Consider the following 108,511-nt stretch of genomic DNA (forward strand, 5'->3'; position numbering starts at 1 on the left):
ACCGCTTACCGCTTACCGCTTACCGCTTACCGCTTACCCATCATAACGTTATGATATAACAAATAAAAACAATGTAACTTTTAATTTTTATGTAACATAAAGTCACTTTTTAAGTAACAAAACCTACCTAATATTATGCTCTCATTACTACAGACATTCTTGACCAAATCGTATCAATGGAACTTAAAAATGAAAATTAATAAAATTGCGACTGCAATTGGTTTAACACTGGCGTTGTCAGCGGGTGCTAATGCAGGTGTGTTACCTGATAACCAAATGAAAAGTGATTGGTATAGCGCTGCACAGGCTAAATTAACCTCTAAAGAAACGATGGCTAATGCAACACCAGCCACTAAAGCAAAGAACGTAATTCTATTTGTTGGTGATGGCATGGGTATATCAACCCTCACCGCAGCACGTATCCTTGCAGGCCAAAAACAAGGCGCTTTAGGAGAAGAGGGCTTTTTGAGCTTTGAAGAATTTCCGTATTCGGCACAAATAAAAACGTATAACGTCGATGCGCAAACACCGGATTCAGCAGGCACCATGACGGCTATTATCTCAGGTGTTAAAACGGATGTTGGTGTTATTGGTGTTAACGAAGACATTGAACGTGGCAAATGTGCAACTGTAGCAGGTAATGAATTAATTACAGCTACAGAGCTTGCAGAAATTAAAGGCCTAGCCACAGGTATTATTTCTACTGCACGGATCACCCACGCAACGCCAGCTGCAACGTATGCAAAATCAGCTGATCGTAATTGGGAAGACATTTCCGACATGCCTGCAGATGCAGTCACTGCAGGTTGTGAAGATATTGCGTCGCAATTAGTTAATTTCGAAAAAAATCTTGAAGCGCGCTTTGCGGGTGTTGATGTTGATGGTCTAGAAGTGGTGATGGGTGGCGGCCGTCGTCATTTCTTACCAAAAGATGCTGCATTTAACTCTAATGATGCTATGAGTGCAGTCGAAGGTGATCGTACTGATGAACGTGATTTAACAGCGCAATGGCAGCAAATGTATAGCGATGGTAAATACATTACTGATCAGGCCGGCTTTGACGCAATAAATGGCGATACCAAACGCGTATTTGGATTATTTAATGAATCGCATATGCAATATGAAGCGGATCGCAGTAATGATATTGCAGGTGAGCCTTCATTAACGCAAATGACGACTAAAGCGATTGATATATTAAAGAATAATGAAAAAGGGTTTTTCCTAACGGTTGAATCGGGTCGTATCGATCACGCCCACCATGCCGGTAATGCTTACAACGCATTAAATGACACAATTGAATTTGCCAATGCGGTAAAAGCAGCAGTAGAAAATACCGATCCGAATGAAACACTTATTTTAGTCACTGCGGATCACAGCCATGTATTTACCATTGCTGGCTATCCAAAACGCGGTAACCCAATTTTGGGTCAAGTTGTAGCAGTAGGTCGCGATACTCCAACCCTTGCAGCTGACGGTATGCCGTATACCACAGTCGGTTACGCAAATGGCTTGGGCTTTAGAGATTTAGGTGATGAAACAGATGCAGACGCTTCATATTTAGCCGCAGCCGTTGCTGGGCGTGTTGAATTAAGTGGTGTTGATACCTTAACACCGGGCTTTCATCAAGAAGCAGCAGTCCCACTTAGCTCGGAAACTCATGCAGGTGAGGATATTTCATTGCATGCTAAGGGCCCTGGGGCACAGTTGGCACAAGGCGTTGTGGAGCAAAATGTTATTTTCCACATTATCAGTCAAGCGCTCGAACTAATAGAAGAATAATGGTGATTACAATGAAAAAACTTAACTTAATATCTCTTGCTGTGGTTGTTGCGTTAGCGGGTTGCTCTGATGATGACGATAAAATTGAGTCAATGACGGTTAAAAATACGCTTGCAGTTGGCTCTGAGCAATGTATCAATGGTGGCATTGAGACCCTAACAGGTGACGACAGCAATCAAAATGGTGAGCTGGATGCAGATGAAGTAACTACAACCACTGTAGTGTGTAACGATGCTGAAACTTCATTGAATCCACAACAGTTAGCGCCGCTTACTACCAATACTTGGTATAAAGAAGCACACACTAAATTAGCTAGTAGCCAAGATAATATTGCTAATATTGTTAAAGAGTCTGGCAAAGCGAAAAACGTCATTTTGTTTGTTGGCGACGGTATGGGGATTTCAACAGTAACAGCTGCGCGTATTTTAGCGGGTCAGTTACAGGGCAAAATGGGTGAAGAACATCAGTTAAGCTTTGAAACACTACCGTTTTCAGGGTTTGCTAAAACTTATAATGTTGATGCACAAACACCTGATTCTGCCGGTACGATGACAGCAATGGCATCAGGCGTAAAAACTGATGTCGGTGTTATTGGTATTGATGAAGCAGTGGTTAATGGTAATTGTTTGTCAGGTAAAGGCCATGAATTAGTAACGTCATTAGAGCTTGCGGAAATTGCAGGTAAATCAACGGGACTTATTTCAACGGCACGTATTACCCATGCCACACCAGCTGCAACGTATGCAAAAGCGGCAAACCGCAATTGGGAAGATGTTTCAGATATGCCTGAGTCGGAAGCGGCTAATTGTGAAGATATTGCATCGCAACTGGTTAACTTTGAAAAGAACTTAGAAGCGCGTTTTGCTGGGATCGATGTTGATGGTCTTGAAGTGGTAATGGGTGGCGGTCGTCGTCATTTCTTACCAAAAGACGCAGCATATAATTCAGCTGATGCAGTAAGCTCGGTAGAAGGCGATCGTACTGATGGCCGTGATTTAACTGCTGAATGGCAAGCTCAGTATCCAAATGGTCAATACGTAATGGATCAAGCAGGTTTTAATGCGATTGATGTGACTAACACTAAACAAATTTTTGGCTTGTTTAATGAATCTCACATGCAATACGAAGCTGACCGTGGCAATGATATTGCAGGTGAACCATCGTTATCAGAGATGACAGCAAAAGCACTGGATGTATTGGATAATAACGAGAAAGGCTTTTTCTTAACGGTTGAAGCTGGACGAATTGACCATGCACACCATGCGGGCAATGCCTATAACGCTTTAAACGATACCATTGAGTTATCAAAAGCGGTGCAAGTGGCGCTTGATAAAACCAGCATTGAAGATACGCTGATTATTGTCACTGCCGATCACAGCCATGTATTTACTATCGCAGGCTACCCAAAACGCGGTAATCCAATTTTAGGTAAAGTGGTTGCCGTGGGTGAAACCGAGCCAACACTTGCTGCCGATAATATGCCATACACCACCGTAGGTTATGCTAATGGTGGCGGCTTTAGAGATTTAGGTCAGGAAACGGATGCTGAAGTAGGTTACGACTTTGCCCCAGTAACCGGCCGTGTTGATTTAACCGATGTGGATACGCAAAGTCCAGGTTTCCACCAAGAAGCACTTGTGCCGCTGTCATCTGAAACTCATGCTGGTGAAGATGTTGGTGTTTATGCAATTGGCCCTGGTGCGCATTTGGTAACAGGTACTAACGAGCAGAGCTTTATTTTTCACGTGATGGATTATGCAGCTGACTTAGTAAAACAAGCGGATGCTAAAGTTACAAATTAAGTAATTGTCATGTAATACGCTTTACTAAAGAGCAACCCAAAACTGAGTTGCTCTTTGTCATTAATCTGCAAAATAAACACATTACAGTGACCCACGGTATTAAATCGAAAAGAGAATCCAGTGAAAAAAATTATCCTATCTTTAGCGTTAATAAGTCCATTGGCCAGTGCCACGCAGTGTGCGTTGGACAGTCAATATGTGCAAGCAAGCTATCAGGCTGGTAAGCAAGTTGCGGGCAAAGCTGTGGCTGAATCTCAACAGTTTACATTATGGCGAACACCCCATCAGGTTGCAGAGCAAGGCCTTGAATTAGTTGAAGTGTGGCAACAGTTGAGTAATCAGCAAATTCGGCCAATTCGTTACTTTCAAACACCGCAGCGTGGTATTGAATATCAACCTTCAGAGGTGCAAGGTCAGCAAGATTGGAGTACTAAATACCAATTAGTGAGTGATGATTTTATTGCCAAGATGACTTTAACCGATGAGCAAGGTGATGGCTGCGAGAAAATACAGCATTATCAATTAGTGCAAGGTGATACTACGATTGAGCTTGCATGGTTGGTAAATCAAAAGCTGGTAAGCGCAATGAGTATTGCTAAACCGCAACTTACTCAAACATTAACGTTGGGCACTGTGGACTTTAAAAAAGCTCAGATACAGCAGCAATTTGCCCTGTGGGATGCTTATCAAACGACTGACTATGCGGATATTGGTGATAACGAAGGCGACCCATTTTTAGCCAAAATGATTAACTTAGGATTTATCGAGCATGGTGCGTCTGGCTTTTATGATGCTAATGGTAAAGCGCTTGGTGGTGGGCACAGCCACTAAAAAGGGCCGGTGAATGCTCTTTTAAAGTCTCGATTTGGGTGTTAAAAGGCCAAATTTCAGCTTTATAAATTAGCATGTGGCCAGTGCCCGCAAAAGTATCGATTCGTTTAACCGTAATAAGTGATATTACACTATCGCAGCTGTATTTAGGTCGGGTTCAAATCATTCGTTGTTTGTTTTGCTATAAAGATCACCTTACGATACAAATAAAATTGGCTAAAATGGCTTTCCTCTTTTAACTTTAGTAGATGTACTATTTAAGGAGATTGAATCGTGAGTGACACACAAAGTAATCACCCCCACGGGGTTTTCTGTTGGTCAGAGTTATGTACATCTAACTGGAAAAGCGGCAAAGCTTTTTACACTGAGTTATTTGCTTGGGGGGCTGATGATCAACCCATTGGTGATGGTCTTTATTACACTATGTTACAAAAGCAAGGTGATGATATTGCTGCCATGTATCAAATGCTGAACGAACAAAAAAACGCAGCGACATCAAGTCATTGGTTAGCCTATATTGCAGTAGATAATATTGATGAAGTAGCTGAAAAAGCCAAACAATTAGGTGCTGATATTATCGCCGGTCCTCATGATGTAATGGACGCGGGTCGCATGGTGTTGCTAAATGAGCCTGGTGGTGCATTATTTGCCTTATGGCAAGGTAATCAACATAAAGGTTGCAAACGTTTAGGTGAACTTAATACTCCCTATTGGCATGAACTGGCAACCCGCAACAGTGCTGCAAGCCGTGAGTTTTATTGCCAGTTATTGGGTTGGCAGAGCGTTGAAAAACCTATGCAAGGAATGAGCTACACATTATTCACTGTTGCTGACCAACCCGTTGCAGGGATGATTGAGATGACCGATGAATGGCCTGCAGAAATTCCTGCTCACTGGATGATTTATTTTGCTGTCGATGATTGTGATAACTATGTCGCAACGGCTCAGCAACTTGGCGGTGAAGTGTGTGTGGCACCAACCGATATTCCCGAGGTGGGCCGCTTTAGTGTGATCACCGATCCACAAGGCGCAGTGTTTTCAATTATGACCTCCGCTATGAATGATGTGAAATGTAACTAGTTATGCTTAATTTAATTAACTAAAAAAGCACTTAGGTGCTTTTTTTATTTTTGTTTGCCCCAAGCTCTCAGTTATAGAGTGTATATAGAATGGGAGTAAAAGTATGACAAAGCATGTGGTAATTACAGGCGCTAATCGTGGCATCGGCCTTAATTTATGTCAGCAATATTTAGCAAAGGGTTACCAGGTTACGGCCGTGGTGCGTACTCCAAGCGATGAACTTAAAGAATTAGATGTGACAGTGATCAGCAATATCGATGTTGCCAATGCAGCAGATATCGAAACACTTGAAAACCAGTTACATGGGCATAAGATAGATCTGCTTATTAACAATGCCGGTATTTTCCATAATGAAAGTATGGCAGAGATGGATTTTGATACCATTAATCAACAGATAGCCATCAATGCTGTAGCACCAATTCGAGTTACCCATGCGTTAATACACTGCTTAGGTATTGACGCTAAAGTTGCCATGATCAGCAGTCGCTTAGGGTCGATTGCTGATAATGACTCAGGTGGTTATATTGGTTATCGTATGTCAAAGGCTGCACTTAACGCGGCATCAGTCAGTTTAGCTCATGAGCTAAAAAGCAAAAAAATTGCGGTTGGTTTATTTCATCCGGGCTTTGTGCAAACACAAATGGTTAATTATGCCGGAGACATTTCGCCTGAATTATCTGCAGAGCTTTTAGCACAACGTATTGATGAACTAAACCTAAGCAATAGTGGTGGTTTTTGGCATTCAAATGGTGAAACCCTACCTTGGTAAATAATATTTAATGTAGGTTATCTTTAATAGCTAAACAGGCTGTAAATCAGCAGTCAGTTTAGCTAAATTTAATTAATTTTTGCTATAATACTGTCATATTAACGATTTTAGTATTTGAGAGCAGCACATGGAATTAGAGCAAGATAGTAGTTTAACACTTCCGTTATTTCTTTTTGATGAGACCTTAAATGAGCGAGATTTATCGACCCCTGATCTCTCAATAAGCGTACTTTTAGATGACGACTTACTGACCCAGCTTTGTCAAAATCCAGCACCGGATAGCAGCATTGCTATTACTATTTCAGATTATATTGTAGAAGCCCATAACCCGGCGTTTGCAGACTTAGCAAGCAATGCACATCAAGCACAGCTAACTTTAACGCGTGGACCATTATTGAGCGCAGTACTCGATACCCAATCAGAGCAAACATTTGTGTCCCCACAAATGGATATGATGCCGACGTTTGACTTGGGCGATGAGGACGAATAATTCGATGAGAAAGTCTTTTTTGCTGAGTGCACTAATTGTTGTGCTCAGTGGCTGCGCTTATTTAGGTGCCGCTCATTACAATGAGCTATTCGGGCCAGAGCAAACACAGCAGCGTATGGTTGAACATAACTCAGGTAGCGGTGCTGAGTTTTTACAGCATGTACAACCTGTGCTCGAGAGTCGTTGTGTGGTTTGTCATGGCTGCTATGATGCACCATGCCAACTGAAACTTTCATCTCCAGAAGGAATTGACCGCGGCCTAAGTAAGGAACGTGTTTACAATGGTACTCGTTTATTAGCATCGACTCCCAGCCGCTTACTTTTTGATGCAACGAATACTAGCCAGTGGCGTGATAAAGACTTTACCCCAGTATTGAATGAACGAGCGCAAACAGAGCAAGCAAATCTTGCCGGTAGCGTGTTGTACAACAGTTTAGTGTTAAAAATGAGCTCACCGCTACCAAATGATGAGATCTTAGGTGATGAGTTTGATTTTTCTTTAGATCGCTCGCAAAGCTGCGCCACTATAGGAGAATTTGACAGCCTTGCCAACAGCCAACCTCATTCCGGGATGCCATATGGATTACCTGGTATTTCGCGTACTGAATTTAAGCACCTTGAAAAGTGGCTTAAAGAGGGCGGTAAAATGGCGCATATTAAACCGCCAAGCAAAGCTGCTTTAGCTCAAGCACAACGCTGGGAGAGCTTTTTAAATCAAGACGATTTAAAGTATCAATTAACAGCACGTTATGTGTTTGAACATTGGTATTTAGCACATATTTATTTTGTTCAAGATGATGAAAAAAGCTTTTTTAAATTGGTGCGTTCGAGTACCCCACCAGGGCAGGACATTGAGTTAATAAATACCCGCCGCCCTTACGATGACCCTAAAGTGGAGCGGGTGTATTATCGCTTAATGCATGATCGTTCGACTATTTTGGCAAAAACGCATTTACCACTGGCACTGAATGACAGTAAATTAGCGCGCTTGTACAGCCAGTTTATTGCGCCAGATTATCACGTTGACAGCATGCCAAGTTACTTGCCAGAAATAGCATCCAACCCATTTAAAGTGTTTGCCGCCATGCCGGTTAAATCTAAATATCAATTTATGTTAGATGAAGCTGAATTAATCATTATGGGCTTTATTAAAGGGCCTGTTTGTCGTGGTCAAATAGCGTTAAATGTTATTAATGATCATTTTTGGGTGGCATTTGCTGATCCAGCTAAAGCGGCAACGCCAGAAGTGGGTGAAATGCTGCTACAACATGAAGATGCCTTGGCATTGCCAGCGGCTGAAGAAAGCAACGCTTTACCTATTTCTAGCTGGGTCAAATATGCCAAACGTCAGAATACTTACCTTAAAGCCAAGGCAACGTTGGCAAATAGCATGTTCAAAAATGGTGAAAACCTAACCACCGACCTATTATGGCGTGGTGACGAGGTGAATGATAATGCTGCTCTGACTATTTTCCGCCATTTTGATAGTGCGACTGTGGTTAAAGGTTTTATTGGCCAAGAGCCAAAAACCATGTGGGTATTAGATTACGCACTGTTTGAGCGGATACATTATTTATTAGTTGCCGGGTTTGATGTCTACGGTAATGTTGGCCATCAGTTGATCACTCGTTTATACATGGATTTTTTGCGTCTAGAAGGCGAGCAAAACTTTTTAGCACTGTTACCTAAGCCTCAGCGTAAAGAGTTAAAAGCAAACTGGTATCGTAAAGCACCACCGAGTTTAACTAATTTCTTTGAAAGTGGTGATGAGTTTAGTCAGCCAACAGGGATTGACTACAAAACACAGGATCAACAACACGAGTTATATGGCTTAATTAAACAAACGCTAAAACCGGTGTTAAGTCCGCGCTTTGATTACACACAAGTACCAGAGCCGTTACAGCAGTTAAATAATATGCCTGCAAAAGCAATTAATTTACTGCCGCAAATCTCTTTTATATTAGTGAAAGACGGTGCTGCAGAGCATCAAGCGTATACCATGATCCATCACAATGCCCATTATAATATTTCTAGTTTATTGAACGAGGAAGGGCAGCGCGCTTATGCAGAAGATACCGTCACCATTGTGCCTGGTTTCATTGGTGATTACCCTGAAACAATTTGGTATTTGAATAATCCACAACAACTTGCATCATTTGCCGAGCAACTACCATTGATGCAAATAGAAGCCGATTACAGAGCATTAAAGAGTCAGTTTGCAATTCGCCGAACACATCCGCAATTTTGGCAATACAGTGATATTTTGCACAAAGTTGCCAAACAATACGGTGGTGTTGAATACGGTTTGTTTGATTATAATCGTTTAGAAAATCGGTAATTATTAAACCAAAACTGATAAACCCCGCATTTAAGCGGGGTTTATTTTTTTAATAATATCATTGCGTAAAGTGTCACTTTATCCCCTTTGGTCTACACTTATTAAAAAATAATAGGGCCTATTATGATTCAAATTATTGCTAATATTCGGTCGCGCTATCGTTGGGCGTTATTAGCGATAGCGATTCTCTCGAGCGCGAGTGCTTTGCTTATTCAGTTTATGTTTTTTGTGCAAAAAGACGATGCTCATATTATCAATGTTGCAGGTAAGCAGCGGATGTTGTCACAAAAAATCGCTTGGCATAGTAATGCCATGGTTACTGAGATTGGTAGCAATATTAAATTACATCGTAATGTATTAGCTAAAGCGAGCGCAGAGTTTAGAGCAGGGCATGAATTTTTAGTGCAACAGCATTCTAATGGCGATTATTTATATTTAGACGACGAGTTGGTTGCTTATTATTTTTCGTCACCGATTAATCTTGCGCAAACGTCGCTAGCGTATTTGGCTAAAGTGCAGCAACTGTTAAATGATCCTAGTGTAAGCAAAGTAGAAAAGCGATTTACAGTTGCAGAGGTTGAACGCTTGCTCAAGGAGCTTGATGGTGCAGTCTCGCTATTTGAACAACAAGCAAAGTTCAAAACCCGAGTGCTGTCCAACCTAGAGCTGGCTTTTTGGCTATTAACTTTAGTGTTGCTATTCATTGAGCTGAAATTTATATTTCAGCCTATGGAGCTGCAAATTATCGCTGCGATTAATAAATACCAACAACAAAAGTTGCGAGCAGAGCAGATAAGCACTTATAAAGAGCGCTTTATCGCACGGGCAAGTCATGAATTTAGAACACCGCTACAAGGGCTGATAGACTCGATTGAGCAACTTCAGCTATCAGAATCTCAGCAAGCATTGCAAAAACAAGCAAAATATTGTGCCAGCAGGATTGTAAGTATGCTGGATGAGTTACATGAACTACAGCAGTTTAATACTGGGCAATGGCAGTTAAAATTTATCAAGCGTAATTTAATAACCACGCTTGAGTCGGCTATTACACCTTTTCAGTTTGCCTGTGATAACAAACAGTTAAAGTTTGAAGTAAAACTCAGTCCTGAGTTAGATCGCTATACAGAGTTTGATCATTTACGATTGCAGCAAATCATTACCGAGCTACTTAGTAATGCCATTAAATTTACTAGCACTGGGCAGGTTTCAATATCCGTTAGTTACCAAGATGGTCATATTAAAATAGTGGTCGCTGATAGCGGCGTTGGTTTTGCTCAATGCTATCCATATTTAAATCATCATAGTATAGAACAGAGCAATGACTTTCAGGGCTTACAAACCGGTTTGGCACGTGTGCAACATATTGTCAGTGCTATGCAAGGCGGCGTTGAGTTTAAAGATGTCATACCGCATGGTGCACAGATTAAGATCCGTTTGCCATTATCTAAAGCTGCACTACTAACGAATCAAGGCAACTTACCCGCACAACTGCATTGCTTAATTGTGGAAGACAATTTATTAAACGCAACAATTTTATCACGAATTTTAACCGAGCTTAATTACACCGTTGAAGTGGCTGAAAACGGTTTAATAGCAACACAAAAAATTACTGAAAGTGAGTTTAATGTGATTTTTATGGATTTGAACATGCCGGTGATGGATGGCTTTCAAGCGATAGATATCATCCGCCAAGAACTAAATTCAACGGTTCCGATCATTGTGATCACCGCCAACACTGCGCCAAGTGATTTAGAGCGAACTTATGAACTTGGCTCTAATGTACATGTTTATAAACCATTTTCGGTTGCGGATATTAAAAAAGCCCTCATGAATGTATTTAACGAGGGCTGATAATTTTAGTGGCTGATTTTAATATCACCTACACCGACTTCAACGTTAATGCGGTATTGGCCGTCACCGTTATATTTACTAGTTGAGGTGACCAGCTTACGGCTATGTTTAGCATCATTTTTCATGCCTGCTATTTTGGTGTCGCCAACACCACTATCTAGAGTGATCGTTTGATAGTCAGCTAACGCGCTGCTGATCCGCACCGCGCCCACACCGACATCGATGCTGGCAGTATTAGCAAAATTATTTACTTCAATATCGCCCACACCTAGCTCTAAATCTATCGCCATGGTTGTTGGTATACTTACTAGCCAGCTTTGTTGCACATCGTCATTATCAATCGAGAGGCTCAGCTTATCGCTACTTTGTTGATTTTTTAAAGTGATATCTTCAAGTGCAACATCATCACTAAACCAATTATCATTTTTCGCTTTTAGCTCAATCGACACGGTTACTTGGTTACCTTGATGGGTGCTAAGTTCTAGGCTGCCAACGGGCACGTTGATCGCCAATGCCTGCTTGGCAGTGACATCAAAGGTCTGTTCAATTTTTTGCTCAGCATGAGCAGCTAAACTACTAGTTAATAAGATTACGGCTAAACTAGAGATACTAAGTGTATTCATTATTTTTACTCGTTGTTAATGGCTTTATAGATTAGACGTTAGCAGATTTAAAAAGGTTTAAACCGCGTGAATTTTATTCTATAGCCATGCTAATAAAAGTCATGTATTTTCAAACTAATTAATTTAAGAGCTAAAAAGGATCGCTGTGCAGTCAATTAAACTCAATAATGTGACGGCTAACCTTGGTACTAATGAACGCGAAAGTTTTCTCGTAAGTAAGCTAACTTGGCAGGTTGAGAGCGCTCAGCATTGGGTGCTGCTTGGCGGTAACGGAGCAGGAAAATCAGCCATAACAGCAGTATTACTCGATCAAGCTAATATTGTCAGTGGTACACGAAGTTGTGATTTTAAGCGTACAGAAATAGTCTCTTCAGATCTGCAAAAGCAATTGATTACCGCTGAGTTATTAGCTGATCAAGACGACATCACCGATGGTAAAACTAGCCCTAAATTGGTGTCAGAGCTGATTTATCAGCAATCAAGCCCATGTTTTGATCAACAGCTATGCCAGCAGTTAATTACAGGGTTTGCTTTTGAGACATTGCTTAAGCAACGTTTGCGCGCACTCTCAACCGGGGAAACACGTAAACTAATGTTAATTAAAGCACTGAGTAATCGGCCCGAACTGATTGTGCTTGATGAACCGTTTGACGGTTTGGATGTACAAAGCGTTGAGCTATTACGTAGCGTATTAATCGAACTAAGTGCCAGCATGACCATGGTCTTTGTGGTTAATCGGTTAGATGAAATCCCCGTATTTATTACGCATTATGGTTATGTGAAAAATGGCGAATTACAACAGCAACTAGCAACTCCTGACCTTAAGCAGCGCGATGATTTATTTAAATTATTACACCTACAACAAACTGATTTAACGATTCCTAGCAAAGATGTGGCACACAGTGCCCCAGAGTTTAATGAGCCTGAGTTAGTACGATTGCAAAATGCCAGCGTCAGTTATAGCGGTAAGGTTATTTTTAACCACTTAAATTGGACAATCAAAGCACGACAGCATTGGCAGCTCAGTGGTCAAAACGGCTCCGGCAAAACCTGCCTGCTTAACTTAATCACTGGCGATAATCCGCAGTGTTATAACAATGATATTAAAGTGTTTGGCTATCAACGCGGCAGTGGTGAAAGTATTTGGCAAATTAAGCAGCATATTGGCTATATTTCGAATGCTTTGCATATGGAATATCGGGTTAGTATTTCGGCGCTTAATACCATAGTATCAGGCTTTTACGACAGCATTGGCTTGTATCAAAAGCCAACTCAAATTCAGCTTGATATCGCCATACAATGGTTAGCATTATTAGGTTTGAGTGAGTTAAAAAACACCCCATTTACGCAACTGTCTTTTGGTGACCAACGCATGCTATTGATTGCCCGCGCTATGGTAAAACACCCCACATTACTGATTTTAGACGAGCCATGTTTGGGGCTTGATGAAGCCAATCGGCAGCGTGTTTTACTATTAATCGAAAAAATATGCGCTGCAGGCAGTAGCACAGTAATTTATGTAAACCACCATGCGAAAGATAAAATTACCGGGATAGAGCACTATTTAGATATGGCAGATTTTAGGTAAGGAAAAGGTTCTAGGTTTTAGGGGCCAGGCGCTAGGAAAAACCAGAGCAGCTCGGCGTTAAATTTATCGCCGTAGGTTGGGTTGAGTGCAACGAAACCCAACAGCCATTCTTGCAAAGTAACTCTAAACCCCCTATGAAACGCTGAATTCTGCATCTAGAGGTGGTTTGGGTATATGGATAGCAAACAGTTACATAATTTGTTATTAATGAGTAATGTAAATAAGAGAACGCGCCTTTTGTATAAAAGAGGAACGTGCTCTTTGATTAAATTTTTATATGACAAGGATAGCTCAATGGAAGTAGCAGCTCAGGTTACATTTATCAAAATTGATAGACCATCTCATGTATTCAGGTATTTTGGTGATAATTGCTGGCCAAGAATATAATATTCACCTGATTTAGATGCTAGTAGTAGAATAATTTTGTGGAAGAACGTCACAAAACTGCTTGTTGTAAGTGTTATGTGTTACTACAAACTAAGGAGTATGAATGAGCTTCAAATCTTGGTTAAGCTATTCTGACTTTTCTAAAAAAGCGTGCTCTAAGTTGCACTACACTTTAGATCATGAGTCGAGTGAATTTCTAAATTCAATTAATGACACTTGTAATGACAGGATTAAAACCTTGAAATCTGGTTCTGTGGTATGGCGTGCACAAACTGGATGCGATAAGGAAAAGGCTACTGATAGTGCAGAACAAGAGTTCCATGTTGATAAGCGTATTCCTTATTCATTCAAGCGAATGAAACCCTTGAGCAATAGCCCCTCAGAGGGGAGAGCGAACTTAAAAGGGAACCCTTGTTTATATGTAGCAGCAGATGCAGAAACTGCGGTACACGAAGTGAGGCCTTGGCCTGGATTACCCGTAACAATCGCTAAATTGCATTTGACAAAGGATATGAAGTTGATAGATTTTTCGGAGACTGCTGAGGCCGAGCAGTACCCATATTTTTACATCGACGAACCTTCTATTGAGCAGAAAATTGACGCTGTGTGGGCTGCGATGGATATTGCTTTTTCTTGGCCTGTAACGGAATCTGATTCCAAATCAGAATATGCGCCGACGCAAATAATATCAGAGTTTATTAAATCGAAAGGGTATGACGGGATTATTTATAAAAGCTCTTTAACTAAAGGGCATAATTATGTCCTTTTTAATTTAAATGATGCGGCAGTTGTTCAGTGTGACTTGTTTGTCGTATCTAAGGTTAAATATGACTTCGAGAGGTTGGATGAAAGCTCATCTTTGACAGCGGAGCGTGGCAACACATAACACATATGAGCCTTAACTCTGGCAATAGTGTTCTTTTTGACTGTTTTTATATAGTGATGGTCAATTCTAAATCAATAAACAAATTCATCTACTTCCTCTAAAGCGCAGCGTCTCTTAACCTTATTGTGAATAATTCACTAATTTTTTTGCACAAAGAGTAATGAATGAGCAGTAAATGAGGGGGGAGCAAAATAGCTACTCGGTTATGGTTGAACCATCAATAACAATAAATTAAAAACGAGTGATTCTACAGCTCGCCTCCATTAAAAATGGGGGAATTACCGTTTGTCTGTTAAAAACACCGATCTATAGGGAAATTATTTTTGTATAATAGCGCCTCTAAAATAAGCCATATCAGTCTTCGGGATATTATATAAAATATAGACCCCCAGTTCACTTAGCGCACAGTGAATATGTTATATACAAAGGATAGAGTACGTAACCATGGCACGAAAAAGAAAAACACTTCCCAAGAATTTTGATGAGCTGATCAAAAAAGAAAATCTCTCGACTCTTATCACTATTTTTGACAAATGCGAGCTGGATGCTTACAGCGGCTACGGTAAGGTATCGGCACTAGGGTTTAGTCATTGTCCCGATGAGTTGTCAAAGTGGCTTGTTGATAATGGCGCGGATTTGCATTATTTAAATACCTATGGCAATACGCCGCTACACCTTAGAGCAGGCGCTATACACTCGAACTTGGACGTTCTTATTCAAATGGGAGCGGACGTAAATTTTCAAAGTAAAGCGGGCAATACGCCACTGCATAGCGCAGTAACCTTTCATAACGTCCACAATGCGGCAGTATTGCTTGCGGCCGGTGCGGATATTAACGTTAAAAATGAATATGACTTAACACCATTAGAATACAGCTTGCAGCGCTGCGGCAATTTGGATATTCCCAGTATGGTTGATATGACAGAGCTATTCGTTCGTTATGGCGTAGAAATTACGCCTAAAATGCAAGAATTGGTGACCGCTATTGGCGATAAGTTCGAGTTTATGCGAGAAGACTTTAATAAAGATAGTGTAGATGAGTACAGTCACGCCTTAAATAACTTGTATCGCTTATATGGTGTAACGCCTGTGGCAACGCGTTTGCTTCACGACGGACAGTCAGCTATTGAGTTAGTTGGTGATACTTGGGAGCAAACATACGATAACCTTTGGGATTATTTAGTCCCGCCTAAAGGCGCAGCATTAACCGTACAAGGTGAAGTTATTCGTATCGCAGGGCGAGTGACTGATGAGCTGTATGGTAATGGTGGTGTTAATTGGGATCGCGCATACCGGCAAATGTGCAATGCTTATCTTAAGCATATTGCTTCACACAATTCATTGGAAGAAAAAGAAATTGCTGCATTAAGTAATCTAGTTTCCGATATGGAGCTGTTAATGGATGAGACCACTCAGCTGCAACAATATGCTGTTAAGTGGATTTCAAAAAACACTCATCCAATTAAATTAGAAACCCCCAGCTATAAACGTTAAAGTATTTATTACTGAGGCCATCTGCTATGTGCTTTTTATGTGCTCTATGCAAGGTATTTTAATTACTAGTGTCATCAGTTATTGATGAGACTCCATCTGTATTATTTAAATAGGAAAATTAAGTGAACGAAGAACAATTACTCGAAATTATTACTAATCCGATCCCCGATAACTATTTTCCAGTCCAGTTTCTTGAAGAATGCAAAGCGTTGAAAGAGTTAGACTATATTTCACCGGTTGTATTAAAAGAGGAAGTAGTATCTCGATGTAAAACGATTATTTCACCGCAATGGCATTCTTGGATTGAAGCCTATTTCCAGCTTGTTTCGAGCGGCAAGTTTCCGTTTTTATGGCCTTTTAGACAGGATATGATTGGTTTTAACTTCAGAGAAGAGTTGGATGACTTTGAACGTGACGATGAGTTATTTTCATTAGGCTCTGACCCAGTTGGTGATTGGTTTGTGATGACCAACAGTAGCGGATCACAAGTGTTTTTATCAGATCATCATATTTATGATTTATATGACGGTTGGAAAAACCCCAATCATCTAGTGGCTTGGGCGTTACGCTCTGCATTGGCTGATGAACATGGGTTGGCTGTTGCAGATATTATGAATGCTTGGGAACAACGAAATGATAAAGTTGAACTCGATGCTCTCAAGCGGATCATATCGGATCTTAACTAAACCGAACATGTCGTCGGTTGAATATGGGGGAAACGCTTTATTCTGACGTTACCCCATACATCTTTAACGTTATGGTTTTTAACTATTCTTATGTACAGCAGTAGCCAGTACGTTAGGCAAATAAACTCAAAAAAGAGTAAGTTAATGTCCAAATGGCAGTTATTTAAAAGCGGTATATGAGAAGAGATTAAGACCCCATTTTAATATCAGAATGTTTTTTATTTAATGAGTAAAGTCAATCACTTGAGTATCGCATAGGCTTGTTAGCAAAGAGTTTAGTTGCAACTGATAATCTACACAGGGGCATGGTGCTGTAGCATAGCCAGTATCACATGAGGGGATTGTGAACATTTAAATGGCAAACGACAGGTAAATGTCAGTAATTCGAAAAATACGAATTTTCGGTCATTCACATTTTGAAATCAATTATGGTAATAGCGATCAAAGTAGAAAATCAGCAAACGATTGAATCAAAATAGCAACTCGGCTATGGTTGAGAAATAAATAAAAATAAAATTGCGTTATTCTACAAGTTCGTTAACTACTTGAAATAGGGTTATCCTGAATGAAAACTAATGTCGAAAATACAGAACAGCTGGCTACTGTAAATCAGAAAGTAGTTAAGGACGGGGAGGTTTTACCTTCAGTTCATTTAAAAGATGGGAGTCGGGTTCAGACAGGAACCGTGGCAACAATGTTATATAACATTAATCTTTATAATGCTGGCGAGCGAGAGCTAGTAGAGAAAGAGCTAGAACTTGCTGTGCCAACGCTTGTGAAAGTCGGCCTATTTGATCTTTTTCCCATTGAGGACTGGATTGCTGGCACTAATCCTGGCCGGCGTTTCGTCGGTGAATGTGCAAGAAACTATTTATCTCGATTAGGTAGCTAATAAGTGATTATTTGACACTGACTGCGTGACGTGGGCATGAAGATAATTACAATGAAAAATTTCGAACTGTTTATTAAAAGCTTCGCGTTAAGAGCCTATGAGCAATAAATTACGAAAATATAAAATGTCAGGATTTTTGCGGGCATCGGTATTACCAGACTACGACATCGATCCTAATGGGTATGCTGCATATAAAAATGCACAACTCATATTAGACTCATTCTGTGAGTTAAAAGATGAATCTGTATTTCTACCTTTTGGGGTATTTAGTCGAGTTTACAATTTTTTGGGCCAAGAACTAACGCTTGATCACGATTCGGATGCAGGCGATGTAACGTTTATCCCAAAAACTGATGTGCAATTAGAGGGCTTACTATCACTACTGATAACCGAACATGGCTACGAAGTCAGCCTTTAACAAGTTTAGGCTGTATATTTGAAATTTAAGTTTGCATGCCTGTTTGCTTTAATATTCAGCAGTAATGCGGTTTTGCATGCTGATGAATTAGATTTTTCTCAGTATAAAGGAAAAAGCTATGAAGTAGTTAAACGTGAGTTTTTAAACAGTGGTTGGCAGCTAGTGCCAAACCAAGAAGGTGAAACTTCCATCAGCGAACAATATCCTGAAGTGACATGTGGCTTAGGTAGTATGGCTATTTGTTCTGTTGGTTTCAAAAGTAAGCAAAACTCGGTTGCTTTCATAGTCGTAAAATCGCAAAGTGAATTAATTATTTCTGGTGAATATTGAGTTAGCCACTAATACATATGAGCTCAGCTATGGTTGATACATCAATGGCAATAAATTTAAAACGAGCAATTTTACAGGCTTGTTATATTTAGGGAAAATTAGGGAGAGGTTATGGATACTCAAGCAATTAAAAAAGAAAGCGAAACTATTGTTTCAAGTTTTGATGGGGAAATTTGTGATTGGCTTCCTGTCTATGATATCTCACAGATGAGATCAGATAGTGAGATCATAAATAGAGCACTGATTATGAATGCAATGATCAATATTGCATTCAACGCCCCAATTGACTTCATAAAAAACTATATCGATGAAAACCAACTAGCTGAACACTTGTCAGACGTTGAGAAAACTATTCTTACACAATCCCAAGAAAACATAAGTGAGCAAGATAAAATCAATTTACATTGGTATCTTGAGTCACTCTGGGCGTTGATTTGGGTTATGAATAAATTCGATGACCTCAGTTTTCCATACCCAATACCGGACGATATGATCGACTACTGCCCGGATCTACAGCAAGAAGAAGGCCCAGAAAAGTTTACGAAAGATATTAAAATCCGCTCGTTTGAAGAAATATATAAAATGAGAGATGTATATTATCGAGCTATGTGGAGTTGTAGGCATTACCAACTTAATAATGACCCCCATGATAATTTTAATATGAGCATAATCATGGAGCGCCGTCGAGCGCTAAGCTGGTGTCTTGATAAACAATTAGATTGGGATGATGTCCCTCAAGACACATAAAAAATATAGCAGGGTGATCACCCGAGGTCAGCTAGTTGGCGGGTGATGGCGCTATTGGAGATAAATATGAGATACATTGATGTCGAGTGGATACATGACCTTGAAGATGAGCCGTTTCGTCTCGTATCCGAAATTGGTGATGATAATTTTGAACTCCGCAAGCTTGAGTTTTGTCGTAATGGAAAGCTTGGATTTGCTTCGGGTGAAACCCACACCGAAAATACGATGCTCGGTATTGTTGAAGTGCCGCAACTAGAGGAGATAAACTCTGATGTTGAATTTCAGGGAATAAGTATCTCAAAACAAGAATTTGAGCAGCTATGGCAGAAATATGTACCATAGCTGCTTGAGGCATCAATAATATGCAAGAATATAAAGTGTCTCATAAACAGGGAAGCTCAAAGAAGCATATCGAGTTTTTTTCACCGCCAGAGTCTGCTGATTTTAGAGCTGCATGTGAATCTGCTTTTTCTAAGCATAGCTTCACTATCGAATTTGATGGAAATTATTTATGTGTAACACATTCAGATAAATCGTCACGGTTGTCAGATATAAGTATTTAGTCTGATGAGTGGGGAGTTATTTGGGGTGAGGCATCTCAATGGGGATCGGATGAAGAGAGCCATAGTGCAATAGAATTATTTGAAAAAATACTTGCAGAAAGTGGTGAGTTTATTGCTAAATAAATGCCATAACAGCGTTTTAAGTAAGAGTTTTTTGCAAAAGCTTGTCAAAAATTATAGCCGCTTTTGCATTGATACCTATAACCGCTTGGCTATTACTAGCCAAGCAGGTGAGTTGTCTTTTCGTGAGTAATTACAGGCGAGTTACTGTAAAACCTTGGTTTTTAAACTGCTTTAATAAACCGTGTTGTTCTGGCAAATGCAGGGCGCCTACGGCGATAAATAGTTTTTCTTTACCAATGCGAGGTGTGAGCTCTTTTATCCAATTATTGTTACGTTCAATCAGCATAACTTGTTCGCTGATCTCACCGTAGTTGCTGTCATCAAAGCTTTCATTGTAGTACTTAGTTAAGGTGGCCATATCGCCATTTTTCCATGCATTAACTAAGGTTATAAAGTAGGTTTCAACATCGGCAAGCTGTTCAAACGTTTCTTCAATCATTTCGTTACTTAACAACGATAGATTATTAAACATCTCCATTTGATATTCGAGCGTTTCTAATTCGCCAACCGGTATATTGTTCGCTTTTGTATAGGCAAGCACTTGTTTATCAATGCCATATTGATCAGAAAAACCAATATTTTGAAATTCCATTTGCAGCATAGTAACCATTACGGCCCATGGAGCTAGGTTATTAAACATCGCTATATCAATTGATTTGTTGCTGAAGTATTGCTGAAGCTTTTTATAGTTTTGCTCAGATAATTCGCTTTGTAGAGTATTACCGTTTTTTAGCATCATAAATGGCATAGAGCGGCGCTGCATTTCCATCGGGCTGATTGCACTAACATCGACTTCAACAATTACTTGATCGCTGGCATCAAGCGCGTCGGTTACTTTTTTAGGTAGCCCTTTCATAGTGGCATCACCGACATGCACAGTGCCAAACAAATATGATTTAACGCCATTTTTTTCTATTTGCCACAACCCAGGTTCACTGTGGCTAGCAAAACTAATACACAGTAAAAGGGATAAAATAAAGTAACTGCTAATACGCTGAGTGAGGTTCATAATTGTCCTTATTGGTTGGGTATATATCCATATTAAACCAATACGCTTAATTGGGTAACGTTAAAATTAATGCTAAGCGAGAGTTTGGCTTGTTTTTTGCGCTGATGGTAAAGTTATTGAGATTACATAAACTGTTAACTATCGCTAGCCCCAAGCCGTGGCGTTGGTTATTCGTTCGTGAGCTATCAAGCTGGTAAAGGGGATCAAAAATAGCCTCAAGTTGTTGTTCACTTAAAGGCTTAGCTAAAGCGTTGCATAGCGTGATTGTGGTGTGATATTTAGTTTGTTCGACCTGTAAGTTGATAGGTTGGGTGCTAAGCCCATAAAACAATGCGTTATCGAGCAAGTTAGATAAAATGGTATGCAGGCAAAATCGGTCAGCGGTGATCATCAGCTCAGTTGCAACATCTAGCTGTAAGCGCTGCTCAATATCGGCATGTTTAAACTGCAGTTCATTGCTTAATTGCGTAATAAAGTCACTTAAATTAACGCTTTCTAAATTGAGCTCTACAGCGCTACTACCAGCGCGTTGTAATAGCAGTAAGTTATTGACGATGGTTTTCATACGCTGTGATATAGCCAAAATGTCGCTGGTATATGTGGCGCTAATACGCTCATCATCAGGGTAACGCAGTGCCACTTCCGACAAGCTGATCAGCTCAGAAATTGGTGTTTTTAATTCATGTGCGATGTCGCTGGTTAGGCGTTTTTCATTTTGATAGAGCTGTTGATTGGTGGTAATAAATTTATTCAGCTCATTACGAATAGGTTCAATTTCCTCTACTTGAAAGTCGCTTTTGATAGTTTGTGAGGCGCCAGTGATATCGAGTAATTTTATTTGTTCATTTAAGTTGTTCAGTGGAAAGAGGCCACGGTTAACGATTCGAGTGACTAAATAACGTACTCCAAAAACTGCGATAATGCAGGTCAGAATAAAAACCACATCAATGATCAGTAATACTTTATTTAATGATGAAATAGGAGCGGCGATAGTTAAAACCATGGTCTTAAAATGACCGCTGCCGCGCGCTGCTTCATTTTCTTGCTGGGCAATGAAGTGGCTGATCATAGCGCGACCCTCTTCACCGTTAGGCAGAGTGTAATCAATAATTTTAAATTCGTTAATGGGGATAGCTAAATTGGGTAAATCAATATTTTGATATAGTTGCAATGAATCTGATTTTTCAAACGTCAGTTGTTCGTGCCATAGCTGATAAAATTCGCTGGCATTGGCCTGCTCATATTCAGACATAAACTCGCCAGCAAAATCAAATTCTAGTTTGCCATTATGATCTTTTACTAAGGTTTTTAAATAATTAGATTTATTAGTTAAAGATTGATTAAATTGATTTTCAACCCAAGAATCAACACTCAAATCGACGGTTAAAAAAATAGTAACCAGAATAATCGATAGTACGGCACTAATATTATTGACTAGTTTACGCTTGATAGAGTGACGTTTAGTTTTTGGCAGCTCAGTTTTGAGAGGCGACATAACCAAATCCACGTTTATTTTTAATTGGTAGTTCGCCGCCGAGCAGCCGTACTTTTTTGCGGATCGCTGAAATATGCGCTTCTAGCGCATTTTTTGACAGCATATCAAATTGGCCGACCACGGCTTCGCTGATCATCTCAAGGCCTAATACCCGTTCTTTGGCACTAAATAAGCACTCAATGATTTTATATTCGTTGCGAGTAAGGTTTATAGGCTGCTGCTGATAATGCAGTGTTTTTAAGCTCAAATCTAACACGCATTCTCCTACACTGAGTGTGTTTTGCTGGTTTTGTAATTGGCCTCGCCGAGACAGCGCCAGTACTCTGGCATGTAGTTCTTCAAACGAAAACGGTTTCGTTAGATAATCATCAGCACCTTTCATTAAGCCGTTTATTTTGTCTTGTGCTTCAGAGCGAGCAGATAAAATTAATACCCGAGTTTGACTCGAGCTGCTACGCAGTGCCTTGAGAATACTCATGCCATCAACACTTGGTAGCATTAAGTCGAGAATGATTAAATCATAGTCGCCACACAGTGCCATGCTTAAACCGTGTGAACCATCACCGGTACCGTCCACGGTAAAACCGAGATTATTAAGGCCTACATCTAGGCTGCGTCTAAGCGGTTCAGAATCTTCGATTACGAGTATCTTCATGATCTTAACTCAATTAAATAACATGTTCGCTTTGCTACTTTAGCAAGGCTTATAGATTAATGATACCAACTCTTTTGATAGGCTAAATTACCTAAATTGGCATGTGCCAGTGCTTTTTTCACCAATTGTGGGTCGTTGCTGGTGGGCACTAATTTATCTTGTGTGTATATATAAGTGGTTGCTGGTTTTTGTGGTTGTAAAATTACGACCTTATTACCTTGGCCACTATTACCGGTTATGTAGGCAAAGTTTTTATCGTATTGCATCATTGCGCGTTGTTTATTATCTGCGATTGGCTGCGTAAGATCGCGACCTATCATCGGATGTTCACCACTGGCTCCAATCAATGATAATAATGTCGTCGGAATATCAAGTTGGCTAGCCAACTGATGATCACGCTTGGCATTGATACCTTTACCAAAAATAACCGCAGGAATACGAAAGTGATCAATTGGTACTAAACTTGCCCCCGATACGCGCGAGTCATGATCAGCAATCACTATAAAGACGGTATCGTCCCAGTAACTTGATTGCTTTGCTTTTTCGATAAAGGTGCCTAGCGCATAATCGGCATATTTTGCTGCATTATTGCGAGTTTGTTTTTCATTATCGTAAAGTGCAATTTTATTATCAGGGAACTCATACGGGCTATGGTTAGAGCTGGAAAATACTAAGCTAAAAAATGGCTGCCCTTGCTGCTGCAACTTGGTGAGTTCTATATCTGCTTGGTTGTATAAGTCTTCATCCGATGCACCCCATGACCCATTAAAATCAATATTGGCAAAGTCATTACTATCTACAATGTGTTGAAAACCATTACCCAAAAAGAAGCTTTGCATATTATCAAAGTGGCTTTCACCACCGTAAATAAACTGGGTTTGGTAATCTTGTTTGCTTAAAAAGTCAGCAATGGTAAAAAAATCACGTTGCGATTTATCAAGCTTTACTACTGCGCGAGAAGGGGTGGGGGTAAATCCAGTAATAACCGCTTCTATACCGCGAACTGAGCGTGTGCCCGTGGCGTATAGATTATCAAACCCCCAACCTCGCTGATAAAGTTTATCTATATTAGGGGTTAAAGGTAAGCCGCCTAAAGTACCCACATAACGTGCTCCTAAACTTTCTTGCAAAATGATAACTAAGTTTTTGGGCTTCCCTTGATACGCCGCTTGATGAAAGGTTTTGGTTGGTGCGCTGGCATCGTTAAAAACAGCTTGCTCATTTTGCATACTCGCGCGTACTAAGGCTAATAATTCCTCTTCGGCCATGGTGCCATAAAAGTCTTGGCTTGATTTTTCATTACTGAGTTGTTTAATTGCAAAGGCTACGCTATACAACGAGTTAAGACTAAGATCATTAAGTAAATGATCAGTTGAGAATGCCACCATTGCAGGGTTTAACGGTCGATGACCTAGTGAGTTACGTGCACCTAGAACGGTTAAGCACAGTAAGCTAATCACCAATAAGGAGTGTTTTATGATTGGCAACTGACAGTGGCTACGCCATTGGCTGGTAAAAACTTTTGTAGCCAGTTTTACCCCAACGATCAAGAATAATAAAGTGGTGAATACCTCTATTTTATACCCCGCAAAAATCATGCGAGAGACTTCTTTTGGGTATATTAAGTATTCAATAAATAAGCGGTTTGGACGAAAATCATATTCACTAATAAAGGTCGCAGTGATCACTTCAAAGAAGATCAGCAACGCGGTCATTAGCAATAAATAGTATTTAATGATGCCACGAATAAGCTGCTGTTTAGAGACTAATGTGCTGATAATTATCAACAACAATGCCGGCATTAAAATATAACTTAAGGTAGCCGTATCAACGCGCAAGCCGCCAACAAAAATATTTAGCCAAGCATGAGAGCTAAATACTCGCTCACCTTGCCATACACTTAAGCTAAAACGAGCCAGGGTTAACATAGTTAGCGATAAACTAAAAAATGTTAGCAATACCCAATATGGACCGAGTCTATTTTGTAGTTGCGCAAGACTAAATTTATCAGTTATGCCCATAAAATAGCCCACCAAACCAGTGTGCTAATCATCATTGCTATAAATACACTGGCAGAGGCAATATCTTTAGCCAGCCCAGAGAGTTCATGATGTTCTGTACCAATACGATCAACCACCACTTCAATCGCGGTATTGACTAACTCGGCGAATAGTACAAACAGCAAGCTGGCAATTAAAATAAGTTTATCGCTGGTGGGAATATTCGCCAGCCACGCAAACACTCCAAGTAATAAAAATAGCGCGAGTTCTTGCTGAAATGCAGCTTCAAATCGCGTCATCCATTTTAAGCCATTGAAAGTATGGCGTAAGGTAAATAAAAGGCGTAGTAGTCCTTGGCGTTTGAGTACCGTTTTCGAATTATTCATTATTGTTTTTCACTTTTTTATTAATTGCTTTACAGTTACTTACTAAATCTAAAGACTGTTCATAGGCTTTACTTTTGATGCCTATTAGAGTGATTAATGTATGGAATATATTGTCGTGAGAAGCAGCTTGTTGTTGATCAACACTCTTTAAGCAACTTTCTGTAATACGTTGGTTGCCTTTGGCAGCCCACATATACATAGGGACATGGGTTTGGCCACTAGGAGCAAAGCTATACGGAAAGCCATGTAAGTAGGCGCCATTTTCGCCGAGCGACTCACCGTGATCTGAAATATATACAAAGGTTTTATCAATATTGTCAGGTAAGTTATTCAGTTCGGTTAACATTAATGAATTTACGTAGTCGCTATACGCTATGGTGTTGTCGTAAGTACTAACTAACTGCTCAGTGCTACAGTTTTGTATATCACTGCGGTCGCAGGTTGGTGTGAATTGCTTAAATTGATCTGGGTAGCGCTGAAAGTAAGTGGGTCCATGAGAGCCCATCATATGCAATACAATGACCGTATTAGCTTGGCTTAAATTAGCTAGTTTACGTTTAAGTGGTGCTAGTAACGCTTCGTCATAGCAATGCTGTTGTTCACAAAGTGCAGAGTTATCTACCTTGATGGTAATGTTGGTAACGCGATTACAGACATTTTTACAGCCACTGTTATTATCAACCCACAACACATCAGCGCCAGCGCTTTGAGCTATGTCGAGAATGTTTTGCTGGTTATCAGCTTCGTTACGTGAGAACTCAGCTTGGTTTTGTTGTGAGAACATACAAGGGACCGATACCGCTGTTGCGGTTCCACAGGACGCTACATTGTTCAGGTACGTTACTTTGAAAGGTCGAGTGAAACGGTTGGTATCGCGTGTATAGCCTTGGTAAGCAAAGTTTTCAGCACGTGCTGTTTCACCTACCACGATAACGGTTACTTGAGTGTGTTGTGATGCACTTAGTACTGGTGCTGGGTCTAAAATTTGAAATGGTTCGTCAGAGACCAGCCATTGATCGCGAATATATTTATAGCCACTGCTTAAATATTGGAATGGAATTAACTCTTTCTTTAATAATTGATTGTTACGTCCGGTAGCGGCATAGTCGGCATAAAAACTCAATACAATTACGGCGATTAAGGCAAAGCAGCCCAGTAGCAGTTTACAACGACTCACCAGCTCTTTGCTAACCAGACTAAAGCGAACCTTGGTTTTGATTAAAACCAATAGCGGCAGTAAGGCGAACAAACAAAAGAATATAATAAATTGCAAGTTAAGATAGCTTGCCGCTTCATGACCGTCAGTTTCAAAGGTGTTTTGAATCATAGAATAGTCAAATACCACTCCATAATTTAAAGTGCCGTAAAGAACGGCGCACGAGCTTAACAGTAATATGTAATTAATTGGTTTGAGTAGCCAGCGACTAGATAAGAATGAAAAGAAAATAATTAATAAGCACAGCAACAGTAACGGCACTGAGAGTAAAAATAACCACGAAAAAGAGGGCAATGTGGTGATTGCGTTAAATGCACCATGCATAAAAGGGATATTGATGATTAAGCAGTAATAACATGCTAATGCGATGATAAAAGTATTGGCGCTACAGGTAATGTAGAAGCGCTTTTTAAAACCTGTGCTGAGAAATTGGCTTACCAACATAAATTGAGAACTCAATAATAATAATTTAATACCTGCATGGTAGAGTCCAAGACTTAAGAAACACTTAAGGATAACTAGTCATTTCCTGAATGAGGTGATTTAAAAAGAATGAGTTATTGTGATTTCGTCAAAAATTAATCAAACCAGTAATTGGTTATAACGAGGTATGAAATATCAATAGCTTCATATATTAGGAAAATTAATCTATTTAGGCTTATATATTGGATTTTTATGCCTTTAAAATTGATTGGTGAGTGTTTTTTTAGATTGATTTTAAGGTTGACTTAGCACTCTCATCGCGGTACTAATATAAAAAGACAGCGGGGGAGTTGCAATTCCTTCGTAAATTAACAAATTTTGGTATTTATTACATGCTTACAAACGCACTAAACCTAGTCCTTATTAACGTCGTGGTGATTATTATTACCGCGGGGGCTACTTAGTGCTTTAAAAATACGTAAAGCATTATAAAAGCCCCCCGCACTTAACCAGTCGGGGGGCTTTTTAGTTTCAGGGTTTAGCAATAGTTAAGTATAGATATGTCACTGAGGAATGAGGATTATTTAATGACAGGCGCAGAGTTAACAATTGATTTATTAGCCAAACACGGCGTAAAAGAAGTATTTGGTTACCCTGGTGGGGCAATCATGCCAATTTACGATGCGCTGTATGGTGCGCCGGTTAAACATTATCTCACTCGTCATGAGCAAGGTGCAGGTTTTGCTGCTGTTGGTTTTGCTCGTAGCACGGGTAAACTTGGGGTGTGTTTTGCGACTTCAGGCCCTGGGGCTACTAACTTAATCACCGCGCTTGCTGATGCGATGATGGATTCAGTGCCATTACTTGCGATCACAGGCCAAGTACCAACTGCTGCCATTGGCTCTGATGCGTTTCAAGAGATTGATGTATTAGGTATGTCATTATCCTGCACTAAGCACAGTTATATGGTTGAACGTCCTGAAGATTTAGCCGAAATACTGCAAGAAGCCATGCATTTAGCGCAATCAGGTCGTCCAGGCCCTGTGTTAGTAGATATACCAAAAGATATTCAAATGGCGCAAGTGCCTTTTCATCCTTGGCTTGCGGCTGATGATTACTTACCGGTGTTAGATTTAAAGCAAGTGGCTATTGCTAACCAACTATTAAGCGAAGCCAAACGGCCTGTTGCCTATGTAGGCGGCGGTGTACAGGCGGCTGATGCGCAAGTACAACTAATGCAATTTTTAGAAAAAACCCAAATGCCTGCGGTTTCAACGCTAAAAGCATTGGGCAGTGTATTACCTGATTACGAATATAACTTAGGTATGTTGGGCATGCATGGCGGCCAAGCTGCAAATTTAGCGGTACAAGAGTGTGATGTTCTAGTATGCATCGGTGCGCGCTTTGATGACCGTGTAACAGGCAATTTAGGCAAGTTTGCGGCTAAAGCAAAAGTGATCCATTTAGATATAGATGCTGCTGAAATTGGTAAGCGTAAACCAGTTAAAGCATCATTAGTTGCTGATTTAAAAACCTCATTGCCGCAATTAGAGTGCTTTGTAACTGAACAAGCATGGCGTGATCATGCCAAAGAGATGATGATTGAACATGCATGGCGTTATGACTATCCGGGCGAAAAAGTATATGCCCCGTATTTATTAAGCCAACTAAGCCAGCGGATGCCAAGTACAGGCGTTGTGTGTTGTGATGTTGGTCAGCACCAAATGTGGGTGGCACAACATATGAAGTTTAGTCATCCAAGCAACCATTTAAGTAGTGGTGGCGCCGGCACTATGGGCTTTGGTTTACCTGCGGCCATTGGTGCGCAAGTCGCTCGACCAAATGATTTTGTGATCACTGTTTCTGGTGATGGTTCAATCATGATGAACATTCAAGAGTTAGCCACTATTCGTCGTAACAATTTACCGGTAAAAATATTAATTTTGGATAACCAACGTTTAGGTATGGTTCGTCAATGGCAAGAGTTATTTTTTGAAGGGCGTTATTCTGAAACTGATTTATCAGACAACCCTGATTTTGTGCAATTGGCTGCCGTATTTGGTATTGCTGGGCAAACGATCACCCACGCTAACCAAGTTGATGATGCAATTACAGCATTAGTGAATAGTAAAGGTCCTTATATAGTACATGCCTGTATCGACGATAAAGAAAATGTTTGGCCGCTAGTACCGCCGGGTGCCGCGAATGACGAAATGATGACGGAGAGTGGAAAATGAAACACAGTTTAACAGTCGCTTTAAAAAATCAAAGTATCGCCGTTGAGCGCTTTTTGCGTGTAGTTCGTCATCGTGGTTTTGATTTAACCCATTTTCAATTGAATATGGATGATGGTCATTACCATGTGGCTATGACGGTCGACAGTGATAAGCCAATTCACTTATTAACCACGCAGCTCAATAAGCTGGTGGACGTTAAGCAAGTAACGCTAGAAAATTTACAACAGCAAGCAATGTAGTTTGCTGTAAAAACTAAATCAACAGGGCTATTGGGTCTTTTCCCCTTAGCAATAAAAATTTAAGAATGAGGATGTCAGTTACATATTAAAAGTAACTGCAAACACTGAGGTAACTATGGCTAAATTAAGAAGTGCAACAACAACTGAAGGTCGAAAGCGCGCAGGTGCTCGTGCATTATGGCGTGCAACAGGAATGACAGATAGCGATTTTGGCAAACCGATTATTGCGGTTGTAAACTCATTCACGCAATTTGTACCGGGTCATGTGCATCTTAACCAACTCAGTGAGCTTATGGCAGAAACCATCACTCAAGCGGGTGGTGTGCCAAAAGAATTTAATACTATTGCCATTGATGATGGTATTGCCATGGGCCACGGCGGTATGCTGTATTCATTACCATCGCGCGACTTAATTGCTGACTCAGTTGAATACATGGTAAATGGTCACTGCGCCGATGCAATGATCTGTATTTCTAACTGCGACAAAATCACCCCTGGGATGATGCTGGCGGCACTTCGTTTAGACATTCCAGTAATCTTTGTGTCTGGCGGCCCAATGGAAGCCGGTAAAACTAAGCTTGCTAATATTGATATCAAACTAGATTTAGTGGATGCCATGGTAAAAGGTGCTGATGAATCAGTAAGTGATGCTGACTCAGAGCAAGTAGAGCGCTCAGCGTGTCCTACCTGTGGCTCGTGTTCGGGCATGTTTACCGCCAACTCAATGAACTGTTTATTAGAAGCAATTGGCCTCGCACTACCTGGTAACGGCACTACACTTGCGACTCATAAAGATCGTAAACAACTGTATGTTGAAGCCGGTGCACGAATTGTTGATTTATGCCGTGAGTATTACCAAAAAGATAATAAAGAAGTCTTGCCGCGTGCTATCGCTAATAAAACCGCGTTTATGAATGCCATGGTGGTTGATATTGCTATGGGTGGCTCGTCAAATACCGTATTGCATTTACTTGCCGCTGCGCAAGAAGCCGGTGTTGATTTTGATATGTCGCACATTGATGCGTTATCTCGTAAAACACCTTTCTTATGTAAAGTAGCGCCTGCAACCGCGCAATACCATATTGAAGATGTGCATCGTGCTGGTGGCATGATGGCAATAATTCGCGAGCTTGGCAAAGCTGGCTTAGTGGATCTGTCGGTAAACCATGTTGCTGGCATGACTATGGCAGAGCTAGTTAAAAAATGGGATGCCACTGATCCAAACAACGAAGCAGCACAAAAGTTTTACCGAGCGGGACCTGCGGGCATTCGTACCACCAAAGCAATGAGCCAAGAATGTCGTTGGGATGAAGGCGATAATGACCGTGAACATGGTTGTATCCGTAGCGTTGAACATGCGTTTCGCCAAGATGGCGGCTTAGCCGTACTATCGGGTAATTTAGCTGTTGATGGTTGTATTGTGAAAAGCGCGGGTGTGGTTGATGAAATGCTACACTTTGAAGGCACCGCCGTGGTGTATGAATCACAAGATGATTCAGTTGAAGGCATTTTAAATGACGAAGTAAAAGCCGGTGACGTAGTCGTTATTCGCTACGAAGGACCGAAAGGCGGACCTGGCATGCAGGAAATGCTTTATCCAACCAGTTACTTAAAATCAAAAGGTTTGGCTGAGCAGTGCGCACTTATAACCGATGGTCGCTTCTCGGGCGGTACGTCAGGTTTATCAATTGGCCACGTTTCACCAGAAGCGGCCAGTGGTGGTGCCATTGCTTATGTTGAAAACGGCGATAAAATTATTATCGATATCGCTACCCGCGAAATCACGTTAGCGTTAACAGATGAAGAACTTGAAGCGCGTAAGCAAAAGCAACTTGCTCGTGGTAAACAAGCGTACAAACCACTCGATCGTGAACGTTATGTATCATCTGCGCTAAAAGCGTATGCGCTACTTGCAACCAGTGCTGATAAAGGCGCGGTGCGTGATTTAGCCAAACTGGAGGAGCTTAGTTAATTATGGTTTCTCAAGAGCTCGATTATTTTCGCGCTATTATCCAAGCCAATATGGAACCACTGGCAAAAGTTACTGAGGTTAGCGAAATGGCTGAACTCAGTGCTCGTCTTGGTAATCAAGTATGGCTAAAGCGCGAAGATCAGCAGCCAGTTTATTCGTTTAAACTGCGTGGTGCATACAACAAACTGGCTAAACTGCCAGCCGGTTCAGTGGTGATCACTGCCTCAGCTGGAAATCATGCTCAAGGGGTGGCGCTCAGTGCGTCACACTTAGGGCATCAAGCAACGATTGTAATGCCAGTGACGACCCCTGAAATCAAAGTCAATGCGGTACGTGCGCTTGGTGGCGAAGTGGTTTTACATGGCCATCATTTTGATGCTGCCAAAGCTTATGCACTAGAACTTACTGAGCAGCGCGACGGCATATTTGTTCCTCCATTTGATGATCCTGATGTAATTGTAGGGCAAGGCACGGTTGCACGTGAATTAATGCAGCAGCTTAATCAACTTGATGCGGTATTTATTCCAGTTGGTGGTGGTGGCTTACTTGCTGGTATGGCCGTGTATATAAAGTCATTGCGCCCAGATATAAAAGTAATCGGTGTGGAAGCTGATGAAAGTGCCTGTTTACAAGCGGCACTTGCAGCAGGCAAACCCGTCGAGCTTGAACGGGTTGGCAGTTTTGCCGATGGTGTTGCGGTAAAAATTATTGGTACCGAAACCTTTCGTTTGGCGCAAAAGTTTTGTGATGAAGTAGTCACTGTAACCGGTGATGAAATATGTGCGGCGATGCAAGATATTTTTGTTTCAACCCGTGCGATTGCTGAGCCATCAGGTGCGCTGGCAACGGCTGGGCTGAAAAAATGGTGTCAGCAAACAGGCCAAAAAGGGCTGCATTTAGCAGCTGTGTTATCTGGCGCAAACTTAAACTTTGACCGCTTACGTTATGTGGCTGAGCGTACTGCGCTGGGAGAGAAAAACGAAGCGTTGTTAGCAGTAACCATCAATGAAGAAAAAGGCAGCTTTAAACAGTTTTGCGCCTCATTAGGTGGTCGCGCAATTACTGAATTTAACTACCGTTACGCAGGCCCTGGTGAAGCGCAAATATTTGTTGGTGTTGCACTGCGCCAAGGTCAGCAAGAGTTAGATGAACTGACAGCTGATTTAACCACCAATGGCTATCAATTTTGTGATTTATCAGATAACGAACTGGCTAAATTACATGTTCGTTATATGGTTGGTGGTAAAGCACCTGAGCAGATGCATGAGCGGTTATTACGCTTTGAGTTTCCTGAATATCCAGGCGCACTAGCGCGCTTTTTAGATACCTTAGGTAGCAATTGGAATATTACTTTGTTTCATTATCGTAATCATGGTGGTTCGATGGGTAATGTATTAGCAGGGTTTGCGATTGAGCCTAGTCAGTATGAGGTATTCAACGAGCATTTAAATCGCTTAGGTTACAGTGTGCAAGATGAAACACTGAATCCATGTTTTACCCAATTTTTAACTACTCAACGTCCCATTGATAGGGTGAAAGCGGTTAATAATTAAATATATACTAAAACCACCTCAAGATACGAATTCTGTAGCTTGAGGTGGTTTTAGTATAAGCAAGCACCTCAATTGAGGTGCTTTTTTGTCTCTTTGCAAACTCAATGTCTTGGGTTTATAGTTATAGCAATATTAGCCAACTAATTAGATTACGATTTGTCATTAAAAGGACTGAAATTTCAGCTTTATGCTACTTTGCTTATACTCAGCGGGCAAAGTGTTGCGGCAGCGGATGTGACTTTACAACTAAAGTGGACGCATCAATTTCAATTTTCTGGTTACTATATGGCTCAGCAACAAGGCTTTTACAAAGCGGCAGGGCTAAACGTCACTATTTTACCGGCAGATCCTGAGAACCCAGATACCTTTAGTAAAGTGTTGGCTGGCCAAGCTCACTTCGGGGTCGGGCACTCAGGTATTTTACAGCAACGGATCGCAGGTAAACCCTTGGTGGCAATGGCTGCTATTTTACAATTTTCTCCTTATTGTTGGATGGTAAAAAAAAGCTCCGATATTTTTCATCCTCGGGATTTTGTCAATAAGCGTCTTAGCAGTATCAGCCGCAAAGAAAATGCCGAATTATTGGTAATGCTCGAACGCAGTGGTATCCAAACAAATAATTTACCTTCTTATGAAAGTGGTAACAGCATTACGGATTGGTTAGCTGGGAGTATTGATGCGATGCAAGTGTACGTGACTAATGAGCCGTATATAATGCGTGAGCAAGGCATCGACTATAGACTTATTTGCCCGCAGAAGTATGGAATTAATGTTTATAGCGATATTCTTTACACCACAGAAAATATGCTCGAACAACATCCGCAAACAGTTGAAGCATTTTATCAGGCCAGCTTAAAGGGCTGGCGCTATGCAATGATGCATATGGATGAAACAATTGCATTAACTCAACACCAATACGCACCTGATAAAAGCTTTTCTCAGCTTGCCTATGAAGCTGAAGTATTGAGTGATTATATTTTACCACCTGGCACTAATTTAGGATCTATGTCGATAGCGAAATGGCGGTTGATTGCTGATCTATACGGGATTGAGCAAGATGCCTTTAATCAGGCGCAAGATGGCTTTATTTACCAGTATGTTGAACCTGAAAAAATTAAAATGTCGTGGATGCTTATTACAGCAATTATAATTAGTTTGTTATCGATACCACTTTATTTACGCTTGATGTTCAGAAAAAGCGTATAATGCATAAATGAAATGACCATCGCTAAAATCACATGAGCCTTGCTGAGCAGTTTACAGCCCTAGATAACTTATTACATAGTACTCGCCACTATTGGCAATGCACTGCATTCGATTTTGATCAGCTGCCATGGCCTGAATTAGAACAACCATTAACGCTGTTGAGCGATCAACAAGTTGCTGAACTCGATAGCAATCAAGATGCCTTGTATCAATTTTTTAGCCCGTATATTCCCGTAGTCAATAACTTAGCTACATTGTGTGACTTACCTCAAGCCTCCACTACGCGTTGCGAATATCCGTTTTGGATCAGCAATGGTATTAAAGGGCGCAAGTTTGCACAGCTGCAAGATTTTGTCTGTGCGCTTGGCCAAGAATCACAATTACCTGTATTAGAATGGTGTGCAGGGAAAGGCCATTTAGGACGTATGCTGGCATTTAACCGTGCGCCGAGTGTGCACAGCATCGAACTGCAACAACATTTATGTGAACAAGGTCAGCAAAGTGCTCTGCAACAAGGGTTAGCCATGCACTTTAGCCAAGCAGATGTACTTAAAGATGATGTAACTGAGTATTTTCAACAAGCACAACATGCCGTAGCGCTGCATGCTTGCGGAGCGTTACATCAGACGTTTATGAGTAACGCGGCTAGCGCGCAAACGCAAAAAATCAGTCTATCGCCGTGTTGCTATCACTTATTCACCCCGAATGATTATCAAGCTATGAGCGATGCCGGTAAGCGTAGTCAACTGCAGTTAACGCATCGTGATTTAAAATTAGCACTACAAGAGACGGTGACAGCGCCTTCTCGGGTAGATAAAGTTCGTAAAACTGAAGTGCAATGGCGATTGGGTTTTGATGCTTTACGCAAAAGTCTCACCAGCGAACAAAACTACGTCAGTGTGCCCTCAGTTAACAAAGCTATTTTTTCAGATTCATTTAAAGCTTTTTGTGCATGGGCCGCGGAGAAAAAGGCGCTAGATATACCACAAGGTATTGATTATGAGTCATTTTTAAAAAAAGGCGAAATGCGCAAAAAAGTCACTGAACGTATCGAACTGGTCCGTCATGTGTTTAGAAGAGCAATTGAGGTTTGGCTTGTGCTCGATCGTGCTTTATATTTGCAACAACAAGGTTATCAAGTCAGTGTGCAGACGTTTTGCGAAAAACAATTAACGCCACGTAATATCTTGATCCAAGCTACCGTCAAAGACAGAAAAGAGATGTAATGAGAAAATTAAAAAACTTATTTGAAAATAATAAACGCTGGGCTGAACGAACGTGTAAAGATGATCCAGAATTTTTTAAAATTCTATCCATGCAGCAAAACCCAGAATACTTGTGGATTGGTTGTTCGGACTCTCGCGTACCGGCTAATGAAATCGTTGATCTAATGCCGGGTGAGCTATTTGTTCATCGTAATGTGGCGAATGTGGTGGTGCATACCGATCATAACTGCTTATCAGTGATGCAGTACGCCGTTGAAGTGTTAAAAGTTAAACATATTATGGTTGTTGGTCACTATGGCTGTGGTGGTGTTCAGGCAGTACTCAAAGATGCTAAGTTTGGTTTAATTGATAACTGGCTTCGTCACGTCGGTGATGTAAAAGAAAAATACACCTCAAAGATCAATGCACTCGCAGAAAAAGATCGTCTCAATAGCTTGATTGAATTGAATGTAATTGAGCAAGTACGCAATGTATGCCGTACTAATATCGTCCAAGAAGCATGGCAGCGTGGCCAAGAGTTGACTATTCATGGTTGGGTTTATGGTCTAGCAAACGGTCACTTACACGACTTAGAGTCAGTCGTTACTTGTGCCGATGAAGTTGATGTTAACTATAAAAGTGCTGGGCTTAAAGTGTTTGAACGTTACGTAGTAGAATAAGTACGTAACCTAAGCACTGCGTCCTATCTGGGCACGGGCTACCTTCAGTAATTGTAATCTTAGTTTTAAAGGCTAAGTCGATGTGTTTTTTGTGTGGTGAAAACACCCTCTATACTTTCGGTGTTTTTCGCTTGCGATATTGCAGTGGTGTTTCAAAAGTAAAATTATGAAAGGCATGACAAAAGTGAGCATGATCATAATAGCCACATTGCAAGGCTATATCTGTTATCGGTGTTTGGCTGTCAGCTAGAAGCGTGCGTGCGGCTTTTAGTCGGTAAAATTGCTGTAATTGAGCTGGACTAACCCCGGCTTCTTTTTTTAAGCGGCGCTCAAGAGTACGACGTGTCAGGCCAAGTTGTTTGCCTACATAGCTGGTGGAATTATTGAGTTGAATAAGCTGCTTGATCACTTTAATGGTATTGCTTTTTACGAGTTGATTGCTAATTGCTTGGCTGAGTAACCACTGCTCGAGTAAATACAGTTGGCTGGTTAGTGGACTGCTTTGCATTTGTTCAACACATGCTATTAAACTGTGATACCAGCTTGGGGTAAAATCTTCACCGAGTAGATAATTTTCTTCAGCTAACTCGTGTAGCGTTATACCTAATAAGTGATAAGCACCAGTAGGCGCAAAACGAATACTGACTAAATAATCCTGATTGCTGAAAGTTGTTGCCTGCGTTTGACGATTAAATGCGAAGGTAATAACGGGTGTCGCATTGCTAAAATTAATTGTTAGGCTTGCGCCTGCATCAGGGTAGAGCTTTTCTTTAAATAACTGTGCTGTTTGTGTGGTTGTTGAACCTATTTTCCAATAACACTGCACCCAATCAGTTAAGCGTTGATCGGGTGCGAATTTTTGAAAGCTCAAATGGGGCAATGGATCATTTACTAATAAAATGGCCATGGTGTTAACCTGACTTATATCGTCGCAATAGCGATTTCTTCTTCGCGTAAAGTCAGTACCTCATAGCCGTCAGCGGTGACGACAATGGTGTGCTCCCACTGCGCAGAAAGCTTTTTATCACGAGTAACCACAGTCCAGCCATCCGGCTTAGTTTTTACTTTTGCCGCCCCTTGGTTGATCATCGGCTCAATGGTAAAGGTCATACCTTCTTTAAGTTCAACGCCGGTATTGCGTTTACCATAATGTAAAACTTGCGGCTCTTCGTGCATTTGCTCGCCAATACCATGTCCGCAGTATTCACGTACAACGCTATAGCCATTAGTATGGGCAAAATTAGCGATAGCGTTGCCTATATCGCCTAACCTCACTCCCGGTTTTACGAGCTTGATGCCTTGCCACATTGCTTGATAAGTTTTTTCGACTAAGCGCTTGGCCAACGGAGACACTTCACCAAGCATATACATTTTACTTGAATCGGCAATAAAGCCATTCTTCTCAAGGGTAATATCTAAATTGACGATATCGCCTGATTTTAATGCGCGTTTAGAGTCTGGAAAACCATGGCAGACTACTTCATTTACTGAGCTGTTTAACACATAAGGATAATCGTATTGGCCTTTGCTGGCAGGACGTGCAGCAAGTTCATCAACAATATAGCGCTCTACTAAATCATTGATCTCCATTGTGGTGATGCCGATTTTGACCTGTTGATCTAAATAGGCAAACACCTTTGCCAGTAGGCGACCAGACTCACGCATTAGCTCTATTTGTGCGGGAGTTTTAATAATTATTTCACTCATGCAAAGATTCTCCAGCTGTTACATCGGCTTGTGCAAGTTGCTGTTTGATTATTTCGGCGTAGGTCATGGTTGGATTAAGCTCAGCTAGCATGCCTATCTTTATCCAGTATTCAGATTGAGAGTTTATAGATCGTACCATAGTGGTACTGGCTTTGCGGATCTCTTCGTGCAGTTGATCGCTGATTTTTACGATACCCATAACAGTGCCTATATATAAAACGTATACGTATCGTATATAGGTGTTCGCGTGTATGCAAGGCGTAAAACAAATCAGGCAGCCGAAGCTGCCTGAAGTAATAACTAAAACGGTATTATTCGGGTTGCTCGCTTTGCTTATTACTACTGAGTTGTTGCTCAAGTAGTGCAACTTTCGCTTCTAATGCAACGAGCTTCTCGCGGGTGCGAATTAGTACTTGGCTTTGTACATCAAATTCTTCACGGCTGACAAAGTCCATCTCAGCAAGCTTATTTTGAATAGCTTGTTTGGTTTTTGCTTCAAACGTATCGGCAAGGTTTTTAACGCCTTGCGGCATGTTACTGGAAATCTGTTTGGCAATTTCTTCAAGTTTTGCTGGGTTGATCATGTCTGTCCCTTACTGTCGCGTAAATGATAATGGCTAATGTTACCTTATTGGCTAGGCGTATTGTAGTGATTACGTTAAAATTGCCCGTCTTTAATGCAATCTCTTTGGTCGATATGAAACTCAATCCTAAACAAGATGAAGCGGTAAAATATATTAGTGGTCCATGCCTAGTGCTGGCGGGGGCGGGATCAGGAAAAACTCGTGTAATTACTAATAAAATCGCTTACTTAGTACAAAAATGTGAGTATCAAGCACGTAATATTGCCGCGGTGACCTTTACTAATAAAGCGGCGAAAGAGATGCGCGAGCGAGTTTTTCAAACGTTAGGTAAAAAAGAGTCAAAAGGCTTGTGGGTATCTACCTTTCATACCTTAGGCCTTGAGATCATTAAAAAAGAACTAACAACGCTGGGTTTTAAACCAGGCTTTTCATTATTTGATGATCAAGATACCGGGCAATTAATTGCTGACTTAACTGAAGAAGAGCTAAAAAAAGACAAAGATTTACTCAATCTATTAAAAATGCAAATAGGCAGCTGGAAGAACGAGCTTATTTTACCAGAGCAAGCGATTCGCGAAGCGCGAGAGCCACAAAAAGCGCTATTTGCGCAATTGTATGCGCGTTATCAAACCCAGTTACGCGCCTATAATGCTTTGGATTTTGATGACTTGATCATGATCCCCACCTTATTACTGATCAATAATGCAACCTCGCGTGAGCGTTGGCAACAACGTTTCCGTTACCTGCTGGTGGATGAATATCAAGATACCAATACCAGTCAATATCAATTAGTTAAGTTGCTTGTGGGTGAGCGTGCGCGTTTTACCGTGGTAGGTGATGACGACCAATCAATCTATTCATGGCGCGGTGCTCGACCACAAAACTTAGTGTTATTAAGCAAAGACTTTCCAGGTTTACGGCTCATTAAGCTTGAGCAAAACTATCGCAGTGTGAAGCGTATTTTAAAAGCTGCTAATATCTTGATTGCCAATAACCCTCATGAATTTGATAAAAAACTGTTTAGTGAGTTAGAAAATGGCGAGCCGATCAAAGTGATTGGCTGTCGTGATGAAGAGCATGAATCAGAGCGGGTCGTCGCTGAGATCATCTCGCATAAATTTATGAAACGCACCAGTTATAAAGATTATGCTATTTTATACCGTGGTAATCACCAAGCGCGTGGCTTTGAAAAGTCGTTAATGAGTAACCGAATACCTTACAAGATCAGTGGCGGAATGTCGTTTTTCTCACGCTCTGAGATCAAAGATATAATGGCGTACTTGCGCTTATTGGTGAATCAAGATGACGACAATGCGTTTCTACGTATTGTGAATACTCCGCGCCGTGAAATAGGCACAGTTACGCTGGAAAAGTTGGGTACCCTAGCCAATGAAAAACATGCCAGTTTATTTGCCACCTGTTTTGATAATGACTTAGGTTATCGCTTAAAAGGTCGCGGTTTAAACTCGTTAGCGGGATTTGCACGTTGGGTGGTTGAGCTGTCAGATAATGCGGTACGTGGTGATACCCTTGAAGCGGTAAAAGATTTAGTCAGACAAATAAATTACGAAGCTTATTTATACGAGTCATCACCGAGTGCGAAAGCTGCAGAAATGCGCATGAAGAATGTTTCTGAGTTGTACCGTTGGATCACCGATATGCTCACAGGTGATGCGGATAATCCGCCGTTGACGCTTGCTGAAGTGGTGAGTAAGTTAACGTTGCGTGACATGTTAGAACGTAACGAAGAAGAAGATGAAGCCGATGCAGTGCAATTACTAACGCTGCATGCCTCTAAGGGCTTGGAGTATCCTTACGTATTTATGGTAGGCATGGAAGAGGGGTTATTACCGCATCAAGTAAGTATTGATGAAGAAAACGTTGATGAGGAACGTCGCTTAGCTTATGTGGGGATCACTCGTGCTCAGCAAGAGCTGACCATGACCTATGCGAAAATTCGTCGTCAATTTGGCGAAACATCACAAACAGAGTTGAGCCGCTTTATACAAGAGCTACCGCAAGATGATTTAGCATTTGAAAATAAAAAAGCGCCAAATACGCAAGCCGAACGAATGGAAAAGGGCCAAGCCAGAGTTGCTAATTTACGTGCTATGCTGAAAAAGCCTGAGTAGTTCATCTGAGCTGCGGATAATAAACTGGTTATCCGCGACGCATATCGTTAATTTAAAATTTGCTCGTTCGAAGAGTCAGCTGGGAGTGTTGCTGTAGAACTAATTGCATGCTGCCTACCAATAAATAGTGATAAACCATGAGTGTCTAGTAAGGCTCTATAATTTAATATTGAAGGGCCTTTCGCGATTACTTTTATTTGTTTTATCTTAGTTATTGCTAGTACACCTTGTAGTTGTAAATCAAAGCTTTGTTGTTGTAACACTCGTTTACTAAAGGTAGAGCTAAGTAATAAATAATCGAAATTAATATCGCATAGTAAATTAAGTTCGCAGCGATCTTTAGCAAAATCATTTAAGCCAATCGAATAGCCTTGTTTACTCAATACTTTTAAATTACTAATTTGTACCGCTGAGGCGTAACGGATCTCTTGTTCATTAAACAATAAACAAATTTGTTTCGTTATGTTGTGGTTTTGCATTGTTTGGCATAACGCCTGGAATTCAATTTTTTCCAGTAATAAGCCCGAGCAAGGGAATAACACCATCTGCAGTTGTGCCGTTTGGATTTGTTGACACGCTTTAGTTAATAACTGTAATTCCACTTCCAGCTGTTGTGCTTTATCAGCGGCAAACTTCTTTAATATTTCAAAACTAGTGCTACCAAGTACTGGGTGTTCACCAAATGCTTCAAGTAGCGACTCTGACTGATGCTGTTCATCAAGTGTAATAATTTCAGAGCAGCGAAAATGCATTGGTAAAGAGTCTAAGTGATGACTGGTTTCTAACTCATACGGGCTGGTGCCGGCACTAAGCAGTGGATGGTAAAACTCGAACCGGCTGCGACCGGCATTTTTTGCATAATACATGGCAGCATCAGCATCACGAATAATTTCATCCGTATGCTTGTAGTTTGTTTTCGAATAGGTAATACCGACACTGGCACCACTTTGTACACATATACCTTTCATGCAAAATGGTTTTTTCATTAGTTCAATTAATCGCTTAGCAACATCTTCGGCTTGTTGACGATCAGTTAAATGAGTTAATAAAATAACAAACTCATCGCCGCCTAAACGCGCAAGTAAATCGTGCTCCCTAATACATTGTGAGAAAGACTCACTGACGCTAATTAAAAACTGATCACCAGCTTGGTGACCAAGTTGATCGTTAATATCCTTAAACTTGTCTAAATCAATAAACAGCACAGCAAACTGTTGTTCAGGGTAACGTTGATAATGCTGTAGAGTTTTTTCTAATTGGGTTAAAAATAAACTGCGATTAGGCAAGCCAGTAAGTGGATCGTGGTGGGCATCATGATACAGCTGTTGCTCTATTTTTTTACGCTCTTCAATTTGCATTTGTAAATGCATATTGGTTTGGCGGATCTCTTTGGTTTTTTCAGCAACCCGAAACTCTAATTGTTGATGACTTTGTTTTAAGGCTTGAGCAGCCAAATGTGCTTGTAATACAGTCGCTATCTGATGTGATACAAAGGTAATTAATTCAAAGTCGTCTTGATTGAAAATATGCTTATGGTTGTAGGCTTGGCAAGTTATTAAGCCAATTACACCTTGCGCAGTTTTTAATGGTGCACCTAACCAGCTGGTTGCTGAGTTTGAGTCAGAGACTTGTCCAAGTCGCTCGACTTCGCCTGACTTGAGTAGTTTTTGTGCTCTAGTACAATCAATAAGCTGAGTTTGTTCGGTACGTAATACTAATTCGCTATAACCTTTGGCGAAAGGACGCGGTTGGGTATTATCTCTATATTCATCCACACAGTACGGAAAGTTTAACCAACCTGTTTCGCGATCATACAATGCAATGTATAAGTTTTCAGCGTAAGTTATTGATTTTATTATTTCATGTACTTGTTGATATACTTCATTGATATGCTTTGTTTGCGTCGCTAACTCTGAAATTTTAAACAAAATATGCTGGCGTTCGAGGGTTTTTTTATGTTGTTCTACTTCGAGGTTAAGCGCTTCATTGCTCTGTGTTAATGCACGAGTTCTTATTTTTACTTCAGACTCTAATAGTTCGCGTTTTTTTACTCGTTCGATAGCTGTTGATAAATAGAGCGACATTACTTCTAATAGCTCGATTTGTTGTTCAGAGTAGCTTTGTTGTTTATCGTAACTTTGTGCGACTAGCACTCCAATAATACTTTGCTCTCGGTATACCGGGACGCCTACCCAATGTTCTGCTGGTGTGCCAAGTAACTTAAATAACCCCTTGTTGGCAGCAGCCTGCATTTCATCACCTTGGAAGTAGGTGGTTTTACCTTGCTTAAACACATACCCAGTGACACCTTGGATAAAATTATTATCTTGATTAAGTGGCACAGATATACCATCTTTTTCATCAGCAAAGTAAGATAGTTCAAGGGTGTTACTAAATTGATTTAACAGCACCACGTAAAAACTTTTACTTGGCATATAATCTTGCAAAATATCATGAATCGCAGGGTAAAGTAGCGTTAATTCGGCAACAGAACTAGCTTGCTCTGATAATTGGATCAGGGCATTTTGTAAGTGGTGGGATTGCTTATACTTTTGGACTAGAGCTTTTAAACGATTATTTTTATGCTCCAGCTTATGTAGTAAAGCTGTTATATCTTCCAGTGACATTAAACCGATTTTTATTATTGTATATTTATTGGTCTTATATTTTCACTTTTTTGCTGAATCGTCAAGCGGACAATAGTATTAGAAAATGATAATAATAAATAGTGATAAAGGTAGGTTAATATTTATTTTTATAATAAAAAAGGCTGAAAAAATCAGCCCTTTATAAAAAAAAGTACAGAATTAAGTATTATTTTTTGCTCATGAAATCAATAGCTGCGCTTATTTCATCATCTGAGCAATCCATGCATGTACCGCGTGGTGGCATTGCATTAAAACCATTAATTGCATGACTTAATAGAGTGTCAGCGCCTTTCGCTAAGCGTGGAGCCCAGTCATCTGCTGATTTTGGTGCACCAAGTGCGCCAGTACCATGACATGCAAAGCACGCACCTTGGTAAACTTGTTCACCGGTACGAGGACCTGTTGGCACTTCAGCAACTGCTGCTTTATCGCCTTCAAAGTAAACGGCACCTATAGGCGCGATACGTTTTTTGATCGCATCTTCAGTCATAGAGTTATCATATGGCTGTGCGTATGCGGTGTTTGCTAGCAATAATAATGCTGCTGATAGTTTTTTCATTTTGCCTTGCTCACTTCGATTTGAACGTGATCAATCACGATAGATGACGGAATTTAGAACGATTATAACGCTAAGCCGCAATTTATAAAACGCTACGATGTATTTTTCTTATGAAAAAACACTATTTTTTTGCGCCAGCGCAACAAAGCAGCTACTTTAGAATGACTGATTTGCGGTTTTTTTAGCACCTAATTAGCTCATTTTCAAAAGCGCAGCGACTAGTTTTTCAATACCTGCATCAGCATCTAAAATTGATTGCGCTAACATGTAAGCTGGAGTGCTTACGAGTTTATGTTGCTCATCAATTACAATATCATCTACTGCACAATTAATGTGTTGAGCGCCTAAACTTTGTAGTGCGTTGGCAGTATCAACATCATTACCAATAGTGGTTTTTACGCCAGCACTGTAGATCAATGGGATCATTGCTGGAGCAATGCACATATAGCCTGCTGGTTTTTTGGCATTCGCAAATGCTTTAGCAGCACGGAGCATTTCAGGGTTTAATTGTGCTTGCGCACCATTGATCGCAAAATCACACAGGTTTTTAGCCGCGCCAAATCCACCAGGCACAATCAAAGCATCAAAGTCATTAGCATCTAACAGTGTTAACGCTTTGATATCGCCACGGGCAATGCGTGCCGCTTCGACTAATACGTTCCGGTTAGGGGTCATTTGTTCCCCATTCAGGTGATTGATCGTGTGCAATTGCTCAATATCAGGGGCAAAACACTGGTAGCTTGCTCCGGCTTTGGCAATATGTAATAACGTTAATACGGCTTCGTTGATTTCTGCACCGTCATAAACTCCACAACCTGCTAAAATTACAGCTATTTTTTTCATATACTATGCCCTTATTTATTATTCATAAAGTCAGTTTAGCATGACTTTTGCTGACTGTTATGGCCTTATTAAGATCATTTTGTGATCATCAATAATGATGAGTTAAAGATTATTTTTATTTGATCAATCCACTCGAGGCAGAGCAAAAACGCGCTATATGCTTTTTTTTAAGTTGGCTAATAGGAAAAAATTATAAAGGATCGCTATGATCTTTGATCCATTGTGATAGAATGCTCGTCCGGTTATTTATAAGGAATGAATTAACCGTTTTTTAGTTGTAAAAAGCCACAATCAAGCAAAGCAATAAAATGTTTTTCCACATTGTGATAAAAATAATAAAAAAAGAACCTCGTATTATCTTTTTAAAACAAAACATACACTTAACTTGTTTCTAAGTAGTTTTAAATTACTTTGGAGGAATAGCTTGTGGGTGTTATCTACATAGTTATCCACAACTTACTCTTATTTAACGGTTTAAACAAAGCTTAATTCACAGTCGTTTTATGCGTGCCCTTATGGCATGCTTACAGATATTTCGTTTTCTCTCATTTAGGATCCAATTACATCATGGCTCAGATCCCTGAAAATCCACTTATTTTAGTCGATGGCTCTTCCTACTTATTCCGTGCATATCATTCACCACCGCATTTAACTAACTCAAAAGGTGAAGCAACAGGCGCTATTTATGGCGTTGTTAACATGATGAAAAGCCTGATCAAACAGTATGATCCAAGCCATATGGTGGTGGTTTTTGATGCTAAAGGTAAAACTTTCCGTAATGATATGTACAGTGAGTACAAAGCCAACCGCCCGCCAATGCCCGATGATTTGCGCACGCAAATAGCGCCACTGCACGATATTATTAGGGCGATGGGTTTTCCGCTTATTAGTATTGAGGGTGTTGAAGCGGATGACGTGATTGGTACATTTGCCCGTATTGCTTCAGAGCAGCAGCGCCATGTATTGATCTCAACCGGTGATAAAGACATGGCTCAGTTAGTGAATGAGCATGTCACTTTGATCAATACCATGACCGACAGTATTTCTGATCCAGACACTGTGGTTGAAAAATTTGGCGTTGGTCCTGAACTGATCATCGATTACTTAGCTTTGATGGGCGATAAAGTAGATAACATCCCAGGTGTCGATGGATGCGGCCCTAAAACGGCGGTTAAGTGGTTACAAAAATACGGATCATTACAAGGTGTGCTTGATCATGCTGATGAGATCAAAGGTAAGATCGGCGAAAAGCTTGCCGCCGCAGTCGATCATTTACCGCTAAGTTATGAACTGGCTACCATTAAATGCGATGTTGAAGTTGAATCAGACTTAGATACCTTTAAATTGCAAGAGCCAAATCGCGATGAACTGATTGCCTTGTATGGCGAGTGTGAGTTCCGTCGCTGGTTAGCTGAGTTATTAGATAATCCAAAAGATGCAGACACTCACTTGGCTGTCCCCAGTGAAGCGAATGAATTACCGCAAGTGGCTGATGCTCACTATGAAACAATCCTGACAACAGAGCAATTAGATACTTTAGTCGAGCAATTAAATGCCGCTGAACTATTTGCCTTTGATACTGAAACAACCAGCCTTGATTACATGCAAGCTAAACTTGTCGGGATGAGTTTTGCTGTTAAAGCTGGCGAAGCCGTGTATTTACCGGTTGCCCATGATTATCCTGGCGCGCCCGAACAGTTAAGTTTAGAGACGGTGATGGCGAAGATCGGGCCAATTTTAGCTGATGAAAACAAAGCAAAAGTTGGTCAAAATTTAAAATATGATAAGAGTGTATTGGCTAATGCCGGTTTTGAGCTAAAGGGTATTAAATTCGATACTATGCTTGAATCTTACGTATTTAATAGTGTTGGTACTCGCCATGATATGGACTCGTTGGCGCTAAAATATTTAGGCCATAAAAATATCAGTTTTGAAGACATTGCTGGTAAAGGTAAAAAGCAGCTGACATTTAATCAAATCGAACTTGATAAAGCGGCACCTTATGCCGCAGAAGATGCGGATATTACGCTTCGTTTACACCAAGTATTATGGCCGAAACTTGCAGCCGATGAAAAGCTTAAATCGGTATTTGAAGATATAGAGATGCCGCTTGTCAGCGTTATTTCAGATATTGAGCGTACCGGTGTTGCGATTGATAGCAAAATGCTTGCCGCGCACAGCCAGCGTTTGGGTGAGCGTTTAATTGAGCTGGAAAAAGAAGCGCATGAGATTGCTGGTGAACCATTTAACTTAAGCTCACCAAAGCAATTACAAGTATTGTTGTTTGAAAAACTTGAACTGCCAGTTATTAAAAAAACGCCAAAAGGCGCACCTTCTACAGCTGAAGAAGTACTACAAGAGTTGGCTCACGATTACCCGCTGCCTAAAGTTATTATTGAGCACCGAGGTTTATCTAAGCTTAAATCAACCTACACTGATAAATTACCACTGATAGTGAATGAGCAAACGAAGCGTGTGCATACTTCTTATCATCAAGCGGTAACGGCAACTGGCCGATTAAGTTCAAGCGATCCTAATCTGCAAAATATTCCTATTCGTTCAGAAGAAGGACGCCGTATTCGTGAGGCTTTTATTGCTGCAGATGGCTATAAAATAGTGGCTGCCGATTACAGCCAAATCGAACTACGTATCATGGCGCACTTATCGCAAGATAAAGGCTTGTTAAATGCGTTTGCCAATGGTCTTGATGTACACAGTGCAACTGCTGCGGAAGTGTTTGGTGTTGAGTTAGAAGATGTAACCACGGATATGCGCCGTAAAGCTAAAGCGGTTAACTTTGGTTTAATTTATGGGATGTCGGCATTTGGTTTAGCACGTCAACTTGATGTACCGCGCCATGAAGCGCAACATTACATTGATAAGTATTTTGAACGTTTCCCTGGTGTGCTTGAGTACATGGAATCAACCCGTGAGAAAGCTGCCGAAAATGGCTATGTTGAAACTATTTTTGGTCGTCGCTTACATTTACCAGAGATCAACGCCCGTAATGGCGCGCGCCGTAAAGGAGCCGAACGTGCTGCGATTAATGCACCAATGCAAGGCACCGCAGCTGATATCATCAAAAAAGCCATGCTAACAGTCAACAAATGGGTGTATGAACAAGCACCGAATACGGTTAAATTACTGATGCAAGTACACGATGAATTGGTATTTGAAATCAAAACTGAGTGTGTTGAGCAATACACCGCAGAAATTTGCCAGTTAATGTCTGATGCTGCGAAATTAGATGTGCCATTAGTGGTTGAAGCTGATAGCGGAGATAATTGGCAACAAGCCCATTAATCACTGAGCTTTTTAAATCATATAAGCGCGGCTGCATTGAGTGAAGCCGCGCTTTTTTATGTCTGTGAATAGGGTAGTCAGTTTTTTAAAAGGTGGCCATTCGGCTACTTTCTTAACGCTATAGTAGGTCACTCATTTAATGCAATGGATATAACACTAAAAACCGTCGCTTTTGATTTGTGGTTAAATGATCATCAAGTAGCTGGATAATTTTTTGCTCTGCTTGTTGTGGCTCATAGTGTTGTTTTAACTGTGTAATTTGTTGTTTGAGTTGCTCACTCAATGTTTGCCATTGTTGGCGCTGCTGCTCTAGAGCGATTAACCTTGTTGCCGCAGCATCGCCAAATTCCGCTGCCAGTTGATTATAGTCTTGTTGTTGCAGGGCATCTTTTAGCTCAGTGTTTAAAGCTTTTAGATCGTTACTGGGTTTAAGTGCCTGGGTAATACGCTCAGGTTGCTCGCCCTCTAAATTAGATAACAATTGTTGCTTTAATTCATCACTAATATGGTTGTTCTGATTAATTTCAAGCTTGGCAATTGTATAGTGCTGCCACTCATTATCATCGTTAAATAAAAGAGTGATTTCAGCTGCATTGAAGTAGCGTTGTTGAAAAGCGATCATTGCAATTAATTGTTCGCTTAGCGGCAAATGAGCGAGTTGTTGCTGCAGCTCTGCCAGCGCTATTTTAAAGCTGAGGTAGCGATTAAATAACTCACTATTGATTTCGCATGCAGCTAACTTTTCGCACTGTTCTAGAGCCTGCGAAGCACTAAACTCACCGGACTCTTGGCTAGCTAAAATAACGTGTTCAAAAATGCTATCGATTGCCATCGGTTGATCGATATGTGGTGGCGTTGCACTTGTAAGCTTATCGTCGCTGAGTAAAAAAATCATAGCTGTGCTAGTGATAGATATCACTAGCACTAAAATGAGCAACCGCTTCATTGTTTATAAGCCTAATTTTTTTAAGCGATTAGCATGTTGACGGTAGACTGTCAGTGGATCGGTTGTAAATAAATGATGAAAGCCAATCAGTTGATTCACTTCATCAAGGTGATTCATGCGGTAATTATCTTTTAATACATAACCTAAATGGCTACTACAACGAGAGACTAAGCCATCGTCATCGCCTGGGATCAGTATTGCAGTGATCGCCAGTGCTGCATCTGATGGGTCAAATATATTTGTTAAAGTTCGAGTGCCACTCCAAGAAAAGTAATATACGCCATTACTGGCATACATAGGTCCTTGCTGGCATTGCTCAGCAGGTAGGCCTTCTGGATATTTTTGATTAAAGGCCAGCGCGCCCTCAGTGGTTAAGCTCTCCAGTGCACCAAGCGCATCTTGTGGTAACTGACTATTGTCAGAGAGTAATGCGATTAACCCGCCAAATGCATCAAAAGCTGTTTTAGCTATACCTTCTAGCTTAGATCCAGGAGTCAGTCCTTGGCGCACCACATCAGCAACAGGGCTACCAAAATTAACACCGCCAACACTGGTCGCAGAGGCAACTAAGTCGGGGCGTAGTGAGGCAACATAGCGAATACTTTGCGCGCCTTGACTATGACCAATGAGATTTACTTTTGTTGTACCAGTTAGCGCAATAATCTGTTCAACTTGCTGTAGTAACTGCTCGCCTCGTTGTTCAGAACTATTCAGCGAGGATACGGCCGTGACGAAAACCTGTGCGCCATCACGACTGAGGCTTGCTGGTACCCGATAAAAATAATCGACACCTAATACATCGTCAAAACCCATCAAGCCATGTGCTAATACAATTGGGTATTTAGTTTGGGTATAGCCTGCATTAGCGCTATTACTGAAGATAAATAGCAGGCAGCATAAGTATAGAGTGGTTATTTTTTTCATGATCAGTGCTCTTTTATTGTGTGTGTTTGATCACGCTTTGAACTGCTGTTTACAGACAAAGTGTGTGGATTTTTTATTCTAATTAGTTAATAGAGCAAATTTTGAGCTGAAATTCAATGTTAATATTAAGTTAAATTAACATGCAATTTGTAGTATTAGTTATATGTTTATCAATTCGACTAGTTAGTACCTGTATTTAGTTTATTTATCATGGTTAGTTTGGTAAAGTCCGCGTCGTCCTCATCCTGTAGGACATCCTGTTGATGATGCACTCGAAAGGGTGCTCGTATTGATAGCTTCTCCCCAGTTTGCTATACCGGCCCAGCATTAATTTGTTGGGTCGTTTTTTTGTCTCTGTTATTTATTATGCTATTGATTGCACTTCATAGAACAAGTGATACCATTGAATCTCATTTTCATTTTGAAAGGAATGCGTGATGGTTAAATCAATTGCGATATTAGGTCTTTCGTTATCAAGCCTATTAGTCTCTGGTGTTGCCTGTGCTGACTGGCAGGTTAACAATGATCAAAGCAAAGTAAGTTTTGTGTCTATTAAGTCAAATAGTATTGCTGAAGTGCATCACTTCAAAAATGTGTCAGGTAGTTTAGCTGAAAATGGCTCTTTATCAGTCGATATTGATCTGAGCTCAGTTGAAACGATGATCCCTATTCGTAATGAACGCATGACCAAGTTGTTATTTGAAACAGCGAAGTTTCCAACCGCAACCATAACAGCTAATTTAAGCAAGCAATTAAAAGCGCTTAAGCCTGGCCAACATGTATTTAAAGGTATTAGTGCTGAACTTGATTTTCATGGTGCTAAGAAAGAGATTACAGTGGATGTTATCGCCAACTTGTCATCGCAAGGGGATATCAGCGTTTCATCAATGAGCCCAATTATCATTAATGGCGCAGACTTTGCTGTCATTGATGGCATTATGCAATTGCAAAAGTTAGCAGGTTTACCATCGATAGCAACGGCAGTACCTGTTAGTTTTTCATTAACGATGAACAAGCTTAAATAATGCACTCTTTGAATGAGCTTGCCACTGCACTTGAGCAGCCAAGCAAGCCATTTTCTCAATGGCAGCCGCAGCATTGTGGCGAGCTGCCAATTATCATCAATCAGCAAGGTGAGTGGTTATACGGTGGCAGTAAAATTACTCGTATCGCTATGGTTAAGCTGTTTGCCTCAGTTCTTTGCAAAGAGCAGGATACTTTTTACTTAAAAACACCAATCGAAAAAATAGCTATTACTGTCCATGATGCTCCCTTTATAATCGTTAATTGGCGCTTTGAAATGACAGAGCAAGGGCAAGTGTTATGTTGTGTGGATAATTTACAGCGAACTTGGCTAGTAACCTGCGAACAACCTTTAGTAGTACAAGATTATCAGGGCAATAATGTGCCGTATTTACAGTTACCGTATGGCTGTAGTGCTCGGGTATCAAGAAGTGTGTTTTATCAGTGGGCAGAAATAGCACAAGCTGATAAGCAAGGCTATTTCATTCAATCTGCGGGTCAGCGTTTTTACTTAAACGTGTGATTAAGCATCTGATTCAGGCGTTTGTTCAACATCAGTAGGTGGTATTGCAACAATTGGCCCTAGGAACCATTCATCTAATTTCTTAGCAACTTCAGGTAATCCTGTGCCTTTTAAAGATGAAAACGCATGAACGGTAATATCACCTTCTAAGCTGCTTAACTCGCGACGAACTTGCAGCACCTGTGCTTTACGTGCACCTTGCTTTAGTTTGTCGGCTTTAGTTAATAGCGCCAATACTGGAATTTCACTACCAATTGCCCAATTAATTAAATCGCGGTCTAAATCTTTAAGAGGATGACGAATATCCATTAAGATCACGATACCTTTTAAACTTTGACGTTTTTGCAGGTACTCACCTAATGACTTTTGCCATTTCTTTTTCATTTCGATCGGTACCTTAGCAAAACCATAGCCAGGTAAATCGATTAGGCGCATATCATCAACATCGGCTAATTCAAATGTGTTGATCAGTTGCGTACGACCAGGGGTTTTACTAGTACGTGCCAGCTTTTGGTCAGTTAATGCATTAAGAGCACTAGACTTACCGGCGTTGGAGCGGCCAGCAAAGGCAACTTCAATTCCCGTATCAGCAGGCAATTTAGTGATATCTGGAGCGCTGGTAACGAACGACGCAGTGTTATATTTGATACGAGATTTGAGCACAGGCTCTCCTAGAAACTTAATTAAGTATTACAGCGAGTAAACTTTACTTAATTAAAGTTCACTTAAGGGGCGCATTTTATACTATTACTACACTATTAAAAAGCGGATTTAGACTAAGATAGCAGCCTAAAATCAACTAAAATGATACGGCCAAAGCTTAATCTAGGTCAAAACCCTATAATTTATAAGTTTAATATGAGTAGAAAACGTGCCAGAGAATTTATTATCGTGTAGAATATGTAAATCACAACATCCATATTGTAGATGATACAGGGTCGGAAACAGAGAATTCACCATGAAAAAAATAGCACTATCTTTAACTATATTGCTTGGTGCGTTGTCAGCAAGCAACGCAACAGCATTTGATGGCGATGTAAACGCAGGTAAAGAAAAATCAGCAACGTGTGCGGCTTGTCACGGCCCAGACGGTAACGCGCCGGTTAATATCTACCCAAAACTTGCAGGCCAACACGCGGATTATATTTATAAGCAACTTACTGAATTGAAGTTAGGTATGACTTCAGGTGGTAAAGAGGGTCGTATGGATCCAGTCATGAGCGCGATGGCAATGCCATTGAACGATCAAGACATGAAAGATTTGGCTGCTTATTTTTCGTCACTTAACATGTCAGAGGGTGCAACACCTAAAGATATCGTTGACGTTGGCGCCATGCTTTATAAAGCAGGTGACGCAGAACGTGGTATTCCAGCATGCGCAGCATGTCATGGCCCACGTGGTAATGGCTCATCATTAGCTAAGTTTCCAAAAATTTCTTTTCAACATCCAGAATACATCAAGTCACAACTTGAGAAATTCCGTGATGGTGTGCGTCATAATGATTTAAATGGCATGATGCAAGATATTGCCACCAAGCTAACAGACAAAGATATCGAAGTGCTTTCTAAGTACTTAGGTGGACTACACTAAAGTAGTATAGATTAGTTTTATTATTAATCCTAAAATCTATAGTGGTTACAAAAAGCAGCGTAAGCTGCTTTTTTTGTATTTGTGTTTTGTCGATATTACCTCTTTCCTTGTAAGACATTGACCATGCCTTGCTGTAAGCTAAATCCTATTTTTATTTTTGTTTTTATCATAACTTATTGTAATTTAATGTTTTGGTTATGTTGCAATTTGTATTGCGTAAGAAAAATTATATAAATTAGTTGTAACAAAATTATTAATGCGTAAATTAACCCCTGTCGCTGAAACAATAAGAACAAAATGGACTAAACTACACGGAAAGTAGTGTGACGTGATTATCGGGGATAAGACATCGGTTGATGTCACCGAAGGAATATTAAAAAAGAGTCAATGAAGACCGAGAATAATAAAATCTCACGGAAGTTTAAAATAAAAACAAAATGGAATGCTACACGGAAGGTAAAAATAATAACAACATGGAACAACAAAAATAATAACAATAATAAAGACTAAAAAGTCGAAGGGAGAAGTGTCCAGTTAAATGGCGCTCAGATTAGCAGGCGGTAGAGATGTTTTCTCTACCGCCTTTTTATTTGTCCTGTTACAATAGCCATCGTTTATACTTAAATGTATAGAAAGTGCGCAAGTAGTCGAGTTACCCAACCTCAATCCGCACAAACCGAATTCTTCTGGCAAGGCCAGCATCGCAACGCCAAAATGCGCGTTGCTCAAAACCTCTTAAGTGAGATGATCAAGATATGAGTAGAACTAAAAAGTCACGTAAAATCCCGTCTAACGGTCCTGTTCGTTTAAGCAAAGATAAGCTTAAAGAAATGCGTGCATTGAAAGAACAACGCGTTAAAAAGACCAAAGGTGCAAAGCCAGGTTCACGTAATTCGATAGACGCTTTACAGCCTGAGAGTAATAGTAATCAGCAACATAAAGACAAACGTGTTGGTAGTAAAAAACCAATCCCTTTAATTGCCGTTGCAGCTGAACCAGTTATTGAGCTTAAACGTAACTTGAAGCCACAAGTTGAACTGAAAAAAGTAGTTCAGCCTGAGCTTTCACCAGAGCAAGAATTAGAAGCGCTAGAAAATGACGAGCGCTTATTGAAGCTGGTTGAGTTACATGAAAGTGGCCAGTTATTAACAGGTAAAGATGCTAAATACTTCAACAGCCGTATTGCACGTCATCAAGTGTTATGTGAATTGCTTGGTATTGAAGACGAAGCTGACGATTTTGATGATGAAGAGTTTAGCGAAGAAGCTAATAGTGACTTTGATCATTACTTGTCGAATGATTTAGCCAATGAATGGTTAGATGACGAGGACGATAAATAATGAACATAATGATCTTGGCTCTGTGTGTTGGCGCTGTGATCATTGCGGGGCTGGCATTTTATGCTGGCCAATTACTGTATAAACTCAGTGCGCAAAAAAAACTGATCGCGAAAGAGCAGGTAAAGCAGCAAGCTAAGTTAGCTAAGTCGCGCTTAGAGCGTAATGCCAAGCTCGCAGACAGCATTCATTTAATCGCCCGTGCTATGCACCAAGAGCAATGTGAGTTCTCAGAAGGGTGTTTGCGTATTTGGGTGCTAATGTCGCAATACAGCTTTGAGGATGACGAAGACCTTCCAGGGCGTTATCCAGGCATATTTGCGATGTATGAAGTGGTAAAAGAAATGCCAACTCATGACGCTCGTAAAAAATATTCGAAAAAAGAAATATTTAAACAAGACAGCGCTCGCTGGCGTGCTGAAGAAACTCATGCAGAGCAAATTAAAGCTGACTGTGAGAAAATCATTGAAGAGTTTAAAGCAGCCCCTGGTAGCGAAAACGTGGTGTTTAACTAATTTTACAGTATCAATAAAAAAGCAGACCTCGGTCTGCTTTTTTTATGCTTGTGCACTCAGATTAAATTACCCGAGAGAACCGAGTCGCGTTAATCTGTTTTTGTAAATGAGCATCAAAACACATACAAATGATACGAATAAACAAATTGCCGCGTGCTGTGACGGTTATTAAGTCTGCATCGATAGTCACCATGCCATCTGCTATTAGTGGCTCAAGAGCTTGCAGTGAGCTGGCAAAGTAATCTTTAAAGTCGAGTTGATAGGTATTAGCAATACTTTGCATATTCAGTTCAAAGTGGCAAATAAGCTGTTTGATCACATCAGCGCGAATAACGTCATCATTATCAAGTTTCATACCTTTGCTGATTGCACTGCCAAGCTGATTATCAATCGCGTGATAGTAATGCTTTAACTCTTTTTGATTTTGCAAAATAGCAGTGCCAATTTGTGAAATTGATGACACCCCTAAACCCAGCAAATCACAGTCTCCATGAGTGGTGTAGCCTTGAAAATTACGATGTAATTGCTGACTATTTTGTGCAATAGCTAACTCATTACTGGTTTTTGCAAAGTGATCCATACCAATAAACTGATAACCTGCGTTACTCATTTGTTCTAAGGTATTCTTAAACATGGTGAGCTTATCGTGAGCGCTAGGTAAATCTGCATCCTTAATTTTTCGCTGAGCGGCAAAGCGATCCGGTAAGTGCGCGTAATTAAATACCGATACACGATCAGGACTAAGGGCAATTAATTGCTCAATAGTCTCTTTAAAGCTCTCAGGGGTTTGCAGTGGTAAGCCATAAATCATATCTGCATTAATTGATTTGAAGCCGAGTTCACGGGCTTCACCAATCAAACTTTTTACTGCATCAGCACTTTGTGGACGGTTAACGGCAAGCTGTACATCATCATTAAAGTCTTGAATGCCAAATGATACACGGTTAAAGCCAAGGCTACGCAAGTGGCTGAGCATGTCAGTTGCCAGTGAGCGAGGGTCTATTTCAATACCACGCTCTGCATCGGGAGCAAACTTAAAGTGCAGCTCAAGTAGCGCGATTAAACGGCTCATTTGGCTGGTTGTTAAAAAAGTGGGCGTGCCACCGCCTAAATGCAGTTGCTGTACTTGATAGCTATCAAATAGCAGCGCTTGAGCGATGATTTCTTTTTCAAGATAATCTAGGTATAAGTCAGCTTTTGATTGATGGCGGGTTATTACTTTGTTACAGCCACAGTAATAGCAAAGCTGACTGCAAAACGGAATGTGGATATATAAAGATAAGCTGCGACTGTTTGATGAGTTAATTGCACTGATCAAGTCTTGTTGTTGATAGCCATCATTAAACGACAATGCTGTGGGGTAGGAGGTGTATCTTGGTCCAGACACATTGTACTTATTTATTAAGCTTTGATCCCATTTGGGTAAATTAATCATCACGCGCACCTTTTATATCATTTTCGTTAGTATAAAAAGGATGCGTCGAGGGAATATTGATCTACAACAAAAAAGAGTGCCGGAGCACTCTTTTGCTTATCAATATTGGCTTACTTAAGCTTAAACTGATTAACGGTTTTATTTAGTAAGCTGGCAAGCTCGTTAAGGTCCCTGGCTTCATCAGCAAGCTCAAGGGCATGATCTGCAGTGCTGTTCACTAAGTGATTAATTGCCGCTAAACTATTATTTATATCTTCGGCAACCACCGTTTGTTGCTCGGTTGAGGTGGCAATGTGATGACTTTGATCTTGTACTTTAGTCACTGAGTCAGCAATGTTTTGCAATGCATCTAGTACTTCTTGCGTTTGCGTAACCGAGCTTTGCGCGCGCTCTTGTCCTTGTTGCATCATAGTTGAAGCTTTCTGTGCAATTTGCTGTAAGCGTGAGATCATGTTGCGAATATCATCAGTTGACTCTTGTGTGCGACTGGCCAACGAGCGAACTTCATCGGCTACGACCGCAAAGCCACGGCCTTGCTCACCAGCACGGGCGGCTTCAATTGCAGCGTTCAGCGCCAGCAAATTGGTTTGCTCTGCAATGGAATTGATCACATCAACTACGGCGCCGATGTTACCACTTTCTTGCTCTAGGCCTGCGACCACTTTAGCAGCTTCGCCAATATGGTCAGCTAAGGCGGTCATCACGCTTTGTGCATTTTGCGAGCGAGTGGCGCCATCTGCAGTGATCTGTTGGACTTCCTCAGCTGCATTGTTGGTGTGTTGTGCATTACGGGAGATCTCCATAACCGTGGTCGCCATTTCGGTTACTGCAGCGCTAACACTATCAACCTGCTGTTTTTCTTGTTGAATTTCGTCATTAGTTTGTTGCGAAACCGATTTTAATTGTGCCGCCGCATCGGTAAGTTGTTCAGCCTGTACTGCGGTATTAAGCATCATAACGCGTAATTTATCGATAAAGGTATTCATATGATGAGCTAACTGGCCAACTTCATCTTTGCTATCAATAGTAATTTTTTGGGTTAAATCGCCATCCCCAGAAGCAATATCGCGCATGATATGGGTCAAGGTGATGATCGGCTGTGAGATCATCTGTGTGGCCCACAAAATCATTGCGATGATGATTAATAAAATAATAACGACCGAGCTGGTGGTGGTCATGACCGCGTCATTTACTGGCTCATCAATCATAGTGTGTGGCACTAAAATACCCACGTACCAGTTTAGATAAGGATGCTCTAATTGTAAGCGGTTATAAACCACAAAGTACTCTTGCCCTTGCAAGGTTACTTTGGCATCACCAGCGACGTTATTTTTCATTTGCTGGTTGAGCGCACTGAAGCCTTGCGTGTCGCTAAATTGTTTTTCAAGTACTTCTAAGCCTTCTTTACCGTTAGGGCCTTCATCGGTGATTGAAAGTTTATGGTTGGTACGTTTTGAGAAATGCACCACTTTTTGGTCGCCATCGAGTAAAAAGCCAAAACCTTGACCGTTAAAACGAATATCTTCGACCATTTTATTGATTTTATTCAGTTGTAAATCTACGCCACCAAAACCAATTAGTTCGCGTTGCTTATTATAAACAGGCTGTTGCACAACCGCAGAGGCATTACCTGTGGTTAAATCAACTGAAATGGGCCCGACATATAAACGGTTAATTTTTAATGCATCTTGCCACCAACCACGTTTATAAGCGTAATACGGCTGGCCATTATAGTGGGTAGTACGTTCATGCTCTTTAAAATATTCACCGGTTTTGGCGGAGGCAAAAAATGCCGAGAGAATATTTTCATCATTGCCACTAATGCGTATAAAGTCTTGATTTACTTCGTCGTAGCCTAGCGCACCTTGGAGTGTTTGGTCGCGTTTATCCCATGCGTCAAACCAGTTAACGAGATGAGGATTATTCACAAAAGTTTCTACAACTTTGCCATATTGAGCAAAATAGCTCTGCATTGACAGCTGTTCACTTTGTAAGTAGCTGTATGCTTCGCGTTCAATACTTTGACGAGACAAGGCGGCTATATGGTTCACAAAGTAAGCCGAGGCAATAAGTAACAGCACACTGATAGTGCCACCAATTAATAACAGGATTTTTTTTCGTAATGATAGATTTCGTAACATAAGTGCACACATTCTTATTATTTAGTAGAGTAAGCACTCTTATCTAATCATATCTTTATCTTAATCGCTATTGTGTGCGATGAGAGAAGTGAACAAATTTCTATTTAATTGTAAGAGGAATGTTGCGTGGCGGGTACAAATAAAGACCAATTAATAGTATTGGGCGCAGGTTGGTTGGGTCAGCCATTGTGCTTACAACAGCTTGCAAAAGGCTGGGATGTTCAAGGCACTCATCGTAGCGCTGAGCATCAACATGCTTTTCAGCGCCAGTTAGTATTTGCAGATCAGCAATTAGTTCATCAACTAGATTTACATAATGCGTGGTGGGTGTGTGCTATACCACCACGTAGTCGCCACGCTGATAGCCATTATTTAGCCACGTTAAAATTAGCCATTGAACTGGCAGGCACCATGAATGCAAAAGGTTTTTTGTTGTGTTCATCAACGGCTGTTTATGATCAAGATAATCTAACCTATACAGAGCAAAGTGAGATTAAAGTAAGTACTGCACGCCAACAGCCATTAATTGATGCTGAGCAACTGGTATTAAATGCGGGTGGAAAAGTACTTAGACTCGGTGGTTTAATTGGGCCAGAGCGAGAGCCTGGGCGTTTTGTGGCAGGCAAAGAACTACAAAGTTCGAGCAACCAAACCGTTAATATGGTGCAGCAACAAGATGTTATTAATGCGATTGTTACTGTGGTGGAGAATTGGCAAGTTGCAGCGCCAATTTACAATGTCGTCAATCCAGCTCATCCAAGCAAAGCAGATTACTATCAGCAAAAATGCCAGCAATACGGAACAACCCCTCCTACATTTACGAGTGACGAAAGCGCCGAACGCATCATTGATGGTTCGGCTATTGAATCACTTGGTTTTAACTATCAGTTTGCTATTTAAAACGACGGTAATACGCCTTTAGGTAATAAATTACACAACTCACCTTGCTGTAATAATAAATTAGCTGCTTCGATATCTGGGCCAAAATAACGGTCTTTATCGTAGTAGCTCACTTTTGTGCGCAGTGTTGCTTTAGCTTGTTCAACTTTGGCTGATGCTTGCAATGGCTTTCTAAATTCTAACCCTTGCGCAGATGCCAACCATTCAATTGCCAGTACGCCTTGCGTGTTATCAGCCATTTCTTGCAGACGACGTGCTGCAAAAGTTGCCATAGAAACATGGTCTTCTTGGTTCGCTGAAGTTGGTAAGCTATCCACAGAAGCAGGGTGCGCCAATGATTTATTTTCAGACGCTAATGCTGCTGCGGTTACTTGTGCAATCATAAAGCCTGAATTAACGCCGCCGTTTTCAACTAAGAAAGGTGGTAACTTTGATAAGTTTGAATCGATGAGTAACGCAATACGACGCTCAGCTAGTGCACCAATTTCGGCAATCGCTAATGCTAAATTGTCGGCTGCCATAGCCACAGGCTCGGCGTGGAAGTTACCTCCCGAAATAATATCGCCTACATCAGCAAATACTAATGGGTTGTCGGTTACACCATTAGATTCACACAACAACACTTCGGCTGCTTGGCGAATTTGCGTTAAACACGCACCAAGTACTTGTGGCTGACAGCGTAGGCAATACGGGTCTTGTACTTTTTCACAATCCACATGAGCTTCGCTGATCTGTGAATGTTCACCGAGCATATCGCGAAACATTGCCGCGGTATCGATTTGACCAAGTTGGCCACGAATTTCATGAATACGTGCATCAAATGGCGAACGACTCCCCATTGCAGCTTCAATACTAATTGAGCCAATCGCGCAGCTTTGTGCATATAAATCTTCAGCCCGAAATAGACCTTGAAGCGCAAATGCGGTAGAGGCTTGAGTGCCATTTAACAAAGCCAAGCCTTCTTTAGCGGCCAGTGTTAATGGCTCAAGACCGGCTATTTTAAGACCTTCATTGGCGCTAATGAGTTTACCTTGATAGCGCATTTCGCCTTCGCCGAGCAGTGGTAAACACATATGTGAAAGTGGCGCTAAATCGCCAGATGCACCTACCGAGCCTTTTTTTGGCACGCATGGATAGACTTGTGCAGCAAGTAACTGCATAAAGAATTCGATCACTTTTAGGCGAATGCCAGAAAAGCCACGTGATAATGAATTAATTTTCAATACCATCATCAATCGTACTGTGCTGTCATCCATATAAGCACCGATGCCCGCAGCATGGGAAAGTACAATGGATCGCTGGAGTAACTCTAATTCATGTTCAGCAATTTTAGTATTAGCGAGTAAGCCAAAACCGGTATTAATGCCATATACCGTTCTGTGTTGATCAATCACGTCTTGCACGGTTTGTGCACTGGCTGCTATTTTTATCTCGCTATCTTTGGCGAGCGTTAACGTCACTGGTGATAAATTAATTTGGCGCAGTGTTGCTAAATCGAGCTTTCCAGGTGTTAGGGTGAGTTTAAACATGATTATTCCTTATTTAACATTGGCAGGTCGAGGCCTTGCTCGGTCGCACAATTAATTGCAATATCGTAACCTGCATCCGCGTGGCGCATAACGCCCGTTGCAGGATCATTCCATAATACGCGGCCAACCCGCGCAGCTGCTTCGTCGGTGCCATCAGCAACAATGACTACGCCAGAATGTTGGCTAAAGCCCATACCTACACCACCACCATGATGAAGTGACACCCATGTTGCACCTCCTGCGGTATTCAGTAATGCATTAAGTAATGGCCAATCTGATACTGCATCTGAGCCGTCTTTCATTGCTTCGGTTTCACGGTTTGGACTCGCAACTGAGCCTGAGTCTAAATGGTCACGGCCGATCACAATCGGTGCTTTAAGCTCACCATTTTTGACCATCTCATTAAACGCCAGCGCTAAACGAGCGCGGTCTTTTAAGCCAACCCAGCAAATACGAGCAGGTAAGCCCTGGAATTGAATACGTTCACGAGCCATATCAAGCCAGTTATGTAAGTGTTTGTCGTCAGGAATAAGCTCTTTCACTTTTGCGTCGGTTTTATAAATATCTTCAGGATCGCCTGATAATGCCACCCAACGGAATGGACCAATTCCTTCGCAAAATAATGGACGAATATAAGCTGGCACAAAACCTGGGAAATCAAAGGCATTTGTTACGCCTTCGTCAAATGCCATTTGACGAATGTTATTGCCGTAGTCAGTTGTTGCAGCACCAGCTTGTTGTAGTGCTAACATTGCGTTGACTTGCACAGCCATAGATTGCTTAGCTGCTTTGACAACCGCTTGTGGATCTTGTTCACGCATTTTAGCCGCGTGTTGCATGCTCCAACCTTGCGGTAAATAGCCATTCAACGGGTCGTGAGCAGAGGTTTGATCGGTCACTACATCGGGAGTAATAGCTCGGTTAACAAGCTCACTAAATACATCAGCGGCATTACCAAGTAAGCCGACTGACAGCGCTTCGCCTTTGCCACACGCCTCGTTGATAAGCTCCAGTGCATGATCTAAATCGGTTGCTTTAACATCCACATAGCGGGTTTTGATCCGAAAATCGATACGCGTTTCATCGCATTCAACTACGAGTGCGCTAAATCCCGCCATGGTTGCCGCAAGTGGCTGCGCGCCGCCCATACCGCCTAAGCCACCGGTTAGCACCCACTTTCCAGCAGCGTCACCATTAAAATGTTGTTTTGCCATTGCTACAAAGGTTTCGTAGGTACCTTGTACTATGCCTTGTGATCCAATGTAGATCCATGATCCCGCAGTCATTTGCCCATACATCATCAAACCAAGTTTATCGAGCTCGTTAAAATGCTCCCAATTAGCCCAGTGAGGTACTAAGTTTGAGTTGGCAATTAATACTCGCGGTGCATTACTGTGAGTTTTAAATACCCCAACAGGTTTGCCTGATTGTACGAGTAGCGTTTCGTCGTCTTCGAGTCTGTCGAGAGTTTCGATGATTTTATCAAAGCAAGGCCAATCACGCGCTGCACGACCAATCCCACCGTACACAACTAAAGCATGTGGATGTTCGGCTACTTCAGGATCTAAATTATTCATTAACATGCGCTTAGCTGCTTCGGTGAGCCAGCTCTTAGCGCTGATTTTATCGCCGTGTGGGGCGCGAATAACGCGAGATTCATCAAGTCTGTTGTTCATAGATTACTCCTGTTGTATATACAAGCTTATTGGTTTCAAAAAATACGCTGTGAAGCGCATCATTTTGATTTTTATATTCTTTCTAATGTTATTTTTTACATATTACTTTTTAAAAGTTAAATGTCCGCCTAAGCGATACTTACTACCCGGTGATACTAAACGGGCAAAACTAACAATCCCAGATGATGACCAAGTACGCCTAATCACCTGTAAGCATGGCTCTTCATGGTATAAATTAAGCCATTGGCACATTTCGCTGTTAGGCATTATTGCTTCTACCGTATGGCGCGCTTCAGTTAATGGTGCGACGCTCGATAAATATTCGTGCGGAGTTAACGCAGTAAAATCTTGTTGAAGGTAGCTTGTTGCTAGGGCCGGGTTAACAAAGCGCTCCTCAACTTGCAGTGGCTGTTCGTTTTCGTTATGCACTAATACACTGCGATACACCACGCTATCTACTTCAACACCCAGTGCAATCGCAATTGGCGCAATGGCGCTGATAGATTCAAGCACTAATACTGTACAGCTGTAATTGCCGTTACGGGCTTTGACTTCATCTGCTATATTTTTAATTTCAAGCAATGATGATTGTGATTTAAAACTGGCAACAAACGTGCCTAAACCTTGGCTACGAGTAAGAATACCTGCTTCGGTTAATTCGCTTAACGCTCGGCGCGCAGTCATTCGACTAACACTAAATTGTTCGGCCAATTCATTTTCAGAAGCCACACGTTGGTTTTCAAGCCATGCGCCGCTGCGGATATTATCAACAATAAATTGCTTTATTTGTGCGAACTTAGGTGTCGTCATTAAATTATTATGGTCTTTTAAATTTACTATTAACTATAAGATGGCATATTTACCTTGTATATACAAGATGACTTGTTAGACTGAGAAAAAATAATTTTCGGAGTTAATATGACAACAATCACTGCAAATGATCCGGCTAATGACTGGGATTTATTGATCACCGATGCCAATATCGCAACTATGGATTGCAGTATTGCAGCACCTTATGGCGCCATCGAAAATGCAGCGCTGGCAATCCGTAAAGGTGTCATTGTGTGGTTGGGTAAACAGGCCGATTTACCTAAATTCGACGTATTAGCAACGCCGATGCTTTCAGCAAAAGGGCAGTGGCTAACACCTGGTTTAATTGATTGTCATACCCACTTAGTGTTTGCCGGCTCAAGAGCTGAAGAGTTTGAACAGCGTTTACAAGGTGTTAGTTACGAGCAAATAGCAGCGCAAGGTGGGGGGATCGCTAGTACGGTAGCAGCCACACGAGCTGCGGATCATGAGGCTTTATTTGTGCTCGCGAAGGATCGTCTCAATGCCCTCTATGCCGAGGGAGTGAGTACCGTTGAGATCAAATCTGGTTACGGACTTGATTGCGAAAATGAAGTTAAAATCCTCGAAGTGGCACGTTTGTTAGGTGAAAATCACCCAATTGATGTAAAAACGACATTTTTGGGGGCGCATGCCCTACCTTTGGAATATAAAGGTCGCAGTGATGAGTATATCGATCTGGTTTGTAATGAGATGCTTGAGCAAGTGGTCACTGCAAATTTAGCCGATGCTGTCGATGTGTTTTGCGAAAATGTTGGTTTTAGTAATGAGCAAACTCGACGAGTTTTTAATGCCGCAAAAAAACATAATTTGCCAGTGAAATGTCATGCTGAACAGCTTTCAAATCAGCAAGGAGCACAATTAGTCGCTGAATTTAATGGGTTATCTGCTGATCATATTGAACATTTAGATGAAGCTGGAGTAAAGGCCATGGCTGCAGCAGGCGCTGTGGCGGTATTATTACCCGGGGCATTTTATTTTTTACGCGAAACCAAACAGCCGCCAATTGAGCTATTAAAACAGTATCAAGTACCAATAGCGATTTCGACAGACTTTAATCCAGGTACATCACCCTTGTGTTCTTTGCAATTAATGATGAATATGGGGTGTACTTTATTTCGCTTAACTCCTGAAGAAACTCTCGCCGGAGTTACGCGTAATGCCGCCAAAGCATTGGGTTTAACTGATCGCGGAGTGTTAAAAGTCGGCATGCGTGCCGATATAGCTCATTGGCAAATATCCCACCCAGCACAATTAAGTTATCAATTTGGCGTGAATAAACTGTTAAATCTGTGGATTTTGGGTAGACTAAATTAGTCTGTTGTAATGTTGTACTCAAAAAATGATTTTAATCGCGCTATTAACAAATACGGGACTTGAATATTCTGCAGGGAGCGCTTTTTTAAACAATATATTGACGCCTACTTTTTTAGCCGGCGCTATTTTTATGGCGATGATCTGTGCCTTGTGCGTGGTTAAAAAGCCATTACTGCGCTTTAGCTATCTCAGCAATGGGGTACTTGGGCTGGCAGTATTAAGCGGCGGCTTTAACTTTTTGGAGTTACTATTTGCACTGAGTATTGGTTTGCATTTATGGCTGGCATTTTCGCAAAATAAATGGACTATGCTCACTTTGAGCTGTTGCTCAGCACTTGTATTTACGGTGTGCTTAGCGGCTCATTTACTACTTGAGTTACCTCTTTATTTAATTGTACTGGCGAGCATTGTAATGGCTATGTCTGGCTATTTTGATGATGAAGAGCTTGTTGCTGAGGCTGATGACGCAGCGCATATAAATCACTTTATGGAGCCTGCGCCGTTATTAAATCTTCCCGATATTAAGCAGTTACGACAAGGTTATTACGACTGGCGTAAAAACAATCAACAACGAGCTGCGTTGGTGGTTATCCGGTTGGAGGGGTTTGCTCAGGTTAATCAGCATATTGGCCGAGACTTTGGGGATTTACTATTAGCGCAGTCTGCAAACCGTATTAAGCAACTACTGCTTATTGAAGAAGTGATTAATTTAGCTGGGGAACAAAAATTAGCTCACCTTGGTGGCCTTAATTTTGCATTTATATGTAATTTAGCGCAGCAAAAACATCTACATGAGCAATTAATCAATCAAATACTAGGGGCCACCTTGAAGCCGTTTAATGTGGCTAATTGCACTATTAAAGTCAATGCACGGGCCAGTTTCGTTGATTGCGATGAACAAGAAAATAGCTTTGATAATTTAATTTCGTTTGCTTACCTCGCTTTAGATAGCCACCCAAAACAACAAGTGGTGGTGTACCATCAACAAATGAGAATAGAGCAACTAGAACAGCAAGCGCGTTTGCAAGAATTAGCAAATATCGATTTTTCTAGCGAACTTGAACTGTACTTCCAACCCATCATTTGCAATCACGATGAAAAAATTGAATTTTTAGAGTTGTTACTGCGTTGGCAACATCCCAGACAAGGGATTTTATCGGCTAATCGATTTATTGATGATATACGTGTTGCAGGGCTTGCTTATCCATTAGCCACATTTGTTATTGAACGCGCCGCAGAGCTTGCAATGGCACTGCGCATGGAAGGCATAACGATGCCTTTGAGTATCAATTTATTTGGCTCTGAAATGCTAAATGAAGAATTTATCGAATTCCTTGATCACATTTTTATCGAACATCAACTACAAACTGGCGATTTAATTGTCGAGTGTCCACTTAATCTGTTTATGAGTTTAGATGAGCAAGGTAAAGCAATGGTCGCACGCATCAATAGCATTGGTATTAAAGTCTGTGTGGATGGCCTTGGTGATAGCCCTATTTGGCTTGCTAAGTTACCAAATTTAGCCGTTGCATATGTGAAAATAGCGCCTTCATTAACAGCTGATTTCAGTCATCAAAGCCATGTTCGTAGTTTGATAAGTGGTATGGTTGATATGCATAACCAACAAAATGCGAAGGTAATTTGCGAAGGGGTAGAAACACTGGAGCAGCTTAATTTTGTAAAAAGTTTAAACGCCTATGCTGCGCAGGGTTATTACTACAGTCATCCACTGAGCAGTGTTGGCATGATCTCTTGGTTAAAACAATGGCAAATAGAGCATCCGTAATCGTTTTTTAGTTTGCTTTGGCTTGTAAATAAGCATTCACGAGAGCTGTGATTATTTGCCCTGCATCGCTCATTCCGGCCTGTATACCACTAGGATGTTGGTTGGGGGCTGCTTCACATAAATGCAAGTATTGGCTGTTTACTTGACTGGCAGCTAAATGCACAAAGTGCTCGGCATCGCTAACACTAAAACCACAATTGGTATACGCACTGACGGGCATTAATGAAATGCTATCAAGATCCACTTCAACCCCAAGTGGTGCATCAATTAGATTATATAGTGCCTGCTGGCATGCTTCAGTTAAGGTTTTTTCGCGCCTCACTTGCAGCGCTTGGTAGCTATCATAACTAAATTGGGCAGCAGCTAAAGCATCAATAATTGCTTGATTGTTTTTCAGCTCGTGCATGCCAATAACATGATAATTATTTAAGTGTTGCTCGTTATATGCATAGCGAAAACCATTACCACTATGGCGGCCTTCACAGTCACGGAAATCGGCATGAGGGTCAAAGTTGATCGCGTTTATTGGGCGCTGTTTATGCTTGCTTAATGCGCGAATAATACCAAGGCAGTTATTATGGCCACCGCCAATAACGATTGGCTCTAACCCCGCAGCAAAAATTAAGCTCAGCACTTGCTCAACACGTTGATCAAGCTGGGCGCATAACTGGCGTAATTGTGTTAGTTGCTGAGGATTTTGGTTTGATAAATCGCGCGCCGCAAGAGTCAAATCGCTGATCGCGACTTCGCCTAATAACAAAACTTTTTCGTTCGCTAAAAATTGGTTATCAGGTTGATTTAAAAAGCGCTTAAGAAATGCTTGCCAGCCATCTTCGGCACCACCATTGCCTAAGTTGGCGCGTGGCCCGATATCTTCGCAAATACCTAGTAATACATACTTAATACCAAATTGCGCGGCATCGCGCATGGCTTGTAAAGGATCAACACCAGTGTCAAGTAGGGCTATTGACTGCCATGCTTTTCTTTCATTAGCGCGACTGCTACACCAAGCTTTTACAGTCGCTTCATCATAGATATGTAGGTGGTTTGACACTCGTTATTCTTCTACGATTTCCAGTTCAAGTTCTTCACCAGATAATACAATACCGGTGCTATCTGCATAGATAAAGTCGTCATCAAAAAATGATACACCAGCGAAGTTAACGCCAATGCCGTCTTCACCAGCACCGGTGCTGTCTGCTGCAACAGGGATTGAAGCAATTGCTTGAATACCTAAATCAAGCTCTTCAAGTTCATCAACATGACGTACTGCACCGTATACCACAATGCCTTGCCAGTTATTTTCTACAGCTAGTTCAGCAAGCTCGATATCGATTAATGCGCGACGAGTTGAACCACCCCCATCAATTAATAATACACATTCTTCGCCGTCTTGAGAGAGTATGTCGCGGATCAGTTCATTATTTTCAAAACATTTGACGGTTTTAATACGGCCACTAAAATTGTGGCGACCACCAAAGTTAATAAACATAGGTTCGAGCACATCGACCACATCGGCAAAGTGATCGCATAAATCTGAAGTGCTGTAATCCATTTTTCTATCCTTTCTAAAGATACGTGAGCTGATGTTCAGTATACCTTTCTTAAATGCAATAACAACGACTTAATAACAGTAAATTGCGCTCTTTTTAAACAATTATTGCGCTAAAACAGGAAAAGCAATATTAGTGTCTTAAAAGCGTCACTCAATTGTTATTTTCACCGCCTAAGCTGAAATTGTGTACAGAGTTTGCACAATTAAAGGAGCAAGTAATGAGTGAGAACAACATGCTAAAAAAAGTTGTCCAACTGGACCAAAGTTTGTTTTTGATGCTATTTAATGGCAATGCCCCAAAATGGTTAAAAAATTCAGCTTTAGGTTTCTCAAAAACAGGCAATGGAGGGCTTTATGTATTAATCGCTGTTGGTTTTGGCTGGCTTAGCAGTGAAGCTGAATTACGGCTTATGGCGATGACTCTATTGCTGGGCTTTTTAATTGAGCGACCCATTTATTACGTGGCTAAAAATAGTTTTGCCAGAATTCGGCCATGTGATTGTTTAGTAAAAGGCGCTTACATTACGCCCAGCGATAAATTTAGTTTACCGTCAGGGCACAGTGCTGGCGCATTTTTAGTTGCCGTTATCTTAGCGCAGTATTTCCCGCAATTCGCAGAGTTATGTTTTTTGTGGGCAACGGGGGTCGCAGCATCGCGGGTGTTACTTGGGGTACATTTTCCTGTTGATGTAGTGCTTGGTGCATTGATGGGGGGAAGCTGTGGTTTATTGGCAATCTTGATAGTGGCTACCTTATGAAAATACTTTATGGCATTCAAGGGACCGGTAATGGTCATATAACCCGAGCAAGGGTGATGGCGAATGCGTTTAAGCAAATGGGGATTGCTGTAGATTATGTGTTTTCAGGGCGAGCCCAGCAGAATTACTTTGATATGGACGAGTTTACTAATTATCGCAGCTTTCGGGGGTTATCTTTTACTACTCAAAATGGTCAAGTCAATAGTTACCAAACAGTGAAAAATAGCCGTATATGTAGATTACTAAAAGACATAAAGCAGTTAGATGTATCGGGTTATGATTTTGTGTTTAATGACTTTGAACCGATCACTGCATGGGCAGCAAAACGCCAAGCAGTGCCAGTAATAGGCATGAGTCATCAAGCTGCATTTTTATCACCCAAAGTACCAATGTTTGGCCATAGTTTACTGCGCCGCTCATTAATAAAATATTATGCTCCTGCTGATACCTATTTAGGCGTGCATTGGCAGCCATTCGCACAAAATATCATCCCTCCTTTTATTGCTCATCATCGACATGATAATCCGGTCAATGTTGACAATAAAGTATTGGTATATTTACCTTTTGAAGAACTGCGAAGTGTGATTGATTACTTACAAGATTTTCCTGAAAAAGAATTTTATTGTTACCACCCGCAAGCTCAGGATAGTTCATCCGCTAATATTCATCTACGAGCCCCTTCACGTGGTGGCTTTTTAAATGATTTAGCCAATGCCAGTGGCGTGATCGCAAATGCGGGTTTTGAGCTCTCTAGCGAAGCACTAAAATTAGGTAAAAAACTGTTATTGAAACCATTGTCAGGGCAGTTTGAACAAGACGCCAATGCACAAACATTATTAGCAATGAAAGCCGCGCACGTAATGAATTACTTAAACCCCAATGCGTTGGATGACTGGCTCAATAGTACATCACAAAAACAGATTAATTTTCCAAGTGATCCACAGCCATTAGTTGAGTGGTTAGCAGCTAAACAGTGGCATAACACACAGGAATTACATCAAAATTTGTGGGCTTCGGTAGGTTAAATTCAAAATCAACGGATTTTTTAAAGCACTGTAGTAAAAAACAATAATAATGTAAGCCAATTGTTAGTTATTTAACTATACTATCTTGCAGTGATTTATTTTATAGGCTGTTGTTAATGAGTTTACTCCAAAATTTGACTATTAAACGTCGTTTACAAGTCAATGCATTAGTTGTTGGTCTCGCTATGGTCGTTATGTTGTGCGTCATTATCTATGAGGCACGCATTATGCTGAAACTAAATGAAACGATTCAGTATGCTGAAGAGCTTGATATACACGAACTGTCAATGCGTAAGTACGAAAAAGACTTTTTGTTTTATAAGCAAGAAGGCAGCTTAGAGTTATTCGATCAAGAATATGAGCAGCTACAGGTTAAAATAAAAATGTTGGCTCAGTTATCAGCCGAGCTTGATATTGCCACTGCGCAAGTCGAGCAATTTGTAGCACTTGCTAAGCAGTATAATGACGACTTTCAAAAAGTTGTAAAATTACAAAAGAAAATTGGTTTGCACCCTAAAGATGCGCTTTATGGCGAACTACGAGATGCTGTACATCAAATGGAAACGCTGTTAAATAAGCAAGATAACTATCATTTACTCACTTTGATGTTGCAGCTTAGACGCTCTGAAAAAGATTTTATGCTGCGTTTTGACCTAAAATATTTAACTCGTTTTGAAGACGGCGTATCGCAGCTAGAACGTCAAATTCGCAACGAAAACTTGGCTTCAAGTGACCAGTCTGAGCTGTTACGTTTACTTGCAATTTATAAAAGTAAGTTTAAGTCGTTAGTTGATGCGCAAGTTGCATTAGGTCTGGATTTAGGTTCAGGTGCACTTGGTAAAATGAGAGACAGCGTTAAACAAAGTGATGATTTAGTCACTTTAATTACGACTGCAACGAAACAACAAGTTGAGTCTACTGCTGCACAAGCACAAATGATTGCTATCGCAATTTTTATTGTTGCCAGCTTACTGGTGATGATTTTGGTGTACTTTACAAGTCGCTCGATTATCGTGCCGATTGAACGGGTGTATCACACCATCAATGAAATTCGTCGCAACAATGATTTACGACTTACAATAGATCATAGTGGTAAAGACGAAGTTACTACCATGACGATCGATTTTAATAGTCTCATAAATGATTTTAAAGAACTGATCTACGAAGTGAATACAGCTTTAACAACTTTAAATATCGCTACCGATCATTTATCGGAGACTACTGCTGCAACCAGCTCGGGCATGCAAGAGCAGTTGCATGAAGCTGATATGGTTGCAACCGCCGCAACTGAAATGCAAGCTACCATTCAAGACATTTCTCATAATACCGAGGCTGCAGCCAAAAAAGCAGAATCAACCAATCAAAGTGCTCAACAGGGACGCAAGGAAGTTGAAGCAACGGTTAAGCAGATCAATCAATTATCTGATTCACTGGGTAATGCCACTACCGTAGTATCACAGCTTGAAAAAGACGGTGAAACCATTGGCTCAGTATTGGATGTTATTCGTGGTATTGCCGAACAAACTAATTTACTTGCACTCAATGCCGCAATCGAAGCTGCGCGCGCCGGAGAGCAAGGCCGAGGCTTTGCTGTTGTTGCTGATGAAGTGCGTTCACTTGCACAGCGTACTCAAGAGTCAACCAAAGAGATTGAGAGCATTATCTCGATTTTACAAGGGCGTACTCAAGAAGTCGTAAGCATAATGCAACGATGCCGAACACAAGGCGGCGAAAGCGCAGCACAAGCAACAAAAGCGGGTGAACTACTGAACTCTATTACCGAAGATGTGCAAACTATTATGGAAATGAGCACGCATATTGCCACCGCAATTGACGAGCAAAGCCAAGTTGCTTCTGAGGTGAATAAAAACGTCGTGCGTATTCGTGATATCGCCGAAGATGCCTCAGCTCATTCATCAAAAAATGCACAAACTAGCGAAGAGGTATCAGAGCAAGCAAGAGTGCTTTACGCCGCGATAGATAAGTTTAAGGTTTAAAAACAGAAGCTAGGTTCTAGGGTTTAGGCTCTAGGAGTTAGCTGAGCTTTAAGCGCTAAGCCATAAGTTTTAAGCAGCCCTGAGTTGTTTGAAAGTTATGGCTTTTATTTTTCTACATTGCATTACTTAAATCTAGAAAGTTTTGTATGCTTGTGTTTATGCAAATTTAACTTTTCCTGATTTTACTAATCGCAAGCAGTAACAGGATTTGTTATTGGTGTCTTAAAGCTTAAAAAATAAACTTCTTTCATTAAAGGTGAAAAAAGTGTATTTGATGGAATAGCTATATTTAGTTGCTGTCTAAAATAACATCAGGATGTTTATGCAAATTGAGAATTTTTCGAATAACTGTGAAATCGTGATTGGTCTAGTTGCTCCAGTTGGAGTTAACCTTGAAGATGTTCAAAATAGATTTACCTCTTATTTTAACCAGTTTAGGTATAAAGTTAATTTTATCCACCTATCTCAAGTTGCTAAGTCTTTTGATGGGGCTATCATCGGTCCGTATAAAGAGGATAGCCGATTAGATGCGGCAATGAATATTGGTAATAAACTCCGTGAGACTAACTCGAGAGGGGATTTGTTTGCATTACTTGCTATAAATGAAGTAAATAGAAAAAGAGAGGGTGAGTCTCCTGGGCCTTTAGAAAGATATGCTCATATAATTAGATCATTGAAACATCCAGATGAAGTTGAAACTCTTAGGCAAGTGTACGGTTCAGGGTTTATTCTGATTGGTATATCATCAAGTATCGAAAGTAGAAGAAAGTTTCTAGGTGATGAAAAAGGTGTGCCTGAAAACGAAATTGAGAGGCTAATTGAGCGTGATGATAAAGAGTCAAGCCCGAATGGTTTAGGGCAAAGTACTAGAGATGTTTTCCAAATGGCCGATGCCTTTATCACATCAGATGATTCAGAATCTTTATCAAAACAGATAGGGAGAACATTAGATTTACTTTTTTCAAAGCCAGTTGTGCCTCCAACTTCTGACGAGTATGCGATGTTTATGGCTTATGCAGCATCATTACGTTCCGCAGACTTATCAAGACAAGTGGGGGCTGTTCTAACCAATGAGCAGTCTGATATTTTAGCAACTGGGGCAAATGATGTTCCAAAATTTGGTGGTGGATTATATTGGCCTACGGGTGAGGATGATAAACGTGATTATGCTTTAGGTAAAGATTCGAATGAAGAGCAAAAAAATAAGATAATTCTAAATATAATGAGGAAATTTAATCAAACCGGAGCTGATGATACCCTTTTACTGAAAGAAGGAAAAAAACTACTTAAAGGTACAGGGCTATTAGATATCACCGAATATGGCAGGGCTGTGCATGCGGAGATGGAAGCATTAATGTCATCTGCTAGAAACGGCATATCGACAAGAGGTGCAACTTTATATACTACTACTTATCCGTGCCATAACTGTGCTAAACATATAGTTGCAGCAGGTGTGAATAGAGTTTTATATATAGAACCTTATCCTAAAAGTTTTGCTACAATTTTACATGAAGATTCAATTAATTCAGATGCCATAGCCGGTCAGATTGGCAAGGTGTCGTTTGAGCCATTTGTTGGGATAGGCCCACGACGGTTTGTCGATTTATTTTCTATGAATTTAAGCAGTGGTAGGCAATTGAAACGTAAGGAAAACGGAAAAGTTAAAAGTTGGGAACGAAACAGCGCCGAACTAAGAGTTCCAATGACCCCCTTGTCATATTTAGATGCAGAGGTTATGTTAGTAAAGCAGCTAGATGAGATTAAATCAGCGAAGGATGATACAAAAAATGACTAGTACAGAGAAAAACATTTTAAGAGCTAAGCAAATAGTTGATAGTTGGCCGGAATGGAAGAAGAATATACAACTTACTAAGTATAAGTCACCTAAAAATGAAGAGTCGAGAGAAGTACCACGCCGACAGACCGAGCTAGAATGTGGGTAATTTAACTTTATAATTGTACATATATGTTTGGTGGTTACCTTGAGCTCCAGTAAAAAATAGAATTGAATGATTAATTTAAAGTTTAGGGAAATAAGAGCTCTTCTTGCTGCTGTTTTCCTATAAACTTAGCTTATCTTCACTACACTCAACCACAACAACATAATCAACTTTAACGCCGAGCAACTTAAAACTGATCGCTGACCGCTTAAAACTTATCGCTTACCGCTTAAAGCTAACCTAAGGTACAAACTTGATCGGTACACTGTCTTTATTGGCTTGATGTTCTGCGAGGCGTTGTTGGTAGGTTTGCCATAAATCGTCATGTTGGGCTTGTAGGTGGCTGAAGTATGCCCAGCTAAATAAACCGCTGTTGTGGCCATCGTCAAAGTCTAAACGCAGTGCGTAGTGGCCGACTGGCTCGATGTTTTTGATGCTAACCTGCGATTTACCGAGTGCCAATTTCATTGGTTCGTTACCATGGCCTTGTACTTCGGCAGACGGTGAATGAACACGTAAAAACTCACTACTAAAAGTACAGTGGGTGTCATCGTCAAAATAGACATCAAGGGTTTTGCTAACGGTATGATGATGTACCTTGATAACTTGTTTCATTGTTATGCCTGTGTATTGAGCCTAGAACCTAGAGCCTGGGCTCTAAGTTCTAGTTTTAAAATTAAAGAATAAAGCGACTTAGGTCTTCATCTTCCACCAGTGCACCTAAATGCTTCTCAACATAGGCGGCATCAATGACTAAACTGGTGCCAGCTTGCTCTGATGCATCATAGGAAATTTCTTCCATCAGTTTTTCCATTACCGTATGTAGGCGACGTGCACCAATGTTTTCGGTTTTTTCATTAACTTGCCATGCCGCTTTGGCAATGCGCTCGATGGCGTCATCGCTAAACTCTACACTTACTTGCTCTGTTTTAAGTAGTGCATGTTGTTGCTCGGTCAGTGAGGCATGTGGTTCGGTTAAAATACGTTTAAAGTCGTCAGCGGTTAATGCTTCAAGCTCTACACGAATAGGTAAGCGACCTTGTAGTTCTGGGATCATGTCAGATGGTTTTGCCATTTGGAATGCGCCAGAGGCAATAAACAACATATGGTCAGTTTTCACCATGCCATGCTTAGTGCTCACGGTTGAGCCCTCAATCAGTGGCAGTAAGTCACGCTGTACGCCTTCACGGCTTACATCTGGACCTGATGATTCACCGCGTTTACAGATTTTGTCTATCTCGTCGATAAACACAATACCGTTTTGTTCGGCTGCGAAGATTGCTTGCTCTTTTAGCTCTTCAGGGTTTACTAATTTAGAGGCTTCTTCTTCAACCAATAATTTAAACGCTTCTTTAATTTTAAGTTTGCGTTTAGTGCGCTTGTCACCCGCCATATTTTGGAACATGCCTTGCAGCTGGTTGGTCATTTCTTCCATACCAGGTGGTGCCATGATCTCAACATTTGGTTGTGCTTGGGCTAAATCAATATCAATTTCTTTATCGTCTAATTGACCTTCGCGTAATTTTTTACGGAAGATCTGACGCGTTGAAGATCCTTCATCGCGTTGGCTTTCACCAGACGAATCTTTAGCAGGAGTCAGTAGTGCATCTAAAATACGTTCTTCGGCAGCTTCTTCTGCGCGATGTTTGAATTTTTTAGTTTGTTGTTCACGGGTCATTTTGATTGATACATCAACCAAGTCGCGAATGATGGTTTCAACCTCTTTACCAACATAGCCCACTTCAGTGAACTTAGTCGCTTCGACTTTAATGAAAGGCGCGTTGGCAAGTTTTGCTAAACGACGGGCAATTTCAGTTTTACCAACACCGGTTGGACCGATCATCAGGATATTCTTCGGCGTTACTTCAGCGCGAAGATCTTCATCTAATTGCATGCGGCGCCAGCGATTACGAAGGGCAATAGCCACTGCTTTTTTTGCTTTTGCTTGACCAATTATATGCAGGTCAAGTTCATGAACGATTTCTCTGGGAGTCATATCAGACATAGCAGTTCCTATTACAATTCTTCGATGGTTTGAAAGTTATTTGTGAATACACAAATGTTGCCGGCAATTGTCAGGCTTTTTTCAACAATTTCGCGGGCGCTTAAATCGGTGTTTTCAAGTAGGGCAGTTGCAGCTGATTGGGCAAAGTTACCACCACTACCAATGGCAATTAAATCATTTTCAGGCTGCACAACATCACCGTTACCAGTAATTATCAGTGAGGCTGTGGAGTCGGCAACAGCAAGCAATGCTTCGAGTTTGCGCAAGGCGCGATCGCTACGCCAATCTTTAGCCATTTCAACAGCGGCTTTGGTTAGATTGCCTTGGTGCATTTCAAGCTTGCTTTCAAAACGTTCGAACAGGGTGAAGGCATCAGCAGTGCCGCCAGCAAAACCGGCGATCACTTTGCCATTATAAAGGCGTCGAACTTTGCGGGCGTTGCCCTTCATTACGGTGTTACCAAGTGAAACTTGGCCATCGCCACCAATGACGACTTTATCGCCGCGACGTACACTTACAATAGTGGTCATGTTATTCCTCATCATCGAGTCACAGGGGCGACTCGTTAAAAGCGATTGATGATGAGTTAATATGGGTTAATGGGCTAAAATCAAGTCCAATTCCAAATTCCGCAACCAGTTATTTTGTTACGCTTTAGTTTGTTTTTATCACTTTCGGCTAAACGTTTGGTTTTATAAGGACCTAAACGCACTTTATACCAGACACCGTTAGTGCCGGTTGTTTCACGAATTTCGGCGATTAATCCGGCAAATGCGATTTTAGCTTTTAAGGTTTCTGCTTGGCCATGGGTTCTGAACGAACCGCATTGCATTACATAAGGGCCTTTTTGTTCAAGCTCTCTTACTTCAACTTGAATTTCATGCTCTTTGATTTCTTTTATGAATTCAGGAGGGCGTGGTTTAGGCAACTCTTGTTGCACTTTTGCAGGTGTTGGGTTTGCTTGTTGTTCAACCAGCTTTGGATCTGCATTGGTTTTGACATACCATAAACCAAAACTAAAACCGCCAACAAGTAGTACGGTAACCAGTACTAATAATACGGGGAATGGTTTTTTCGGTGGCGCTGTTTTTTTGCTATTACGGTTGCCCGGTTTTTTATTAATAAAATCGTGTTGTGCCATGGTGGTATTGGGCTTCTAACCTTAAATCATATCTATTGGATCTACATCTAAGCTCCATCGCACCTTTTGCGCTAATTTACTGGTACTTAAGTAGTCTACCATTTGCGCGAGATATTGGTGTAATAGAGGGCGTTCGAGCGCTTGAATATGCAATTGAAAGCGATATTTCCCCGCAATTCGCTCGAGCGGTGCAGGGATCGGACCTAGCAATTGTATACCAGTTAGACCTTGGACTGGAACTAAATCTGTTAAAAAATCGACCACTTGCTTTATGTTGTGACCTTCAGCGCGGACAATCGCCATATTAGTTATTGGTGGTAGCTGTGCGTCATCGCGCTCTTGCAGTGCAAAACGGGCGAAATCTTGATAACCATTATTGACTAAATCTTGTAATAAAGGATGTTCGGGAAAGTGAGTTTGCAATAATACATGACCTGGTTCGCCACTGCGCCCAGCACGGCCAGCCACCTGAGTAACCAATTGTGCTAAATGCTCTGTGGCGCGAAAGTCGCACGAGTACAAGCCGCCGTCGACATCAAGGATCAATACTAAGCTCACATCAGCAAAGTGATGACCTTTGGCAAGCATTTGGGTGCCAACTAAAATCCTTGCACCGCCTTGGTTTATATCGTCTAGGGCTTTTTCTAAACTGCCTTTACGACGCGTTGAGTCGCGATCAATCCGGCTAATCGGGGTATCAGGAAACTCGGTTGTTAAAAACTCTTCTATTTGTTCGGTGCCTTTGCCGTTAGGAAATATTTGTGTACTACCACAGTCTGGACACTGATGCGGCACGCGTTCTTGCTCACCGCAGTGATGGCAAATCATCTGGCCGATGGCTTTGTGAAAAGTCGCACTAGTGCTGCAACGTGTGCACTCACTTAACCAACCACATTCATGGCAAATCAGGGTAGGCGAAAAACCGCGACGGTTTAGAAATACCATCACTTGTTTGCCTCGTTTTAAATGCTGACGCATAGTGGCAAGACTGGCATGGGCTATACCAGCTTGATCCGGCTGGCCTTTCATATCAATCAGCTGAAATTTATTGTCGGTACTGGTTTGCGCACGTTGCGTTAGGCTCAGCAGTTGGTATTTATTATGAATTGCCTTATGCAAGGTTTCGAGCGCCGGGGTTGCTGAGCCTAAGATCAGCGGTATTTTATGTTGAAAAGCGCGGTATGCGGCTAAATCACGGGCATGGTAACGTAAGGTATCTTGTTGTTTAAATGAACCGTCATGTTCTTCATCAACAATGATCATACCAAGCTTTAAAAATGGTAAAAAGATACTCGAACGTGTACCAATCACAATTGCGCAACTGGCTTTTTCACAAAAGCGCCAAGTTTGTAAGCGTTCGTTATCGGTCAGTGCTGAATGCCACAGCATAATCGGCGTATCAGGAAAGCGACGACGAAATCGATTAACCGTTTGTGGCGTAAGGCCAATTTCAGGCACTAGTACGAGTGCTTGTTCACCGCGTTTTAAAACCTCTTCAAGGCATTGTAAGTAAACCTCGGTTTTACCACTGCCAGTAACACCTTCTAGTAAAAAGCTATTGAAACCGACCGCTTGATTAATGGTGGTACAGGCTACTGCTTGCTCTTTATTTAGAGTCGGCTTAGTGCCTACGGTGGGAAGTTGTTGTTGCCATTGGTTGTCGTGTTCAATCGTTTGGCTGATCAGCTCTTTGTTAAGTAAGCTGTCGATAGTTTTTTTACTAAACCCCAGCGCTTTTAATTCTGTAAGTGATGATTTACCCGAATCTGCCAGTTGTTTGAGTAAGCTTAGTTGGCTCTTTGCTTTTAAAGACGGTAATTTAGCGCCTTTTTCAGTAAGTGCCACCATACTAATACTGCTTTTATCTGGGCACAGTCCTTGACGCAGCGCGCCAGGCAGGGCGATATGAATTGTTTCACCTAGTGGGTAGCAATAATAGCGCGCAGTAAAACGCAATAATTCGATATGTCGCTCTGATAAAACGGCTTCATCATCAATCACTTCAAGCACTGCTTTAAGTTTATTAACCGGCACATCGGTGTTGGTTTTTAGCGCCAGTACGACCGCAACTTTGCGCTGATTACCAAATGGCACCCATACCCGCGCACCGACTTTAGGCATCACTGATAAACCATCGAGTTGCTCTGGAATGCGATAATCAAAGGTGCGATGCAACGGTACTTTTATAGCAACTTCAACAAAACTCATAACAACCCAAACAAGAACGAATAAGGGAGTTAATGTACTAAAATTATGGCTGAAAACCTACCTGCAAATACCTTCTTTAAAACTTTTGTTCATTTTATTAGCAAAAACGACATTTAAAGCTTGTAGCAAGTGGGGTTGTTGCTTAGAATACGCGTCCTAAATAATTTGTTTTAACGACGTATGGTGCCAGACTCCGGGTTTGGAGAGCGATGCGGCCTTAACTAGAGGTTTCTATGAAAGAAGGTATTCACCCTAAGTACGAAGTAATTTCAGCATCATGTTCATGTGGAAATAAATTCGAAACTCGTTCTACTCTGTGTAAAGACATTCACTTAGACGTATGTTCTGCGTGTCACCCGTTTTACACTGGTAAGCAAAAAGTTTTAGACACAGGTGGCCGTGTTGATCGCTTTAACAAGCGTTTCGGTTCACTTAGCAGCAAGTAATTCTTGTTGTTTTGTCGGAAAAAGCACCTTAGGGTGCTTTTTTTTATGCCTGCTATTTATTAAAAACACCGCCTTTTAGTCTTTATTTCTTGCTCTAGTGCTCCAGCTTTACGCATTCATTATGTTGTGACTATTTCCCACTTTTATATCCAGTATAGCGAGTAAATAACAGACAAATAGTGATTTGTTGACTATATTGTCATTCTCGTTAAAGCGATAAATTAAACGTTTTTGTCGGTAAAGTTAGGTCTTTTGCGGTTAAATGTTGTTAACGTCTTACTTTGATGGTTTTTAGTCATAGGCCATTATTTTTGCTTTAAAGCGTTGCATAATGAGCATTTCAAGATGGGTTTTTTGATGCTTTGTGGCGTTTTTATAGCCGAAAATTGAAGCTTTTTTGCAAAAAATGCTGACAAAACGCATAAAATGAACGGATATAGCATATAACAGGATAGACCTGATATTGCTTGAATTTAATTATAATATAGGTATCGTTCCCTATAAGATATAAGAACTGCTTACTCTCACTTTCAACTTAACTTACTTGCAGGATAAAATCGCGTTATGTCAGACTTTCGTGAACAAGCTTTACATTACCATTCGCACCCCGTTCCAGGAAAAATTAGCGTTGAGCTTACAAAGCCAGCTGAAACCGTACAGGATCTTGCACTCGCATACAGCCCCGGTGTTGCAGAACCGGTACGTGAAATAGCTGCTGATCCCGCTAATGCCTACAAATACACTGGTAAAGGCAATATGGTTGCGGTTATTACTAACGGCACCGCTATTTTAGGTTTAGGTAACTTAGGTCCATTGGCTTCAAAACCGGTTATGGAAGGTAAAGCGTTATTATTTAAACGCTTTGCGGGTCTAGATTCGATAGATATTGAGGTGAAACACAATACCACCGAAGATTTCATCAATACAGTTGCTAACATCGCTGATACGTTTGGCGGTATTAACTTAGAAGACATTAAAGCGCCAGAGTGTTTTGAAATAGAAAAAGCATTGATCGAGCGTTGTAGTATTCCAGTGTTCCACGACGATCAACACGGTACCGCGATTGTAACGGCTGCTGGTATGATCAACGCACTTGAAGTACAAGGCAAAGAAATCGAAGATGCGATTATCGTTTGTTTAGGAGCCGGTGCCGCAGCGGTTGCGTGTATGGAGCTACTGATCAAGTGTGGCGCATTGCGTGAACATATTTACATGTTAGATCGTAAAGGCGTTATTCATACTCGTCGTGATGATTTAAACGAGTACAAACAGTTATTCGCTAACAATACAGATAAGCGCACACTGCAAGATGTTATTGCTGATGCCGATGTATTTGTTGGTGTATCTGGCCCGAATTTACTTTCTCCTGACGATCTTAAGTTAATGGCTGATCGACCTGTAGTGTTTGCCTGTTCAAACCCAGATCCAGAAATCTCACCAGTGCTTGCTCATGGTGCTCGCGATGATTTAATCATGGCAACGGGTCGTTCAGATTATCCAAACCAAGTTAACAACGTGCTGTGTTTCCCATTTATTTTCCGTGGTGCGCTAGATGTGCGTGCAAGCAAAATTAATGATGAAATGAAAATTGCTGCGGTTGACGCTATTCGTAGCATTGCTAAAGAACCAGTACCAGCGGAAGTATTAAAAGCGGCGGGTGTTGAGACACTTGAATTTGGTGCGCAGTATATTATTCCAAAACCGATGGATCCGCGTCTATTACCGCGCATTGCCAAAGCAGTAGCGCAAGCGGCAATTGATTCTGGTGTTGCACAAATTGATATGCCGGAAAACTACATGGAGTAGCTGCTTCGCTGCAATTGGTAATGGCACAATAATAAAAACCTCAGCAACTTACGTTACTGAGGTTTTTTTGTAGCCAATTCCTGAAGCAGGAATATATACAAATGATAACTTAATCTTCGTTGAGTACAGGTACTTCGAGACCCATCTCAAGCATGATTTTTTTCACTTCTTCAGGCACTTTCTCTGGATTATCTTTACGTAAATCTTCATCGTTTGGCAGTGGTTGGCCAGTAAATGCGTGTAAAAATGCTTCACAAAGTAATTCGCTATTTGTTGCATGGCGAAGATTATTAATTTGACGACGAGTGCGCTCATCAGTCAAAACTTTTAATACATTTAGCGGGATCGAAACGGTGATCTTTTTAACTTGTTCTGATTTTTTCCCGTGTTCTGCGTATGGGTGAATATATTCACCATTCCATTTAGCCATAGGATGTATCGTTGCCTCAGGTTGTTAATTGTTTGCGCGACCTTTTGCAGCGCAAAGATGGCGAAATTCTATCGTGTTAAAAAAGATAGTCAAATACTTGTTTTTTAGCCATCTAGAGGCTTAAATGTTTTTACTTCTAATCTTGCGGCTAAAACCGCATAAATGCTTTGACTTATTAAATTTGATCCTCTAACCTTTTAGACGTCTAAACATCCATTTAATTGTAGGTGACGGTATGAGTCAAAAGAATAAAGCAACCATTGCAGTACGCAATGGTATTGATGCAGATAAACATCACGGCGCGGTTGTGCCTCCCATTCATTTATCGACCACCTACTCATTTGCTGATTTTGATAAAAAGCGCCAATATGATTATGGCCGTAGCGGCAACCCAAACCGTGATTTACTCGCTGAAACGCTCGCTAAGCTTGAAGGTGGCGCTAAGGGGATTATCACTGCAACGGGCATGGCTGCGGTGCATTTAGCTACTCAGCTGCTAAACAGTGACGATACCTTAGTGATCCCACATGATTGCTATGGCGGTAGTTACCGCTTATTCACCTCACTTGAAAAGCGTGGCTTATTAAAGTTAGTGGTTTTAGATTTAACTAAATCTGAAAATCATCAAAAAATTCTTGAGATAAAACCAAAGCTAATTTGGATTGAAACACCGAGTAATCCTATCTTACGGTTAACCGATATTAAAGCGATCACCACGATTGCTAAGCAGTGCGGTGCGTTGGTTGGTGCCGATAACACATTTTTATCACCTGCTTTGCAAAACCCAATTGAGTTTGGTGTTGATATTGTGGTGCATTCGACCACTAAATATATTAACGGTCACTCAGATGTTGTTGGTGGTGCGGTGATCGCCGCTACCCAAGAGTTGGGTGATGAGCTTGCTTGGTGGGCTAATAACATTGGCATTACCGGTGCCCCGTTTGATAGCTACTTAACGTTACGTGGTTTACGTACTTTGAATGTTCGTTTACGTCAGCATCAAGAAAATGCCTTTATTATTGCCCAATATCTAGAAAACTCCCCTTATGTAAGCCAAGTATATTACCCTGGATTAGTATCTCATCCACAGCATGAACTCGCTAAACAGCAGCAACGTGGTTTTGGTGGCATGGTAAGCTTTGATATCAAAGGTGATATTAATAATGCTGCAGAATTTTTGACCAGCTTAGAAGAATTTAGCTTAGCTGAGTCATTAGGTGGGGTTGAGAGTTTGATTTGTCACCCTGCAACTATGACCCACGCAGGTATGGAGGCAACTGCTCGTCTTGCTGCGGGAGTAGGTGATACCCTGATCCGTATTTCGGTGGGCATTGAAGATGTAAAAGATTTAATCGCTGACTTAGATCGTGTATTCAATAAAGTGAAACCAGGTCAAGCTCAGCACGGCGTAAAAGTAATTGCTTCCTCTGTTCAACAACAAGATGATGAGCAATCAAACTCATTTAAACTGACTCCTGCACATACGGCTTTGTGGTAATAAAAAATGGTAAATATAGTTCATAAATTTGGTGGTTCTAGCCTTAGTTCTGCAGAGCGTTATCAGGCCGTAGCAAATATTATTCTAGCCCATACGGAAGCCGGTGATTGTGTGGTGGTATCCGCAGCCGGTAAAACTACCAATACGTTAGTTACGCTATGGCAGAGTTACCAGCAAGGTGATCAACAGGCAGTGAGTGATATATTATTGCAGCTTGATAATCATCAACGTACTTTGATCGAGCAGTTATTGAGTCCAGCAGCGCGACATACGGCATTAAACGTATTAGAACAGGAGCTAGCCTTAATTGCACAGCAAACTCAACAGCAAAGCTTACAGGAAGCCGCATTGCTTGCTCACGGTGAAGTTTGGTCGGCACGATTATTGGCTAGCTATTTAAAACAGTTAAATGTTACAGCTCAAGATGTTGATGCTCGTCAATTGTTTACCCTTAATGATGGGCAATTATTACATCAAAAAAATCAACAAGCCTGTGCCGAGTTAATTTCAGCCAATTGCATTAATATTGTTACTGGTTTTATAGCCGCTGATTGCCAAGCAAATACCGTTACTTTGGGGCGCAATGGCAGTGATTACAGCGCGACTTTGTTAAGCAGTTATTGTCATGCTAGTCAGGTATCAATTTGGACTGATACCCAAGGGGTGTTTAGTACCGACCCTCGTAAAGTAAAAAAAGCGATTAAGTATTCTAAAGTATGTCGTGGCCAAGCAAACTTACTGGCGCGTTTGGGCAACCCAGTGTTACATGCTAAAACTCTCTCGCCATTAAAAAATACTGATATCAAGTTAGTCGTTCGCAGTAGTTACGACAGCGAAGCTAGCGCGACAGAAATTGTCAAAGAAGGTTACAGCAAAGCTAAGCGTTTTATCACTACCTTAGAAAATATTGATTTACTGCGCATTGATCAGCTGCGTGGCGGTGAAATTGGCGAATTAAGTCAGCTTATTCAACACAGCTTGCATCATTTTATTAAAAACGGCGATACCTACTTACTAGTGCCGGCAGCAGCGACTCATCAGGTGGTGAGTCATTTGCAAGGGCGCGCTAATATTATTGAGTCGAACTTACATGGTTGCGCTGTTGTGGCGCCACGAAATGATGTAGCGCAATTATTTGAACAAGCAACGCAAGTGCTTAGTGAGCAAAGTTTAGTGCCGCGCTTTAGCCATCAAGATGCAGACTACATATTACTACTAACGGATCAATCTATTGATAGTGATGTGTTGACCTTATTGCATGATAAGCTGATTAACAAAGGCCAAGAGCTTGCCATTATTGTTGCTGGCCTTGGTAATGTTGGTGAAGTATTTATTGAGCAACTTAGTCAGCAACTTAATCGTTTGCAACAGCATTTTAGCGTAAAGCTGGTTGGTTTATTACGCTCGCGCTCTATGTTGTTCAGCCCAAGTGGTATCGTGCTTGAGCAATGGCAGTCGCAGTGGCAAAACGAAGCAATAGATTACCAAGAAGCTGATTTACTGACACGTATCAGCGAACTCGATTACGAACACAAAGTGCTGATTGATATTACTGCTAGTGAAGCGTTTAGTAAGCTTTACCCGGCGTTTGTAAATTTAGATTGTCACCTGATCAGTGCTAATAAATATGCGGGCACTGCAAATAATGACTGGTATCAAAATTTACGCCGTAATTTAGCTGAGCGTAACTTATTATGGCGTTATAACACCAGTGTTGGTGCGGGTTTACCAATTAATTTTGCGTTAGCTGATTTACAAAACAGTGGCGACAGTATTACCCATATTGAAGGCGTGTTCTCAGGCACTTTATCGTGGTTGTGTAGCAGTTATGATGGCAGTGTGGCGTTTTCCGATTTAGTGTTGCAAGCGCAGCAAATGGGTTACACCGAGCCTGATCCACGGGAAGATTTATCAGGGCGTGATATGCAGCGTAAGCTATTAATTTTAGCTCGTGAATTAGGGCTCACCTTAGAGCTTGATGAGATTGGCTTAACACCGTTGATGCCAGAGCAACTAGCGCAAGGTGATTGGCAGTCTTTTTTAGCTAATAAGCAGTTGCTTGATGACTTTATTGCTGAAAAAGCACAGTTAGCTGGCAAAGAAAACAAAGTACTGCGTTATACCGGTGCGTTAACAATTGCTGATGGCAAAGTAACCGCTAAAGTCGGTTTGGCTTATGCAACACAGGGTGATGCCTTAGCTAACTTAACTCCAGGTGATAATATCTTTGTTATCAACAGTCAGTGGTATAGCGATAATGCGTTGGTGATCCAAGGTCCTGGTGCAGGCAAAGAAGTTACCGCAGCAGGCGTGCATTCTGATTTATATTGGTTAATACAAAACTTAAAATGAGCTCTGAGTTTGTAAAATAAAAAAAGCGCCGATTGGCGCTTTTTTTATGTAGCAGCGATTTTATATCGCGATAGAGTAATATTAAAACAGCTCTTCTTCTGTTTTAGTCTCTTCTTCAAACACGTTTTCTACATGCTGCATCACATACTTAGTGGGCGAGGTGCCTTTTTCAAAGTATTCAAAGCGACTAGTGTAATCGTTCTTTTGACTCAAGAGTCCCGTTGCTAGATCGATTCGTACCGACACTAATCCTTCAGGTGGCTCGATTGGTGCTTCTGGCTTATCTTTGAGTGCTACTCGCATAAAGTCAATCCATGCTGGTTGAGCTGTTTTAGCACCAGATTCTGCACCAGAGATCTGGGTATTATCCATGTTGTTATTATACGTCGAGCGACCAAGCGGGTTACCTGGATTATCAAATCCAACCCAGACCGAGGTCATAACATTACGGTTAAAGCCGCTAAACCAAGTATCGACAGAGTCATTAGTAGTACCCGTTTTACCGGAAAGATCGCGACGTTCTAATACCTGAGCACGCCAACCTGTGCCACTCCAACCCGTTTTATGAGCCCAACTACCGCCTCCCCAAATTGCGCTATTCATCGCATCAGCTATCAAAAACGCGTTTTGTTTAGATATGATGCGCGGCGCACAATGATTTGCTGCTTGGCTGGTATTTAACCCAGAAGTAGACTCAAATTGAGTCGTTGTTAGCGGAGGAGTAACGGGATCACACGCTAATAGTGGTTCTGTTTTAAATAACACATTACCTGCAGAGTCTTGAATCTCATTAATGAAATAAGGGGTGATCAAATGACCGCCATTGGCAAATGTGCTCATGCCACGGGCAAGCTCTAAAGGAGTAATTGACGCACTACCTAAAGCTAGCGATTCACTGCGATTGATATCATTATTTTGAAAGCCAAATTTTAATAGGTGATCAGCTGTGCGCTGCAAGCCTACCCCGCGTAGTAAGCGCACCGAAATAACGTTTTTCGATTGTGCTAAAGCACGACGAATACGGATTGGGCCGTTATATATCGCAGGGCTGTTTTTTGGTCGCCATGCGACCCCTAGGCTCTTGTCCCATTGATTGATTGGTGCATCATTTAAAATAGACGCTAAGGTATAACCATTATTCAGCGCCGCTGAATAAATAAACGGCTTAATGTTAGAACCTACCTGACGTTTTGCTTGCACGGCTCGGTTATATTGGCTTTGTTCAAAGCTATAGCCACCAACAATCGCTTTAATGCGACCATCATTCGGATCCAGCGATACTAATGCACTTGACGCTTCAGGCAATTGGCTGAGTAGATAACTACCATCGTCATTTTTACGTAGCCAAATTTGCTCCCCTGGATTGAGTATGTCGGTAGCGGTTTTTGGAGGAAAACCTTGACGGTAACGGGTAATGTATTTGCGTGCCCATTTGAGATTATCCCAGTCTAGAGTGGCTTGCTCACCACTTTTTAATAACACTGTTGCCGTTTGATCTGCTACAGACAAAACTGCTGCTGTTAATAACGGGGCAATTTCTTTTACCGGTTTTAGCTTTGCTAAAATTTCACTAGAACTTAGGGCTGGTTGCGTTTCAAAATCCCACAGTTGCTGCTCTGGGCCACGATAGCCATGGCGCATATCGTATGCATGGAGATTATTAACGAGTGCTTTTTGCGCTGCGGCTTGTACGTCAGATTCAACACTGGTGTAAACTTTAAAGCCGGTATTATAGGCTTTTTCGTAGCCATAACGAGCGACCATTTCTGCACGCACCATTTCAGATATATAAGGCGCATATAAGTCTATTTCGGCACCATGAAATTTTGCCGTAATTGGTTCTTGAGAGCTTTGGTTGTAGTCTGCTTGAGAGATATAACCTTCATCGAGCATACGTCTGAGTACCACATTACGGCGTGCCTTGGCGCGAACTGGGTTTCTGATCGGATTTAAAGCTGACGGCGCTTTTGGTAAGCCTGCAATCATTGCCATTTGCGCTAAAGTTAACTCGTTTAGTTGCTTTCCATAATAGACTTGTGCAGCGGCTCCGATACCAAAAGCACGATTACCTAACTCTATTTTATTTAGGTATAAAGCGAGTATTTCATCCTTGGTAAGTAAGTTCTCAATGTGTAACGCAATGAAGATCTCTTTTACTTTACGGATATAGGCCTTTTCACGTGTTAAGAAGAAGTTACGAGCTAACTGCATTGTTATAGTACTTGCGCCTTGTTTTTTCTCACCAGTTGAAATTAATACGAGCGCTGAACGTAAAATACCTATAGGATCTATACCTATATGGTCATAAAAGCGGTTATCTTCAGTAGCTAAAATAGCATTTATGAGTGGTTGTGGGATCTCTTCTATAGTCACTGGAATGCGACGTTTTTCACCGAACTGGTTGATTAACAAACCATCTTTCGAAAAGACTTGCATAGGAGTTTGTAATTGCACGTCTTTTAAAACTTGCACACTGGGGATATCAGATTTAACGTAATAATAAAGGCTTACTAAGGTAATGAGCCCTAAAAACGCGCAGATGATAAAAAATTGTAAAGTTCGTTTCAATAAAATCACTTATATTTTCCCTAAATGGACTCCCAATTAGAATCGGAGACTGCTAGTATATATTGATTAAAAAATGAATAGTATTTTTTCATATAAAAATTATAACTTGTTTATTCTTAAAACAAAGGCCAAGTTGCGAACATGCTAAGTCAACTATTGAGTAAGTCTTCATCGATGATGGTAGGGATAGATATCGGTTCACATGCTATAAAAGCGGTGTTGCTGAATGAAACGGACAGTGGCTACAGGCTCGAAGCGCTAGCAATTGAGCCAATGCCAAAAGGTACAATGGCTGAGCGCAATATTCAAGATATTGAGGCAATTGGTAATATCATTACTAAGCTAAAGCGTAAGTTACCTAAGTCAATTCGTTCGGCAGCAGTGGCTGTATCGGGACAAACCGTCATTACTAAAGTAATTTTTATGGATGTTACGCTTAGCGATGCAGAGCTTGAGTCGCAAATAGAAATCGAGGCGGACAGCCTTATTCCCTATCCTTTAGATGAAGTTAGCCTAGATTTTGAAAAGCTCAGTACCAACGAAGCCGATCCTTCCAAAATGAATGTGTTGCTTTCAGCTGCGCGTACCGAAAGTGTTGAAGCTCGTGTTGGTGCATTAGAATCAGCTGGTTTAATAGCAAAAGTAGTTGATGTAGAAAGCTATGCGCTGAGTCGCGCAATGGATGTGTATTATCAGCAATTACCAAGCGATGCATTTAATAAGTGTGTAGCAGTGGTCGATATTGGCGCGGTACTTATGTTGGTAAGTGTGGTACTTGGCGGTGAAACGATTTACACCCGAGACCAAGTATTTGGTGGCGATCAATACACCAACAGCATAGTGGCTTATTACAATAAAAGTTTTGATGAAGCTGAAATAGGCAAAACTACTGGCGATCTTCCGCCTAACTATACGTTTGAAGTATTGGCACCATTTCAAACCTCATTATTACAGCAAGTGCGCCGCGCAGTGCAGATGTTTTTAACTACCAGTGGCAAAGATCAAATCGATTACATTGTGCTTACTGGTGGCACAGCGATGATTGATGGCCTTGATCGATTGCTAATTGAAGAACTAGGTATTCATACCATAGTGGCTGAGCCTTTTGAAAATATGGATATTTCCCACCATGTCGATCGCAATGTGTTACAGCGTCATCGTACTCAATTTGCAATAGCGACAGGTTTGGCATTAAGGAGTTTTTCATCATGCCACATATAAATCTACTGCCGTGGCGCGAACAGCAGCGAAAACAATCGCAGAATAAATTTGTCACTATTTTATTTTTCGTGGTGCTTGGCAGTTTTATCAGTATGTATTTATTGAGTAGCTATTACGGTGGTTTACGAGACGGTCAAAATATTAAAAATAATTACCTTTCAACTGAAATAGGGCAATTAGATCGGCGTATTAGTGAAATTCGTGAGTTAGATAAAAAGAAAGAAAACTTACAGCAACGTATGCGCTTAATTGAAGAGCTGCAAAGTAGTCGTAATTTAGGCACACAAATTATGGATGAAGTTGCCAAAATTGTACCAACGGGTGTTTATCTAACTAAGTTAGAACGCCGTGGTAGTGCAATTCATGTGGTTGGCCGTAGCGAATCTAATAATTATTTGTCAAACATGTTGCGCCAAGTACAAAACTCCTATCTGCTCGAAAAGCCGACAATGCAAGGCATTATTGCAGGGGAGAAATCGTCTCGTTTATTGAGTGATTTTAATATGGAATTTTATGTAAAACCCTTTGATAAGATTGGAGAGGTTAAATAATGAACCTTGATATCAAAGCGTTAACAGAGATTGAATGGAACGAAATTGAGCTTGAAAATATCGGCGATTGGCCAATAGTTGTCAAGGTTATTTGCTGTACTTTTGTAGCTGCCTTGGTGCTGTTTTTTAGTTACAGCTTATTGGTTTCAGATGAAATAGATAGCTACCACAATGCAGTTAGTAAAGAAGTTGAGTTACGCAGTACCTATCGAGTGAAATATGCTGTGGCCAGTAATCTAGAAATTTACCGTCAACAAATGGTTGAAATGGAAGAAAAGTTTTCTTTACTACTAAAGCGCTTACCGACTTCAAACGAAACACCAGGCTTACTTGATGATTTATCTTATGTGGGCACGACCAGTGGCTTAACCTTTCTTAAAATTGGCTGGTTACCAGAAGTGGAAAAAGAATTTTATACTGAGTTACCGATTAAAATTGAAGTAATAGGTAGCTACCATGAGTTTGGTGATTTTGTTGGTAAAGTGGCGCAACTTCCTCGTATAGTAAGTTTGCATGACTTTTCAATTAATAGTTCAGACTCAGGCAAACTGACATTTAGCGTGGTTGCCAAAACTTACCGCTATGAAGGCGGCGTGAAGAAAGTAGGGGCTAAAAAATGAAAAAACTAGCCTTTGTTTTACTCAGCGGTATTTTGGTGAGCGCATGTAACGATGATACTTCTGAGCAAAAAGAATTTATTGATCAGGTAAAAGCCAGCACTACACCTAAGGTAGAGGCCATTCCAAAACTGACCCAATTTGAGCACTTTGAATACAATGCACAGCAACTACGTAGTCCTTTTGTTGCGCCGCAACCGGAAATTATTCAAAATAACATGATCCAAGTTAAAAACTGCTTACACCCTGATCCTGATCGTACGCGTGAAGTATTAGAGAAATATCCGTTGGATAACCTAGCAATGAAAGGCACGCTGGGTTCTGGTGGCCAAACATGGGCATTAATTAAAGCTGCAGATGATACTTTACACCGAGTTACTATCGGTAATCATATTGGTTTGTATCATGGTGTTGTACAAGATGTTAAAAGTGATTATATAGAATTGTTAGAATTAATACCCGACGGGTCTGGTTGTTGGAAAGAGCGCCTGACGAAGCTGGAAATGTTAGAGGCGGGATCCAATGGCACTAGTTAAAAATAAAAAAGGTAAAATTAAAATGCATAAGGGAGTATCTTGGAGTAACCGCATTCAGCAGGCTTTGTTTGTTGTTATTGCCCTTTTTATCACGCAATCAGCAATGGCTACGCCGCTATTGTATGATGTTCGTTATAGCCCGCTAATAGCTGGAGAAACACAGTTACAGCTGGTATTTGATGAAGAGCTGACTGAAGAGCCAAAAGTTCAGGTATTTAATAACCCGGCTCGTATTGAAATGCGCTTTAATGCAGCTAGTGTTGAACAAGGTTTAAGTGAAGTACAAATCAACCAAGCAGGTATTGAAAAAGTTAATAGTGTAGCTGTTGATGGTAACTTGATTGTCACTGTTCATTTAGAGCGTTTAAAAATTTACCAAACAACGGTGAACAATAACCTTGTTTCATTACACGTCTCAGATAATCCGATCACGTCACAACAAGATGCTAATACCGCTAAAGAAGTGACTGGCAATTACATCAACTCAATCCAGTCTATTGATTTTCGTCGCGGTGAAAAAGGTGAAGCGCGAGTCTTAGTCTTTTTACAAGATACTCAAGCTGCGATTGATGTGCATGAAAGTGGCGGTAAAATTATTGCTGAGTTTCATCATACCGATATTTTAGATGACTTATTATATGAGCTAGATGTGCTAGATTTTGGCACTGTAGTGAGCTCAATTGAGACATTTAAAGAAAATAATATGAGTAGGGTAGTGATAACCCCTAATGCCGCGTTTAAATTCACTTATCAACAAATTGAAAATATTCTTACACTTACAGTTGAAAAAGATGAATCGCAACGTTCATATTTAGAAGGTGGTAAAGAATACCAAGGTCGCCCAATGACCCTAAACTTTCAAGACATCTCTGTGCGTGCCGTATTGCAAATTATTGCCGGCTATAATGATTTCAACCTAGTAACCAGTGACTCAGTCAGTGGCAACATAACTCTGCGTTTAGATGGTGTGCCTTGGGATCAAGCTCTTGACGTGGTATTACGCGTTAAAGGTTTAGATAAGCGTATGGATGGCTCTATATTAATGGTGGCACCATCTGAAGAGCTTGCCGCCCGCGAAGCGAAAGATCTAAAAGCCAAACAACAAGTTGAAGACTTAGAGCCGCTTTATAGTGAATATATTCGTTTGAATTATGCTAAAGCGGAAGAGTTTGCTGATTTACTGAAAACCGACACTAACAGCATTATTAGTGCTCGCGGCAGTGTATCCGTTGATAAACGTACCAATACCTTGTTAATTAAAGACACCGTTAAAAGCATTGCAAGTGTTCGCCGTATGGTCGAAACTTTGGATATAGCGGTTAGACAAGTTATTATTGAGGCACGTATGGTTACTGTACGTGATAACGTAAAAGAAGACTTAGGAGTACGTTGGGGGTTTAGTGATCAACAAGGCACTGATGGTATTTCAGGTACCTTAGAAGGTGCTAATACGATTTCTAACGGCACCATTCCAAGTATTTCTGATCGCCTTAATGTAAACTTGCCTATCACAGGTGCCGCTGGCAGTATTGGTATGCACGTTGCTAAATTAGCAAATGGCACGTTACTTGATTTAGAGCTAACCGCGCTTGAAGAAGAAAACCGTGGTGAAATTATCGCAAGTCCGCGTATTACTACTGCCAACCAGAAAAAAGCACGTATTGAACAAGGTACCGAAATACCGTATGTTGAATCTGCTTCAAGTGGTGCTACAACTGTTAGCTTTAAAAAGGCAGTATTGAGTCTTGAGGTAACACCACACATCACCCCAGATAATAAAGTTATCTTGGATTTAATCATTACCCAAGATACCCGAGGTGATACGGTACAAACTGGAACTGGTCCTGCAGTTGCAATTGATACCCAAGAAATTCAAACCCAAGTACTGGTTGAGAATGGTCAAACCGTGGTACTTGGTGGTATATTCCAGCAGCAAATCATTAACTCAGTTAAAAAAGTACCATTATTAGGTGATATTCCTTACCTAGGAGTGCTGTTTAGAAGCACTAGTGAGTTTAATGAAAAGAAAGAATTGCTGATTTTCGTTACTCCGAAAATCCAAATAGAGTAATTTACACTGATTTATTCTTACACAATGGGGAATTATTGACTTTAATTGCTCGTTAATTGGCTTTTTGTTCTAATTGACTTGAAATACCCAATCAATTACTGAGATAATCCCCTCCTTAATTTTGGGGCCAGGTCGTTAGGCGGGGTTTTATTTCAAATTTTAGAGTTCGTTTGTACTAAAAGATATGGCTGAAAAACGTAATATATTTCTAGTTGGCCCTATGGGGGCTGGCAAAAGCACAATTGGTCGTCACATTGCAGATCAATTGCACCTTGAATTTGTCGATTCTGATCAAGAAATCGAACGCCGTACCGGTGCAGATATTGCCTGGGTGTTCGATCTTGAAGGTGAAGAAGGCTTTCGACTTCGTGAAGAATCTGTCATTGGCGATCTAACAGAAATGCAAGGTATTGTACTTGCAACTGGTGGTGGTTCTGTGATGAGTAAAGAAGTACGAAACAAGCTTTCGGCTCGTGGTATTGTTGTATACCTAGAGACACCTATCGAAAAGCAAGTTGCACGCACGCAGCGCGACAAGCGTCGCCCATTACTGCAAACAGAAGAAGCACCTCGTGATGTATTAGAGCGCTTAGCTGAAGAACGCGAACCGTTGTATAAAGAAGTAGCTGATTTTGTTGTACGCACTGATGAGCAAAGCGCTAAAGTTGTCGCTAATCAAATCATCGAGAAATTAGATTTTTAAATACCAATAAGAAAGGATACTAGCGATGCTTGAATTAACAGTTAATTTAGACGAGCGAAGTTATCCTATTTATATTGGTCAATCTGCTCTTCAACAGACTGACAGGCTGCATCATCATATTGGTGATTGTCGACCTATCATTATCACTAATGACACCATTGCACCTTTGTACTTAAGCGATGCAATGGCGTTATTAGCTGATTTAAATCCGCTAAGTTTTATTATTCCTGATGGTGAGCAATATAAATCACTGGAATGGTTTGAGAAAATCTCGGCATTTTTGCTTGAAAACAATTGCGGCAGAGATACTTGCTTAATCGCCCTTGGTGGTGGTGTGGTCGGTGATCTGACTGGTTTTGTTGCGGCCTGCTATCAACGCGGGGTACCGTTTATTCAAGTACCCACTACCTTATTATCGCAAGTTGATTCATCAGTTGGCGGTAAAACGGCGGTTAACCATCCTTTGGGTAAAAACATGATTGGGGCTTTTTATCAGCCGCAAGCCGTGTTTATTGATACTCAATCATTGCATACACTTCCTGCTCGTGAATTTGCAGCCGGTATGGCTGAAGTTATTAAATATGGCTTAATTTACGATACAGAATTATTTACTTTTCTAGAAAACAACACCGCGCAATTACAGGCTTTGGATGAAGAAACCATTCAGCATGTGATTTTTCGTTGTTGTGAAATTAAAGCACTGATTGTCGCTCAGGATGAAAAAGAAGCAGGACTACGAGCGTTACTTAATTTAGGCCATACCTTTGCACATGCTATCGAAGCGCAAATGGGATACGGCCAATGGCTACATGGTGAAGCTGTTGCCACTGGCATGGTATTAGCTGCACAGCTAGCTCATACTCGTGGTGATTTAAGTGCACAAGAAGTTGCAAGGATCGTTACCTTAATAGCACAATATAATTTGCCTAGTGAGATCCCTGATGTGATGACTGCTGAACATTTCCTTCATCATATGCGTAAAGATAAAAAGAATAAAAAAGGCACGATCCGTTTTATTCTTCCTACTGCGTTTGGTCAATGCGCGTTGGTTGATGATGTATCAGATCAACAGGTCCGAAATTTAATAGGGCGCTAATGCAATCGCAAATCTTACCTAGCCGTGCGGCTTTGGTTGATCGGATTGCCCTACAGTTTGAATATGGGCAAAATTTAATTGTCTTACTGGGTCCTTCTGGACTTGGTAAAAGTTATCTTCTCGAAACCTTCATTACTGATAAATACAGTGATTTTAATAAGTCATTTGTGCAGCTTAGTGCGCGTATGAGTGATATGCAATTGATGAGTGAGTTACTGGAACAAAGCTTCCGCTCGCCGTTAATTGATCAAAACCTAAGCCTGTCAGAAAATTTTTACCAACTAGCTAAACAGCAAAACTGTGGTCCATGTTTATGGGTGTTAGATGGTGGACGGCATTTATCTGAAGAAATGGTCGAAGAGTTAACAACGCTTGCCAAGCATAGTCCTACTACTTTATATGTCTTACTGGCATCGCAATCAGTGGGGCAATTTAAAAGCGCTGTTGAAATTCATCTCGAAGCACTTTCTATAGCAGAAAGTAAACAGTTGATGAAGTGCTATTTTAATGATTTACCTTATGATGAAGACCCGGTATTTCAAACCTTTTTGCGCGAAGCACACGGTAATCCGAGTTTATTGTTAGCGTGGCAACCAACACAGCACACAGCTAAGGTTGTAGTCACTGATAAAGTATCTTGGCGAGTACATTTAATAACGCTGCTAGTGATTATTATGTTACTCATCATTGGTTTTTTATATAAATCTGATATGACCCGTTGGTGGCAGGATTTTTATCAGCCACAACCAGAAACTCCAGTGGCGACGGCAATCGCAGTCGATACTTTAAAGCAAGCTGTAACAGAACCTGCGGTGACAATAGATTCCTCACAAGTAGAAGCTGCAGATGCTCAATCAGCTGCTCAACAAGCCCAACCAGAGCAAGACAAGCCGCTTATTGATAATCCTACTCAGGAAAATAATGTTGCGGCAATACTAGATAGTTTAGCGCCAGTTGCAGAGCCTGTTGATATCACGACTAGCTTGGCTGAAGAACCCACTGTGGTAGAGCTTGTTCCTCAAGCGCAGCAAATTATGCCAGCAGATAATGCTTGGTATCTACAACAGCCGGATAGTAAGGTCGTGATCCAGTTACTAGCGGTAACTCAGCAAACAATCGCCGAGCAGTTTGTTGCTAAACAGTCGCTGCAAGTACTTGGTAAAGTCTATCAAACACGCCGCAACGATAAAATGTGGTGGGTGGTAACCTATGGCAGCTTTGATAACTTAAATACGGCTCGCGAAGCGCTAGCAAGCCTACCTGAAGCGGTGCGTAAAAATCAGCCGTTTTATAAAAAAATCAGTAAAATAAAACAAGAAATCGCGTTACTAGATCAGTAAATTTACACTGTTTAGTGTAAAATCGCGGCACACCAGTTTGAAGTAAAGAGCCGATGCAGAAAAAGACCAGAGCCTTCCTTAAATGGGCTGGCGGAAAATACAGCTTAGTTGAAGATATTAGCGCGCGCTTAAATGAAGCGAGCAAACACGCTGATACCTTAGTTGAACCGTTTGTAGGTGCTGGCTCGGTATTTTTAAACACAGATTTTAAAGATTATATTCTTAATGATATTAATGCTGATCTCATTAACTTGTATAACGAATTAAAAAATTCTCCAGATGAATTCATCAGCGATGCTAAAAAGCTGTTTGTTGATTTAAACAACCAGCCTGACGCATATTATGATTATCGCGTACAGTTTAATCAAAGTAATGACATTTACGAGCGAGCGATTTTATTTTTATATATGAATCGCCACGGCTACAACGGTTTATGCCGCTATAACCTGAAAGGAATTTTTAATGTTCCGTTCGGTAAGTATAAACGTCCGTATTTTCCTGAAAAAGAAATGTACTTTTTTGCCGAAAAAGCGCAACAAGCCACGTTTACTTGTTTAGGTTATGACGATGTATTTAAATTAGTACCCGATAACGCCGTGATCTATTGCGATCCACCTTATGTGCCTTTGAGTAAAACGGCGTCGTTTACCTCTTATGCTAAGGGTGGCTTTAATTTAGATGATCAGGCGAATCTAGCTAATTTAGCTGAGCAAGCGGCATTTGAAAACAAAACACCGGTATTGATCTCGAATCATGACACTGTATGGACACGTAAAATATATAGCCAAGCAACGTTAGCTGAAATTCAAGTTAAGCGGACGATTAGCCCAAAAGGTGGTTCGCGCAATAAAGTTAATGAGTTGATGGCTATGTACTTAGCACCCAAGTCACCACGCCATAGATAGCGGTTACAAAAGATATAAATAAAATAATAGCGATGATAATAATACTGGTAGGCGAGTGTTGTTTAAAGTCAGCGTGACGCTTGTGTTCAGATTGCACGCCAAAAAATGCCGCAACAACACTTTGTATAGCGCTGATCAGTTGCCGCATTTTATTAAAACCTAGGACTAAGTGAACGTGCTTTTTGTGGTTCGTCTGAGCTGGTTAATAATTCAAGTAAATCTAAATAATGAAATTGTGCACTGCGACTATCACCAGTGATCCATGACATCCAACTTGATTCTTGTTCGACCTTCATACATTGCACTGCATTATTAATTTTTAAATGGCCTGAGCTACATTCGCAATCGTTAGCTGCGATAAGTGTATTATCACTTTTTGAAAAATAGCTTAGTGTACCGATAGTTATAGCAGCCGCAGTTAAGATCCCGATTTTAAAAGCACGCATTTTACTAAGTCCATAATAGTGTTACTCACTAGAGCATACATAAAAAATGCTCAAATAACAAACTTAATTTATCCTTAACAAATATAAAAAATTAATAAAATTAGAAGGTTAAGGTAAAAATAATGTTTATATTTTGCTGTTTAAAATATAACCGTTGCAAAACTTCAAATAGAGTTAAAGCTTTAATTAACTGGGATTCTTGGGGAATAGCTTGATTTAGGTTACATTATGGCAATTAATGGCCCTGCTATTTTGCGCATTTTTAATATCACTAAGGATTGTTTATGTTAGAAACACTACAAAAGTACCTTATCGCCCCGTCTATTTTATCTGCTGATTTTGCCCGTTTGGGCGAAGATGTTGAGCGTGTTTTAGCTTCTGGTGCAGATGTAGTTCATTTTGATGTGATGGATAATCACTATGTGCCAAACTTAACAATTGGGCCTATGGTGTGCAAAGCGCTACGTGATTATGGTATTACTGCGCCTATTGATGTGCATTTAATGGTTAAACCGGTCGATAGTTTAATACCGCAATTTGCTGATGCTGGTGCTTCAATCATTACTTTTCATCCTGAAGCGAGTGAACATATTGATCGCACTTTGCAGCTGATCAAAGATCATGGTTGCCAAGCTGGTTTAGTCTTTAACCCTGCGACGAGTTTAAGCTATTTAGAACATGTGATTGATAAGCTTGATGTGATTTTATTAATGTCGGTTAATCCAGGTTTTGGCGGTCAAAGTTTTATTCCTCATACTTTGGAAAAACTACGCCAAGCACGGAAAATAATTGATGATTCAGGTCGTGCTATTCGTTTAGAAGTAGATGGTGGTATTAAAGTCGATAATATTGCGGCGGCGGCTCAAGCCGGTGCTGACATGTTTGTTGCCGGCTCTGCTATTTTTAATCAGCCAGATTACCAACAAGTAATTGAGCAAATGCGTGCCCAGTTAGAGGGTGTAAAATAATGAAGTATGAAGCCGCTTTATTTGATCTTGATGGTACTTTAGTTGATAGTGTTTATGATTTATATATAGCGATGAATCTGACTTTATCTGATTTAGCTTTTCCAATTGTAAGTCAGGGGTTGGTACAAAGCTGGGTTGGTAACGGCATTGAAATGCTGGTTAAGCGAGGCCTCAGTGGCGACATGAAAGTCAGTGAACACCTAGATCCAGCATTAGCAGATAAAGCAATTGCGCTTTTTTATGATCATTATGAGCAACAAGTAGGTGAATACAGTGTGCTTTATCAACACGTAGAAACAGGCCTTGCGGCGTTACGTGGTATACCAAAAGCGTTGATCACTAACAAAGCCCGCTGCTTTACTGAAAAGCTACTTGATAAGCTCGCTTTGAGAAGTCATTTTGAGGTGATAGTGTGTGGTGATGACATGGCCAAAAAGCCTTCACCAGAGCCTCTTTTATTTGCTTGTCAGCAATTAAATGTACCAGTGAGTCAAGCAATTATGATTGGTGACTCAAAAAGTGATATCTTAGCGGCGCAAGCGGCACATATAGACGTACTTGCCGTTAATTATGGTTATAACCAAGGTGAAAATCTTGCTGATTTGAATCCACAGTACCTCTGTGAGAATTTCTTAGATATAATACCTGTTCTTACCCAGCGTTAAGCGATTTTTTAATTTTAGCATTTTTTATTTTTGTAATATAAAGGAACATCATGAGTAAACCAGTAGTGTTAAGTGGCATGCAGCCAACCGGTGGAATGACAATAGGCAACTATGTTGGCGCTATTAACCAGTGGGTAAAGCTACAGGAAGAGTATGATAGTCACTTTATGTTAGCTGATTTGCACGCGATTACGTTACGCCAAGATCCAGAGCTTTTAAAAACCCGTGTATTAGATGGTATAGCTTTGTATGTTGCATGTGGTATTGATCCAGATAAAGCTGCTTTATTTGTGCAGTCGCAAGTGCCTGAACATGCACAGCTAGGTTGGGTACTAAACTGTTATGCGCAAATGGGGGAGCTTAACCGCATGACCCAGTTTAAAGATAAGTCAGCAAAGAACACCAGCAACGTAAACGTTGGTTTGTTTGCTTATCCGGTATTACAAGCAGCTGATATTTTACTTTATCAAGCGGCGCAAGTACCAGTAGGTGATGATCAAAAGCAGCACCTTGAACTAACACGCGATATCGCAACGCGCTTTAATAACTTATATGGTGAAGTTTTCACGATCCCAGAACCTTACATTCCAGAGTTTGGTGCGCGCGTAATGAGCCTGCAAGATCCACTGAAAAAAATGTCTAAATCAGATGAAAACCCAAATGGTTTTATCATGATGTTAGACGAACCAAAAAAGATCGAGAAAAAGCTTAAAAAAGCAGTAACCGATTCAGACGAGCAAGCGCGTATTTATTTTGATCGCACTGAAAAACCAGGCGTATCAAACTTACTAACACTTATGTCTGTTGCAACTAAGCGCTCAATTGAAGAGTTAGTGCCTGAATACGAAGATAAAATGTATGGCCATCTGAAAAAAGACACCGCTGACGCAGTAGTGAGCATGATCGAGCCAATCCAAGCGCGCTTTAAAGAGATCCGTGAAGATCAAGCATTGCTCAACAACATCATGAAAACCGGTGCTGAAAAAGCCAGCGCACGTGCAGAGATAACCTTAAAGTCTGTTTACAACGCGTTAGGATTTATTCCACGTCCGTAACGCTTGCTAATAACTAATCATATAAAGCCAGATGGTTCCAACTACAACGGAATATCTGGCTTTTTTGTTGCTGTTATATACAAATTTAGGCTCGAAGCAGCAGCTTTAATCTTATTTAAATTCAAGTGTTAAGTGCAATCGTTATGAGATTAAGTTCATGGAATACTTCAAAATTACGTTAAAGTTCGAAAATGGACGTATATCTTCTTCTGATTTAAAGACGCTCAAGTCTTATTTAGGACAAGGTCTACATGAAATAAAGCAGCGCATTGCGCTGCAAGATGATCTCTTGGTGTGTATTTTACGCAGTAGCGAGTTTTTTAAAGGTGTTGCTGAGGCAAGAGAATTGTTGGCAGGTTTGGAGTCGGATTACCGACTATTTAGTAACGGCGAAATAGTGGATTTGTCCTTTCTCGATGAATTGATAACTCGTATTGCAGGGATTGAACTTAAAAGCATCAGATAACAAGCTATTTAGCTCGCGGGATATAAACATGCTTATTATATAAAGCTCAGCTTCCACCTATTAACTCAAAGTAATTGCCAAATTAAAAAACAGGTTTGACTTTAATTAACTGACTTTAGTATTTTCCGTAGCCCGTAGCCCGTAGCCCGTAGCCCGCTATGGCGCTTTAATGCCCGGCGATTGGCATGCTTTTACCGTAAAGCTGTAACCGTAAGGTTTGCTGTTATCTGGTGCAATTTCAACAATTTCGTAGTCGTTAATCTCAATCGATTTACTGTCGTCAGATTTTTTGCAACGGGAGTATTGGTCTGCTTCGTAGGTGTAAGCAAACATAGCAATTAAGCGTTTGCTGCGTTCAAAGTAACCTTTGGTGTTAAAGAATAATCGTACGGATTGAGTGGTTTCACCTTCTTCCGTCTTAGTTACAGGCGGTGTGGGAGGTGTTTGCGTAATGTTTTCACTTGGCAGTTGCCCATGTATTTTTTGGCTGAGCTCTTCGACAACTTCAACTTCTTGTTGCTCTGTTAGTGCTCGACTTGAGAGCTGCTTGCTGCTGACGAAGTTGCTTACTATGTCATCAATAACGGCACCGGTATCTTTGTCATCAACAAAAGACATTAGGTTGATTATTACAATGGTTGATAAAAAAAACCGTATAGAAGCGGTAAGCAAAGGTGAATAGCTTTGGCTAATAAACTTTACCCGCTGTGAACCAAACGGTTTGATGATTAAGAGCGTAAAAATGTAGAACGGCAATATCAATTGTAATAATAGTAATGTTGATAGAGAGATGCCCAACGCCCAGGGTGGTAAATAAAGTAGCGTGGCAAAATTATGGGTGTAATTAAAATGTGTTGCTGAAACATGAGTTACATTATTTACAATGCCACTGGCATTGGCCAGTACAAAGTTGGCGATACTGGCATAGAAAATAAGTATAAGTGCTTTGCCAGCAAGTGAATGCCAGAGCTTATTGAACTTTGGCCAAAACTCAATAGTAAGCGCTACGATAGTGATACTGGCGCATAGCCAACCACTTTGAAAGATAATTAGGCAGATTAACGCCAATAAGTAGAGCTTTTGCGCGGTGTTAAGATTAAACCAAATAGCTTTACCTTGCTCATAAAAGCGCAGTTTATGAGGTTGCAAATTTTGCTGTTGTTGCCTCAGCTGTTTGTTTGCACGCCATCTGGCAATTTTTATATATCTTAACACCGGCCAACCTTAGTACATAAAGCGAAAACCCTATTTTGATAATAGGGGTTTCAAATAGTGGCCGGTATGTGAACGCTCACATTCGGCTACTTCATCCGGCGTGCCTGCAATGAGGATCTCACCGCCGCCAGCACCACCTTCGGGACCTAGATCAATGATCCAATCGGCTGTTTTTATTACATCAAGATTATGCTCAATAACCACAATCGTATTACCGTGGTCACGCAGGCGATGCAGTACTACTAATAATTGTTCAATATCAGCAAAGTGCAAGCCTGTGGTTGGTTCATCTAAAATGTATAAGGTTTTACCTGTGTCACGTTTAGATAACTCGCGGGCGAGTTTAACCCGTTGCGCTTCACCACCAGAGAGCGTTGTCGCGGCTTGGCCTAAGCGAATATAAGACAGGCCCACATCCATTAAGGTTTTTAGTTTACGCGCAATGGCGGGTATTTTATCAAAATAGTCGTGTGCGTCTTCCACCGTCATTTCTAATACTTGATGGATGTTTTTGCCTTTATACTGCACTTCTAACGTTTCACGGTTATAACGTTGCCCTTTACAGACATCACATGGCACATATACATCAGGTAAAAAGTGCATTTCGACTTTGATCACGCCATCGCCTTGGCAAGCTTCACAGCGGCCACCTTTTACATTAAAGCTAAAGCGACCGACTTTGTAACCACGAGAGCGAGATTCTTGCGTGCCCACAAACAGTTCACGAATGCCAGTAAAAATACCGGTATATGTGGCTGGGTTTGAGCGTGGGGTACGGCCAATCGGGCTTTGGTCAATATCGATGACTTTATCAAAATGCTCAAGGCCGCTAATTGATTTGTACGGTGCGGCTTCGGCGGTGGTCGCTCCGTTTAGTTCGGTATGAGCAAGTTTGAATAAGGTATCGTTGATAAGCGTTGACTTACCAGAGCCTGATACGCCAGTAATACAGGTCATTAAACCAAAAGGTATTTTTAAATCGACATTTTTTAAGTTATTACCGCTAGCGCCAAACAGCTCTAACCACTTATCGTTGATTTTATGACGCTCTTTGGGAACTTCAATTTTGCGTCGGCCAGATAAAAATTGCCCTGTTACTGACTCTTCGCTAGCTAAAATGTCATCACGAGTACCTTGGGCAATGATATAACCGCCATGCACGCCAGCTCCAGGGCCTATATCAATAATATGATCGGCGGCACGTATGGCATCTTCGTCGTGCTCTACCACAATCACGGTATTACCTAAGTCGCGTAGATGGATCAGCGTTTGTAGTAAACGGTCATTATCACGTTGATGCAAACCAATCGATGGTTCATCAAGTACATACATTACGCCTACTAAGCCTGCGCCAATTTGGCTGGCTAAGCGAATACGTTGAGCCTCACCGCCAGATAAAGTATCAGCACTGCGCTCTAAAGAGAGATAATTTAGCCCTACGTTGATCAAAAACGATAAACGGTCGCGAATTTCTTTTAAGATTTTCTCAGCTATCTGGCCTTTTTGGCCCGTTAAGCTTAGTTGCTCAAAAAAGCTCATTGCTTCACCAATACTCATACTGGTGATAGCGGGTAAGTTAGTCTGACCGATAAATACACTGCGCGCTTCTTGGCGTAGGCGCGACCCTTTACAACTTGGGCAAGCTTGGCTGGTTTGATATTTAGACAGCTCTTCGCGCACGGAATTTGATTCTGTCTCACGATAGCGGCGGTTCATGTTATTTAACACGCCTTCAAACTCATGGTTACGAGTGATCAGGTCGCCACGGTCGTTGCGGTAGTTAAAAGCAATTTTTGTATCGCCAGAACCTTCTAAAATGATTTTTTTAGCATCTTTAGATAGTTCCTGAAATGGCATTTCTAAATCAAATTTATAGTGCTCAGCAACGGCTTGTAGCATCTGGAAATAGTAAAAACTGCGTTTATCCCAGCCTTTTATGGCACCGCCAGATAAACTAAGCTCTGGGTTTTGAATCACTCGATTTGGGTCGAAATACTGACGAACTCCTAAACCATCACAACTTTGGCATGCGCCTGCCGGATTATTAAATGAGAATAACCGAGGTTCAAGTTCGGTCATGGCGTAGCCACACGTTGGGCAAGCGAAGTTGGCGGAGAGCAGCAGCTCTTCGGCGTTTGCGTCATCCATCGATGCAATAGTTGCTACACCGGCTGACAGCTCTAACGCGGTTTCAAACGATTCGGCTAAACGCTGTTGTAAGCCATCTTTCACTTTAAAACGATCGACCACGACTTCAATAGTGTGTTTTTTATGTAGTTCTAAAGTCGGTGGATCAGAAAGGTCGCATACTTCCCCGTCAATACGGGCGCGAATATAACCTTGGCTGGCTAGTTGCTCTAACAACTTAACGTGCTCACCTTTGCGCTCTTTCACAACAGGGGCTAGCAACATCAGCTTGCTGCCCTCTGGGAACGCCAGCACAGTGTCGACCATTTGGCTAACGGTTTGTGCAGCGAGTGGCAAATCGTGAGTAGGGCAACGCGGTTCACCGACACGGGCAAACATTAAGCGCAGGTAATCATATATTTCGGTAATGGTGCCAACGGTGGAGCGGGGATTATGTGACGTTGATTTTTGTTCAATTGAAATTGCCGGTGACAACCCTTCAATATGATCAACATCCGGTTTTTCCATTAAAGATAAAAATTGTCTGGCATAGGCCGATAAAGATTCTACATACCGACGCTGCCCTTCTGCATATAAGGTATCAAATGCTAAAGACGATTTACCCGAACCAGATAGACCGGTGATAACAATTAATTTATCACGGGGAATGGTTAGGCTGATGTCTTTTAAATTGTGCGTGCGGGCGCCTCGGACTTCAATGTTTTCCATGCTATCTCGTTTCATTACCAAATTGATTTACTGAGTATCTCATAATACGTGCGAAGATTAATCCTTGATCAATGAAAAATCATCGCATTGGGACGATTATTTCTCTGTAAGCTTGTGGTAGAATCCCTGCTCAAATTTTAATAGACAGCAAGAACACGCGAATCATGACAGCTTCTTCACTCAATTCACGAGAAAAACGCGCCGCAGTTTCCTTAGCGAGTGTGTTTGCATTTCGTATGCTTGGCCTATTTATGTTGATGCCAGTATTGGCTATTTATGGGCAAGAATTATCAGGATTTTCACCTATATGGATTGGTTTTGCGATTGGCGCCTATGGTTTAACACAAGCTGTGTTACAAATTCCCATGGGCTGGTTATCGGATAAAATTGGCCGTAAAAAAGTCATTGTTGGCGGTTTAACTGTTTTTGCCATCGGTTCGGTGATTGCTGCCACTGCTGATTCAATGCAAATGGTCACGTTAGGGCGAGCATTACAAGGGATGGGCGCAATTGCCAGCTCGTTATTAGCTTTTGCTTCTGATTTGAGCCGCGATGAGCAACGACCAAAAGTGATGGCCGTGATTGGTATGAGCATAGGCATGAGCTTTGCTATTGCTATGTTACTTGGTCCAATGGTTGCCGCAGCGTGGGGTCTTGCTGGAGTGTTCTGGTTAACTGCTATTTTGGCTGTTGCGGGTATTTTTATTGTGTTGTTTTTGGTCCCCAAAGCGGTTAGCAAAGCCCCCAAAGGCGATACCTTAGCAAGCGTTAGCGATATTAAAAAACTCATTAAGCACCCGCAATTAGCACGTTTAGATTTAGGGGTGATGCTATTACATTTGACCTTGACGACGATTTTTGTCGCCTTACCAGGGCAGTTAATTGCCAAAGGTTTAGCAGCACAAGCGCATTGGCAAGTATATATTCCCGTTTTATTACTGGCATTTTTATTAATGGCGCCAGTGATGATCATTGCGATCCGCAAAGAAAAAGAGAAACAGGCATTTGTTGGCTCTATCGCAGTGCTCGCTCTAAGTATGTTGGCAATGGCAATTGGTGTTGACTCAATCATCGGCATGGCGATGTGTATGCTGGCGTATTTTGTTGCCTTTAACTTTTTAGAAGCGACGATGCCGGCATTAGTATCGCGCTTAGCACCTGCTAGCCAAAAAGGCTCGGCGATGGGAGTGTTTTCGTCAGGACAATTTTTTGGTGCATTTTTAGGTGGTATTTTAGGCGGTTACGTTGCGCAATCAACAACACCGCAAGCAGTGTTTGCCGCAGCCGCAGTTGTTGGGGTAATATGGCTTATCCTTGCGTGGAATATGCAAGTCCCGCCACGCAGTAAAATGATAAGCTTAATGACAGAATTAAGTAACGAGCAGCAAGCGCAAACCCTTGCTTCTCGTTTAGTTGCTTTACCAGGCGTAATTGAAGCAACAGTAGTCTGTGATGAAAATCGCAGTTATTTAAAGATTGATGATAAAGAATTTGACCTAGACCAAGCCCGCAAAGTGGCTGGTTTAATATAACGTTTATAGGAGAAAGGTCCATGGCACGCGGTGTGAACAAAGTAATCTTGGTTGGTAATTTAGGTCAAGATCCAGAAGTACGTTATATGCCTAACGGCAATGGTGTAGCGAATATTACTCTAGCTACGTCAGATAGCTATAAAGACAAAAACACCGGTCAAATGGTTGATAAAACAGAATGGCACCGTGTTGTGTTTTTTGGCAAGTTAGCTGAAATTGTTGGTGAATATTGCCGTAAAGGTTCACAAATTTACGTTGAAGGCAAACTTCAAACCCGTAAATGGACTGACCAACAAGGCCAAGAGAAATTCACCACTGAAATCGTAGTGGATGGTTTCACTGGTCAAATGCAAATGTTAGGTGCCCGTGGTGGCGACCAACAAAGTGGCGGTTACCAAGGTGGCCAACAGCAAAGCCACGGTGGTCAATCTCAAGGTGGTTACGGCCAACAACAGAGCGCACCGCAGCAAAGCGCACCACAACAAGGTGGTGGGTATGCTCAGCAGCAAAGTGCAGCACAGCAAAGCGGCGGGTATGCACCAGCGCCACAACAAGCGCCAGCAGCTCGTCAGCAACCAGCTGCAGCACCACAGCAAAGTAATCAATACCAAGGTGGCGGCGGCTATGCTCCACAAGGTGGTGGACAAGCGCAAGGTGGTTTTGCACCTAAGCCACAAAGTGCTCCGCAAGGCGGCGCATCAAATCCAATGGAACCACCTATCGATTTTGATGACGATATCCCGTTCTAGACAAAGACAAAATATCAAATGTTGAAAAATAATCTTAAAAGCCGCTTTTTAGCGGCTTTTTCAATTTCATAAGTATTTATAATTTTATTAGTACTTATGAAATAATGTGGTAATTATTAATGAAAGCCTCTTTAAATATTAAGTTTAAAGGTTTTTTTTGTTATTACGCAAACAAGAATAAGCAGGGGGATTAAACATTTTTTAAATCTCCAGCTTAACCTGAAAATCATTTAATTTAATAATATAACTGATAGTTTAATAATAGTTTGCAGACTAAATTGTGCTTTTAGAATATTAAATCAAAATTTGCCTCATGATGAATCTCAAGGCAATATTAAAGAAAGCGTAAAATTGTGTCTAAAACAAAAGATGAATACCATCGTAGGCATTAAGTAAAGGAATACATTTATTTCTAAGTCATTGACTATTATTGAAGACAATCTAGAACTTGCAGCATTGCTTAAGAGTTTTTTTGAAAAGCATGGCTTTTTGGTTAACACGATATATAGCGGTTCTAGTGGCTTAGAGTATGTGCTGTTACATCAACCTGATTTTGTCCTATTAGATTTGATGCTTCCCGAAGTGGATGGCTTTGAGGTGTGTCGTGCTTTACAGAATAAGTATTTTGGTAAAGTGATTATCTTAACGGCTAGTAATGACGACATCGATGAGATCACCTTACTGGAAATGGGGGCTGATGACTTTATTCAAAAGCCGGTTAATCCTCGAATTATATTGGCTAGATTTCGCAAGTTGCTCAGATTAGCTCAAGGAGTTGAGAGTAAAAGAAAATTGGATCATATACTCAATGTTGGGCCGTTTAAATTTAATTTGCTCACCAGAGTTGTAAGCCAATCCGATATCAAACTTGAGATGTCGGATAGTGAATTTGATCTCTTCTATTTTTTAGCTTCACATGTAGATTCTATAATTAGTCGCGATGATATTTCTCGGCAATTATATGGCAGGGAATTTGATGGATTAGATCGCACAATTGACAATAAAATTATGAAAATACGCAAAGTCATTGGGGATAATATACCTTATCGCCACCTCATTACAGTTAGGGGGAAGGGGTACATTATTGTCAATAGCAAGGAAACCGAATGTTGTTAATACGCTTTGGGGTAAAGAGCTTAATTTTCATTTTGATATTTTTAACGATTAATCCCCTTTTAACTTCACTTGCTACGGATTATTTTTCTACTGAATTGAAGCAAGATGTGGAATTAGACTATAGAGCCTACATTTATGCTTTAGATGCAGCTCGCCCAGCACTGAGCAATGAACAATGGCTTGCTTTGCTAAAGCGAATCTCGGAGCAAAGCAACCTAACTGTTAAAACTATTAGTACCCCAGCTTCAGAACAGACGCAAACTATACTTGTAGAAAATGTTCATGATGGGAATTTGCAAGCTGTTACAGCAAAAATACAGGGGAATGACTAAGGGATCCCCAAAAATAATTATTAAGTTTCAATTACATCACTCACATCCATATTTTTCCAATCGATTTGCACTACTACCTGTACGAAATAGGCTAGTCCTTCCAAATAATCTCGCCGTCGCA

General features: G+C 41.0%; 94 protein-coding genes. 59 read left to right on the top strand and 35 right to left on the bottom strand.

What is annotated here, in order from left to right; translation table 11 throughout:
- The first annotated feature begins 189 nt into the window (after window positions 1-189).
- The 8 genes from H5201_RS06990 (at window position 190) to H5201_RS07025 (ending at window position 10,940) form a co-directional block, all read left to right on the top strand.
- The gene (locus H5201_RS06990; RefSeq protein ID WP_145238328.1) at window positions 190-1,779 is read left to right on the top strand and encodes an alkaline phosphatase; all 1,590 of its coding nucleotides are present in this window, start codon (window positions 190-192) and stop codon (window positions 1,777-1,779) included.
- Between the two features lie 11 nt (window positions 1,780-1,790).
- A complete protein-coding gene (locus H5201_RS06995) occupies window positions 1,791-3,581 on the top strand; it encodes an alkaline phosphatase (protein WP_182784077.1) in 1,791 nt (596 codons plus the stop codon).
- A gap of 120 nt (window positions 3,582-3,701) precedes the next feature.
- Window positions 3,702-4,412 carry a hypothetical protein gene (locus H5201_RS07000; protein ID WP_182784079.1) on the top strand — a complete coding sequence of 237 codons (711 nt, stop codon included), beginning with the start codon at window positions 3,702-3,704 and terminating at the stop codon, window positions 4,410-4,412.
- A 273-nt stretch (window positions 4,413-4,685) separates the two neighbouring features.
- Window positions 4,686-5,492, top strand: a complete 807-nt coding sequence (locus tag H5201_RS07005; RefSeq protein WP_182740406.1) for a VOC family protein — start codon at window positions 4,686-4,688, stop codon at window positions 5,490-5,492.
- 103 nt (window positions 5,493-5,595) lie between these two features.
- Window positions 5,596-6,261 carry an SDR family oxidoreductase gene (locus tag H5201_RS07010; RefSeq protein WP_182717654.1) on the top strand — a complete coding sequence of 222 codons (666 nt, stop codon included), beginning with the start codon at window positions 5,596-5,598 and terminating at the stop codon, window positions 6,259-6,261.
- A gap of 127 nt (window positions 6,262-6,388) precedes the next feature.
- A complete protein-coding gene (locus H5201_RS07015; RefSeq protein WP_145238340.1) occupies window positions 6,389-6,751 on the top strand; it encodes a hypothetical protein in 363 nt (120 codons plus the stop codon).
- Between the two features lie 4 nt (window positions 6,752-6,755).
- Entirely contained in the window at window positions 6,756-9,089 is a 2,334-nt protein-coding gene (locus H5201_RS07020) for a fatty acid cis/trans isomerase (RefSeq protein ID WP_182740404.1), read from the top strand.
- 123 nt (window positions 9,090-9,212) lie between these two features.
- Entirely contained in the window at window positions 9,213-10,940 is a 1,728-nt protein-coding gene (locus H5201_RS07025; protein ID WP_182784081.1) for a response regulator, read from the top strand.
- 5 nt (window positions 10,941-10,945) lie between these two features.
- Here the strand turns inward: H5201_RS07025 and H5201_RS07030 are convergent, their stop codons facing one another.
- Window positions 10,946-11,563 carry a hypothetical protein gene (locus H5201_RS07030; protein WP_149982578.1) on the bottom strand — a complete coding sequence of 206 codons (618 nt, stop codon included), beginning with the start codon at window positions 11,561-11,563 and terminating at the stop codon, window positions 10,946-10,948.
- 145 nt (window positions 11,564-11,708) lie between these two features.
- On the opposite strand from H5201_RS07030, the gene H5201_RS07035 reads away from it, so the two are divergent.
- The 9 genes from H5201_RS07035 to H5201_RS07075 all read left to right on the top strand — a co-directional run bounded on the left by H5201_RS07035 (window position 11,709) and on the right by H5201_RS07075 (window position 19,333).
- Complete coding sequence (locus H5201_RS07035) at window positions 11,709-13,151, top strand: ATP-binding cassette domain-containing protein (RefSeq protein WP_149982579.1); 1,443 nt, start codon at window positions 11,709-11,711, stop codon at window positions 13,149-13,151.
- Between the two features lie 490 nt (window positions 13,152-13,641).
- On the top strand, window positions 13,642-14,424 hold the full coding sequence (locus H5201_RS07040) for an RES family NAD+ phosphorylase (RefSeq protein ID WP_220493226.1): 783 nt from the start codon (window positions 13,642-13,644) through the stop codon (window positions 14,422-14,424).
- Window positions 14,425-14,868: 444 nt separating this feature from the next.
- A complete protein-coding gene (locus tag H5201_RS07045; protein ID WP_182784083.1) occupies window positions 14,869-15,918 on the top strand; it encodes an ankyrin repeat domain-containing protein in 1,050 nt (349 codons plus the stop codon).
- A gap of 122 nt (window positions 15,919-16,040) precedes the next feature.
- On the top strand, window positions 16,041-16,604 hold the full coding sequence (locus H5201_RS07050; protein WP_182717660.1) for a hypothetical protein: 564 nt from the start codon (window positions 16,041-16,043) through the stop codon (window positions 16,602-16,604).
- Between the two features lie 565 nt (window positions 16,605-17,169).
- Window positions 17,170-17,496, top strand: coding sequence for a hypothetical protein (locus H5201_RS07055; protein ID WP_149982583.1), 327 nt, complete (start codon window positions 17,170-17,172; stop codon window positions 17,494-17,496).
- 97 nt (window positions 17,497-17,593) lie between these two features.
- Window positions 17,594-17,914 (top strand): hypothetical protein, encoded by a 321-nt coding sequence (locus H5201_RS07060; RefSeq protein ID WP_182784085.1) that lies wholly within the window; start codon window positions 17,594-17,596, stop codon window positions 17,912-17,914.
- A gap of 18 nt (window positions 17,915-17,932) precedes the next feature.
- Window positions 17,933-18,244, top strand: coding sequence for a hypothetical protein (locus tag H5201_RS07065; protein ID WP_182717661.1), 312 nt, complete (start codon window positions 17,933-17,935; stop codon window positions 18,242-18,244).
- A 111-nt stretch (window positions 18,245-18,355) separates the two neighbouring features.
- The gene (locus H5201_RS07070) at window positions 18,356-18,991 is read left to right on the top strand and encodes a DUF4272 domain-containing protein (RefSeq protein ID WP_182717662.1); all 636 of its coding nucleotides are present in this window, start codon (window positions 18,356-18,358) and stop codon (window positions 18,989-18,991) included.
- Window positions 18,992-19,057: 66 nt separating this feature from the next.
- On the top strand, window positions 19,058-19,333 hold the full coding sequence (locus H5201_RS07075; RefSeq protein WP_182740399.1) for a DUF6881 domain-containing protein: 276 nt from the start codon (window positions 19,058-19,060) through the stop codon (window positions 19,331-19,333).
- Between the two features lie 474 nt (window positions 19,334-19,807).
- Here H5201_RS07075 and H5201_RS07080 read toward each other — a convergent pair whose 3' ends face one another.
- The 6 genes from H5201_RS07080 to H5201_RS07105 are packed head-to-tail and all read right to left on the bottom strand — an operon-like array spanning window position 19,808 to window position 26,882.
- A complete protein-coding gene (locus H5201_RS07080) occupies window positions 19,808-20,686 on the bottom strand; it encodes a TraB/GumN family protein (protein WP_182717664.1) in 879 nt (292 codons plus the stop codon).
- A 46-nt stretch (window positions 20,687-20,732) separates the two neighbouring features.
- Window positions 20,733-22,181 (bottom strand): sensor histidine kinase KdpD, encoded by a 1,449-nt coding sequence (locus tag H5201_RS07085; protein ID WP_182717665.1) that lies wholly within the window; start codon window positions 22,179-22,181, stop codon window positions 20,733-20,735.
- Complete coding sequence (locus tag H5201_RS07090) at window positions 22,162-22,836, bottom strand: response regulator transcription factor (protein WP_182767481.1); 675 nt, start codon at window positions 22,834-22,836, stop codon at window positions 22,162-22,164. Before H5201_RS07090 ends, H5201_RS07085 begins: the two co-directional genes overlap by 20 nt.
- A 56-nt stretch (window positions 22,837-22,892) precedes the next feature.
- The gene (locus tag H5201_RS07095) at window positions 22,893-24,857 is read right to left on the bottom strand and encodes an LTA synthase family protein (protein ID WP_182784086.1); all 1,965 of its coding nucleotides are present in this window, start codon (window positions 24,855-24,857) and stop codon (window positions 22,893-22,895) included.
- Window positions 24,848-25,222 carry a diacylglycerol kinase gene (locus H5201_RS07100; protein ID WP_182717668.1) on the bottom strand — a complete coding sequence of 125 codons (375 nt, stop codon included), beginning with the start codon at window positions 25,220-25,222 and terminating at the stop codon, window positions 24,848-24,850. Before H5201_RS07100 ends, H5201_RS07095 begins: the two co-directional genes overlap by 10 nt.
- Window positions 25,215-26,882, bottom strand: coding sequence for a phosphoethanolamine transferase (locus H5201_RS07105; protein WP_182784088.1), 1,668 nt, complete (start codon window positions 26,880-26,882; stop codon window positions 25,215-25,217). Before H5201_RS07105 ends, H5201_RS07100 begins: the two co-directional genes overlap by 8 nt.
- A gap of 566 nt (window positions 26,883-27,448) precedes the next feature.
- Between H5201_RS07105 and ilvG the strand changes: the two genes are divergently transcribed.
- The 7 genes from ilvG (at window position 27,449) to can (ending at window position 35,953) form a co-directional block, all read left to right on the top strand.
- Complete coding sequence (gene ilvG / locus H5201_RS07110; protein WP_182784090.1) at window positions 27,449-29,098, top strand: acetolactate synthase 2 catalytic subunit; 1,650 nt, start codon at window positions 27,449-27,451, stop codon at window positions 29,096-29,098.
- A complete protein-coding gene (ilvM, locus tag H5201_RS07115; protein WP_145238377.1) occupies window positions 29,095-29,337 on the top strand; it encodes an acetolactate synthase 2 small subunit in 243 nt (80 codons plus the stop codon). The genes ilvG and ilvM overlap by 4 nt, the downstream gene beginning before the upstream one ends.
- 115 nt (window positions 29,338-29,452) lie before the next feature.
- The gene (gene ilvD, locus H5201_RS07120; protein ID WP_145238380.1) at window positions 29,453-31,309 is read left to right on the top strand and encodes a dihydroxy-acid dehydratase; all 1,857 of its coding nucleotides are present in this window, start codon (window positions 29,453-29,455) and stop codon (window positions 31,307-31,309) included.
- A 2-nt stretch (window positions 31,310-31,311) separates the two neighbouring features.
- Entirely contained in the window at window positions 31,312-32,862 is a 1,551-nt protein-coding gene (gene ilvA, locus H5201_RS07125) for a threonine ammonia-lyase, biosynthetic (protein WP_182717671.1), read from the top strand.
- A 156-nt stretch (window positions 32,863-33,018) separates the two neighbouring features.
- On the top strand, window positions 33,019-34,068 hold the full coding sequence (locus H5201_RS07130; protein WP_182740394.1) for an ABC transporter substrate-binding protein: 1,050 nt from the start codon (window positions 33,019-33,021) through the stop codon (window positions 34,066-34,068).
- A gap of 32 nt (window positions 34,069-34,100) precedes the next feature.
- Window positions 34,101-35,294, top strand: a complete 1,194-nt coding sequence (locus H5201_RS07135) for a methyltransferase (RefSeq protein ID WP_182717673.1) — start codon at window positions 34,101-34,103, stop codon at window positions 35,292-35,294.
- Window positions 35,294-35,953, top strand: a complete 660-nt coding sequence (gene can / locus H5201_RS07140) for a carbonate dehydratase (RefSeq protein WP_145238393.1) — start codon at window positions 35,294-35,296, stop codon at window positions 35,951-35,953. The genes H5201_RS07135 and can overlap by 1 nt, the downstream gene beginning before the upstream one ends.
- 109 nt (window positions 35,954-36,062) lie before the next feature.
- Here can and H5201_RS07145 read toward each other — a convergent pair whose 3' ends face one another.
- The 4 genes from H5201_RS07145 to H5201_RS07160 form a co-directional block, all read right to left on the bottom strand.
- A complete protein-coding gene (locus H5201_RS07145; RefSeq protein WP_182784092.1) occupies window positions 36,063-36,860 on the bottom strand; it encodes a helix-turn-helix domain-containing protein in 798 nt (265 codons plus the stop codon).
- A gap of 14 nt (window positions 36,861-36,874) precedes the next feature.
- Window positions 36,875-37,660: a type I methionyl aminopeptidase gene (gene map, locus H5201_RS07150; protein WP_182758652.1), complete on the bottom strand. Its 786-nt coding sequence runs from the start codon at window positions 37,658-37,660 to the stop codon at window positions 36,875-36,877.
- A complete protein-coding gene (locus H5201_RS07155) occupies window positions 37,653-37,859 on the bottom strand; it encodes a ParD-like family protein (protein WP_149982600.1) in 207 nt (68 codons plus the stop codon). The genes map and H5201_RS07155 overlap by 8 nt, the downstream gene beginning before the upstream one ends.
- A gap of 112 nt (window positions 37,860-37,971) precedes the next feature.
- Window positions 37,972-38,244, bottom strand: coding sequence for a ubiquinone biosynthesis accessory factor UbiK (locus H5201_RS07160; RefSeq protein ID WP_145238407.1), 273 nt, complete (start codon window positions 38,242-38,244; stop codon window positions 37,972-37,974).
- Between the two features lie 113 nt (window positions 38,245-38,357).
- Here H5201_RS07160 and rep point away from each other — a divergent pair, with 113 nt between their 5' ends.
- A complete protein-coding gene (rep, locus tag H5201_RS07165; protein WP_145238754.1) occupies window positions 38,358-40,376 on the top strand; it encodes a DNA helicase Rep in 2,019 nt (672 codons plus the stop codon).
- Window positions 40,377-40,423: 47 nt separating this feature from the next.
- On the opposite strand, the gene H5201_RS07170 is transcribed toward rep, so the two are convergent.
- The 3 genes from H5201_RS07170 to elbB all read right to left on the bottom strand — a co-directional run bounded on the left by H5201_RS07170 (window position 40,424) and on the right by elbB (window position 44,426).
- Entirely contained in the window at window positions 40,424-42,997 is a 2,574-nt protein-coding gene (locus H5201_RS07170; protein WP_392352781.1) for a diguanylate cyclase domain-containing protein, read from the bottom strand.
- 193 nt (window positions 42,998-43,190) lie between these two features.
- Entirely contained in the window at window positions 43,191-43,583 is a 393-nt protein-coding gene (locus H5201_RS07175; RefSeq protein ID WP_182767484.1) for a cytochrome c5 family protein, read from the bottom strand.
- Window positions 43,584-43,775: 192 nt separating this feature from the next.
- Window positions 43,776-44,426: an isoprenoid biosynthesis glyoxalase ElbB gene (gene elbB, locus H5201_RS07180; protein WP_149982603.1), complete on the bottom strand. Its 651-nt coding sequence runs from the start codon at window positions 44,424-44,426 to the stop codon at window positions 43,776-43,778.
- 567 nt (window positions 44,427-44,993) lie between these two features.
- Here elbB and polA point away from each other — a divergent pair.
- Window positions 44,994-47,729 (top strand): DNA polymerase I, encoded by a 2,736-nt coding sequence (gene polA, locus H5201_RS07185; protein ID WP_182784094.1) that lies wholly within the window; start codon window positions 44,994-44,996, stop codon window positions 47,727-47,729.
- A 136-nt stretch (window positions 47,730-47,865) separates the two neighbouring features.
- Here polA and H5201_RS07190 read toward each other — a convergent pair whose 3' ends face one another.
- Both H5201_RS07190 and H5201_RS07195 read right to left on the bottom strand, forming a co-directional pair.
- Window positions 47,866-48,675, bottom strand: coding sequence for a lipase secretion chaperone (locus tag H5201_RS07190; RefSeq protein WP_182784096.1), 810 nt, complete (start codon window positions 48,673-48,675; stop codon window positions 47,866-47,868).
- A gap of 3 nt (window positions 48,676-48,678) precedes the next feature.
- Window positions 48,679-49,599 (bottom strand): triacylglycerol lipase, encoded by a 921-nt coding sequence (locus tag H5201_RS07195; RefSeq protein WP_182740281.1) that lies wholly within the window; start codon window positions 49,597-49,599, stop codon window positions 48,679-48,681.
- A gap of 437 nt (window positions 49,600-50,036) precedes the next feature.
- Between H5201_RS07195 and H5201_RS07200 the strand changes: the two genes are divergently transcribed.
- Both H5201_RS07200 and H5201_RS07205 read left to right on the top strand, forming a co-directional pair.
- Window positions 50,037-50,624: a YceI family protein gene (locus tag H5201_RS07200; RefSeq protein WP_182717680.1), complete on the top strand. Its 588-nt coding sequence runs from the start codon at window positions 50,037-50,039 to the stop codon at window positions 50,622-50,624.
- Window positions 50,624-51,145 (top strand): DUF1285 domain-containing protein, encoded by a 522-nt coding sequence (locus H5201_RS07205; protein WP_182717681.1) that lies wholly within the window; start codon window positions 50,624-50,626, stop codon window positions 51,143-51,145. Before H5201_RS07200 ends, H5201_RS07205 begins: the two co-directional genes overlap by 1 nt.
- On the opposite strand, the gene yihA is transcribed toward H5201_RS07205, so the two are convergent.
- A complete protein-coding gene (gene yihA / locus H5201_RS07210; protein ID WP_145238434.1) occupies window positions 51,146-51,808 on the bottom strand; it encodes a ribosome biogenesis GTP-binding protein YihA/YsxC in 663 nt (220 codons plus the stop codon).
- Window positions 51,809-52,103: 295 nt separating this feature from the next.
- Here yihA and H5201_RS07215 point away from each other — a divergent pair, with 295 nt between their 5' ends.
- The 3 genes from H5201_RS07215 (at window position 52,104) to H5201_RS07225 (ending at window position 54,588) form a co-directional block, all read left to right on the top strand.
- Window positions 52,104-52,736 carry a cytochrome c gene (locus tag H5201_RS07215; protein WP_149982610.1) on the top strand — a complete coding sequence of 211 codons (633 nt, stop codon included), beginning with the start codon at window positions 52,104-52,106 and terminating at the stop codon, window positions 52,734-52,736.
- Window positions 52,737-53,491: 755 nt separating this feature from the next.
- On the top strand, window positions 53,492-54,076 hold the full coding sequence (gene yihI / locus H5201_RS07220) for a Der GTPase-activating protein YihI (protein ID WP_145238440.1): 585 nt from the start codon (window positions 53,492-53,494) through the stop codon (window positions 54,074-54,076).
- Window positions 54,076-54,588: a DUF2489 domain-containing protein gene (locus H5201_RS07225; RefSeq protein ID WP_220491317.1), complete on the top strand. Its 513-nt coding sequence runs from the start codon at window positions 54,076-54,078 to the stop codon at window positions 54,586-54,588. The genes yihI and H5201_RS07225 overlap by 1 nt, the downstream gene beginning before the upstream one ends.
- A 61-nt stretch (window positions 54,589-54,649) precedes the next feature.
- Here the strand turns inward: H5201_RS07225 and hemN are convergent, their stop codons facing one another.
- Both hemN and H5201_RS07235 read right to left on the bottom strand, forming a co-directional pair.
- Window positions 54,650-56,023, bottom strand: coding sequence for an oxygen-independent coproporphyrinogen III oxidase (gene hemN / locus H5201_RS07230; RefSeq protein WP_182717683.1), 1,374 nt, complete (start codon window positions 56,021-56,023; stop codon window positions 54,650-54,652).
- Between the two features lie 110 nt (window positions 56,024-56,133).
- On the bottom strand, window positions 56,134-58,164 hold the full coding sequence (locus H5201_RS07235) for a methyl-accepting chemotaxis protein (RefSeq protein ID WP_182784099.1): 2,031 nt from the start codon (window positions 58,162-58,164) through the stop codon (window positions 56,134-56,136).
- Between the two features lie 126 nt (window positions 58,165-58,290).
- Between H5201_RS07235 and H5201_RS07240 the strand changes: the two genes are divergently transcribed.
- A complete protein-coding gene (locus tag H5201_RS07240) occupies window positions 58,291-59,064 on the top strand; it encodes an NADP-binding protein (RefSeq protein ID WP_182784101.1) in 774 nt (257 codons plus the stop codon).
- Here H5201_RS07240 and hutH read toward each other — a convergent pair.
- The 3 genes from hutH to hutC form a co-directional block, all read right to left on the bottom strand.
- Window positions 59,061-60,593: a histidine ammonia-lyase gene (gene hutH, locus H5201_RS07245; protein ID WP_182740286.1), complete on the bottom strand. Its 1,533-nt coding sequence runs from the start codon at window positions 60,591-60,593 to the stop codon at window positions 59,061-59,063. The genes H5201_RS07240 and hutH overlap by 4 nt on opposite strands.
- 2 nt (window positions 60,594-60,595) lie before the next feature.
- Window positions 60,596-62,269 (bottom strand): urocanate hydratase, encoded by a 1,674-nt coding sequence (hutU, locus tag H5201_RS07250; protein ID WP_145238458.1) that lies wholly within the window; start codon window positions 62,267-62,269, stop codon window positions 60,596-60,598.
- Window positions 62,270-62,371: 102 nt separating this feature from the next.
- On the bottom strand, window positions 62,372-63,079 hold the full coding sequence (gene hutC / locus H5201_RS07255) for a histidine utilization repressor (protein WP_149982615.1): 708 nt from the start codon (window positions 63,077-63,079) through the stop codon (window positions 62,372-62,374).
- 108 nt (window positions 63,080-63,187) lie between these two features.
- Between hutC and hutI the strand changes: the two genes are divergently transcribed.
- Together hutI and H5201_RS07265 are read left to right on the top strand one after the other, a co-directional pair.
- Window positions 63,188-64,435 carry an imidazolonepropionase gene (hutI, locus tag H5201_RS07260; RefSeq protein ID WP_182717687.1) on the top strand — a complete coding sequence of 416 codons (1,248 nt, stop codon included), beginning with the start codon at window positions 63,188-63,190 and terminating at the stop codon, window positions 64,433-64,435.
- A 130-nt stretch (window positions 64,436-64,565) separates the two neighbouring features.
- On the top strand, window positions 64,566-66,221 hold the full coding sequence (locus tag H5201_RS07265; RefSeq protein ID WP_182784109.1) for a GGDEF domain-containing phosphodiesterase: 1,656 nt from the start codon (window positions 64,566-64,568) through the stop codon (window positions 66,219-66,221).
- Between the two features lie 7 nt (window positions 66,222-66,228).
- Here the strand turns inward: H5201_RS07265 and H5201_RS07270 are convergent, their stop codons facing one another.
- Both H5201_RS07270 and rraA read right to left on the bottom strand, forming a co-directional pair.
- Window positions 66,229-67,275: a formimidoylglutamase gene (locus H5201_RS07270; protein ID WP_182740287.1), complete on the bottom strand. Its 1,047-nt coding sequence runs from the start codon at window positions 67,273-67,275 to the stop codon at window positions 66,229-66,231.
- Window positions 67,276-67,278: 3 nt separating this feature from the next.
- Window positions 67,279-67,776, bottom strand: coding sequence for a ribonuclease E activity regulator RraA (gene rraA / locus H5201_RS07275; RefSeq protein ID WP_145238473.1), 498 nt, complete (start codon window positions 67,774-67,776; stop codon window positions 67,279-67,281).
- A 218-nt stretch (window positions 67,777-67,994) separates the two neighbouring features.
- Between rraA and H5201_RS07280 the strand changes: the two genes are divergently transcribed.
- The 4 genes from H5201_RS07280 to H5201_RS07295 all read left to right on the top strand — a co-directional run bounded on the left by H5201_RS07280 (window position 67,995) and on the right by H5201_RS07295 (window position 73,351).
- Window positions 67,995-68,534, top strand: a complete 540-nt coding sequence (locus tag H5201_RS07280; protein ID WP_145238476.1) for a phosphatase PAP2 family protein — start codon at window positions 67,995-67,997, stop codon at window positions 68,532-68,534.
- Window positions 68,531-69,559 (top strand): MJ1255/VC2487 family glycosyltransferase, encoded by a 1,029-nt coding sequence (locus H5201_RS07285; protein WP_149982619.1) that lies wholly within the window; start codon window positions 68,531-68,533, stop codon window positions 69,557-69,559. The genes H5201_RS07280 and H5201_RS07285 overlap by 4 nt, the downstream gene beginning before the upstream one ends.
- Before the next feature lie 116 nt (window positions 69,560-69,675).
- Entirely contained in the window at window positions 69,676-71,556 is a 1,881-nt protein-coding gene (locus H5201_RS07290) for a methyl-accepting chemotaxis protein (RefSeq protein WP_182740288.1), read from the top strand.
- 322 nt (window positions 71,557-71,878) lie between these two features.
- Entirely contained in the window at window positions 71,879-73,351 is a 1,473-nt protein-coding gene (locus H5201_RS07295) for an anti-phage dCTP deaminase (RefSeq protein ID WP_182740289.1), read from the top strand.
- Window positions 73,352-73,736: 385 nt separating this feature from the next.
- Here the strand turns inward: H5201_RS07295 and H5201_RS07300 are convergent, their stop codons facing one another.
- The 5 genes from H5201_RS07300 to priA all read right to left on the bottom strand — a co-directional run bounded on the left by H5201_RS07300 (window position 73,737) and on the right by priA (window position 78,850).
- Window positions 73,737-74,111 (bottom strand): gamma-butyrobetaine hydroxylase-like domain-containing protein, encoded by a 375-nt coding sequence (locus tag H5201_RS07300; protein WP_182740290.1) that lies wholly within the window; start codon window positions 74,109-74,111, stop codon window positions 73,737-73,739.
- 61 nt (window positions 74,112-74,172) lie between these two features.
- Complete coding sequence (gene hslU / locus H5201_RS07305; RefSeq protein WP_182717691.1) at window positions 74,173-75,501, bottom strand: HslU--HslV peptidase ATPase subunit; 1,329 nt, start codon at window positions 75,499-75,501, stop codon at window positions 74,173-74,175.
- Window positions 75,502-75,512: 11 nt separating this feature from the next.
- Entirely contained in the window at window positions 75,513-76,031 is a 519-nt protein-coding gene (gene hslV, locus H5201_RS07310) for an ATP-dependent protease subunit HslV (protein ID WP_145238496.1), read from the bottom strand.
- Window positions 76,032-76,111: 80 nt separating this feature from the next.
- Window positions 76,112-76,642 carry an SPOR domain-containing protein gene (locus H5201_RS07315; protein ID WP_182717692.1) on the bottom strand — a complete coding sequence of 177 codons (531 nt, stop codon included), beginning with the start codon at window positions 76,640-76,642 and terminating at the stop codon, window positions 76,112-76,114.
- 21 nt (window positions 76,643-76,663) lie between these two features.
- On the bottom strand, window positions 76,664-78,850 hold the full coding sequence (priA, locus tag H5201_RS07320; protein WP_149982625.1) for a primosomal protein N': 2,187 nt from the start codon (window positions 78,848-78,850) through the stop codon (window positions 76,664-76,666).
- 233 nt (window positions 78,851-79,083) lie between these two features.
- On the opposite strand from priA, the gene rpmE reads away from it, so the two are divergent.
- Together rpmE and H5201_RS07330 are read left to right on the top strand one after the other, a co-directional pair.
- Entirely contained in the window at window positions 79,084-79,296 is a 213-nt protein-coding gene (gene rpmE / locus H5201_RS07325) for a 50S ribosomal protein L31 (protein WP_145238505.1), read from the top strand.
- 564 nt (window positions 79,297-79,860) lie between these two features.
- Window positions 79,861-81,102, top strand: a complete 1,242-nt coding sequence (locus H5201_RS07330; RefSeq protein WP_145238508.1) for a malic enzyme-like NAD(P)-binding protein — start codon at window positions 79,861-79,863, stop codon at window positions 81,100-81,102.
- Between the two features lie 109 nt (window positions 81,103-81,211).
- On the opposite strand, the gene metJ is transcribed toward H5201_RS07330, so the two are convergent.
- The gene (gene metJ / locus H5201_RS07335) at window positions 81,212-81,532 is read right to left on the bottom strand and encodes a met regulon transcriptional regulator MetJ (protein WP_016709540.1); all 321 of its coding nucleotides are present in this window, start codon (window positions 81,530-81,532) and stop codon (window positions 81,212-81,214) included.
- A 235-nt stretch (window positions 81,533-81,767) separates the two neighbouring features.
- On the opposite strand from metJ, the gene metB reads away from it, so the two are divergent.
- Window positions 81,768-83,030 (top strand): cystathionine gamma-synthase, encoded by a 1,263-nt coding sequence (gene metB, locus H5201_RS07340; RefSeq protein WP_182740291.1) that lies wholly within the window; start codon window positions 81,768-81,770, stop codon window positions 83,028-83,030.
- A 6-nt stretch (window positions 83,031-83,036) separates the two neighbouring features.
- A complete protein-coding gene (gene metL, locus H5201_RS07345) occupies window positions 83,037-85,382 on the top strand; it encodes a bifunctional aspartate kinase/homoserine dehydrogenase II (protein WP_182740292.1) in 2,346 nt (781 codons plus the stop codon).
- Between the two features lie 81 nt (window positions 85,383-85,463).
- Here metL and H5201_RS07350 read toward each other — a convergent pair whose 3' ends face one another.
- Window positions 85,464-87,959: a penicillin-binding protein 1A gene (locus H5201_RS07350; RefSeq protein WP_182740293.1), complete on the bottom strand. Its 2,496-nt coding sequence runs from the start codon at window positions 87,957-87,959 to the stop codon at window positions 85,464-85,466.
- Window positions 87,960-88,091: 132 nt separating this feature from the next.
- Between H5201_RS07350 and H5201_RS07355 the strand changes: the two genes are divergently transcribed.
- From H5201_RS07355 to H5201_RS07395, 9 genes are all read left to right on the top strand, one after another.
- Window positions 88,092-89,171, top strand: coding sequence for a pilus assembly protein PilM (locus H5201_RS07355; protein WP_145238520.1), 1,080 nt, complete (start codon window positions 88,092-88,094; stop codon window positions 89,169-89,171).
- Window positions 89,159-89,722 carry a PilN domain-containing protein gene (locus tag H5201_RS07360; RefSeq protein ID WP_149982630.1) on the top strand — a complete coding sequence of 188 codons (564 nt, stop codon included), beginning with the start codon at window positions 89,159-89,161 and terminating at the stop codon, window positions 89,720-89,722. The genes H5201_RS07355 and H5201_RS07360 overlap by 13 nt, the downstream gene beginning before the upstream one ends.
- On the top strand, window positions 89,722-90,342 hold the full coding sequence (locus H5201_RS07365) for a type 4a pilus biogenesis protein PilO (protein ID WP_149982631.1): 621 nt from the start codon (window positions 89,722-89,724) through the stop codon (window positions 90,340-90,342). Before H5201_RS07360 ends, H5201_RS07365 begins: the two co-directional genes overlap by 1 nt.
- The gene (locus H5201_RS07370; RefSeq protein WP_182717697.1) at window positions 90,339-90,875 is read left to right on the top strand and encodes a pilus assembly protein PilP; all 537 of its coding nucleotides are present in this window, start codon (window positions 90,339-90,341) and stop codon (window positions 90,873-90,875) included. Before H5201_RS07365 ends, H5201_RS07370 begins: the two co-directional genes overlap by 4 nt.
- The gene (locus H5201_RS07375; protein WP_149982633.1) at window positions 90,862-92,946 is read left to right on the top strand and encodes a type IV pilus secretin PilQ; all 2,085 of its coding nucleotides are present in this window, start codon (window positions 90,862-90,864) and stop codon (window positions 92,944-92,946) included. Before H5201_RS07370 ends, H5201_RS07375 begins: the two co-directional genes overlap by 14 nt.
- Before the next feature lie 184 nt (window positions 92,947-93,130).
- Window positions 93,131-93,649, top strand: a complete 519-nt coding sequence (gene aroK / locus H5201_RS07380; protein ID WP_008466255.1) for a shikimate kinase AroK — start codon at window positions 93,131-93,133, stop codon at window positions 93,647-93,649.
- Window positions 93,650-93,674: 25 nt separating this feature from the next.
- Window positions 93,675-94,745, top strand: a complete 1,071-nt coding sequence (gene aroB / locus H5201_RS07385; RefSeq protein WP_149982634.1) for a 3-dehydroquinate synthase — start codon at window positions 93,675-93,677, stop codon at window positions 94,743-94,745.
- Window positions 94,745-96,085 carry an AAA family ATPase gene (locus H5201_RS07390; protein WP_182717698.1) on the top strand — a complete coding sequence of 447 codons (1,341 nt, stop codon included), beginning with the start codon at window positions 94,745-94,747 and terminating at the stop codon, window positions 96,083-96,085. Before aroB ends, H5201_RS07390 begins: the two co-directional genes overlap by 1 nt.
- A 53-nt stretch (window positions 96,086-96,138) precedes the next feature.
- Entirely contained in the window at window positions 96,139-96,990 is an 852-nt protein-coding gene (locus H5201_RS07395) for a Dam family site-specific DNA-(adenine-N6)-methyltransferase (protein ID WP_149982636.1), read from the top strand.
- On the opposite strand, the gene H5201_RS07400 is transcribed toward H5201_RS07395, so the two are convergent.
- Both H5201_RS07400 and H5201_RS07405 read right to left on the bottom strand, forming a co-directional pair.
- A complete protein-coding gene (locus H5201_RS07400; RefSeq protein WP_182717699.1) occupies window positions 96,953-97,138 on the bottom strand; it encodes a DUF2970 domain-containing protein in 186 nt (61 codons plus the stop codon). The two genes, H5201_RS07395 and H5201_RS07400, sit on opposite strands and share 38 nt — an antisense overlap.
- 4 nt (window positions 97,139-97,142) lie before the next feature.
- The gene (locus H5201_RS07405) at window positions 97,143-97,436 is read right to left on the bottom strand and encodes a hypothetical protein (protein WP_145238548.1); all 294 of its coding nucleotides are present in this window, start codon (window positions 97,434-97,436) and stop codon (window positions 97,143-97,145) included.
- Window positions 97,437-97,720: 284 nt separating this feature from the next.
- Here H5201_RS07405 and rpe point away from each other — a divergent pair, with 284 nt between their 5' ends.
- From rpe to H5201_RS07425, 4 genes are all read left to right on the top strand, one after another.
- Complete coding sequence (gene rpe / locus H5201_RS07410) at window positions 97,721-98,404, top strand: ribulose-phosphate 3-epimerase (RefSeq protein WP_182717700.1); 684 nt, start codon at window positions 97,721-97,723, stop codon at window positions 98,402-98,404.
- Window positions 98,404-99,069, top strand: coding sequence for an HAD-IA family hydrolase (locus H5201_RS07415; RefSeq protein ID WP_182717701.1), 666 nt, complete (start codon window positions 98,404-98,406; stop codon window positions 99,067-99,069). Before rpe ends, H5201_RS07415 begins: the two co-directional genes overlap by 1 nt.
- Before the next feature lie 50 nt (window positions 99,070-99,119).
- On the top strand, window positions 99,120-100,124 hold the full coding sequence (gene trpS / locus H5201_RS07420; protein WP_145238557.1) for a tryptophan--tRNA ligase: 1,005 nt from the start codon (window positions 99,120-99,122) through the stop codon (window positions 100,122-100,124).
- Between the two features lie 157 nt (window positions 100,125-100,281).
- Window positions 100,282-100,590 carry a hypothetical protein gene (locus H5201_RS07425; protein ID WP_145238560.1) on the top strand — a complete coding sequence of 103 codons (309 nt, stop codon included), beginning with the start codon at window positions 100,282-100,284 and terminating at the stop codon, window positions 100,588-100,590.
- A gap of 156 nt (window positions 100,591-100,746) precedes the next feature.
- Here H5201_RS07425 and H5201_RS07430 read toward each other — a convergent pair whose 3' ends face one another.
- Entirely contained in the window at window positions 100,747-101,805 is a 1,059-nt protein-coding gene (locus H5201_RS07430; protein WP_182784103.1) for a hypothetical protein, read from the bottom strand.
- Window positions 101,806-101,835: 30 nt separating this feature from the next.
- Complete coding sequence (gene uvrA, locus H5201_RS07435) at window positions 101,836-104,661, bottom strand: excinuclease ABC subunit UvrA (RefSeq protein ID WP_182767496.1); 2,826 nt, start codon at window positions 104,659-104,661, stop codon at window positions 101,836-101,838.
- A gap of 164 nt (window positions 104,662-104,825) precedes the next feature.
- On the opposite strand from uvrA, the gene H5201_RS07440 reads away from it, so the two are divergent.
- The 4 genes from H5201_RS07440 to H5201_RS07455 all read left to right on the top strand — a co-directional run bounded on the left by H5201_RS07440 (window position 104,826) and on the right by H5201_RS07455 (window position 108,390).
- Window positions 104,826-106,193, top strand: coding sequence for an MFS transporter (locus tag H5201_RS07440; protein ID WP_145238569.1), 1,368 nt, complete (start codon window positions 104,826-104,828; stop codon window positions 106,191-106,193).
- A 20-nt stretch (window positions 106,194-106,213) separates the two neighbouring features.
- Window positions 106,214-106,942, top strand: coding sequence for a single-stranded DNA-binding protein (gene ssb / locus H5201_RS07445; protein WP_149982642.1), 729 nt, complete (start codon window positions 106,214-106,216; stop codon window positions 106,940-106,942).
- Between the two features lie 420 nt (window positions 106,943-107,362).
- Window positions 107,363-108,058 carry a response regulator transcription factor gene (locus H5201_RS07450; RefSeq protein WP_182740299.1) on the top strand — a complete coding sequence of 232 codons (696 nt, stop codon included), beginning with the start codon at window positions 107,363-107,365 and terminating at the stop codon, window positions 108,056-108,058.
- On the top strand, window positions 108,049-108,390 hold the full coding sequence (locus H5201_RS07455) for a hypothetical protein (RefSeq protein WP_182784105.1): 342 nt from the start codon (window positions 108,049-108,051) through the stop codon (window positions 108,388-108,390). The genes H5201_RS07450 and H5201_RS07455 overlap by 10 nt, the downstream gene beginning before the upstream one ends.
- Window positions 108,391-108,511: the final 121 nt, after the last annotated feature.

The sequence above is a fragment of the Pseudoalteromonas sp. SG43-6 genome, from assembly GCF_014164365.1.
Taxonomy (GTDB): domain Bacteria; phylum Pseudomonadota; class Gammaproteobacteria; order Enterobacterales; family Alteromonadaceae; genus Pseudoalteromonas; species Pseudoalteromonas rhizosphaerae.

Excerpts from the sequence above, each read along its gene's own strand:
- H5201_RS07370 (WP_182717697.1), top strand. The coding sequence starts at position 90,339 with ATGAAAAAACTAGCCTTTGTTTTACTCAGCGGTATTTTGGTGAGCGCA.
- H5201_RS06990 (WP_145238328.1), top strand. The coding sequence starts at position 190 with ATGAAAATTAATAAAATTGCGACTGCAATTGGTTTAACACTGGCGTTG.
- H5201_RS07190 (WP_182784096.1), bottom strand. The coding sequence starts at position 48,675 with ATGAAGCGGTTGCTCATTTTAGTGCTAGTGATATCTATCACTAGCACA.
- H5201_RS07455 (WP_182784105.1), top strand. The coding sequence starts at position 108,049 with ATGTTGTTAATACGCTTTGGGGTAAAGAGCTTAATTTTCATTTTGATA.
- ssb (WP_149982642.1), top strand. The coding sequence starts at position 106,214 with ATGGCACGCGGTGTGAACAAAGTAATCTTGGTTGGTAATTTAGGTCAA.
- ilvD (WP_145238380.1), top strand. The coding sequence starts at position 29,453 with ATGGCTAAATTAAGAAGTGCAACAACAACTGAAGGTCGAAAGCGCGCA.
- H5201_RS07415 (WP_182717701.1), top strand. The coding sequence starts at position 98,404 with ATGAAGTATGAAGCCGCTTTATTTGATCTTGATGGTACTTTAGTTGAT.
- H5201_RS07400 (WP_182717699.1), bottom strand. The coding sequence starts at position 97,138 with ATGCGGCAACTGATCAGCGCTATACAAAGTGTTGTTGCGGCATTTTTT.
- elbB (WP_149982603.1), bottom strand. The coding sequence starts at position 44,426 with ATGAAAAAAATAGCTGTAATTTTAGCAGGTTGTGGAGTTTATGACGGT.
- uvrA (WP_182767496.1), bottom strand. The coding sequence starts at position 104,661 with ATGGAAAACATTGAAGTCCGAGGCGCCCGCACGCACAATTTAAAAGAC.
- priA (WP_149982625.1), bottom strand. The coding sequence starts at position 78,850 with ATGAGTTTTGTTGAAGTTGCTATAAAAGTACCGTTGCATCGCACCTTT.
- H5201_RS07015 (WP_145238340.1), top strand. The coding sequence starts at position 6,389 with ATGGAATTAGAGCAAGATAGTAGTTTAACACTTCCGTTATTTCTTTTT.
- H5201_RS07280 (WP_145238476.1), top strand. The coding sequence starts at position 67,995 with ATGAGTGAGAACAACATGCTAAAAAAAGTTGTCCAACTGGACCAAAGT.
- hslU (WP_182717691.1), bottom strand. The coding sequence starts at position 75,501 with ATGTCTGATATGACTCCCAGAGAAATCGTTCATGAACTTGACCTGCAT.
- ilvA (WP_182717671.1), top strand. The coding sequence starts at position 31,312 with ATGGTTTCTCAAGAGCTCGATTATTTTCGCGCTATTATCCAAGCCAAT.
- H5201_RS07315 (WP_182717692.1), bottom strand. The coding sequence starts at position 76,642 with ATGGCACAACACGATTTTATTAATAAAAAACCGGGCAACCGTAATAGC.
- H5201_RS07090 (WP_182767481.1), bottom strand. The coding sequence starts at position 22,836 with ATGAAGATACTCGTAATCGAAGATTCTGAACCGCTTAGACGCAGCCTA.
- H5201_RS07060 (WP_182784085.1), top strand. The coding sequence starts at position 17,594 with ATGAGCAATAAATTACGAAAATATAAAATGTCAGGATTTTTGCGGGCA.
- H5201_RS07405 (WP_145238548.1), bottom strand. The coding sequence starts at position 97,436 with ATGCGTGCTTTTAAAATCGGGATCTTAACTGCGGCTGCTATAACTATC.
- hutI (WP_182717687.1), top strand. The coding sequence starts at position 63,188 with ATGACAACAATCACTGCAAATGATCCGGCTAATGACTGGGATTTATTG.
- H5201_RS07135 (WP_182717673.1), top strand. The coding sequence starts at position 34,101 with ATGAGCCTTGCTGAGCAGTTTACAGCCCTAGATAACTTATTACATAGT.
- H5201_RS07020 (WP_182740404.1), top strand. The coding sequence starts at position 6,756 with ATGAGAAAGTCTTTTTTGCTGAGTGCACTAATTGTTGTGCTCAGTGGC.
- H5201_RS07080 (WP_182717664.1), bottom strand. The coding sequence starts at position 20,686 with ATGAACCTCACTCAGCGTATTAGCAGTTACTTTATTTTATCCCTTTTA.
- hutC (WP_149982615.1), bottom strand. The coding sequence starts at position 63,079 with ATGACGACACCTAAGTTCGCACAAATAAAGCAATTTATTGTTGATAAT.
- H5201_RS07200 (WP_182717680.1), top strand. The coding sequence starts at position 50,037 with ATGGTTAAATCAATTGCGATATTAGGTCTTTCGTTATCAAGCCTATTA.
- H5201_RS07085 (WP_182717665.1), bottom strand. The coding sequence starts at position 22,181 with ATGTCGCCTCTCAAAACTGAGCTGCCAAAAACTAAACGTCACTCTATC.
- rpe (WP_182717700.1), top strand. The coding sequence starts at position 97,721 with ATGTTAGAAACACTACAAAAGTACCTTATCGCCCCGTCTATTTTATCT.
- H5201_RS07215 (WP_149982610.1), top strand. The coding sequence starts at position 52,104 with ATGAAAAAAATAGCACTATCTTTAACTATATTGCTTGGTGCGTTGTCA.
- H5201_RS07365 (WP_149982631.1), top strand. The coding sequence starts at position 89,722 with ATGAACCTTGATATCAAAGCGTTAACAGAGATTGAATGGAACGAAATT.
- H5201_RS07105 (WP_182784088.1), bottom strand. The coding sequence starts at position 26,882 with ATGTTGGTAAGCCAATTTCTCAGCACAGGTTTTAAAAAGCGCTTCTAC.
- H5201_RS07395 (WP_149982636.1), top strand. The coding sequence starts at position 96,139 with ATGCAGAAAAAGACCAGAGCCTTCCTTAAATGGGCTGGCGGAAAATAC.
- H5201_RS07390 (WP_182717698.1), top strand. The coding sequence starts at position 94,745 with ATGCAATCGCAAATCTTACCTAGCCGTGCGGCTTTGGTTGATCGGATT.
- H5201_RS07295 (WP_182740289.1), top strand. The coding sequence starts at position 71,879 with ATGCAAATTGAGAATTTTTCGAATAACTGTGAAATCGTGATTGGTCTA.
- H5201_RS07355 (WP_145238520.1), top strand. The coding sequence starts at position 88,092 with ATGCTAAGTCAACTATTGAGTAAGTCTTCATCGATGATGGTAGGGATA.
- map (WP_182758652.1), bottom strand. The coding sequence starts at position 37,660 with ATGAGTGAAATAATTATTAAAACTCCCGCACAAATAGAGCTAATGCGT.
- H5201_RS07235 (WP_182784099.1), bottom strand. The coding sequence starts at position 58,164 with ATGTTACGAAATCTATCATTACGAAAAAAAATCCTGTTATTAATTGGT.
- ilvM (WP_145238377.1), top strand. The coding sequence starts at position 29,095 with ATGAAACACAGTTTAACAGTCGCTTTAAAAAATCAAAGTATCGCCGTT.
- H5201_RS07040 (WP_220493226.1), top strand. The coding sequence starts at position 13,642 with ATGAGCTTCAAATCTTGGTTAAGCTATTCTGACTTTTCTAAAAAAGCG.
- hutH (WP_182740286.1), bottom strand. The coding sequence starts at position 60,593 with ATGTTTAAACTCACCCTAACACCTGGAAAGCTCGATTTAGCAACACTG.
- H5201_RS07175 (WP_182767484.1), bottom strand. The coding sequence starts at position 43,583 with ATGAAAAAACTATCAGCAGCATTATTATTGCTAGCAAACACCGCATAC.
- H5201_RS07155 (WP_149982600.1), bottom strand. The coding sequence starts at position 37,859 with ATGGGTATCGTAAAAATCAGCGATCAACTGCACGAAGAGATCCGCAAA.
- H5201_RS07330 (WP_145238508.1), top strand. The coding sequence starts at position 79,861 with ATGTCAGACTTTCGTGAACAAGCTTTACATTACCATTCGCACCCCGTT.
- hemN (WP_182717683.1), bottom strand. The coding sequence starts at position 56,023 with ATGATTAATTTACCCAAATGGGATCAAAGCTTAATAAATAAGTACAAT.
- rraA (WP_145238473.1), bottom strand. The coding sequence starts at position 67,776 with ATGGATTACAGCACTTCAGATTTATGCGATCACTTTGCCGATGTGGTC.
- H5201_RS07095 (WP_182784086.1), bottom strand. The coding sequence starts at position 24,857 with ATGGGCATAACTGATAAATTTAGTCTTGCGCAACTACAAAATAGACTC.
- polA (WP_182784094.1), top strand. The coding sequence starts at position 44,994 with ATGGCTCAGATCCCTGAAAATCCACTTATTTTAGTCGATGGCTCTTCC.
- hutU (WP_145238458.1), bottom strand. The coding sequence starts at position 62,269 with ATGAACAACAGACTTGATGAATCTCGCGTTATTCGCGCCCCACACGGC.
- H5201_RS07145 (WP_182784092.1), bottom strand. The coding sequence starts at position 36,860 with ATGGCCATTTTATTAGTAAATGATCCATTGCCCCATTTGAGCTTTCAA.
- ilvG (WP_182784090.1), top strand. The coding sequence starts at position 27,449 with ATGACAGGCGCAGAGTTAACAATTGATTTATTAGCCAAACACGGCGTA.
- yihI (WP_145238440.1), top strand. The coding sequence starts at position 53,492 with ATGAGTAGAACTAAAAAGTCACGTAAAATCCCGTCTAACGGTCCTGTT.
- H5201_RS07265 (WP_182784109.1), top strand. The coding sequence starts at position 64,566 with ATGGCGATGATCTGTGCCTTGTGCGTGGTTAAAAAGCCATTACTGCGC.
- rpmE (WP_145238505.1), top strand. The coding sequence starts at position 79,084 with ATGAAAGAAGGTATTCACCCTAAGTACGAAGTAATTTCAGCATCATGT.
- H5201_RS07195 (WP_182740281.1), bottom strand. The coding sequence starts at position 49,599 with ATGAAAAAAATAACCACTCTATACTTATGCTGCCTGCTATTTATCTTC.
- H5201_RS07285 (WP_149982619.1), top strand. The coding sequence starts at position 68,531 with ATGAAAATACTTTATGGCATTCAAGGGACCGGTAATGGTCATATAACC.
- H5201_RS07290 (WP_182740288.1), top strand. The coding sequence starts at position 69,676 with ATGAGTTTACTCCAAAATTTGACTATTAAACGTCGTTTACAAGTCAAT.
- H5201_RS07070 (WP_182717662.1), top strand. The coding sequence starts at position 18,356 with ATGGATACTCAAGCAATTAAAAAAGAAAGCGAAACTATTGTTTCAAGT.
- H5201_RS07045 (WP_182784083.1), top strand. The coding sequence starts at position 14,869 with ATGGCACGAAAAAGAAAAACACTTCCCAAGAATTTTGATGAGCTGATC.
- H5201_RS07375 (WP_149982633.1), top strand. The coding sequence starts at position 90,862 with ATGGCACTAGTTAAAAATAAAAAAGGTAAAATTAAAATGCATAAGGGA.
- H5201_RS07100 (WP_182717668.1), bottom strand. The coding sequence starts at position 25,222 with ATGAATAATTCGAAAACGGTACTCAAACGCCAAGGACTACTACGCCTT.
- H5201_RS07010 (WP_182717654.1), top strand. The coding sequence starts at position 5,596 with ATGACAAAGCATGTGGTAATTACAGGCGCTAATCGTGGCATCGGCCTT.
- H5201_RS07055 (WP_149982583.1), top strand. The coding sequence starts at position 17,170 with ATGAAAACTAATGTCGAAAATACAGAACAGCTGGCTACTGTAAATCAG.
- aroB (WP_149982634.1), top strand. The coding sequence starts at position 93,675 with ATGCTTGAATTAACAGTTAATTTAGACGAGCGAAGTTATCCTATTTAT.
- metJ (WP_016709540.1), bottom strand. The coding sequence starts at position 81,532 with ATGGCTAAATGGAATGGTGAATATATTCACCCATACGCAGAACACGGG.
- H5201_RS07225 (WP_220491317.1), top strand. The coding sequence starts at position 54,076 with ATGAACATAATGATCTTGGCTCTGTGTGTTGGCGCTGTGATCATTGCG.
- rep (WP_145238754.1), top strand. The coding sequence starts at position 38,358 with ATGAAACTCAATCCTAAACAAGATGAAGCGGTAAAATATATTAGTGGT.
- can (WP_145238393.1), top strand. The coding sequence starts at position 35,294 with ATGAGAAAATTAAAAAACTTATTTGAAAATAATAAACGCTGGGCTGAA.
- H5201_RS07425 (WP_145238560.1), top strand. The coding sequence starts at position 100,282 with ATGGAATACTTCAAAATTACGTTAAAGTTCGAAAATGGACGTATATCT.
- aroK (WP_008466255.1), top strand. The coding sequence starts at position 93,131 with ATGGCTGAAAAACGTAATATATTTCTAGTTGGCCCTATGGGGGCTGGC.
- H5201_RS07160 (WP_145238407.1), bottom strand. The coding sequence starts at position 38,244 with ATGATCAACCCAGCAAAACTTGAAGAAATTGCCAAACAGATTTCCAGT.
- H5201_RS07360 (WP_149982630.1), top strand. The coding sequence starts at position 89,159 with ATGCCACATATAAATCTACTGCCGTGGCGCGAACAGCAGCGAAAACAA.
- H5201_RS07300 (WP_182740290.1), bottom strand. The coding sequence starts at position 74,111 with ATGAAACAAGTTATCAAGGTACATCATCATACCGTTAGCAAAACCCTT.
- H5201_RS07440 (WP_145238569.1), top strand. The coding sequence starts at position 104,826 with ATGACAGCTTCTTCACTCAATTCACGAGAAAAACGCGCCGCAGTTTCC.
- trpS (WP_145238557.1), top strand. The coding sequence starts at position 99,120 with ATGAGTAAACCAGTAGTGTTAAGTGGCATGCAGCCAACCGGTGGAATG.
- H5201_RS07075 (WP_182740399.1), top strand. The coding sequence starts at position 19,058 with ATGAGATACATTGATGTCGAGTGGATACATGACCTTGAAGATGAGCCG.
- H5201_RS07025 (WP_182784081.1), top strand. The coding sequence starts at position 9,213 with ATGATTCAAATTATTGCTAATATTCGGTCGCGCTATCGTTGGGCGTTA.
- hslV (WP_145238496.1), bottom strand. The coding sequence starts at position 76,031 with ATGACCACTATTGTAAGTGTACGTCGCGGCGATAAAGTCGTCATTGGT.
- H5201_RS07030 (WP_149982578.1), bottom strand. The coding sequence starts at position 11,563 with ATGAATACACTTAGTATCTCTAGTTTAGCCGTAATCTTATTAACTAGT.
- H5201_RS07205 (WP_182717681.1), top strand. The coding sequence starts at position 50,624 with ATGCACTCTTTGAATGAGCTTGCCACTGCACTTGAGCAGCCAAGCAAG.
- metL (WP_182740292.1), top strand. The coding sequence starts at position 83,037 with ATGGTAAATATAGTTCATAAATTTGGTGGTTCTAGCCTTAGTTCTGCA.
- H5201_RS06995 (WP_182784077.1), top strand. The coding sequence starts at position 1,791 with ATGAAAAAACTTAACTTAATATCTCTTGCTGTGGTTGTTGCGTTAGCG.
- metB (WP_182740291.1), top strand. The coding sequence starts at position 81,768 with ATGAGTCAAAAGAATAAAGCAACCATTGCAGTACGCAATGGTATTGAT.